The sequence below is a fragment of the Sneathiella sp. genome, assembly GCF_036844445.1.
Classification (GTDB): Bacteria; Pseudomonadota; Alphaproteobacteria; order Sneathiellales; family Sneathiellaceae; genus Sneathiella.
The window spans coordinates 278,669-388,512 of record NZ_DAIUFV010000003.1; the positions used below are offsets into that span (position 1 = coordinate 278,669).

Annotated in this window: 119 protein-coding genes and 2 tRNA genes (2 of these 121 running past the window's edge); 83 read left to right on the forward strand and 38 right to left on the reverse strand. The window is 62.2% G+C overall.

Annotation, left to right across the window (positions count from 1 at the left end; genetic code table 11):
* Window positions 1–546, reverse strand: partial view of a tyrosine--tRNA ligase gene (tyrS, locus tag V7Z56_RS08090; RefSeq protein WP_334128878.1) — the start only. 708 nt of this gene lie to the left of the window's left edge; 546 of the gene's 1,254 nt are visible here — the first part of the coding sequence; the start codon lies at window positions 544–546; the stop codon falls past the left edge of the window.
* A gap of 52 nt (window positions 547–598) precedes the next feature.
* On the opposite strand from tyrS, the gene V7Z56_RS08095 reads away from it, so the two are divergent.
* Window positions 599–1,738: an anhydro-N-acetylmuramic acid kinase gene (locus V7Z56_RS08095; RefSeq protein WP_334128879.1), complete on the forward strand. Its 1,140-nt coding sequence runs from the start codon at window positions 599–601 to the stop codon at window positions 1,736–1,738.
* A gap of 24 nt (window positions 1,739–1,762) precedes the next feature.
* Here V7Z56_RS08095 and V7Z56_RS08100 read toward each other — a convergent pair whose 3' ends face one another.
* A complete protein-coding gene (locus V7Z56_RS08100) occupies window positions 1,763–2,416 on the reverse strand; it encodes an alpha/beta hydrolase (RefSeq protein ID WP_334128880.1) in 654 nt (217 codons plus the stop codon).
* A 211-nt stretch (window positions 2,417–2,627) separates the two neighbouring features.
* Between V7Z56_RS08100 and epsC the strand changes: the two genes are divergently transcribed.
* The 3 genes from epsC to V7Z56_RS08115 are packed head-to-tail and all read left to right on the forward strand — an operon-like array spanning window position 2,628 to window position 4,924.
* The gene (gene epsC, locus V7Z56_RS08105) at window positions 2,628–3,392 is read left to right on the forward strand and encodes a serine O-acetyltransferase EpsC (protein ID WP_334128881.1); all 765 of its coding nucleotides are present in this window, start codon (window positions 2,628–2,630) and stop codon (window positions 3,390–3,392) included.
* 27 nt (window positions 3,393–3,419) lie between these two features.
* Complete coding sequence (locus tag V7Z56_RS08110) at window positions 3,420–4,559, forward strand: cysteine desulfurase family protein (RefSeq protein WP_334128883.1); 1,140 nt, start codon at window positions 3,420–3,422, stop codon at window positions 4,557–4,559.
* A 35-nt stretch (window positions 4,560–4,594) separates the two neighbouring features.
* On the forward strand, window positions 4,595–4,924 hold the full coding sequence (locus tag V7Z56_RS08115) for a ferredoxin family 2Fe-2S iron-sulfur cluster binding protein (protein ID WP_334128884.1): 330 nt from the start codon (window positions 4,595–4,597) through the stop codon (window positions 4,922–4,924).
* Between the two features lie 30 nt (window positions 4,925–4,954).
* Here the strand turns inward: V7Z56_RS08115 and V7Z56_RS08120 are convergent, their stop codons facing one another.
* Together V7Z56_RS08120 and V7Z56_RS08125 are read right to left on the reverse strand one after the other, a co-directional pair.
* Entirely contained in the window at window positions 4,955–5,773 is an 819-nt protein-coding gene (locus tag V7Z56_RS08120) for a phosphodiesterase (RefSeq protein ID WP_334128885.1), read from the reverse strand.
* Between the two features lie 13 nt (window positions 5,774–5,786).
* On the reverse strand, window positions 5,787–7,109 hold the full coding sequence (locus tag V7Z56_RS08125; RefSeq protein ID WP_334128886.1) for an FAD-dependent oxidoreductase: 1,323 nt from the start codon (window positions 7,107–7,109) through the stop codon (window positions 5,787–5,789).
* 242 nt (window positions 7,110–7,351) lie between these two features.
* Between V7Z56_RS08125 and V7Z56_RS08130 the strand changes: the two genes are divergently transcribed.
* Window positions 7,352–8,062, forward strand: a complete 711-nt coding sequence (locus V7Z56_RS08130) for a Crp/Fnr family transcriptional regulator (protein ID WP_334128887.1) — start codon at window positions 7,352–7,354, stop codon at window positions 8,060–8,062.
* Window positions 8,063–8,089: 27 nt separating this feature from the next.
* Here the strand turns inward: V7Z56_RS08130 and modC are convergent, their stop codons facing one another.
* Genes modC through metC form a run of 4 tightly spaced genes read right to left on the reverse strand, consistent with a single transcriptional unit; the run spans window position 8,090 to window position 11,479 of the window.
* Window positions 8,090–9,163 (reverse strand): molybdenum ABC transporter ATP-binding protein, encoded by a 1,074-nt coding sequence (modC, locus tag V7Z56_RS08135; protein WP_334128889.1) that lies wholly within the window; start codon window positions 9,161–9,163, stop codon window positions 8,090–8,092.
* The gene (gene modB / locus V7Z56_RS08140) at window positions 9,163–9,855 is read right to left on the reverse strand and encodes a molybdate ABC transporter permease subunit (RefSeq protein ID WP_334128890.1); all 693 of its coding nucleotides are present in this window, start codon (window positions 9,853–9,855) and stop codon (window positions 9,163–9,165) included. Before modB ends, modC begins: the two co-directional genes overlap by 1 nt.
* Entirely contained in the window at window positions 9,852–10,253 is a 402-nt protein-coding gene (hisI, locus tag V7Z56_RS08145) for a phosphoribosyl-AMP cyclohydrolase (protein WP_334128891.1), read from the reverse strand. The genes modB and hisI overlap by 4 nt, the downstream gene beginning before the upstream one ends.
* Window positions 10,254–10,300: 47 nt before the next feature.
* A complete protein-coding gene (metC, locus tag V7Z56_RS08150) occupies window positions 10,301–11,479 on the reverse strand; it encodes a cystathionine beta-lyase (RefSeq protein WP_334128892.1) in 1,179 nt (392 codons plus the stop codon).
* Window positions 11,480–11,790: 311 nt separating this feature from the next.
* Here metC and V7Z56_RS08155 point away from each other — a divergent pair, with 311 nt between their 5' ends.
* From V7Z56_RS08155 to V7Z56_RS08175, 5 genes are all read left to right on the forward strand, one after another.
* Window positions 11,791–12,807 (forward strand): amino acid ABC transporter substrate-binding protein, encoded by a 1,017-nt coding sequence (locus V7Z56_RS08155; RefSeq protein WP_334128894.1) that lies wholly within the window; start codon window positions 11,791–11,793, stop codon window positions 12,805–12,807.
* 106 nt (window positions 12,808–12,913) lie between these two features.
* A complete protein-coding gene (locus V7Z56_RS08160; RefSeq protein ID WP_334128895.1) occupies window positions 12,914–14,104 on the forward strand; it encodes an amino acid ABC transporter permease in 1,191 nt (396 codons plus the stop codon).
* A 1-nt stretch (window position 14,105) separates the two neighbouring features.
* Window positions 14,106–15,212, forward strand: coding sequence for an amino acid ABC transporter permease (locus V7Z56_RS08165; protein WP_334128896.1), 1,107 nt, complete (start codon window positions 14,106–14,108; stop codon window positions 15,210–15,212).
* Window positions 15,213–15,241: 29 nt separating this feature from the next.
* Window positions 15,242–16,000 (forward strand): amino acid ABC transporter ATP-binding protein, encoded by a 759-nt coding sequence (locus V7Z56_RS08170; protein WP_334128897.1) that lies wholly within the window; start codon window positions 15,242–15,244, stop codon window positions 15,998–16,000.
* A gap of 127 nt (window positions 16,001–16,127) precedes the next feature.
* Window positions 16,128–17,489 (forward strand): S1C family serine protease, encoded by a 1,362-nt coding sequence (locus V7Z56_RS08175; RefSeq protein WP_334128898.1) that lies wholly within the window; start codon window positions 16,128–16,130, stop codon window positions 17,487–17,489.
* A gap of 33 nt (window positions 17,490–17,522) precedes the next feature.
* Here V7Z56_RS08175 and V7Z56_RS08180 read toward each other — a convergent pair whose 3' ends face one another.
* The 5 genes from V7Z56_RS08180 to V7Z56_RS08200 all read right to left on the reverse strand — a co-directional run bounded on the left by V7Z56_RS08180 (window position 17,523) and on the right by V7Z56_RS08200 (window position 21,659).
* Window positions 17,523–18,332, reverse strand: coding sequence for a hypothetical protein (locus tag V7Z56_RS08180; protein WP_334128899.1), 810 nt, complete (start codon window positions 18,330–18,332; stop codon window positions 17,523–17,525).
* A gap of 120 nt (window positions 18,333–18,452) precedes the next feature.
* Entirely contained in the window at window positions 18,453–19,010 is a 558-nt protein-coding gene (locus tag V7Z56_RS08185) for a GNAT family N-acetyltransferase (protein WP_334128900.1), read from the reverse strand.
* Between the two features lie 4 nt (window positions 19,011–19,014).
* Complete coding sequence (sseA, locus tag V7Z56_RS08190) at window positions 19,015–19,866, reverse strand: 3-mercaptopyruvate sulfurtransferase (protein ID WP_334128901.1); 852 nt, start codon at window positions 19,864–19,866, stop codon at window positions 19,015–19,017.
* 45 nt (window positions 19,867–19,911) lie between these two features.
* Complete coding sequence (locus tag V7Z56_RS08195; protein WP_334128903.1) at window positions 19,912–20,631, reverse strand: alanyl-tRNA editing protein; 720 nt, start codon at window positions 20,629–20,631, stop codon at window positions 19,912–19,914.
* 20 nt (window positions 20,632–20,651) lie between these two features.
* Window positions 20,652–21,659 (reverse strand): cysteine synthase A, encoded by a 1,008-nt coding sequence (locus V7Z56_RS08200; protein WP_334128904.1) that lies wholly within the window; start codon window positions 21,657–21,659, stop codon window positions 20,652–20,654.
* A 374-nt stretch (window positions 21,660–22,033) separates the two neighbouring features.
* On the opposite strand from V7Z56_RS08200, the gene V7Z56_RS08205 reads away from it, so the two are divergent.
* From V7Z56_RS08205 to V7Z56_RS08360, 32 genes are all read left to right on the forward strand, one after another.
* Window positions 22,034–22,609 carry a hypothetical protein gene (locus V7Z56_RS08205; RefSeq protein ID WP_334128905.1) on the forward strand — a complete coding sequence of 192 codons (576 nt, stop codon included), beginning with the start codon at window positions 22,034–22,036 and terminating at the stop codon, window positions 22,607–22,609.
* 292 nt (window positions 22,610–22,901) lie between these two features.
* Entirely contained in the window at window positions 22,902–23,300 is a 399-nt protein-coding gene (locus tag V7Z56_RS08210; RefSeq protein WP_334128906.1) for a hypothetical protein, read from the forward strand.
* Window positions 23,287–24,633: a phage terminase large subunit gene (gene terL / locus V7Z56_RS08215; RefSeq protein WP_334128907.1), complete on the forward strand. Its 1,347-nt coding sequence runs from the start codon at window positions 23,287–23,289 to the stop codon at window positions 24,631–24,633. Before V7Z56_RS08210 ends, terL begins: the two co-directional genes overlap by 14 nt.
* Entirely contained in the window at window positions 24,630–25,949 is a 1,320-nt protein-coding gene (locus tag V7Z56_RS08220) for a DUF4055 domain-containing protein (protein WP_334128908.1), read from the forward strand. The genes terL and V7Z56_RS08220 overlap by 4 nt, the downstream gene beginning before the upstream one ends.
* 63 nt (window positions 25,950–26,012) lie before the next feature.
* Window positions 26,013–26,720 carry a hypothetical protein gene (locus V7Z56_RS08225; protein WP_334128909.1) on the forward strand — a complete coding sequence of 236 codons (708 nt, stop codon included), beginning with the start codon at window positions 26,013–26,015 and terminating at the stop codon, window positions 26,718–26,720.
* A 79-nt stretch (window positions 26,721–26,799) separates the two neighbouring features.
* Window positions 26,800–27,930 carry a P22 phage major capsid protein family protein gene (locus V7Z56_RS08230; RefSeq protein ID WP_334128910.1) on the forward strand — a complete coding sequence of 377 codons (1,131 nt, stop codon included), beginning with the start codon at window positions 26,800–26,802 and terminating at the stop codon, window positions 27,928–27,930.
* 69 nt (window positions 27,931–27,999) lie between these two features.
* The gene (locus V7Z56_RS08235) at window positions 28,000–28,470 is read left to right on the forward strand and encodes a DnaT-like ssDNA-binding protein (protein ID WP_334128911.1); all 471 of its coding nucleotides are present in this window, start codon (window positions 28,000–28,002) and stop codon (window positions 28,468–28,470) included.
* A 2-nt stretch (window positions 28,471–28,472) separates the two neighbouring features.
* Complete coding sequence (locus V7Z56_RS08240) at window positions 28,473–28,832, forward strand: hypothetical protein (RefSeq protein ID WP_334128912.1); 360 nt, start codon at window positions 28,473–28,475, stop codon at window positions 28,830–28,832.
* Window positions 28,829–29,218: a phage tail terminator-like protein gene (locus V7Z56_RS08245; protein WP_334128913.1), complete on the forward strand. Its 390-nt coding sequence runs from the start codon at window positions 28,829–28,831 to the stop codon at window positions 29,216–29,218. The genes V7Z56_RS08240 and V7Z56_RS08245 overlap by 4 nt, the downstream gene beginning before the upstream one ends.
* Before the next feature lie 12 nt (window positions 29,219–29,230).
* Window positions 29,231–30,142, forward strand: coding sequence for a phage tail tube protein (locus V7Z56_RS08250; protein WP_334128914.1), 912 nt, complete (start codon window positions 29,231–29,233; stop codon window positions 30,140–30,142).
* Entirely contained in the window at window positions 30,139–30,534 is a 396-nt protein-coding gene (locus V7Z56_RS08255; RefSeq protein ID WP_334128915.1) for a hypothetical protein, read from the forward strand. The genes V7Z56_RS08250 and V7Z56_RS08255 overlap by 4 nt, the downstream gene beginning before the upstream one ends.
* 14 nt (window positions 30,535–30,548) lie before the next feature.
* A complete protein-coding gene (locus V7Z56_RS08260) occupies window positions 30,549–30,914 on the forward strand; it encodes a hypothetical protein (protein ID WP_334128916.1) in 366 nt (121 codons plus the stop codon).
* Complete coding sequence (locus V7Z56_RS08265) at window positions 30,880–31,629, forward strand: hypothetical protein (protein WP_334128917.1); 750 nt, start codon at window positions 30,880–30,882, stop codon at window positions 31,627–31,629. The genes V7Z56_RS08260 and V7Z56_RS08265 overlap by 35 nt, the downstream gene beginning before the upstream one ends.
* 2 nt (window positions 31,630–31,631) lie before the next feature.
* The gene (locus V7Z56_RS08270; protein ID WP_334128919.1) at window positions 31,632–32,240 is read left to right on the forward strand and encodes a DUF2460 domain-containing protein; all 609 of its coding nucleotides are present in this window, start codon (window positions 31,632–31,634) and stop codon (window positions 32,238–32,240) included.
* Window positions 32,237–33,082 (forward strand): DUF2163 domain-containing protein, encoded by an 846-nt coding sequence (locus V7Z56_RS08275; protein ID WP_334128920.1) that lies wholly within the window; start codon window positions 32,237–32,239, stop codon window positions 33,080–33,082. Before V7Z56_RS08270 ends, V7Z56_RS08275 begins: the two co-directional genes overlap by 4 nt.
* The gene (locus V7Z56_RS08280; protein ID WP_334128921.1) at window positions 33,075–33,491 is read left to right on the forward strand and encodes a hypothetical protein; all 417 of its coding nucleotides are present in this window, start codon (window positions 33,075–33,077) and stop codon (window positions 33,489–33,491) included. Before V7Z56_RS08275 ends, V7Z56_RS08280 begins: the two co-directional genes overlap by 8 nt.
* On the forward strand, window positions 33,491–36,823 hold the full coding sequence (locus V7Z56_RS08285; RefSeq protein ID WP_334128922.1) for a phage tail protein: 3,333 nt from the start codon (window positions 33,491–33,493) through the stop codon (window positions 36,821–36,823). The genes V7Z56_RS08280 and V7Z56_RS08285 overlap by 1 nt, the downstream gene beginning before the upstream one ends.
* Window positions 36,823–37,641 (forward strand): hypothetical protein, encoded by an 819-nt coding sequence (locus tag V7Z56_RS08290; RefSeq protein WP_334128923.1) that lies wholly within the window; start codon window positions 36,823–36,825, stop codon window positions 37,639–37,641. Before V7Z56_RS08285 ends, V7Z56_RS08290 begins: the two co-directional genes overlap by 1 nt.
* A 68-nt stretch (window positions 37,642–37,709) precedes the next feature.
* The gene (locus V7Z56_RS08295; RefSeq protein ID WP_334128924.1) at window positions 37,710–38,030 is read left to right on the forward strand and encodes a hypothetical protein; all 321 of its coding nucleotides are present in this window, start codon (window positions 37,710–37,712) and stop codon (window positions 38,028–38,030) included.
* Window positions 38,027–38,245 (forward strand): hypothetical protein, encoded by a 219-nt coding sequence (locus V7Z56_RS08300; RefSeq protein ID WP_334128925.1) that lies wholly within the window; start codon window positions 38,027–38,029, stop codon window positions 38,243–38,245. Before V7Z56_RS08295 ends, V7Z56_RS08300 begins: the two co-directional genes overlap by 4 nt.
* An 18-nt stretch (window positions 38,246–38,263) precedes the next feature.
* On the forward strand, window positions 38,264–38,479 hold the full coding sequence (locus V7Z56_RS08305) for a hypothetical protein (RefSeq protein ID WP_334128926.1): 216 nt from the start codon (window positions 38,264–38,266) through the stop codon (window positions 38,477–38,479).
* Window positions 38,476–39,153: a lipase family protein gene (locus V7Z56_RS08310; RefSeq protein ID WP_334128927.1), complete on the forward strand. Its 678-nt coding sequence runs from the start codon at window positions 38,476–38,478 to the stop codon at window positions 39,151–39,153. Before V7Z56_RS08305 ends, V7Z56_RS08310 begins: the two co-directional genes overlap by 4 nt.
* Before the next feature lie 2 nt (window positions 39,154–39,155).
* Window positions 39,156–39,539, forward strand: coding sequence for a hypothetical protein (locus V7Z56_RS08315; RefSeq protein ID WP_334128928.1), 384 nt, complete (start codon window positions 39,156–39,158; stop codon window positions 39,537–39,539).
* Window positions 39,540–39,841: 302 nt separating this feature from the next.
* The gene (locus tag V7Z56_RS08320; RefSeq protein WP_334128929.1) at window positions 39,842–40,237 is read left to right on the forward strand and encodes a hypothetical protein; all 396 of its coding nucleotides are present in this window, start codon (window positions 39,842–39,844) and stop codon (window positions 40,235–40,237) included.
* A gap of 85 nt (window positions 40,238–40,322) precedes the next feature.
* Window positions 40,323–41,069 (forward strand): hypothetical protein, encoded by a 747-nt coding sequence (locus V7Z56_RS08325; protein WP_334128930.1) that lies wholly within the window; start codon window positions 40,323–40,325, stop codon window positions 41,067–41,069.
* Between the two features lie 119 nt (window positions 41,070–41,188).
* Entirely contained in the window at window positions 41,189–42,124 is a 936-nt protein-coding gene (locus V7Z56_RS08330; RefSeq protein WP_334128931.1) for a ketopantoate reductase family protein, read from the forward strand.
* 135 nt (window positions 42,125–42,259) lie between these two features.
* Window positions 42,260–42,724: a hypothetical protein gene (locus V7Z56_RS08335; RefSeq protein WP_334128932.1), complete on the forward strand. Its 465-nt coding sequence runs from the start codon at window positions 42,260–42,262 to the stop codon at window positions 42,722–42,724.
* Window positions 42,721–42,939 carry a hypothetical protein gene (locus V7Z56_RS08340; protein ID WP_334128933.1) on the forward strand — a complete coding sequence of 73 codons (219 nt, stop codon included), beginning with the start codon at window positions 42,721–42,723 and terminating at the stop codon, window positions 42,937–42,939. Before V7Z56_RS08335 ends, V7Z56_RS08340 begins: the two co-directional genes overlap by 4 nt.
* The gene (locus V7Z56_RS08345; RefSeq protein ID WP_334128934.1) at window positions 42,929–43,267 is read left to right on the forward strand and encodes a hypothetical protein; all 339 of its coding nucleotides are present in this window, start codon (window positions 42,929–42,931) and stop codon (window positions 43,265–43,267) included. Before V7Z56_RS08340 ends, V7Z56_RS08345 begins: the two co-directional genes overlap by 11 nt.
* On the forward strand, window positions 43,258–43,455 hold the full coding sequence (locus V7Z56_RS08350; protein ID WP_334128935.1) for a hypothetical protein: 198 nt from the start codon (window positions 43,258–43,260) through the stop codon (window positions 43,453–43,455). The genes V7Z56_RS08345 and V7Z56_RS08350 overlap by 10 nt, the downstream gene beginning before the upstream one ends.
* 321 nt (window positions 43,456–43,776) lie before the next feature.
* A complete protein-coding gene (locus V7Z56_RS08355; RefSeq protein ID WP_334128937.1) occupies window positions 43,777–44,700 on the forward strand; it encodes a LysR family transcriptional regulator in 924 nt (307 codons plus the stop codon).
* Window positions 44,701–44,783: 83 nt separating this feature from the next.
* Window positions 44,784–45,089, forward strand: coding sequence for a type II toxin-antitoxin system HicB family antitoxin (locus V7Z56_RS08360; protein ID WP_334128938.1), 306 nt, complete (start codon window positions 44,784–44,786; stop codon window positions 45,087–45,089).
* A 312-nt stretch (window positions 45,090–45,401) separates the two neighbouring features.
* On the opposite strand, the gene V7Z56_RS08365 is transcribed toward V7Z56_RS08360, so the two are convergent.
* From V7Z56_RS08365 to V7Z56_RS08380, 4 genes are all read right to left on the reverse strand, one after another.
* A tRNA-Asn gene (locus V7Z56_RS08365) sits at window positions 45,402–45,477 on the reverse strand.
* Between the two features lie 126 nt (window positions 45,478–45,603).
* Window positions 45,604–45,795: a YqaE/Pmp3 family membrane protein gene (locus V7Z56_RS08370; protein WP_334128939.1), complete on the reverse strand. Its 192-nt coding sequence runs from the start codon at window positions 45,793–45,795 to the stop codon at window positions 45,604–45,606.
* A gap of 114 nt (window positions 45,796–45,909) precedes the next feature.
* Entirely contained in the window at window positions 45,910–46,167 is a 258-nt protein-coding gene (locus V7Z56_RS08375; RefSeq protein WP_334128940.1) for a hypothetical protein, read from the reverse strand.
* A gap of 166 nt (window positions 46,168–46,333) precedes the next feature.
* Window positions 46,334–46,407: transfer RNA gene (locus V7Z56_RS08380), tRNA-Cys, on the reverse strand.
* A 227-nt stretch (window positions 46,408–46,634) separates the two neighbouring features.
* Here V7Z56_RS08380 and V7Z56_RS08385 point away from each other — a divergent pair.
* The 8 genes from V7Z56_RS08385 to V7Z56_RS08420 all read left to right on the forward strand — a co-directional run bounded on the left by V7Z56_RS08385 (window position 46,635) and on the right by V7Z56_RS08420 (window position 56,350).
* Window positions 46,635–48,062, forward strand: coding sequence for a circularly permuted type 2 ATP-grasp protein (locus V7Z56_RS08385; protein ID WP_334128941.1), 1,428 nt, complete (start codon window positions 46,635–46,637; stop codon window positions 48,060–48,062).
* Window positions 48,063–48,069: 7 nt separating this feature from the next.
* A complete protein-coding gene (locus V7Z56_RS08390; RefSeq protein WP_334128943.1) occupies window positions 48,070–49,011 on the forward strand; it encodes an alpha-E domain-containing protein in 942 nt (313 codons plus the stop codon).
* Between the two features lie 7 nt (window positions 49,012–49,018).
* A complete protein-coding gene (locus V7Z56_RS08395) occupies window positions 49,019–49,825 on the forward strand; it encodes a transglutaminase family protein (RefSeq protein WP_334128944.1) in 807 nt (268 codons plus the stop codon).
* Between the two features lie 29 nt (window positions 49,826–49,854).
* The gene (locus tag V7Z56_RS08400) at window positions 49,855–50,586 is read left to right on the forward strand and encodes a proteasome-type protease (RefSeq protein WP_334129056.1); all 732 of its coding nucleotides are present in this window, start codon (window positions 49,855–49,857) and stop codon (window positions 50,584–50,586) included.
* 98 nt (window positions 50,587–50,684) lie between these two features.
* Window positions 50,685–51,341, forward strand: a complete 657-nt coding sequence (locus V7Z56_RS08405) for a protein-L-isoaspartate O-methyltransferase family protein (RefSeq protein ID WP_334128945.1) — start codon at window positions 50,685–50,687, stop codon at window positions 51,339–51,341.
* Window positions 51,342–51,540: 199 nt separating this feature from the next.
* The gene (locus V7Z56_RS08410) at window positions 51,541–52,896 is read left to right on the forward strand and encodes a TolC family outer membrane protein (RefSeq protein WP_334128946.1); all 1,356 of its coding nucleotides are present in this window, start codon (window positions 51,541–51,543) and stop codon (window positions 52,894–52,896) included.
* 87 nt (window positions 52,897–52,983) lie between these two features.
* A complete protein-coding gene (locus tag V7Z56_RS08415; protein WP_334128947.1) occupies window positions 52,984–53,631 on the forward strand; it encodes a DUF2497 domain-containing protein in 648 nt (215 codons plus the stop codon).
* A 76-nt stretch (window positions 53,632–53,707) separates the two neighbouring features.
* Window positions 53,708–56,350 carry a valine--tRNA ligase gene (locus V7Z56_RS08420; RefSeq protein WP_334128948.1) on the forward strand — a complete coding sequence of 881 codons (2,643 nt, stop codon included), beginning with the start codon at window positions 53,708–53,710 and terminating at the stop codon, window positions 56,348–56,350.
* 74 nt (window positions 56,351–56,424) lie between these two features.
* Here V7Z56_RS08420 and V7Z56_RS08425 read toward each other — a convergent pair whose 3' ends face one another.
* Window positions 56,425–57,168 (reverse strand): phosphatase PAP2 family protein, encoded by a 744-nt coding sequence (locus tag V7Z56_RS08425; protein ID WP_334128949.1) that lies wholly within the window; start codon window positions 57,166–57,168, stop codon window positions 56,425–56,427.
* 203 nt (window positions 57,169–57,371) lie between these two features.
* Between V7Z56_RS08425 and V7Z56_RS08430 the strand changes: the two genes are divergently transcribed.
* Window positions 57,372–58,826, forward strand: a complete 1,455-nt coding sequence (locus V7Z56_RS08430) for an amidase (protein WP_334128950.1) — start codon at window positions 57,372–57,374, stop codon at window positions 58,824–58,826.
* A gap of 244 nt (window positions 58,827–59,070) precedes the next feature.
* On the forward strand, window positions 59,071–59,499 hold the full coding sequence (locus V7Z56_RS08435) for a hypothetical protein (RefSeq protein ID WP_334128951.1): 429 nt from the start codon (window positions 59,071–59,073) through the stop codon (window positions 59,497–59,499).
* A 13-nt stretch (window positions 59,500–59,512) separates the two neighbouring features.
* Here V7Z56_RS08435 and V7Z56_RS08440 read toward each other — a convergent pair whose 3' ends face one another.
* Window positions 59,513–59,926, reverse strand: coding sequence for a PaaI family thioesterase (locus tag V7Z56_RS08440; protein ID WP_334128952.1), 414 nt, complete (start codon window positions 59,924–59,926; stop codon window positions 59,513–59,515).
* A gap of 95 nt (window positions 59,927–60,021) precedes the next feature.
* Complete coding sequence (locus V7Z56_RS08445; RefSeq protein ID WP_334128953.1) at window positions 60,022–61,737, reverse strand: OmpA family protein; 1,716 nt, start codon at window positions 61,735–61,737, stop codon at window positions 60,022–60,024.
* Between the two features lie 188 nt (window positions 61,738–61,925).
* Between V7Z56_RS08445 and ilvD the strand changes: the two genes are divergently transcribed.
* The 3 genes from ilvD (at window position 61,926) to V7Z56_RS08460 (ending at window position 66,182) form a co-directional block, all read left to right on the forward strand.
* Window positions 61,926–63,779, forward strand: coding sequence for a dihydroxy-acid dehydratase (ilvD, locus tag V7Z56_RS08450; RefSeq protein WP_334128954.1), 1,854 nt, complete (start codon window positions 61,926–61,928; stop codon window positions 63,777–63,779).
* A 68-nt stretch (window positions 63,780–63,847) separates the two neighbouring features.
* Complete coding sequence (locus V7Z56_RS08455) at window positions 63,848–64,093, forward strand: hypothetical protein (protein ID WP_334128955.1); 246 nt, start codon at window positions 63,848–63,850, stop codon at window positions 64,091–64,093.
* A 34-nt stretch (window positions 64,094–64,127) separates the two neighbouring features.
* Window positions 64,128–66,182, forward strand: a complete 2,055-nt coding sequence (locus V7Z56_RS08460) for a hypothetical protein (RefSeq protein WP_334128956.1) — start codon at window positions 64,128–64,130, stop codon at window positions 66,180–66,182.
* Between the two features lie 54 nt (window positions 66,183–66,236).
* Here the strand turns inward: V7Z56_RS08460 and xth are convergent, their stop codons facing one another.
* Together xth and erpA are read right to left on the reverse strand one after the other, a co-directional pair.
* The gene (xth, locus tag V7Z56_RS08465) at window positions 66,237–67,004 is read right to left on the reverse strand and encodes an exodeoxyribonuclease III (RefSeq protein WP_334128957.1); all 768 of its coding nucleotides are present in this window, start codon (window positions 67,002–67,004) and stop codon (window positions 66,237–66,239) included.
* Between the two features lie 69 nt (window positions 67,005–67,073).
* A complete protein-coding gene (gene erpA / locus V7Z56_RS08470) occupies window positions 67,074–67,424 on the reverse strand; it encodes an iron-sulfur cluster insertion protein ErpA (RefSeq protein ID WP_334128958.1) in 351 nt (116 codons plus the stop codon).
* 116 nt (window positions 67,425–67,540) lie between these two features.
* Here erpA and V7Z56_RS08475 point away from each other — a divergent pair, with 116 nt between their 5' ends.
* The 15 genes from V7Z56_RS08475 (at window position 67,541) to V7Z56_RS08545 (ending at window position 81,486) form a co-directional block, all read left to right on the forward strand.
* A complete protein-coding gene (locus V7Z56_RS08475) occupies window positions 67,541–68,569 on the forward strand; it encodes a DALR anticodon-binding domain-containing protein (RefSeq protein WP_334128959.1) in 1,029 nt (342 codons plus the stop codon).
* On the forward strand, window positions 68,569–69,462 hold the full coding sequence (locus V7Z56_RS08480; protein ID WP_334128960.1) for an SPOR domain-containing protein: 894 nt from the start codon (window positions 68,569–68,571) through the stop codon (window positions 69,460–69,462). The genes V7Z56_RS08475 and V7Z56_RS08480 overlap by 1 nt, the downstream gene beginning before the upstream one ends.
* On the forward strand, window positions 69,449–70,489 hold the full coding sequence (gene nagZ / locus V7Z56_RS08485) for a beta-N-acetylhexosaminidase (protein ID WP_334128961.1): 1,041 nt from the start codon (window positions 69,449–69,451) through the stop codon (window positions 70,487–70,489). Before V7Z56_RS08480 ends, nagZ begins: the two co-directional genes overlap by 14 nt.
* Complete coding sequence (locus V7Z56_RS08490; protein WP_334128962.1) at window positions 70,489–71,175, forward strand: site-2 protease family protein; 687 nt, start codon at window positions 70,489–70,491, stop codon at window positions 71,173–71,175. Before nagZ ends, V7Z56_RS08490 begins: the two co-directional genes overlap by 1 nt.
* A 50-nt stretch (window positions 71,176–71,225) precedes the next feature.
* Window positions 71,226–72,023: a segregation and condensation protein A gene (locus V7Z56_RS08495; RefSeq protein WP_334128963.1), complete on the forward strand. Its 798-nt coding sequence runs from the start codon at window positions 71,226–71,228 to the stop codon at window positions 72,021–72,023.
* On the forward strand, window positions 72,020–72,622 hold the full coding sequence (gene scpB, locus V7Z56_RS08500; protein WP_334128964.1) for an SMC-Scp complex subunit ScpB: 603 nt from the start codon (window positions 72,020–72,022) through the stop codon (window positions 72,620–72,622). The genes V7Z56_RS08495 and scpB overlap by 4 nt, the downstream gene beginning before the upstream one ends.
* A gap of 137 nt (window positions 72,623–72,759) precedes the next feature.
* A complete protein-coding gene (locus V7Z56_RS08505; RefSeq protein WP_334128965.1) occupies window positions 72,760–74,481 on the forward strand; it encodes an ABC transporter permease in 1,722 nt (573 codons plus the stop codon).
* A complete protein-coding gene (locus V7Z56_RS08510) occupies window positions 74,481–75,566 on the forward strand; it encodes an ABC transporter ATP-binding protein (RefSeq protein WP_334128966.1) in 1,086 nt (361 codons plus the stop codon). The genes V7Z56_RS08505 and V7Z56_RS08510 overlap by 1 nt, the downstream gene beginning before the upstream one ends.
* A gap of 151 nt (window positions 75,567–75,717) precedes the next feature.
* Entirely contained in the window at window positions 75,718–75,945 is a 228-nt protein-coding gene (tatA, locus tag V7Z56_RS08515; protein ID WP_334128967.1) for a twin-arginine translocase TatA/TatE family subunit, read from the forward strand.
* Between the two features lie 50 nt (window positions 75,946–75,995).
* On the forward strand, window positions 75,996–76,442 hold the full coding sequence (gene tatB, locus V7Z56_RS08520; protein WP_334128968.1) for a Sec-independent protein translocase protein TatB: 447 nt from the start codon (window positions 75,996–75,998) through the stop codon (window positions 76,440–76,442).
* Entirely contained in the window at window positions 76,439–77,311 is an 873-nt protein-coding gene (gene tatC / locus V7Z56_RS08525) for a twin-arginine translocase subunit TatC (RefSeq protein WP_334128969.1), read from the forward strand. The genes tatB and tatC overlap by 4 nt, the downstream gene beginning before the upstream one ends.
* A gap of 132 nt (window positions 77,312–77,443) precedes the next feature.
* Window positions 77,444–78,724, forward strand: coding sequence for a serine--tRNA ligase (gene serS, locus V7Z56_RS08530; RefSeq protein WP_334128970.1), 1,281 nt, complete (start codon window positions 77,444–77,446; stop codon window positions 78,722–78,724).
* Window positions 78,725–78,741: 17 nt separating this feature from the next.
* Window positions 78,742–79,497 carry a 5'/3'-nucleotidase SurE gene (gene surE, locus V7Z56_RS08535; RefSeq protein ID WP_334128971.1) on the forward strand — a complete coding sequence of 252 codons (756 nt, stop codon included), beginning with the start codon at window positions 78,742–78,744 and terminating at the stop codon, window positions 79,495–79,497.
* Window positions 79,497–80,135 carry a protein-L-isoaspartate(D-aspartate) O-methyltransferase gene (locus V7Z56_RS08540; protein ID WP_443023774.1) on the forward strand — a complete coding sequence of 213 codons (639 nt, stop codon included), beginning with the start codon at window positions 79,497–79,499 and terminating at the stop codon, window positions 80,133–80,135. Before surE ends, V7Z56_RS08540 begins: the two co-directional genes overlap by 1 nt.
* Before the next feature lie 166 nt (window positions 80,136–80,301).
* Complete coding sequence (locus tag V7Z56_RS08545) at window positions 80,302–81,486, forward strand: peptidoglycan DD-metalloendopeptidase family protein (protein WP_334128973.1); 1,185 nt, start codon at window positions 80,302–80,304, stop codon at window positions 81,484–81,486.
* Window positions 81,487–81,507: 21 nt separating this feature from the next.
* On the opposite strand, the gene V7Z56_RS08550 is transcribed toward V7Z56_RS08545, so the two are convergent.
* From V7Z56_RS08550 to V7Z56_RS08560, 3 genes are all read right to left on the reverse strand, one after another.
* Window positions 81,508–81,921: a PaaI family thioesterase gene (locus V7Z56_RS08550; RefSeq protein WP_334128974.1), complete on the reverse strand. Its 414-nt coding sequence runs from the start codon at window positions 81,919–81,921 to the stop codon at window positions 81,508–81,510.
* 83 nt (window positions 81,922–82,004) lie between these two features.
* On the reverse strand, window positions 82,005–82,649 hold the full coding sequence (tmpT, locus tag V7Z56_RS08555) for a thiopurine S-methyltransferase (protein ID WP_334128975.1): 645 nt from the start codon (window positions 82,647–82,649) through the stop codon (window positions 82,005–82,007).
* 30 nt (window positions 82,650–82,679) lie between these two features.
* Window positions 82,680–83,537: an ATP-binding protein gene (locus tag V7Z56_RS08560; protein WP_334128976.1), complete on the reverse strand. Its 858-nt coding sequence runs from the start codon at window positions 83,535–83,537 to the stop codon at window positions 82,680–82,682.
* Between the two features lie 246 nt (window positions 83,538–83,783).
* Here V7Z56_RS08560 and yajC point away from each other — a divergent pair, with 246 nt between their 5' ends.
* The 4 genes from yajC to V7Z56_RS08580 are packed head-to-tail and all read left to right on the forward strand — an operon-like array spanning window position 83,784 to window position 87,118.
* The gene (gene yajC / locus V7Z56_RS08565; protein ID WP_334128977.1) at window positions 83,784–84,131 is read left to right on the forward strand and encodes a preprotein translocase subunit YajC; all 348 of its coding nucleotides are present in this window, start codon (window positions 83,784–83,786) and stop codon (window positions 84,129–84,131) included.
* Between the two features lie 15 nt (window positions 84,132–84,146).
* Window positions 84,147–85,730 (forward strand): protein translocase subunit SecD, encoded by a 1,584-nt coding sequence (gene secD, locus V7Z56_RS08570; protein ID WP_334128978.1) that lies wholly within the window; start codon window positions 84,147–84,149, stop codon window positions 85,728–85,730.
* An 11-nt stretch (window positions 85,731–85,741) separates the two neighbouring features.
* Entirely contained in the window at window positions 85,742–86,716 is a 975-nt protein-coding gene (secF, locus tag V7Z56_RS08575; protein ID WP_334128979.1) for a protein translocase subunit SecF, read from the forward strand.
* A gap of 24 nt (window positions 86,717–86,740) precedes the next feature.
* Window positions 86,741–87,118 (forward strand): Mth938-like domain-containing protein, encoded by a 378-nt coding sequence (locus tag V7Z56_RS08580; protein WP_334128980.1) that lies wholly within the window; start codon window positions 86,741–86,743, stop codon window positions 87,116–87,118.
* A 94-nt stretch (window positions 87,119–87,212) separates the two neighbouring features.
* Here V7Z56_RS08580 and V7Z56_RS08585 read toward each other — a convergent pair whose 3' ends face one another.
* Complete coding sequence (locus tag V7Z56_RS08585) at window positions 87,213–87,803, reverse strand: superoxide dismutase (RefSeq protein ID WP_334128981.1); 591 nt, start codon at window positions 87,801–87,803, stop codon at window positions 87,213–87,215.
* A gap of 168 nt (window positions 87,804–87,971) precedes the next feature.
* Between V7Z56_RS08585 and V7Z56_RS08590 the strand changes: the two genes are divergently transcribed.
* Entirely contained in the window at window positions 87,972–88,808 is an 837-nt protein-coding gene (locus V7Z56_RS08590) for a phytoene/squalene synthase family protein (protein ID WP_334128982.1), read from the forward strand.
* Between the two features lie 14 nt (window positions 88,809–88,822).
* On the opposite strand, the gene V7Z56_RS08595 is transcribed toward V7Z56_RS08590, so the two are convergent.
* The 3 genes from V7Z56_RS08595 to uvrA form a co-directional block, all read right to left on the reverse strand.
* A complete protein-coding gene (locus V7Z56_RS08595; RefSeq protein ID WP_334128983.1) occupies window positions 88,823–89,815 on the reverse strand; it encodes a hypothetical protein in 993 nt (330 codons plus the stop codon).
* 132 nt (window positions 89,816–89,947) lie between these two features.
* Window positions 89,948–91,291, reverse strand: a complete 1,344-nt coding sequence (gene trmFO / locus V7Z56_RS08600) for a methylenetetrahydrofolate--tRNA-(uracil(54)-C(5))-methyltransferase (FADH(2)-oxidizing) TrmFO (RefSeq protein WP_334128984.1) — start codon at window positions 91,289–91,291, stop codon at window positions 89,948–89,950.
* A 2-nt stretch (window positions 91,292–91,293) separates the two neighbouring features.
* On the reverse strand, window positions 91,294–94,200 hold the full coding sequence (gene uvrA, locus V7Z56_RS08605) for an excinuclease ABC subunit UvrA (protein ID WP_334128985.1): 2,907 nt from the start codon (window positions 94,198–94,200) through the stop codon (window positions 91,294–91,296).
* A gap of 202 nt (window positions 94,201–94,402) precedes the next feature.
* Here uvrA and ssb point away from each other — a divergent pair, with 202 nt between their 5' ends.
* Entirely contained in the window at window positions 94,403–94,897 is a 495-nt protein-coding gene (gene ssb, locus V7Z56_RS08610; protein ID WP_443023775.1) for a single-stranded DNA-binding protein, read from the forward strand.
* Between the two features lie 56 nt (window positions 94,898–94,953).
* On the opposite strand, the gene V7Z56_RS08615 is transcribed toward ssb, so the two are convergent.
* A complete protein-coding gene (locus tag V7Z56_RS08615) occupies window positions 94,954–95,412 on the reverse strand; it encodes an Lrp/AsnC family transcriptional regulator (RefSeq protein ID WP_334128987.1) in 459 nt (152 codons plus the stop codon).
* Between the two features lie 155 nt (window positions 95,413–95,567).
* Between V7Z56_RS08615 and V7Z56_RS08620 the strand changes: the two genes are divergently transcribed.
* The 6 genes from V7Z56_RS08620 (at window position 95,568) to tgt (ending at window position 102,030) form a co-directional block, all read left to right on the forward strand.
* A complete protein-coding gene (locus V7Z56_RS08620; protein WP_334128988.1) occupies window positions 95,568–95,825 on the forward strand; it encodes a DUF6356 family protein in 258 nt (85 codons plus the stop codon).
* Window positions 95,826–95,998: 173 nt separating this feature from the next.
* A complete protein-coding gene (gene gyrA, locus V7Z56_RS08625; protein ID WP_334128989.1) occupies window positions 95,999–98,710 on the forward strand; it encodes a DNA gyrase subunit A in 2,712 nt (903 codons plus the stop codon).
* 59 nt (window positions 98,711–98,769) lie between these two features.
* Window positions 98,770–99,282 (forward strand): pantetheine-phosphate adenylyltransferase, encoded by a 513-nt coding sequence (gene coaD / locus V7Z56_RS08630; protein ID WP_334128990.1) that lies wholly within the window; start codon window positions 98,770–98,772, stop codon window positions 99,280–99,282.
* A gap of 44 nt (window positions 99,283–99,326) precedes the next feature.
* Window positions 99,327–99,809, forward strand: a complete 483-nt coding sequence (locus V7Z56_RS08635; RefSeq protein ID WP_334128991.1) for a peptidylprolyl isomerase — start codon at window positions 99,327–99,329, stop codon at window positions 99,807–99,809.
* A gap of 62 nt (window positions 99,810–99,871) precedes the next feature.
* A complete protein-coding gene (gene queA, locus V7Z56_RS08640; protein ID WP_334128992.1) occupies window positions 99,872–100,903 on the forward strand; it encodes a tRNA preQ1(34) S-adenosylmethionine ribosyltransferase-isomerase QueA in 1,032 nt (343 codons plus the stop codon).
* On the forward strand, window positions 100,900–102,030 hold the full coding sequence (gene tgt / locus V7Z56_RS08645) for a tRNA guanosine(34) transglycosylase Tgt (protein WP_334128993.1): 1,131 nt from the start codon (window positions 100,900–100,902) through the stop codon (window positions 102,028–102,030). Before queA ends, tgt begins: the two co-directional genes overlap by 4 nt.
* 169 nt (window positions 102,031–102,199) lie before the next feature.
* On the opposite strand, the gene V7Z56_RS08650 is transcribed toward tgt, so the two are convergent.
* A complete protein-coding gene (locus tag V7Z56_RS08650) occupies window positions 102,200–103,444 on the reverse strand; it encodes a hypothetical protein (protein WP_334128994.1) in 1,245 nt (414 codons plus the stop codon).
* Between the two features lie 135 nt (window positions 103,445–103,579).
* Between V7Z56_RS08650 and V7Z56_RS08655 the strand changes: the two genes are divergently transcribed.
* Window positions 103,580–103,930, forward strand: coding sequence for a Spx/MgsR family RNA polymerase-binding regulatory protein (locus V7Z56_RS08655; protein WP_334128995.1), 351 nt, complete (start codon window positions 103,580–103,582; stop codon window positions 103,928–103,930).
* Here V7Z56_RS08655 and V7Z56_RS08660 read toward each other — a convergent pair.
* The 7 genes from V7Z56_RS08660 to V7Z56_RS08690 form a co-directional block, all read right to left on the reverse strand.
* The gene (locus tag V7Z56_RS08660) at window positions 103,927–104,790 is read right to left on the reverse strand and encodes a hypothetical protein (protein WP_334128996.1); all 864 of its coding nucleotides are present in this window, start codon (window positions 104,788–104,790) and stop codon (window positions 103,927–103,929) included. The two genes, V7Z56_RS08655 and V7Z56_RS08660, sit on opposite strands and share 4 nt — an antisense overlap.
* Window positions 104,791–104,804: 14 nt before the next feature.
* Window positions 104,805–105,434, reverse strand: a complete 630-nt coding sequence (locus V7Z56_RS08665) for a hypothetical protein (RefSeq protein ID WP_334128997.1) — start codon at window positions 105,432–105,434, stop codon at window positions 104,805–104,807.
* Between the two features lie 29 nt (window positions 105,435–105,463).
* Entirely contained in the window at window positions 105,464–106,159 is a 696-nt protein-coding gene (locus tag V7Z56_RS08670; RefSeq protein WP_334128998.1) for a ParA family protein, read from the reverse strand.
* Window positions 106,160–106,333: 174 nt separating this feature from the next.
* Complete coding sequence (locus V7Z56_RS08675) at window positions 106,334–107,092, reverse strand: NAD kinase (RefSeq protein WP_334128999.1); 759 nt, start codon at window positions 107,090–107,092, stop codon at window positions 106,334–106,336.
* A gap of 6 nt (window positions 107,093–107,098) precedes the next feature.
* The gene (gene moaA / locus V7Z56_RS08680; protein WP_334129000.1) at window positions 107,099–108,091 is read right to left on the reverse strand and encodes a GTP 3',8-cyclase MoaA; all 993 of its coding nucleotides are present in this window, start codon (window positions 108,089–108,091) and stop codon (window positions 107,099–107,101) included.
* A gap of 90 nt (window positions 108,092–108,181) precedes the next feature.
* Window positions 108,182–109,294 carry a DUF2336 domain-containing protein gene (locus V7Z56_RS08685; RefSeq protein ID WP_334129002.1) on the reverse strand — a complete coding sequence of 371 codons (1,113 nt, stop codon included), beginning with the start codon at window positions 109,292–109,294 and terminating at the stop codon, window positions 108,182–108,184.
* Window positions 109,295–109,419: 125 nt separating this feature from the next.
* On the reverse strand, window positions 109,420–109,844 hold the final stretch of the coding sequence (locus V7Z56_RS08690; protein ID WP_334129003.1) for a PAS domain-containing sensor histidine kinase. Its footprint extends 1,192 nt past the window's final position; 425 of the gene's 1,617 nt are visible here — the last part of the coding sequence; its start codon lies beyond the right edge, outside the window; it ends in the stop codon at window positions 109,420–109,422.

The window sequence follows — 109,844 nt, forward strand, 5'->3', positions numbered from 1 at the left end:
ATAGGCCTGCAGGATCATGTAGTTGAATTCGAGGAATGACATGGATTCCTCGCGTTCGAGCCGCAGCTTCACGCTATCGAAGGCCAGCATCCGGTTGATCGAGAAATGCGGCCCGTATTCGCGCAGGAACGGGATGTATTCGAGCTTGTCGAGCCAGTCCGCATTATTGACCATGATGGCATCCGTCGGGCCGTCGCCGAAGGTGAGGAATTTTTCGAACACCTTCTTGATGCCGTTCATATTCTCCTGGATCGTCTCATCGCTGATCAGGGGGCGGCTTTCATCGCGCCCGGTCGGATCGCCGACCTTGGTCGTTCCGCCGCCCATCAGCACGATCGGCTTGTGCCCGCACTGCTGCAGGTGGTGGAGGATCATGATCTGGGTGAGGCTGCCCGCATGCAGGCTTTTCGCCGTGCAGTCGAAGCCGATGTAGGCCGTGACAATCTCGTCAGCAAAGGCTTTATCGAGCGCTTCGGGATCTGTACATTGATGCAGGTAGCCGCGTTCGGCGAAGAGTTGCATAAACTCGGATTTAAAATCAGTCATCGGGCGAATTTCTGTTTCAGGAATGAATTGTGCGCCCCGTTTAGCATACCCGGTGCGGCTTGTAAAAGAGGAGATGGAGGAATTGGTCGTGCGCTCGCAAAACCCGGATAAACGCCCGCAGGGCCTGCGCCGCGCGCTCGGGCTGATGAGCGGCACCTCGCTCGATGGTATGGACGCGGCGGTGCTGGAAACCGACGGGGAGCGGGTGCTGGCGCATGGTCCCGTGCGGTCGCTCCCCTATACGCCCGAGTTTCGCGAAAAGCTCCGTAGCCTGCTCGGCCGGCGATCCGCGCCATCGGCGCTCATTGATGAATTCACCAAACTGCAGGCCGATTTCGTCAACCGCTTCCTTGCCGACACGGGCATTGCCGCCGGTGAGATTGATGTGATCGGCTTTCACGGGCAGACCATCTTTCACGATCCGGCGAACCGCCTCACCGTGCAGATCGGTGACGGCGCGTTGCTGGCCGCGTTGACCAGTATTGATACCGTCGCGGGCTTTCGCCTCGCCGATGTCGCGGCGGGAGGCGAGGGGGCGCCGCTCGCGCCGCTCTATCACCGCGCGCTTGCCGCGTCATTGCCGGGGCCGCTCGCCGTGCTCAATCTCGGCGGCGTCGGCAATGTCACCTATCTCGACGGCGAACAGGTGATCGCCTTCGATACGGGCCCGGCGAATGCCCTTCTCGATGACTGGATCCTCCGCCATACCGGCGCGCCCTTCGATGCGGAGGGGCAGATTGCGGCGCGCGGGCGGTGCGATGAGGTGCTCCTCGCCCGGCTGCTCGCGCATTCTTACTTTGATCAGCCGCCGCCCAAAAGTCTCGATCGCGACCAGTTTCCGGTTGCCGAGGCGCTTGGCGGCCTGTCGCTTGAGGACGGCGCGGCGACGCTGCTTGCCTTTACCGCGCGCAGCATCGGGCGGGCGATGGCGCATCTGCCCGCCGCTCCCCGGCGCTGGCTGGTGACGGGCGGCGGGCGCAGGAACGTCGCGCTGATGCGGGCAATTGCGGAGGTGACAAAAGCGCCTGTCGATCCGGTGGAAGCGGTTGGCTGGCGCGGCGATGATCTGGAGGCGGAGGCTTTCGCCTTTCTCGCGGTGCGGAGCCTTTACGGCCTGCCGCTCAGCCTGCCGTCAACGACAGGGGTGCCGGAGCCGATGCCGGGCGGCGTCTTTTACGCCGCGCCGAAATAACCCCGCGCGCGGGTGGGGCGGGGATCAGTCGTCATCCGCGCCATCGAGCCGCTTGTCGAGATAGCGATCGACAGAGCTCATCAGCGCTTCGTGGCTGTTTTCAAAGAAATGGTCGGCTGCCGGGATCTCGTCATAGTCGATCGTGATGCCCTTCTGCGCTTTCAGCTTCTCGACCAGCTTCTTGACATCTTTGCGCGGCACCAGCACATCGCGGTCGCCGTGAATGATGATGCCGGAAGACGGGCAGGGCGCGAGGAAGGAAAAGTCATACATATTGGCGGGCGGCGCCACCGAGATGAAGCCCGCAATCTCCGGCCGGCGCATCAGCAGCTGCATGGCGATCCACGCGCCGAAGGAGAAGCCGCCGACCCACACCGACGGGGCGTTCGGGTTATGCATCTGCATCCAGTCGAGCGCAGCCGCGGCATCCGACAATTCCCCGATACCCTGGTCATAATCGCCCTGGCTGCGGCCGACCCCCCGGAAGTTGAAGCGCAGGACAGAGAAGCCGCGCTTCTTGAAGGCGGTGAACAGGTTGTAGACCACCTTGTTGTTCATCGTGCCGCCATACTGCGGATGCGGATGCAGGATCAGCGCAAGCGGCGCATTGGGATCTTCGGAATGATGATAGCGACCTTCAAGACGACCCTCGGGACCATTAAAAATAATATCAGGCATTCGTATTATTATTCCTAAAATTCATCGGTTGATTGCGGAAATTGCGTTTAAAGGTCCGCCACTTGCACTCAGTGCCGGGAAGATGTTGTCTTCGGGCCGCACGCGGCGTCCTTGACGGTACCCCCGATATACATATATCAGTGTCCAATGAACGCGTTGGACCTTGGTGAACTCCGCTACAGTTGCGGCACAATACAGAAGGTAGGGGTAAATGTTCAAGCATATTAGCGAAGAAATTACCTGCGTCATGGAACGCGACCCCGCCGCGCGCAACCGCCTTGAGGTCGCTCTGCTCTATCAGGGCTTCCATGCGGTCATTCTGCATCGCGCCGCGCATGCCCTGTGGCAACGCAAATGGTACTTTCTTGCCCGCCTGCTGTCGCAGCTCAGCCGCTTCATGACCGGCATCGAAATCCATCCTGCCGCCGTCATCGGCCGCAAGTTCTTTATCGACCACGGCATGGGCGTCGTCATCGGCGAGACGGCGGAGATCGGCGACAATGTGACGCTTTATCATGACGTGACGCTCGGCGGTATTTCGCCGTCTATTGATTCGGACAAGCAGCGCGGCGTCAAGCGTCATCCGACGCTGAAAGATAACGTCATTATCGCCTCGGGCGCGCAGATCATCGGCCCCATCACCATCGGCAAATGCGCCCGCGTCGGCGCCAATTCCGTGGTGCTGAAGGATGTGCCGGAGGGCGCGACCGTCGTCGGCGTTCCGGCGCGGGCCGTGAACGGCAGCCGCTCGACCTCGCTCGATGAAGGCTTTGCGGCCTATGCCGTCGGCGGCCATGAACAGCCCGATCCCGTGTTCAAGGTTCTGGACGGCCTGCTCGACAAGGTGCAGTCGCTCTCGATGCGGGTCGAGGAGCTGGAGAACGAGCGCCGCGCCGCCGAAGAGGCGCCGGTCCCGCTCCCCTCCGGAACGGGCCGGGCGCCGCGGCGCGTGGGCGGCAAGACCAAGCCCGAATAGTTACGCCACGCCGGAGAGGGGCCGCTTATGGCCGATCCCGTCTATCTCGATTTCAATGCGACGGCGCCCGTGCGCCCCGAAGTGATCGCCGCCATGACGGAGGTGATGACGGCGGGGGGCAATCCGTCCTCGGTGCACCGCGCCGGGCGCTCGGCCCGGGCGCGGGTCGAGGATGCGCGCCGCGCGCTCGCCGCCCTTGTCGGCTGCAAGCCCGCCGAAATCGTCTTCACCTCGGGCGGGACGGAGGCGAACAATTTCGCCCTTGCCGCCTTCGCAAACCGGCCGCGCTTCGTCTCGGCGATTGAGCATGACTCGATCCTCGCCGCCGCACCGGACGCCGTTCGCCTCCCCGTCGATGGGGACGGGCTGCTCGATCATGCGGCGCTCGAAGCGGAACTTGCTGCCGCGCCCGCGCCCGCTTTTGTGTCGGTGATGCTGGCCAATAACGAGACAGGCGTTATTCAGGATATTGCCGCGATCGCCGCGATCGTCCACGCCGCGGGCGGGATCCTGCACACCGACGCCATCCAGGCGGCCGGCAAGATCGATGTTGATTTTCGCGGCCTCGGCGCGGATATGATATCCATCTCCGCCCACAAGTTCGGCGGGCCGCAAGGGGTGGGTGCGCTCCTCATTCGCGACGGGCTCGTCGTGCCGCCGCTTATAAAGGGGGGCGGGCAGGAGCTGGGCCGGCGCGCCGGTACGGAGAATGTCGCCGGCATCGTCGGCATTGGCGTCGCGGCGCGGCTTGCCAGAGACGGCCTTGCCGCCTATACCGCCCTTGGCGCGCTCCGCGATCAGCTTGAGGCGCGGCTCCTGAGGGCCTCGCCCGCGAGCCGGGTCTATGGCGCGCGTGCGCCGCGGCTTCCCAACACCACGACCCTTTCCATGCCGGGCGTCCCCTCGGAGCTGCAGGTGATGAGCCTTGATCTTGACGGCATCGCGGTGAGTGCGGGCTCGGCCTGCTCGTCCGGCAAGGTGCGGCCGAGCCATGTGCTGACGGCGATGGGCGCGGCGGCGGAGGAAGCGGGATCGGCGATCCGCATCAGCCTCGGCTGGTCGACGACGCCCGCCGATATCGCGCGCTGCGCCGCCAGCTGGGAGCGCCTCCATGCCCGAAAATCGCCTCAATTTGGCGTCTGGACAGAAGCTGCGGAACAGGGTTAACTAAGCGAGATGTTCATCAGGAGCGTAAAACTATCATGCCGAAAATGACCTTCATCAAACCCGACGGGAGCCGCCAGGTTGTCGAGGCGCCGCTCGGTATGACAATCCTTGAAATTGCGCATCAGAATAACATCAGTCTGGAGGGGGCCTGCGAGGGCAGTCTCGCCTGCTCGACCTGCCATATCGTCGTTTCCGAAGAGGATTTCGAGCGCCTCCCCGATCCCACCGAGGACGAGGAGGATATGCTCGACCTTGCCTGGGGGCTGACGCGCACCTCGCGCCTTGGCTGCCAGATCGAAATGACGGAGGAGCTCGATAACCTCGTCGTTACGCTGCCGGCCGAATCCAACAATATGATGGCCTAGGCGCGCACCCCAACGCCGCATCCACCGCCGCTATCCTTTTTCGCCCGTCACGCCGTTCGTGAAGGTCCAGGCCGTATTGTAGCACGTCACATAGCTCGTGTGGGTGACGAGGCCGCCCGCGCCCGTCCAGTAATGCAGAAGATACTCCGGCGGCTCGAATACCGTTGCAAGCTCGCCGCCGCTGCCGAGATCGAGCAACACCGAATGTGACGTGGACGGGCAGGTCTGGATCAGCGTGCCGCCTGCGAGCGTCTGGATCGACCGGTGCAGATGGCCGCAGACTACGCGCTCCACATGGTCATGGCGGGCGATGACCTCAACAAAGGCGTCGCGGTTGAGAAGCCCCATGCTGTCCATCAGCTCAAGGCCCGTCAAAAACGGCGGGTGATGCATGAAAATCATGACGCGCCGCTCGCGCTCGGATTTGAGCTCGCTGTCGAGCCACGCGAGGCTCTCGGGCGAAAGATGGCCCTCCGGCTTGCCCGGAACGTTGGTGTCGAGACAGATCAGCTTGAGCGGCCAGCCCTCCACCACATAATTCAGCGGCCCCGACGCGGGAAGATAGCTATGCTCGGGAAAGGCCGCGCGAAGCTCCTCGCAGCTGTCATGATTGCCGGGCAGCAGATAGACGGGCATTTGGATTCGCCCGACGAGATCGCGAAGGATGGCGTATTCGGCCGGTTTGCGGCTGTTCACCAGGTCGCCCGTCATAACGACGAGGTCGGGCCGGTTGGCGCTCTCATGCAGATGGCCGATTGCCGCTTCGAGCCGCTCGGCGGGATGGTAGAGTTTGGCGAAATCATCCTCGGGCGAGGTGATGTGGCAATCGCTAAGCTGCGCAATCAGCATGAGTTCTTTCCCATCAGCTTGAGGCTTCGCCGCGGATCAGGGAGAGCATGTCGCGGGTGCGGACGAATTTGCGCCGCGGTGATTTTTCGCCGGCCCGCGCGACCTCCGCCGCGTCGATTTTCTTCCAGTCATCGAAGGAGACGACGTGGATATTCTTCTCGCGGCACCACGCATCCAGCCCGTCGGGCCCGCGCTTTGCCGGATCGCCGCCGCGCAAATTATCGGCGAGCAGCAGGTCGACCACCTCCTGGCTGTCGAGGCGATTGGTGCCGATGGTGCCTGACGGTCCGCGTTTCGCCCAGCCGACGACGTAAAGTCCCGGCGCGACGCGGCCCGCGTCATTTTTGACGATCCCGCGCTCGACCGGCAGCCCTTCGAGGACGCCCATCTCATAGCCGATGCAGGAGACGAGAAGCTGGCAGTCGATTTCATAGGTCTCGCCGGTGCCGACGGCCTTGCCGTCCTCCATGCGGTTGCGCTCGAAGCGGACGCCCGTGACGCGCTCATCGCCGAGGATCTCGATGGGGCTTGCGAGAAAGTCGAGATGGATCGAGCGCCCGTCGACGCCGTCGCGGATCTGCTCGAAACTGCGCAGAAGCTCAAGGTTCGTGTTGACGACGCGCTCCTGCTTCTTGTCGTCCGAGATATATTCGTCAGGCAGCAGCGTCTTGTCCGTATAGGCGGTCGCGGCCGCAAGCTCGGCGAATTCGCCAAGCTCTTTCGAGGAGAACTGCGCATTCTCCGGCGCGCGGCGGCCGACCACATGGACGCGCTTCAGCGGGCTTTTGAAAATCTCCCGCGCCGCGTGATCGACGAGGTCGGAGGTCGACATTTCATCCGCCGTCCGCATCAGGATGCGCGCGACATCGAGCGCGACATTGCCATTGCCGATAACCACAGCGGTCTCGATATCAAGATCGGGTACGGCGTCGCGAAATTCGGGATGGCCGTTATACCAGTAGACGAAGGTCTGTGCGCCGTAAACGCCCTGCTTGTCCTCGCCCGGGATATTGAGGCTGCGGTCCTTCGGCGTGCCGGTCGCGATAATCACCACGTCGTAGAGCGCGCGGAGTTCATGGAGCGGAATATCTTCGCCGAGGCGGATATTGCCGACGAAGCGGACGTTGGCATTCTCCATCACCTTGTCATAGGCGCGGGTGACATTTTTCGTCGTCTGGTGATCGGGCGCGACCCCGGCACGAACCAGCCCGTAAGGCGTCGCCAGCTTGTCGAGAATGTCGATGCGCGCGTCCGGCGCCTTCTTGACGAGATCGCCGGCCGCATACATCCCCGCCGGCCCCGATCCGACAATACATACTTTAAGTCCTGTCGTCATACTCCCCCCTTCAGGCCTCTCGTCCTTTGTCTTTTGCAACGTGGCCTGCCTCCGCCCGCATCATGCACGGCGGCGCGCGGAATTTGAAACATTTTTTTGCGGCGGCGCGTTCATCACCATGGCAGGGGCGCGGGCCTGGCCGGCGGTGCGCTGCTTTATGTTTTGTTTATTTACGATATTCTGTATGGTTGACAATCCTTTACAATAGCCAGGGAAGGCAAGGGGCTGACGGGCAGGGGGACATGCAGAATCTCGACAGGATAGAGTTGTTACAGAGCTTGCCGGCGGAGGAGCGGGTCGCGCTCGCCGCGCAATGCGCGTGGCGGACCTTTGCGCCTGGTGAGCAGATTGTCGATCGCTCCGGTGACTGCCGCGATGTCTATTTCGTGGTCGAGGGCAGCGTCAATATCGTCAATTACGGCGTCTCCGGGCGCGAGGTGACCTATGCGACGATCGAGGCGGGGGAGTATTTCGGCGAGCTGTCGGCGATCGACGGGCGGGCCCGCTCGGCCAATGTGGTGGCAAACGCCCGCTGCCTTCTCGCCGGGCTCAGCCCATCGCGCTTTCAGGAGCTCCTGATGCGCCATCCCGACATTACGATGCAGGTGCTCAAAAGGCTGGTGCGGATCATCCGCGTCAATGATGACCGTATTCTCGACCTTTCCACCCTCGGCGCGGTGCAGCGTGTCTGCCAGGAGATTTTGCGCATGGCCGAACCCGATCCGATCACGCCGAAAAGCTGGCTGATCTATCCGATGCCGACGCAGAGCGTGATCGCGAGCCGCGTCTCGACAACGCGCGAGACGGTCGCCCGCGTGCTCGGCCATCTGACGCAGGAGGGGATGGTCGCGAAAAAGGGCAAGACGCTCTATCTCCGTGATCGCGCCGGGATCGAGGAATATATCCGCACGCTCGCCTTCGCCTCCTCCTCAGGCCAGGCGGCGAGCCGCTAGCAGGAACGCGGCGGCCGCGCTCTTCTGTCAGAGGCGGCTCAAGGTGACGGATTTGACCAGCGCATAGACGCGGCTTCCTTTTTTCAGCGCCATCGCCTCGAACGAGCGGCGGGTGATGCGCGCGGCGAGCGGAAAGCCGACATCGAGCAGCACTTCCTCCATCCCTTGCGCGCCCGTGCAATGGTCGCGAATGGCGCCCTCAAAATAATTGAGGATGGAAAGCTCTTTGGGCGGCGCGCTTGCAAGGGCGATATCGCGGGCGCGAATCCGAAGGCGGAGCGTTGCGCCCGCCGCCATCTCCGCGCCCGTGAGGTAAAGACGGCTACCGGTTTCGGTCTCGACCTCCAGCAGGCTGTGCGCGGGATCATAGGCGCGCACCGTCGCCTCGATGATCGTGCCGGCGTCATCGCCGCCGGTATATCGGATGAGGTCGAGGCGGGAGAGCAGCTCGCGCGCCGGCCCCGCCGCCTTCATCGCGCCCCGGTCCATCAGCACCAGCGTCTCGGCAAGGCGGGCGATCTCCTCGATCGAATGGGAGATGTAGAGGGTGGGAAGGCCGAACTCGCTGGTCAACGTCTCGATCAGCGGCAGGATCTCCGCCTTCCGCGCGTCATCGAGGCTGGAAAGCGGCTCGTCCATGATCAGCATCTCGGGGTTGCTGAGGATCGCCCGGCCGATGGCGACGCGCTGGCGCTCCCCGCCCGAGAGATCGCGGGGGCGTCGCTCAAGAAGCGCCGCGAGGCCGAGGATGTCGACCACCTTGTCGAAGGCGACCCGGCTCTCCCCGTCGCCCCGCCGTCCGGCGCCGTAGGCGAGATTGCCGCGAACGCTGTAGTGGGGGAACAGCCGATGCTCCTGAAAGATGAAGCCGATGCCGCGGCGCTCGGGCGGGATATCGACGCCTGCCGCCGCATCGAACAGCGCCTGGTCGCCCAAGCGGACATGTCCCGCATCCGGCCGGGTGAGCCCCGCGATCATTTTCGCGATCAGCGTTTTGCCGGCGCCCGACGGGCCGAAGATGGCGGTGACGCCCGCGGGCGCCTTGAATGCCGCCTCCAGCCGGAAGTCACCCAGCTTTTTTGTAAGACAAACATCCAGCATCAGCCGAGACCGATTTTCCGCGCCGTGCGCCGCGCGAGCCATTCCGAAAGGGCGATGGCGGCGAAGGCGAGCAGCACCGAGAGGAGGACGAGGCGGAGCACGGCCGCATCGCTTCCCGGCACCTGCAGCAGCGCATAGATGGCAAGCGGCAGCGTCTGCGTCTCGCCCGGGACATTGGCGACAAAGGTGATGGTCGCGCCGAACTCGCCAAGTGCGCGGGCAAAGCCGAGGGTCGCGCCGGCGAGGATGCCGGGGAGAATGAGCGGCAGGGTGATGGTGAGAAAGACAGTAAGCCGCGAGCGGCCGAGGGTCAGGGCGGCCACCTCCAGATTGCGGTCGACCGCCTCGATCGCCTGGCGGATGGCGCGGGTGATGAAGGGAAAGGCCATGACCGCCGTCGCCGCGACGACGCCCTTCCAGTTGAAGATCAGCGAGAGGCCGAACTGCTCATGGAGCCAGCCGCCGACGATCCCCCGGTTCCCGAGGGTGACGAGGAGGAAATAACCGACGACAACCGGCGGCAGCACGATCGGCAGGTGGATGACGAGGTTGAGGAGGCTTTTGCCGTAGAAATCCCGCCGCGCCAGCAACCAGGCGATGCCAAGCGCCGGCAGGAGCGAGAGACCGACGCACCAGATCGCCACTTTCAGCGAGAGGAGGATGACGTCGATTTCCTGCGGCGTGAGGCTCATTTCTTCGGCGTATCCCCGCCATACATCGTTTCGGGATCGACCACGACGTAGCTGATGATCTCGAGCGCGCCATCCTCGCGCACGCTGGTGAAAAAGCAGTTATGACGGCCCGTGTGGCAGGCGACGCCCGTCTGGTCGACGAGGAGCAGGAGCGTATCGCCGTCGCAGTCGATGCGAAAATCGATCAGCTTCTGCACATGGCCCGAGCTTTCGCCCTTGCGCCACAGTTTCCCGCGCGAGCGCGACCAGTAGCAGACCTGACGCGTTTCGAGCGTCTCCCGCACCGCGTCCGCATTCATCCACGCCATCATCAGCACCTCACCGCTGTCATGCTGCTGCGCGATGGCGGGGACGAGGCCGTTGGCATCGAAGGTGATTTTCTCAAGAATATCGCGCATCAGGGAACTCCCGATATCAGGGCGGGCCGGCACCGATTCGTAAAATTTTACCGGGTTGCGGCCCGAAGCCGGTCGAATCCGGCCGAAAGATCATCGATCAGATCGGAAACCGCTTCAAGGCCGACGTGAATGCGGATCAGCGGATCGGTATCGTCCCATTTCGTCGCCGTGCGGTAATGCGTCGGATCGGAGGGGAGAATCAGGCTCTCATACCCGCCCCAGGAGGAACCCATGCCGAACAGCTCGAGATCATCGAGGAAGGCGGCGATGGCCTTCTTCGGCACGGCCTTCAGCCGGAAGGAGAAAAGACCGGACGCGCCCAGGAAATCGCGCTTCCAGATGGCGTAACCCGGATCATCAGGGAGGGCCGGGTGCAGCACCGAATGCACCTCCGGGCGGCCCTTCAGCCATTCGGCGAGGGCGATCGCATTCTGCATATGCTGGTTGAGCCGCACAGAGAGGGTGCGAAGGCCGCGCTGCGCGAGATAAACATCATCCGGCCCCGCCGTCTGGCCGAGCATATTGGCATTAAAGATGAACGGATCCCACGATTCCTTGTTGGTGGTGACGACGCCGATCATCACATCGCTGTGGCCGACGATATATTTCGTGCCGGCCTGCACCGAGACATCGACGCCATGCTCGAACGGCTTGAAGAAGAGGGGCGAGGCCCAGGTGTTGTCCATGATCACCTTGGCGCCGCCTGCATGAGCAACCTCGGCGATGGCCGGAATATCCTGCATCTCGAAGGTGAGGGAGCCCGGCGCCTCGACATAGACGACGCGCGTCTCCGGGCGCATCAGCTCGCGGATGCCGGCGCCGATCAGCGGATCATAATAGGTGACGGCGACGCCGAAACGCTTCAGGAATTTGTCGCAGAAGCTCCGCACCGGGCCATAGACGCTGTCGGTCATCAGCACATGATCGCCGGCCTTCACGAAACCGAGGATGGCGCCCGCGCAGGCCGCCATGCCGGAGGGGAAAATCTGCGCACGGTAGCCGCCTTCGAGCATCGCGACGGCATCTTCGAGCGACCAGGTGGTCGGCGTTCCGAGGCGGCCGTAGGAGACGAGGCGCTCCCCGCCCGCGCGCGCCGCATGGGCCTTCTCGCGCGCTTCCACTGTCGGGAACAGGATGGTCGATGCATGATAGACAGGTACATTGACGATCCCGAAATTGGCCTCTGGATCGCGTCCGGCAACGACAAGTTTTGTTTCGTCTTTCATAGCTTGATCACCCTGATTTTCCTCGGATTTCCCTCATCCAGTTGCATATAGGAAGAGACTTCAAGTTTAAAGTCAAAATTTCATCTCGCGCAGGACGGGAACAGGCCGCTCTCGCGACGCCGCAAATTTTTGCGTTGACGCCGAGAACAAAACTATTATCGTCAAATAATTAGAAGGTCACGATAATTCAGATTGTGATTTTCAAATGTAACTCACGTAAACCTTCACAGGCTGAGCGAAGTCGGTAAAAGAAAGGGGTGAATTACAATGAAGATATTGAATTGGGAATATCGGACAGGGAGGTACAATTTATGAGCAAAGCGAGTTTTATTGCCGTTGCGGCGGCTGCCACTTTTATGGCCGCATCAGCGAGCGCGGCCACGCTGGATGACGTGAAGGCCAAGGGCTTCATCCAATGCGGTGTCACCACCGGCCTTGCGGGGTTTGCCGCGCCCAACAACGCTGGCCAGTGGGAAGGATTTGACGTCGATTTCTGCCGCGCCATGGCAGCGGCCATCTTCGCCGATCCGGAAAAGGTGAAATACACCCCGACCACCGCGAAGGAGCGTTTCACGGCGCTGCAATCGGGTGAAATCGACGTGCTGGCCCGGAACACGACCTGGACCTTCAGCCGTGACGTCAACCTCGGATTCGAGTTTGTCGGCGTCAACTACTATGACGGCCAGGGCTTCATGGTGAAAAAGGCGCTCGGCGTGAAATCCGGCCTTGAGCTGGACGGCGCCCGGGTCTGCGTACAGTCGGGCACGACGACCGAACTTAACCTCGCCGACTATTTCAACGCGAACAACATGAAGCTTGAGACTGTCGTCTTTGACACTGCCGACGAGGTGCGTGAGGCGTATCTGAAGGATACCTGTGACGTCTACACGACGGACCAGTCCGGCCTCTATGCGCAGCGCGCCGTGATCGCCAACCCCGATGAGCATATCATCCTGCCCGAAGTGATCTCGAAAGAGCCGCTCGGCCCGCTTGTCCGCCACGGCGACAACCAGTGGGGTGACATCGCCCGCTGGACGCTGAACGCGATGATCGAATCCGAAGAGCTGAACATCAACTCCGGCAATGTTGACCAGTTGAAGGCGGAAAGCCCGAACCCGAGCGTACAGCGTATTCTCGGCGTCAATGGTGATCTCGGGCAGGCGCTCGGCCTCACCAACGACTGGGCCTACAACATCATTAAAATGGTCGGCAACTACGGCGAAGTGTTCGAGCGCAACCTGGGTCAGGGCACCTCACTCGCCATTGAACGCGGTCTGAACGCACAGTGGAACAAGGGAGGCATCCTCTACGCACCGCCGCTGCGTTAAGGTCGATCACTGATGAGCTAGTCAGAAAGAGGGGGCACATATTCTCGGTACTGAATATGTGCCCTTTCTCGTCGCAGTAATAGCTACGCCTGGGGAGGTACAGTGTATGACCACGGATGTACAAACAACGCCGGCAAGCGTTAATATGTTCAGGGACCCGCGGGTCCGGGCCATATTTTTTCAGATACTCGTTATCGTCACCGTCGTGCTGTTTGCCTGGTATATCGCGCATAATACCGCGATCAATCTGCAAACGCGCGGCATTGCCTCGGGATTCGGGTTCCTGAGCCAGCCCGCCGGTTTCGATATCGGCATCGTTCTTTTCAAAAGCTACAGCAGCCAGACATCGACGCATATGGATGTGCTGATTATCGGCATCATCAACACGCTCGTCGTTTCCTTCGCCGGCATTGTGCTGGCGACCATCATCGGCTTCATTGTCGGCGTGCTTCGCCTCTCGAAGAACTGGGTCGTCAACAAGATCGCTTATGTCTATATCGAGGTGGTGCGCAACATTCCGCTGCTGGTGCAGCTGATGTTCTGGTATTTCGCCGTGCTGTCGGTTCTGCCGGTGGTGCGCGACAGTATTCGCATCGGCGAAAATATCTATATCAACAACCGCGGCATGAACTTCCCGGCGATCATCCCCGAGGCGGGCTTCTGGGTCATTCCGGTGGCGCTCGTTGTCGGCATTATCGCCGCCCTTTTCGTCCGCGGCTGGGCGCATCGGCGCCAGGACCGGACGGGCCAGCCGTTCCCGTCCTTCTGGGTCGGGCTGCTCCTCATTATCGCACTGCCGGTGCTCGCCGCGGTGCTCGCGGGCGTGCCCTTCACCGTCGAATATCCGATTGCAGGGCGGTTCGGCATCAATGCCGGATGGTCGCTGAAGCCGGAATTCCTCGCGCTACTGCTTGGCCTTTCGATCTATACCGGCGCCTTTATCGCCGAGATCGTGCGATCGGGCATCAACGCTGTCAGCCACGGCCAGACGGAGGCGGCGCATTCGCTGGGTCTCCGGCCCGGCATGACGACGCGGCTCGTTATCCTGCCGCAGGCGCTCCGCGTGATCGTCCCGCCGCTCACGAGCCAGTATCTGAACCTCACCAAGAACTCCTCGCTCGCCACCGCGATCGGCTATCCGGAGCTGACATCGATCTTCGCCGGAACCTCGCTGAACCAGACGGGGCAGGCGATCGAGGTGATCCTGATCGCGATGCTGTTCTATCTCAGCGTCAGCCTGCTGATCTCGATGTTCATGAACTGGTACAACAAACGAATTGCCCTGGTGGAGAGATAAGATGACCACAATCGTCAAAACCGACCGCCACCCGACCCTGCCGCCGCCGGCCAGCCAGTCCGGTATCCTCGGCTGGATGCGGGAGAATTTATTCTCAAGCCCGCTGAACATCGTGCTGACCGTGGTTGCGGTCTACATCAGCTGGGAAGCCCTGAGCTCGCTGATCTCCTACGCGATCATCGACGCCAATTTCGCCGGCACGACGCGCGAGGATTGCACCGGCAGCGGCGCCTGCTGGGTGTTTATCAAGATGCGCTTCGGGCAGATCATGTATGGCTTCTACCCGGTTGAGGAGCGCTGGCGCGTCGATGTCGGCTATGTGCTGGTCGCCATCGGGCTGTTCTTCGTCCTCTCGGACGTGGTGAAGAACAAGAAATGGCCGGCGATCTATCTCTTCGGCTTCGTGCCGGTCGCCTGCTACTTCCTGTTCTACGGCGGCGCCTTCGGGCTCCCCGTCGTCGAGACGCCGCTCTGGGGCGGGCTGTTCCTCACGCTCGTTCTCGCCTCGGTCTCGATCTTCGTTTCGCTGCCGCTCGGCATCGTGCTGGCGCTCGGGCGGCGCTCAAGCATGCCGGTGGTGCGCATGATCTGCGTCGGCTTTATCGAGTTCGTGCGCGGCGTGCCGCTGATTACCGTGCTGTTCATGGCCTCGGTGATGCTGCCGCTGTTCCTGCCCGAGGGCGTCAATTTCGACAAGCTCGTGCGGGCGCTCGTCGGCATGTCGCTCTTCGCCTCCGCCTATATGGCCGAGGTGGTGCGCGGCGGCCTGCAGGCCATCCCCAAGGGCCAGTCGGAGGCGGCGAAAAGTCTCGGCCTCGGCTACTGGCAGTCGATGGGGCTGATCATCCTGCCGCAGTCGCTGAAAATTTCCATCCCGGCCATCGTCAACACCTTCATCGGCCTGTTCAAGGATACGACGCTGGTGCTGATCATCGGCCTGCTGGATCTGCTCAGCATCGTGAAAAGCGGCACCACCGACAAGGAATGGATCGGCATGTCGCAGGAAGGATATCTGTTCGTTGCCGCGGTGTTCTGGGTTTTCTGCTTCGGCATGTCCCGTTACAGCATCTGGTTGGAGAACAAGCTCCATACCGGACATAAAAGATAGAAGGAGGGTGGATTATGAGTGATGCTGCCATGGCTGAACAATCAGGGATGAATATCGCCATCCAGATTATCGGAATGCATAAATGGTATGGCGAATTCCATGTCCTGAAAGATATCAATCTCACCGTCGAACGGGGCGAGCGGATCGTTGTGTGCGGCCCGTCGGGCTCCGGCAAATCGACAATGATCCGCTGCATCAACCGGCTGGAGGAACATCAGCAGGGGCAGATCATCGTCGAGGGGATCGAGCTTAGCAACGACGTCAAAAAGATCGACGAGATCCGCCGCGAGGTTGGGATGGTGTTCCAGCATTTCAACCTGTTCCCGCATCTCACCGTGCTGGAGAACTGCACGCTCGCGCCGATCTGGGTGCGAAAAGTCCCGAAGGCCGAGGCCGAGGCGACCGCGATGAAGTTCCTCGAGCGGGTAAAAATCCCCGAGCAGGCGCATAAATACCCCGGCCAGCTCTCGGGCGGGCAGCAGCAGCGCGTCGCCATCGCCCGCTCGCTCTGCATGAACCCGCGCATCATGCTGTTCGATGAGCCAACCTCGGCGCTCGACCCGGAAATGATCTCCGAAGTGCTCGACACCATGATCAGCCTCGCCGAAGAGGGCATGACCATGATCTGCGTGACCCATGAGATGGGCTTCGCCAAGACGGTCGCCGATCGCGTTATCTTCATGGACGCCGGCGAGATCATCGAGCAGGCCCCGCCGCAGGAATTCTTCACCAACCCGCAAAGCGACCGCACGAAGCTGTTCCTCAGCCAGATCCTCCATAACGCCTGACAAGCCTTTGTAAAAAAACTAAAAAGCCCGGTGGAAACGCCGGGTTTTTTTGATGGACTACTAATATGATAGATTGTATCAATTATAGTTAGAATATGGAAAGATATTCAAGAAACGGAATAGAAAAATGAAAATCCTGTCCTTGAGAAACAACCTTTTGCTTCTTTTGTTCCCGTTGCTCGTATCGTGTAACACAACGGGGATTATGGCCGTTTCCAAGGTGCCGCCCGCTCATGTCGATCCCGTTACCATTCCACTTTCGCAGCAATCGTCATTTGTTTTGCAGAAGGTGGTGGCTAATATCAAGCGGGGTACAATAATTGGTCACTTTCCGGCCTCAGGCAATATGGATGCGGTGGGTGTAGACGGATTCCTTTGCAACGACAGTCATTCGGGTAAATCCACCATGGAGTGGGGGGCAGGCTCCTCTGTTTTAGGGAACTGGAGCACGGAGCTTGGGGAGATTTTTTATGAAGTTTTGAATACGAATGGCTTCAATGTCGCAGGAGATCCCAGAGACTTGTTTGGTCAGAGTAGGTCAGTTTCGTCGGCGGAATATCTGGTTGGTGCCAGCATTACGAAGATAAGCAGTAATTTCTGTCAGGTTCATCATTGGTGGGATGGACGTCCGTTGGATGAGTATAGTGGAGAAATGTTTGTAGATGTGGACTGGACCGTATTCTCGACACTCACTCAAAGGGAGGTGATGAAGGTTGAAACGAGTGGGTATTACAAACAGGTTGAGCCTAAGAAAGATACAGTAATTTTGACCTTCCATAATGCTTTTGCTGGAGCCGTTGAGTCTTTTATTGCCTCGAACGAATTTAGAAAAGTGGCCTTGAAAGAGGATAGTGCAACTTCGATGTTACAGGGGTTTCAGGGAAACGCACTGCCGTTAAGCCTTCCTGTAGTTTCAGCAGATTCAATAGAGAGCAAATTAAATACTGTCCTTGCGGCAGTCGTTACTGTCCGCTCTGGGATGGGGCATGGTTCCGGATTTATTATCAATGAAGATGGATATATTTTGACGAATGCACATGTCGTGAATGAATCTTCCAAAGCAGCAATTATTTTGAATAACGGATTAGAAGTAATCGGCGACGTGATCAGGGTAAGCGAACAGCGTGATGTAGCACTCATTAAGGTTCCACTACGAATATCGGCACCTTTACCCATTCGTAAAAAACAAGCAGAACTTCTTGAGAAAATTTATGTTATAGGCAGCCCTCTTCGGGAAGGCCTTCAATCGTCAGTTACTGCAGGCATTGTGAGTGCTCATAGAAACTCGTCTGATTCTGCTACATCTTATATCCAGTCGGACGCCGCCACTTCTCCCGGTAATAGCGGTGGTCCTCTTTTAGATCAGAACGGTAATGTTATGGGCATAAGCGTTGCTAAAGTTACAGGAAAAGCGGCGGAAGGAATCAATTTGTTCATTCCTATTTTAAGTGCATTGGATGCCCTGAAAATTATCCCTCAGCAAGAGTAATGCGGCTTATTGAATTTTCCCGCTAACTTCCCCTCAACTCCCCGCTCTGATGGCGTGCCAGTAGTGAGTGTTGAGTTTGCCGATCAGCCGGTCGTGCCAGCTTGAGAGGCAGGCGCGGAGGCTGAGGCTGCCGGCGATGGTCTCGCGGTAGCACGCCTCAAAATGCGCGGCTGCGCCGGCCTTGGCGCTTGCCGGCATTGCAGCGTGGGCGGCGATGCCCGGGTAGGCGTCACGGACGGCGGCGCGTTCCGCATCGCTCGCCCGGCCGCGCTCGGGCAGGCGGTTGATGGCCTGGCTGAGCAGTTCCGCCTCAGCGCGGGGATCGCCCGCCTCCTCGACATAGAGCTTTGCGAGCGCGCGGTTCGGGCCGGTCGCAAGCTCGATATCCGCATCCGTCTGCGGCCGCCGGTCATTTCTTATGGGAAGCGGGACGAGCGAGAGATTTTCCGGCACTTTCAGGCTGACCTCCAGGGGGCCATATTTCTTCAGCTCCTGCGCGCGGAAGGCGACGCGGACGGCGTTATGGCCGCGCGCGGCGGTGATTGTTACGGGAAGGTGCGCGAGCGAGATTTCCTGCCCCGTTTCGGTCAGGCCGGTGATCTCGAAAAACCGTTCCCCATGCACGTAATAGCCCGCGCCGGGATTGGGCGAGGCGCGCTCCTCCTGCAGGCAGATGGTGGTCAGCTCGACCCGGCATTCGCCCGCTTCGCACGTGAGGGGGAGTGGCAGCTCCGTCGCCGCAACGGCAAGGATCTGCGGCGCGGCGAGGGCAGGGGCCGCCAAACTGGCCCCGATCAGCGCGAGCGGATAGAAGAGATAGCGAGAGACGGCGGCAGTGCGCATGGGATAGTCCTCCCGTCCGAGAATGTCCTGAATTAGTATATTCTCATATAGGGCGGCGGTCAATTTCCGCCAAGCGGGAGGAGCCGCCGCCCCGCGCCGTCCCCTTGCGCAGAATGCGGCTCACAGATCGGGGAGCGGTTCGATTTCGATGTGGCGCTGGCGGATCGGCTTGAAGCCGGCGTGCTGATACATCAGCAGCGCCTTAGGGTGGTCGAGGGTGCAGGTGTTGACGGTGAGGCGCGCCGGCCCTTTCGACCAGGCGAGGTCGACGATGTTATCGAGCAGCCACGGCCCGAGGCCCATGCCGATAAATTCCGGCAAAATGCCGAAATAGGCGAGATCGATCACGTCCGGCATGTCTTCGGTATTGATCTCGGCAAAGCCCGCCGGAACGCCGCGCAAGTAGAGCACGTAAATCTCCGTCGCCGCGGCGTTGATGATGCGGTCGAGCTCGACATCGGACATGTTGCGCCGGTCCATCCAGCCCCAGTCGCGCCCCGTCGTGTTATAGAGGAAGCGATAGAAAGAGAGCGTCGGCGCTTCGGCGCGGATCACCGCATGCGACATCGCGGGCGGCGGCGGCGCCGGCGTCGCGGCTTTCTCGCGCATCTCAAGGAAGGTGACGGTGACCGGCCAGAGACCTTCTTCCGTCGGCTGGGGTGGGCGTTTGATCGGCATCGGCTTATCCGGTCGCGACGGGCAGGCTCTCGTCCTTCGCCCATTCGGTCCAGGATCCATCATAGACCGCGACCCGCTTGTGGCCGAGGAGGTGCAGGCCGAAGGCAAGCACGCAGGCGGAAATGCCGGAGCCGCAGGTGGTGATGACCGGCGCTTTCAGATCGATCCCCGCCTTCTCATAGGCGGCCTGCAGCGCGGGCGCGTCCAGAAGGGTGCCGTCCGGCTTGAAGAGATCGGTAAAGGGCAGGTTTTTCGAGCCCGGGATGCGGCCGCCGCGAAGCCCCTCGCGCGGCTCCGGCTCGGTGCCTGTAAAGCGGCCCGGCGAGCGGGCGTCCAGCACCTGCTCGCGCGCCGTCTCGATATTGCGTGCGACCTGATCCTTCTCGCGCAGCAGGAAGCTGTTGATGCGCGCGGTGAAATGCCGCTCCGTCGGCAGCACCGGGGTATCCTCGACCGGTCGCCCTTCTGCGATCCACTTCGGCAGGCCGCCGTCCAGCACCGCGACATCCTGATGGCCGAACAGGCGCAGCATCCACCATGCGCGGGTCGCGCTCACCGTTCCGTTGGTGTCATAGATGATGATGCGGTTGCCATCGCCAAGGCCGAGCTTGCGCATGCGGCTTGAGAATTTCTCCGGGCTCGGCACCATATGCGGCAGCGGGTTGTCGAGATCGGCAATCTCGTCGATATCGAAGAACACCGCCCCCGGGATATGCGCCGCGTCATATTCGGCGCGCGGGTTGCGCTTTGTCGCCGGCATATGCCAGGAGGCATCGACGATGCGGACGTCGGGCGCGCGCATATAGTCGGCAAGCTGCTGCGTGGAGACGAGAGAAGCTGAATTCACATAAGCCATATTTTCAAATCACCTTGAATATAAACATCGCTGCGGCCGGGCCCGTCAGGCCTCGTCCGCAAATTCCAGCGAGACGCGGCGGTTCTGCCGCCCCTTCTTTTCAATTTTCCTAACCCGGACCGCGCCGATTTCCGATGTGTTGCGCACATGCGTCCCGCCGCAGGGCTGCAGGTCAATCTCGCCAACGCGGATCAGCCGGACGCGCCCGGCGCCGCGCGGCGGCTGCACGGACATGGTTTTCACCAGCTCCGGGCGGGCATCGAGCTCGGCATCGGTGATCCAGTCGCTGCCGACCGGGTGGCTGCCGGCGATCAGCGCATTGAGCTTTTCCGTAATCTCGTCCTTGTCGAGCACGGCCTCGGGGATATCGAAATCGAGCCGCCCCTTGCCGTCGGAGACCTGCCCGCCCGTGACGGGGTAGGGCAGCACCGCCGACAAGATATGCAGGCAGCTATGCATGCGCATATAGCGATAGCGCACATCCCAGTTGATTTCCGCCGTCACCTCCGATCCCGCCTCCGGCAGAACGTCCGCACTTGCCGGGACGTGAATAATCTCGTCAGGCGTGTCGCCCTTGACCGTGGTGGCAATCGTGATGCGCTGGCCATCGCCGAGGGTCAGCCAGCCGCTGTCGCCCGGCTGCCCGCCGCCGGTCGGGTAAAACACCGTCCGGTCGAGCAGGATGCCGCCGCGTTCCGTCACGCCTGTCACCCGCGCCGCCGTCCGGGTCAGATAGGCGTCGTCGCGAAACAGGGCTGTCGTCATGATAAAACTCCGGGTCGTAATCAATCGCCGGTAAGCCAGGGGGCAACCGGCAGGTTCTTTTTCCGAAGCATATCAATGTCCATCAGTTTGCTAAAGTACTTTTGCGCCGTATCACAGAGAACGGTCACAATCGTATGGCCGGGGCCCATTTCCTTCGCCATGCGGATCGCCCCTGCGACGTTGATCCCGGTCGAGAGGCCGAGCTGCAACCCTTCATGGATATTGAGATCATAGAGCGTGTTGAGCGCCTCAACATCGTCGATCTGGTAGGGGAAGTCAACGTCAAGCCCTTCGAGATTGGCGGTGATGCGGCCCTGGCCGATCCCTTCGGTGATGGAATCGCCGTGCGATTTGAGCTCGCCCGTGGTGTAATAGCTGTAAAGCGCCGCACCCAAAGGATCGGCGAGGCCGATCTTGATATCGGGATTGCGTTCTCTCAGGGCGAGGGCGACGCCGGCGAGGGTGCCGCCGCTCCCCACCGCGCAGATAAAGCCATCCACCTTGCCATCGGTCTGGTTCCAGATTTCCGGCCCCGTGGTGTCGATATGGCCCTGCCGGTTGGCGACATTGTCGAACTGGTTGGCCCAGATGGCGCCGCCCGGATGGGTTTTCGCCAGCTCTTCCGCGAGCCGGCCGGAATAGCGGATATAGTTGTCCGGGTCGCGATAGGGCTTCGCCGGGACAAGGCGCAGGTCCGCGCCGCAATAGCGCAGCAGCGCCTTTTTCTCGTCCGTCTGCGTTTCCGGCATGACGATCACGGTCTTGTAGCCGCGCGCATTGGCGACCAGCGCAAGGCCAATGCCGGTGTTGCCCGCCGTCCCCTCGACGATCAGCCCGCCGGGCCGGAGCAGGCCCTTCGCCTCGGCATCCTTGACGATGGCGAGCGCCGCGCGGTCTTTCACCGAGCCGCCGGGATTGAGGAATTCGGCCTTTCCGTAGATGTCGCAGCCGGTGACTTCCGAGGCGGCGGTGAGGCGGATGAGCGGCGTGTTGCCGATGCTGTCGATAAAGTTCTTGCGGATTTCCATGGCGAGATGTGGTTCTTTCTAATTCCCATTGTATTCCTGTTAATCTGGCAATTTGCCGCGCGCCAGTCAAGCGCGGAGGCAAAATATAACGCATACGAACGGATTTTTCCGGCGGGGAATTTTCTCGAATGGTGCAACCGTGGATTGACGAACAAACATGCTTGTTTTATAATATAACCAGCATTTATAAATTTTCGTAGCGCAATTATTATTGTTAATGATCATTAACGATCTTTTTTCCGCCCTCACCATCTCCGGCCTGAGGCGGCGTCCCGGACCCTGCCGCGCGGGGGCGCGGCGCCTTTAACGACGTCGTGCCGCATGTTGTGCGCGGCTGACGCCGTCACTCCAACCACCACCGAATGAGAGGTAACATGACATCTGACAGTATTGATACCCGTCGTATGCGGGGGACATCCGCGGCCAAGAAAGGCGTGCCGGGCGCGCCGCCGCAAGGCGCCCGGCAACAGCATCCCGAGCCGGGGCAGAAAACCCCGGGCTTTCGGCCCGATCCGCGGGGCTGCGGAGGGGCGGCGCGCAGCGTCCCGGCCGATGCCCCGACGGGAGCGGGCGAGGCGCGGCAGGCGCGGCAGAAGCGGGCGCAGGCCAGCGGTTTCCGGCTTGACCTCAGCGCCGACCAGCTCCGCGCCGCCGATATGATCATGCGCGGCTTTCATCTTCGCACCGACGGGCTCGGCATGCGCACGCAAAGCTACGGCTGGCAGCCGCGCGGCAGCGGCGGCGGAAACGAGCGCTGGGAGAGCGAGGTGATGCGGCGCTTTCTCGGCTGGGCGGTGCGGGCGCAGGGCGAGGGGCTTTCCGTCGCTGCCGCCCTCGATGTGATCGTGTTCGGCAAGAGCTGCCGGCAGGTCGATCGCGAGCGGCGGCGGCGCGCCGGCTTTGCCCGCGACAATCTGCTGGGCAGCCTCGATCTCTATCTCCAACTCTGAAAAAAACACCTTAAGATAGAAAATTATTGACATGTGGGGATCATTGCTTTAACATTATTCCCATGGTCGAGAAATGGGCCCGCAGGAAAGTGAAATTTCCGGCGGGCTTTTTTTATTGTTTATGATTTATCAGCATAAATAATAAAATACGACGCAACTCTAATCAATTACCTGACATGTAAACCCTCTTGAAAGCGCGAAGGAAAGGTCGCGCCGCCTCTGTTCGTCCTGTCGGGATACACTCGTATAAGACGAAATTTATAAAATTTTACGTAAATGAGAAAGGAGCTAAATGAGCACTATCGAGCTGATCAAATCCGCGCTTTCCAACAAGATCTGGCGCCGTTCGCTCGCGCTTCCACTGCTCGAGGAGATCAAGCAGGCGGGACGGATCAACGATATCGTCGCGCTGCTGGGGTCGGTCTTCCTGAAGAAAGAGGAGGAGACGGTGCGCCGCTTCATCGCCGATGTGTTCGCCGGTGAAATCCTGGCCATTGCCGATAATGACGGAGCGGGGGACACGGCGTGCCGCGAAGATGTCACCCGCTCGAAACTTCGCATCGATACGCGCAAATGGCTGATGGCGCATTTCGCGCCGGCGCAATATGGCGACGGGGCGATGGCCGACCGGGCGGGCCGGCGCAACCTGATCGCACCGCAACTCTACCTGCCTGAAAATGGCCGCGATTAGACCGCAGGCCGGGCCGCAGGAGCGCTTCCTCGGCACCGCCGCCGATATCGCCATCTATGGCGGCGCGGCGGGCGGGGGGAAAAGCTTCGCGCTGCTGATGGAGCCGCTCCGCCATATGATGCGGCCGGACTTCAAGGCGGTGATCTTCCGCCGCACCGCGAAGCAGGTGAAAAACGAGGGTGGCCTCTGGGATGCCTCACTCGCGCTTTATGGCGCGGTTGGCGGCACGCCGAAGGAGAGCGAGCTTGCCTGGAAGTTCGAGGGCGGCGGCTCGATCAGCTTCGCGCATCTGGAGCATGAGAAGAACAAGCTCGACTGGCAGGGGACGGAGCTCGCCTTCATCGGCTTCGATGAGCTGACGCATTTCAGCGAGTCGCAGTTTTTCTATCTCCTCAGCCGCAACCGTTCGACCGGCGCGGCGCGGCCTTATGTGCGGGCGACCTGCAACCCGGATGCGGATAGCTGGGTCGCCGATCTGATCCGGTGGTGGATCGATCCCGAGACGGGCTATCCGATTGCTGACCGCTCGGGCGTCCTCCGCTGGTTCATCCGCGATGAGGAGGCGCTGATCTGGGGCGATGAGAAAGACGCGCTCGAAGCGGCGCACCCCGGGCGAATCGCCAAATCGCTCACCTTTATCGCCGCCTCCATCGAGGATAACCGCATCCTGATGGCGCGCGATCCGGGCTACCGCGCCAATCTGCTGGCGCTCGCCACCGTCGATCGCGAGCGGCTGCTTTTTGGCAACTGGAAGATCCGCCCGGCGGCCGGCGCCTATTTCCGCCGCGGCTGGTTCCCCGTGGTTGCGGCGGCGCCGGCGGCGGCGCGGCGGGTGCGCGGCTGGGACCTTGCGGCGGGCGCGGCGGACGGGGGCGGCCAGCCGGACTGGACGGCGGGCGTGCGCATTGCCCGCGATCCGCAAGGCATATTCTATATCGAACATGTCGAGCGGCTGCGGGGCACGCCCAACGAGGTCGACCGCGCGATCTTCAACCTGGCGAGCAGCGACGGGCGCGAGACGCTGATCGCGCTGCCGCAGGATCCGGGGCAGGCGGGCAAGGCGCAAGCGCAGGCGCTGGCCCGGCTGCTCGCCGGTTTTCGCCTTCGCAGCCAGCCGGTGACGGGCAGCAAGGTCGTCCGCGCCATGCCTTTTTCCTCGCAATGCGAGGCGGGCAATGTGCGGCTCGTCGCGGGGCCGTGGAACGCGGGCTTTTTGAATGAGCTGGAGAATTTCCCGACCGGTCGTCACGACGATCAGGTTGATGCGGCGTGTGAAGCCTTTCATGCGCTCACCGATGTCAGTCAGAAATTGCAACAGGATATGTATTCATGAACGATCCGTCTCTCCCCTCCCGGCTCTATGAGGCGATGGCCGCGCGCTGGGCGCTGCCGCAGGCGCTGATGGGCGGCACCCTCGCGATGCGGGCGGCGGGCGCGCGCTACCTGCCGCGCCACCCGGCGGAAAATGCCGCCGTCTATGCCGAGCGGGCGCGCCGCGCGGTACTGCGCAATTACTTCCGCCGCACCGTCAGCAAGCTCACCGGCCGCGTCTTTGCCGAGCCGCTCGCCTTCTCAAGTGATATGCCGGAGGAGCTGGAGGCGCTCTTTCGCAATGTCGATCTGATGGGCCGCGGCCTCAATGTCTTTGCCCGCGACTGGTTCGAGGATGCGCTCGTCTCTGGCCTCTCGCATGTGCTGGTGGATTTTCCGGCCGGCAGCGAGGCCGCCTCACTCGCCGAGGAGCGCGAGCGGGGCATGCGGCCCTATCTCGTTCATATCCGCGCCGATCAGCTCATCGCCGCGCAGTGGGACGGCCACGGGCGGGAGCGGCTGCTGACGCAAATCCGCATCCGCGAGCGCGGTCTTGCCTGGCACGGCTTCGCGGAGCGCGAGGAGGAGCGCATCCGCGTCATCGAGCCCGATCACTGGCGGCTCTACCGCGCCGATGACAAGGGCAAATGGCAGGAGATCGCGGCCGGCGACAACACGCTCGGCCGCATTCCGCTGGTGACGCTCTATACGGCGCGAAAAGGCTTCCTGCAGGCCGAGCCGCCGCTCGAGGATCTCGCCTTTCTCAATCTTGAACATTACCAGATCCGCTCCGATCAGCGGAACGCGCTGAATGTGGCGTCCTTCCCGATCCTGGCGGCGAGCGGCTACAACCCCGAGATTGACGGCCCCATCGAGGTCGGCCCCAACAAGGTGCTGACGACGAGCGAGAGCGACGGGCGCTATTACTATGTGGAGAGCAGCGGCGCGGCGCTGGAGGCGGGGGCGCGCGAGCTTGAGGCGCTTGAAAAAGCGATGCTGCTTTTCGGCCTGCAGTTTGAAGCGCCGAAGCAGATGGAGACGGCGACGGGCCGCGCGCTCGATGCCGCTGATGCGCTCTCGCCGCTCTCGGCCATGGCGATGAATCTGGAGGACAGCCTGAACGCGCTGCTGCGCCTTCTCGCCGACTGGCTCGATATCGCCCATCCCGGCAGCATCGCGGTGAGTTCCAAGGCGGGCGCCGGGCGTGGCCAGAGCGAGGATCTCAGCTTCCTGCTGGAAGCGCGAAAACTTGGCGATATCACGCCGGACGAACTCCTGCGCGAGGCGCGAACGCGCGGCCTGCTGACCGACAGCCTGAAGGCCAACGCCGCCGAATGACGCCTGTCACCGCATTTCCTGTCAACAAGGCCCCGGGAAGGGGCTTTTTTTATGAGGTAACCGATGTTTGATTTTCCCCTCCATGTGGCGGCGCTGGATGACGTGCCGGAATGCTATCGCGGCCTCTACCAGCCGGGCGAAGAGGCGGCGGCGCCCTTCGCGCTCGATCCCCAGCTTGCCGAAAAGCTCGATGTTTCGGGCCTCGTCTCGGCGCTCGAGAAAGAGCGCGGCGCGGCCCAAGGCTTTGAAAAAGAGCTGAAAGCCTGGCGCAGCCTCGGCCCCGACCCCGATACAGCGCGCACCGCCATCAGCAGCGCGCTCAGCACCGCCTTCGAGGAGCGGCTCGCCCTCAAGGACGCGGAAATCGCCGCGCTCGCCGCCGAGAACGGCGCGTTTCTCATCGAGACGCGGGCGACGGAGGCCATTTTGAAGGCGGGCGGCAGTGTCGAATTGCTGATGCCGCATATCCGCGCCGCCGTCAGGCTGGAGGCGGCGGCGGTGGGCGGGCGGCCCGCGATCCGTATCCTCGGGGCGGACGGCGCGGTGCGCAGCGATGCGGACGGCGCGCCGCTCACCCTTGAAGCGCTGGTCAGCGAGATGCGGAACTCTCCCGTTTTCGCCCGCGCCTTCGCGCCGACCGGCCACCGCGGCAGCGGCATGGATCCGGGCGGCCTCATTCCCGGCCGCGGCGTTGTCAGCGGCCATCACCCCGGGGCGCTCAACGCCCGCCTCGAAGATATCGCGCGCGGCAGGGTGACTGTCGCGCTCTAGGCAAAGCCCGCGGGATGCGGCAGCGGTCCGGGACGGGCCGCCCACTCTCACACTCAACCCCTCTTTCTGGAGATAACCTATGCCAAATGATATTTCGGCCGCGATGCCGAAGATTCTCGCGCGCGGGCTGATGGCCCTTCGCGAGCAGACCGTGATGCCGCGCCTTGTAAACGGCGATTTCAGCGCCGAGGCGGCGCAGAAGGGCGACACCATCGATATTATCCTGCCGTCCGACCTCACGGCGACGGACGTAACCCCGGCGGTGACGGCGCCGACGCCGACCAGCTCGACGCTCGAGAAAGTGCAGATCGAGCTCAATCACTGGAAAAAAGCCGATTTCTATCTCACCGACAAGGAGATGATGGAGGTCGATGCGCGCGACAGCTTCATGCCGGTGCAGGCAAGCGCCGCCATCCGCGCCCTTGCCAATGCCGTCAACCAGTCGATCCATGCCGAATATAAAGGCATCTACGGGCTTGTCGGCACGCCGGGGTCGACGCCGTTTGACAGCGACGCCTCCGTTGCGACGGCGGCGCGCAAGCTCTTGATGCAGCAGAAGGCGCCGAAGGAGAACCGCTATGGCGTGCTCGATTTTGATGCGGAATCGAACGCGCTCGACCTTGCCGCCTTCGCCGACGCCAATCAGGCCGGCAGCAGCTCGGTCAAGATCGAAGGCGAGATCGGCCGCAAATACGGTATCGACTGGTACAGCGACGATCATGTGGCGACCCACACGACCGGGGCCACGGGCACGCCGCTTGTCAAGGGCGCCGGGCAGACCGGTTTGAGCCTGATCGTTGACGGCTTTACGACGAAGCCGTCGGTTGGCGATATCTTCACCATTTCGGGCGATCCGCAGCAGTATGTGGTCCTGGAGGCGAGCGATCTCGACGGCACGGAATCGGTGCTCACCATCTCGCCGGCCATCCTTGTCGCGCCGACGGATAACGATCCGCTCACCTTCGCGGCGAGCCATGTGGTCAATCTCGTCTTTAACCGCGATGCCTTCGCCTTCGCCAATCGGCCGCTGGCCCACAGCACGCAGGATCTCGGCCTTGGCAACCAGATCATGTCGATGACCGACCCGGAAACCGGCCTCTCGCTCCGCCTCGAGGTGGCGCGCCAGTACAAGCAGGTGGTCTGGGAGTTTGACATCCTCTGGGGCGTGCGGCTGGTGCGTCCGGAGCTTGCCGTGCGTCTCGCCGGTTGAGTGCGCGCCGGGGAGCGGGCGGGTCCGCTCCCCGTTTCTTTTCTCGCAACCTTTGTGCAGGAAAACTTCATGAGCTTGATAACCGAAACCGGCAGCGGGGTGGCGGGCGCGACGAGCTATGTCTCGCTCGCCGAGGCGGACGGGCATTTCGCCGCGCTTGGCCTTGATGAATGGAGCAGCGCGAGCGAAGCGGCGCGCGAGCTCGCCCTGATGCGCGCGGCGCTGCATATCGACAGCTACCAGTATCCCGGCACCGTGCTCGACTGGGATCAGGGGCTGAAATGGCCGCGGCGCGGCGCGGCGGACCGCGACGGGCGGCCGATTGCCGGGCTGCCGCATGCGCTTCGGATCGCGACGCTGGAGCTGGCGGAGATTTTCCTGCGCGAGGCGGGGCGCATTGAGGAGCGCCTGCCGATCCGCCAGAAGATCGGCCCGATCGAGATCACCTTCGCCGCGGGCAGGACGCGCCTCAGCTTCGTCTTTCGCCTGCTCGCCCAGATCGGCGCCAGGGGCGTCGGCGGCGATACGGTGCGGGGGTGAGGATGCGAAAGGCTGATATCACGCGCGTCATCGCGGAGCTTTTTGACGCCATCGGCGAATTTGCCACTGCGGCCAAGCTCCGCCGCAAGACGGCCGGGGCGTATGCGCCGGGCGCCGCCGCGGCGGAGACGGTGAGCGAAACCCTGATCCGCGCCGTCCCCATCGCCCGGCCGCTCAGGGCCGGCGACAATGCCGCCTCGGCGCTGCTTGATCCGCCGCATCGCTATGCGCTTATTGAATGCGCGAGCCTCACCCCGCGCGCCGGCGACGAGATCGAGATCGGCGGGGTGCGCTTCACGCTGCTTCAGGTCGCCGCGATGGATGCGGGCGCGGGCGCGCTTTATGAGGTCACCTACCGATGAGCTATCGCAAGATCCAGGCCGCGCTCGATGCCCGGCTGTTGACCTCGAACGAGACCCAGATCGCCTTTCCCGGACGCCCCTACCGTCCCGCGCATGGGGCGGCCTATGTGGCGGTGGAATTTCGCCCCGCGTCCGTGGAGGCGATCTTTCTCGGGCCCGGCGCGCCGGAGCTTCACCGCGGCCTCTACCGGCTCACCCTGCATGATCCCGATGCGGTCGCGGCGGAGAGCCGGGTGGACGCGCTCCGCAGTCACTTCAACCGCGGCCGCATTCTCACCTTCGAGAGCCTCGACGTGCATCTTGAGGGGGCCTCCATGGCGGCGGCGGAGGGCGATCTTCGCCGCACCGCCGTGCGGCTCGATATTTCCTGGCGCAGCTATTTTTAAGGAGTGAATGTTATGACCTTCGCGACCGGAGCCCGCCACGGGCTCAGCTTTACCGCCGAGGAGACGTTCGGCGTAACGCCGGAGACGCCGTCGCTGACAGCGCTTCGCCATACCGCCTGCAGCCTCGGCCTTGAGAAAAGACTGCTGGAGAGCGAGGAGATCCGCGCCGACCGGCAGATTGCGCATCTGCTGCACGGGCAGATCTCGGTCTCGGGCGATATCGACGTCGAGCTCGGCTACGGCGCGTTCGATGCGCTGCTTGCCGCGCTGATGCAGTCGGACTGGGATGACAATGTGCTGAAGGCCGGATCGAGCCAGCCGAGCTTCACCTTCGAGCGCGGCTTTCACGATATCGGCGCCTATCAGCGCTTCACCGGCTGCGTCGTCAACCGCCTGCGCCTTACGGTGCGGCCCGAGCGGCTGATTGCGGCAAAATTCCAGATCCTCGGCCAGGCGATGAGCCTTGCCGAAAGCCCGCTCGATGCGGCGGTGGCGGCGGCAGCACTGCATGATCCGATGGCGGGCTTCAAGGGCCTGATCAAGGAGGGCGGAGCCGATATCGGCATCGTTGTCGGGGTTGATCTTGATATCGACAACGAACTGGAGGCAGCCTTCACCCTCGGCACTGCGGGCGCGGCCGATATCCTCGCCGGCGCATCGCGCATCGGCGGCGAGATGACCTGCTATTTCGATGACGCATTACTGCTCGCGAAATTTGTGAATTCCGAGGAAAGCAGCCTTGATCTCACCTTCGAGGGCGCGGGCGGATCGCTCGCCTTTTCGCTGCCGCGCATTGTCTATACGGGCGGCGGCGCGCCCGCGCTTGGCGCCGGGCCGGTGACGCTGACGCTGCCCTTCAGCGCGCTTTATGACGCGGCGGCGGAAAGCAATCTGGTGGTGACCCGCACGCCTGAGGCGGCATGATGAGCCGGGCCGTCTTTGATGTCGCCGCCTTCGATCTGAAGGCGCGGGCCGAGGCGGGCGCGCCGCTTACCCTTCGCCATCCGAAAACCGGCGAGCCGCTGCCCGCCGTCATCTGGCTGCAGGGCGAGGATGCGGAGAATTACCGCCGCACGCTCCGCGCCCAGATCGACCGGCAGATCATGGAGCGCAAGCTGGAGCTGACCGCCGCCGAGATGGAGGAGCGGCTGGTCGAGCGGCTCGCGGCGATCACGCTCAAATTCGAGAATATCGAGAAGGACGGCCGCCCGCTCGAGGCGAGCGAGGAAACGGCGCGGGCGCTTTATCGCGGCCATCTCTGGATCCGCGAACAGGTCGCCGCGTTTGTGGAGGAGCGGGCCAATTTTTTGCCCTGAGCGCCGCGCGGCTGATGGCGTTCGCGGCGCACCAGCTCTGGCTCAATGCCCCGGTCGGCCCCGCTATCACGCGGGCCGAAGCGCTGGCGGCGGTCGCAAAAGCCCGCGGCGGGGCACTTTTAAACGATGGGCCGCCGCTGCCGGGGGCGCTCGCTCATGTCTGGCGCTGGTTCGCCGCGCTTGCCTTCTGCTACGGCGAGGCGGCGCCCGGCCGGCCGGCCGAGATTGCGGCGGATGTCGCGGCGCTCACCGGGATAGGCCCGACGGGCTTTGAGACGGACCTGCTGCTCCGCCTTTTCGCCCTCCGGCGGCGGGCGGGCGCGGAGACAACAAACGGGATAGGGAATGATGATGACGGAAACGGGGATAGCAGGGCTTGACGGCGCGCTGGGGCAGCTCGGCCGGCAGGCCGGCAAAGCCGAACGCGAGGCGCGGGCGCTCCTTCGCACCATGACGGAGCTTCAGAAAGTCTCACGCGGGACGGCGCGCGCCGGCGCGCCAGGCGGCGGGCTTGGGGGTCAGCTTGCCGCGACGCTCGCCGCGGCGCGGCGGGATATGAGCGGTCTCAAGCAGATGGGCGCCGAGATTGCGGGCGGGCTTGACCGCGCCTTCGCCAAAGCGTTCGAGCGGTTTATCGTCTCGGGCCGCGATGCGCGCGCTGTCCTTAAAGGGCTGGAAGCTGACCTTCTTCGCATGGGCACGCGCGCGGCGTTCCGCTCGCTCGGCAATGGCGGCGGCAACGGGCAGGCGGGTGCGCTCGGCAGCCTTTTCAGCGGGATGTTTTCAGGCCAGAGCGGTGCGGCATCGCTGCTTCGCCTCATTCCGGGCTTTGCAAGCGGCGGCGAGTTCACCGTTGGCGGCGCGGCCGGGGCGGACAGGAACCTCGTGCCGCTCCGCCTGACGCGCGGGGAGCGGGTGACGGTGGAGACGCCGGCGCAGGCCCGCCGCCGCGATCAGGCGGGATCCATGACGCCGGCACTTCATATGACGTTCAACATCACCACGCCCGATGCGGCGAGCTTTCGCCTCAGCCAGACGCAGATCCAGGGCGAGGCGCTCCGTCAGGCGCAGCGGGCGCTCAAAAGGAACGGTTGATCATGAGCTTTCACGAAGTGAGATTTCCGACCCGCATCTCCTACGGCGCGATCGGCGGCCCGCGCTTTTCGACAACGGTGCAGGTGCTGAATTCCGGCTATGAGCAGCGCAACATCAACTGGGCCGAGGCGCGGCGCGAATACAGCTTTGATATCAGCCCGAGCCGCGGCGCGGAATGGACCGCGGTTCTTGATTTCTTTCACGCCCGCCGCGGCCGCGCCTATGGCTTCCGGCTGAAGGATTTCGGCGATTTCGTGATGCCCGTGCAGGCAATCGCGACGGGCGACGGGACGGCGACGGCGTTCCAGATCGTCAAACGCTACGGTGATCCCGAGGACCTCGCGCCGGCCTACTCCCGCCCGCTTCGCAAAATCGTCGCCGGCACGGTGAGCGTCGCGCTGGGTGAGACGCCGCTCGAGACGGGCTGGAGCGTCGATGTGACGACCGGCATTCTGACGTTCGAGAGCGCGCCCGCCGATGGCGCCGTCATCAATGTCGCCTGCGAGTTCGATGTGCCGGTCCGCTTTGATACCGATCTCATGCAGGCGGCCATTCCCGGCCCCGATATTCATCACTGGCAGAATGTCAAACTGGTGGAGATACGCCTATGAAAACCCTTGGCAGCGCGCTCGATGCGCATATCGCGGGCGAGGTGACGAGCCTTGCCACCTGCTGGAGCCTCAAGCGGCGCGACGGCACGGAGATGTTTTTCACCGATTTCGACCGCGATCTCGAGGTGGAGGGCGACATCTATCTCGCCGCGAGCGGCTATTCGCGCTCAGCCATCGCCAGCACCAGCCGTTTCAGCGTCGATAATCTCGATCTCATCGGGCATCTCAGCCACGCGGCGATCACCGAGGAGGATCTTCTCGCCGGGCGCTATGATTTTGCCGAGATGCGCATCTTCATGGTCAACTGGCAGGACCCCGGCATGGGCAAAATCCCGCTCCGGCGCGGCTGGATCGGCGAGGTCACCATGCGCGACGGCGCCTTTGCGGCGGAGCTGCGCGGCCTCGCGCAGGGCCTTCTCTATGAGATCGGCGCGCTCTACAGCCCGCTTTGCCCCGCCGATCTCGGCGACAGCGCCTGCGGCGTCGATATCGAGGCGCTGACGACGAGCGACACGGTGGCCACGGTCACCTCGCGCGCAGAATTCACTTTAACCGGTTATGACGGCGCAGACGGGATACTCACCGGCGGCCTGCTCCGCTTCCTCAGCGGCGAGAACGCCGGATTTGCGCATGAAATCCAGGGCTGGGAGCAGGCGACGAAGACGCTGACCCTCTTTCTCGCCGCGCCCTTTGCGGTTGCGCCCGGCGATGAGGTGAGCGTCGTTCCCGGCTGTGACAAGCGCTTCGCCACCTGCCGCGAGAAATTCGCCAATCACGTCAATTTTCGCGGCCATCCGCATATTCCGGGGACCGATGCCCTGATCGGCGGCGCGCATGGTTGACCGGCGCGCCATTCTTGCCGCCGCGCGGCGCCGCCTCGGCACAAGATGGGTGCATCAGGGGCGGAGCGCGGCCGGGCTCGACTGCGTCGGGCTGATCATCGTGATCGCGCGCGAGATCGGCTTTGCGCCCAAAGATGTCGCGGGATACGCGCGCCGGCAGGACGGGCGGATGCTGCTCTCCCGTCTTCATGACCAGCTTCAGCTTTCATCCCTAACTGAATGGCAGGATGGAGATATCGGCGTTTTTCGGGAGGCCGGATTTCCGATCCATCTCGGTATCCTCGCGCGCGATGGCGATGTGCCGACGGTGATCCACGCCCATGCCGGCCGCCGCCGCGTGGTGGAGGAAGCGCTTGGGTCCTACGGCGCGCCGTTTCTTGTTTTCTCCTTCCCCGGCGGAGAGGGCTGATGGCGACGCTGGCATTCGGCATTGCGGGCGCGGGGCTTGGCGCGATGACCGGGATCGGCGCGGGCGCGGGCTGGCTCGTCGGCACGACGCTCGGCCGTCTGCTCTTTCCCGAGGAGGGGGGAGGCCACGCCGCGCCGCTCAGCGATCTCAACGTCACCGGCGCGCGCTACGGCGCGATGATCCCGCGGCTCTACGGCACCATGCGACTTGGCGGCAATATCATCTGGGCATCCGGTCTTCGGGCCGAGGCGGTGACCAGCGGCGGCGGCGGCAAGGGCGGCGCGGGCGCGCCCGAGACGACGGGCTATGCCTACTATGCGAGCTTCGCCGTCGCCATCTGCGAGGGGGAGGTAAGCCGCCTGCTGAAAATCTGGGCCGACGGGCAGGTGATTTATGATGCCGGCGCGGCGGGCGCGGTGATTGCGCCGGGCGTGCGCTTTCGCTTCTATGCGGGCGATGAGGCGCAGCTTCCCGACAGCATCATGGAGGCGGCGGAAGGGGCGGGCAACGTCCCCGGCTATCGCGGGCTCTGCTATCTCCTGTTCGACAATCTGCCGCTGCACAATTACGGTAATCGCCTGCCCAATATCGAGGTGATGGTCACAACAGAGCCGGTCGCGGCGCGGCCCGTACAAAGCGCCGATCTTGCCGGCATCGCGGCGAGCAGCTTCGCCTATGACGCGGCGCGCGGCCTCCTTTACAGCTATGAGGTGACGGGCGGTGTCGACCGCGTGCGCAAGATCGACGCCGCAACGCTGGAAGAGCAGGCGGTTGCGGTTGTCGGGACGGAATTTCCGCGCCTGCCGGATGCGAGCGTTGGCTTCTCGCGCGACCGGGACGGCGCTTTCTGGATCGGCACCGGCGCGGCGCTGCTTGCGGGGCGGAAGATCCACCGCGTCGATGGCGAGACGCTGCAGATTGTCGCTTCCAGCGACCTGCCGACCGGCGTCGGCGCAATCGGCCCCTCCACCGATATCCGCCTGCCGCTCGACGGCGCGGGCTTTCAGGTGGCGGGATCGCAGCAGAATTACCAGGTCGTGGTGTTCGATGCCGCGCTCGATGTCATCGCCACCATCGAAACCACCGCCCGCGTCTGCACCGGCGCGGTGACGGACCAGGATGAGGTTGCCTGGCTCGCCATGTCGGGGCGCGCAACTGGGCCGGTTTTCAGCGATCTCGATATCGTCCGCGTCAGCCTGTCGCCCGAGATGAGCCCCGCGGGCACCAGCTATCGGGTGAGTTCAGGGATTTTCACCATTCCTTCCGCGGATCTCACACCGCTCGGCGGGGGCGGGGGAGAGGCTAACAATATCACATATCTGGTGGCGTATCTTCCCGCAACGGATGAGCTTATTTTCCAGAACGCCTATCGCCTTTTCAAATGGTCGACGCGCCACCGCACTGTGACGGCCACGCGTGATGTCAGCGATCTCAGCGGCAGCCTCAGCCTTGTCGATGGCAATAACGGGATGGAGCTGGTGTTCGTGAGCGCCGGGCGCTACGCGGTTTATCTGAGCGCCGAGACCCTCGCCGAGACGGAGCGGGTTGATCTTTATGAATTCGACGGCGTTTCGGCCTCGGTCAGCGGCGTCTATGATGCCGGCAGCGACAGCCTGTTCGCCTTCAACGGGGAGTTCGGGCTGAAACGGCTTTACCTTCGCCGCGGCTCAGGCGAGGGCGCGCTGATTTCCGATATCGTCAGCGACCTGGCGCAGCTCGGCCGGCTGGAGGCGGGGGATATCGATGTCTCGAAGCTCAGCGGGCGCGTGCCGGGCTATCTCGTTGGCCGGGCGATGACCATCGCCGAGGCGCTGACACCGCTCAGCCACTATGCCTTTTTCGATGCGGTGGAGAGCGGCGATGTGCTCCGCTTCCTGCCGCGCAACCAGCCGCCCTCGGGCATCAGCATAAGCGATGGCGACATGCTCGCGCCGCCGGAGCTTCGTCGCCTGCAGGAGAGCGAGCTGCCCGAGCGGGTCTCGATCTCCTATCTCGCGGCGGATGCGGGCTACCAGATCGGCACGCAGATGGAAAAGCGGAGTTTCAAGCCCGTCGCCACCATGTTCGGGCGCAGCCAGATCGCCCGCGAGTTGCCGATGGCGCTCACCGCCGATCAGGCGCGCCGCGTCGCGCTGAACAGCCTCTATGCCGCCTGGGCGGAGCGGCAGGCGCTCTCGGCCGCCTTGCCGATCCGCTTTCTCGCGCTCGATCCCGCCGATATCATCACCGTCGAGCTTGGCTGCACGGCGGGCAGCGTGCGGCTGATGCAATCGCGCCTCGGCGCCGATCTGACGCTTGAGGCGGAGGCGGTGTCGCTCGAGCCCTTCAGCTATGAGGCGGCGCTTCCGGGCGATGGCGGCTCGGGCTACCAGCAGGTGCTGATCCGGCGGCCCGAGACGGCGGCGGAGCTGTTCCTGCTCGACCTGCCGCTGCTCCGCGATCAGGACGCGACGGCGGGCAATGGCAGCCGCTTCTATTTCGCCATTGCGTCGCGGCGGGGGGAGACGGGCGGCGCGCTCTATTCGGCCTTCGATGAGGAACGCTATGAGATCGAGGGGAGCGTCGGCGCGCCGGCTGTCTGGGGCGTCACGCTGAACGCGCTCGCGCCGACCGACCGGCCGTTTCAGACGGACCGGAGCGGCTATATCGACCTTCGCATGATCAGTGGCGAGGAAGCCCTTGAATCAGTGAGCGATTTGGCGCTCCTCAGTGGCGCGAACGCGATCCTTGTCGGGCGCGAGATCGTGCAGTTCGGCGCGGTGGGAGGGAACCCCGACGGCAGCTACCGGCTGTCGCGGCTGCTCCGCGGGCGGCGCGGCACCGAGGGCGCGGTGACGGATCACAAGGTCGGCGAGCGGGCAATCCTGCTCCGCGCGGACTGCCTCAGTGGCGGCTTCACGGCGCTCGCTTCGATCGATATGCCGCGGCGCTGGAAGGCGGTGCTGCCGGGCCAGCCGATCGAGGCGGCGGCTCCCGTCACGGCGGCGCTCTCGGGCAATGATCTGCGCCCTTACGCACCCGTGCATATCCGGGCGGCGCGCGCGGGCGGCGATCTCACCCTCTCCTGGCAGCGGCGGAGCCGTCTGGGCAGCAGTAGTCTTTCCACCTCGCCGCCGCTTGGCGAGAGAGCGGAGCGTTATGAGCTCTGCTTCGAATATGACGGCCGGCTTGTCTCCAAATTCGTTGGCGACGAGCGGGAGTTTCTCTATTCCGCGGCGGAGTTCAACGCCGATTTTGGCGCTGCCGAGGCGGAGGTTCCGCCGCTCACCCTCACCCTGTACCAGCTTTCCGAAACCATTGGCCGTGGCTTTGCCGCGACGGAGATTGTCTGATGTCTGAACTTGACCTGCCGCAGATCGCCGAGAACCAGGCGCTCGCCCATATCACCTCGAACGATGCCGATGCGGCGCTTGAAGCGGCGCTTTGCGATGAGATGACGGGGCATGATCCGACCGCGGGCAATATCACCCTGCTTGATGAGGAGTTTCGCGGCCACTGGCATCATGTGATTGCGGGCAGCCCCGCCGGCGCCTTCGATTTTATCGTGCCCGCAATCCGCCGCCCCTTCATGGTGACGAACACGACCGACGCGACGGCGACGGTCAAGACGGCAAGCGGCGCGGCGGGGCAGGTCCTTGCCGGGGAGACGCGGCTTTTCTATTGCAACGGCGCGGATGTGCTTGGCCTCTCCGACAGCAGCGCGACAGGCGGAGGCGGCGGCGCGCATGCTGGGGCGCTTCTCACCCGCAGCACCGATCAGAGCATATCCGATAACAGCAACACGGCCGTCGGCTGGGACGGGGAAGCCTATGACACGGACGGCTTTCACGACAATTCGGTCAATAACAGCCGCCTGACGGTGCCGGCGGGCGTCAGCAAAGTGATCCTGTCGGCGCAAATCCGCTGGGACAGCAACACGAGCGGCACGCGCGAGATCCTGCTGCACAAGAACGGCTCGGCGAGTTTCGATGGCCGGCCGTTTCAGCATATCGAGGCGCAATCGGGCCGGACGGTGCAGGGCTTCGTCTCGCCCGTTCTTAGCGTGACGCCCGGCGATTATTTCGAGCTCATCGCCTGGCAGGACAGCGGCGGCGCGCGCAATGTTGAAGCCCACGCCGCCACCTGGTTCAGCCTTCAGGTGATCGCTTGAGGCGAAAAATGATGGGGAAGAGAATGAGAAATTATCTGTTTGCAGCGGCCGCAGGGGCCGCTTTTTTTATGTCTTTTGCGCCCGCCGCCTCGCCCCGCGTCACGGTCCCGGGCTGCCTGCCGCGGGCCGAGATGGGGCGGCTGCTGGCGGAAGAATATAACGAACGGCTGCGCGGTCAGGGGCTGAACAGCAATGGCCGGCTGATCGAGATCTATGTCAATCCGGTGGGCGATAGCTGGTCGCTGACGGAAACCGATCCGAGCGGGCAGAGCTGCCTGCGCGCCGCCGGGCAGTACTGGCAGATGGAGCGGGACGCGGGGCCCGAGGCGGGCGGGCAGCCGGCCGGGCTGCCGGGCGATGCGCCGGCTTTTGCGGGGCCGCGCCCATGACCACGATCGAGGAGGAAATCGCCGTCCTCAGGGTCCGCGTCGAGAATTTGCATCTCGATATGGCCGAGCTTCGCGATGACGTCAAAAGCCTCACGCTGCAGGTCAGCATGGGGCGCGGGGCGCTCAAATTCATCGGCATCACAGGAACCGCCATCGCCGCGTTAACCAGCTTTGCCGCCTGGATCGGACAGACCTTCCGACCCTTCAACCTGTAACCGATGAGGAGATGTCTGTTGCCTCTCTTGGATGCAATCGCGATGGCGGGACCGGTGATCGGCGGCGCCCTCTGGAGCGCGATGACGGGGCTCGCCTTCGGCGTGCTGGCGGCGACGCTGCTGACCGCTCTCGCCCCGGCGCGCTGGCGACGCGGACCGCTCCGCCCGCTCTTTCTCCTGCTCAACCTGCTGGCCGGGAATGTCGGCCACAACCGCAACAGGGACGATGTATGAGCCCGCTCGATGCCGCCCTTTGCGCGCGTCTTGCCTATGAGGCGGCGGGGGCGTCGCTCGCCGCCCGCTTCGGCTACAGCTATTCGGCGGTTGCGCGCGGCGATCATTTCGCCTGGATCGGGCAGCGCCGCGGCATCACGGTCGTCGCCTTTCGCGGCAGCCGGCTCAGCGGGCGGGCGGCGCGGAGTTATCGCAGCAACCTCTCGACGGATCTCATCCCGTGGAGCGGCGAGGGTCGCGTCCATGAAGGCTATTACCAGGCGCTCTGGCAGATCCTCGCCGCCGTCCAGCGCGAGCTGCGCGGCGCGGCGGGGGAGCTGGTGCTGACCGGCCATTCGATGGGCGCGGCGCTCGCCACCCTGGCCGCGCCGCTGCTGGAGGCGGAGCGCGTCCATGCCTTTGCGAGCCCGCGGCTTGGCAACCGCGCCTTCGCCGAGACCTTTCCGCGCAGCATCCGCGTCACCCGCTACGTCAATCGCTGCGACGTGCTGGCGCGCCTGCCGATCTCGGGCGAGACGCGCGGCAGCGATCCAAAGCGGCGCGAGCGCTACTGCCATGTCGGGCGAACGGTCCGCCTGCCGGGCTTCGGCCATTCCATGAGCGCCTATATCGACGGCCTGCGCCTCTGGCGGCGCGGGCCGGACAGCCATCCACCCACTGAACAGGGAGTTTGACCATGACTGCATCACGACAGGAGAGGATCCGCAACCGCACGCCGGAGCGCACGCGCGGGATCACCGATGAGCTTGCCGCCGAATATGTCGCGCTTGCCCGCGACAGCGGCCGGCGCATCGAGGAGGATGGCGAGGGCGAGAGCGAGGGGCTCATGCCGCTCCATGAAATCCTGCAGGGCTGCATCTGGCGCGATGCCGAGAGCGTGCGGCAGAAATCCGGCCTGCTGGAGGCCGAGGGCGAGGACTTCGGCCTTGCCGAGCCGGATCGCTGGAAGGAACTTGATTTCAGCACTGAACGGCGCGGCGCGCGCGGCTTTCTCGATGAAGATCCGCCGCTCTTTTCGGCGGGCGAGGAGAGGGGACGGGGCGGCGGGGCGGCCGACTAGCGCGGAATGCCTCTGCGGCGCGCCGCTAACTGGCTCGATAATCACATTCTCGTCATAGCAGGGCCACTTTTGCGGGCTAGCAACGACCATAGGAACACAGCGAATGAGAGCAATAAGAGCGACAGGCCAGGGGGCCTTGCCCGACGATGTCAGCAGAATATATATTTCACAAACCGCTCGATTTTCCACAAATTTGTGGTATAATCAGCGCCATTCTCAGCACTATAATAGTTGTTTTATTTCAACCAGTTATATTCTTGGTGCGTATCGGCGCCGAAAAATTTACTCATTGGAGACAGCAGATGTCTGTCGGATCAGAGCCTTACCGGTCACGCCTGGCTATTTTCATTCTGGCAACCCTGCTCGTCGCAGGCGCGGCGGCCCCCGCCGCCGCCAAGGCAAATCCGCTTTCCTGCGCCAATGCCCTGTCTGTACAGGAGCGCACAGACTGCCTCAAGGCGCGCCATGCCGCCCCGACCGTGCCGTCGCTCGCGCTGATGGTGACGCCCGAATCGACGCGTTTTGCGCGCATCGTGAAGGAGCAGGAGGCGGCCGCGGAAGAACAACCCCTTGAGCGGCGGAAAGAGGCCTCCATCGGCGCTTTTTCGCCGTTGCCGCTCCTTCTGTTCGGCGTGGCCATTGCCGGGCTCTTCTATCTCAGCCGCCATCGCAGCGGCTCAAGTGAGGATGACGGCTGACGCCAGGCGGGGACGCGGCGCGCCGTTATCACAAACCATCGATTATTTAAGTATTGCTTAAGTATCAAGCCGCTATGCTGGCCCGATGGAGGCTCTTTCGACGTTACGGCCGGCGGCGGCGCTGCTTGAGGCCTTTCGATTCGTTCTTGCGCATCGCTATGCCTGCCTGATCCGGGCGGTGCCGGTGATCATGATGGCGGGGCTGATCGCCTGGGCGGAGACGAATATTCTTGCCGATGCGAAATATTTCCGTCTCGTCATGAATGACATTCTCTATGCGATTTTCGCCGTCTACTGGCACCGCTACACGCTGCTCCCGAGTGAGCGGGCGGCGCGGGGTTTCGGGCTCGGCTTTGGCCTTCGGGAGATAAAATATGCCGGGGCGATGGTCGGTTTTGCGATTGTGACATATCTGCTGGCGCGAATTTATACCGCGAGCGGCGGCGGCGAGGCGCGGGCGTCGCTGCTTCTGTTCATCGCGCTGCTGCTGCTTTGCTACCTGCCGCTGATGTTCATTTTTCCGGCGATTGCGCTCGATCAGCCGATCCGCCCGCTGCGCTTTGCGCAAGTCGTGATCGACATGTTCCTGCCGCTGCTCGGCGTGCTGCTTTTGGGGCTGGTCGCGGTGGTCGGGCTCTACTGCCTGATCTATCTGCCGCTGCTTCTGCTGGTGCTGATGCAGCGGCCGGCGGCGGCGGGGCTGCTCTTTTATCTGCTCTCAAGCTATCTGATCCTGCCGTTCGTGCTGGCGGTCAGTATTTCTTTCGTCTCGCTGCTCTACCGGCAGGCGGTGGGGCGGGTGCAGGTGACGGCGACGGATGCGCCGGCGTGACATTGCCGCTTGCCCTCGGCCATGAATTTTTCTAGCGTCTATGCCGCCCCCCGGCGTTTTGCAGCGGCAGATGGGCGGATAACAATAAAAATGCGGAAAAGCGGAAAGGATAATCATACATGACGCTGAAAATCGGAGTGGTCGGCGCGGGCGCGATCGGCGGATATTTTGCGGCCCAGCTTGTGCGGGCGGGATATGAGGTCGTCGTGCTGGCGCGCGGGGCCAATCTTGCGGCGATGCGCGAGAACGGCCTCACCATCACCTCGGAGGAGGGCGATCTCAACGTCAAATTCGCTGCCGTCTCCGACAAGGCGGCGGAGCTTGGCGTCTGCGATGCGGTGCTGTTCGTCGTCAAGGGCCACGACAGCGAGCAGGCGGCCGCCGACATGCAGGCGATGATCGGCCCGAAAACCGAAATCATCAGCATGCAGAACGGCTTTTACGGCATCGATCACCTGGTCGCGACCTTCGGCGCGGAACGGGTCTCGCCGGGCGTCACCTATATCCCGGCCGTGCTGGATAAGCCCGGGCATATCCGCCGCACGGGCACGCGCACGCGCTCCTATTTCGGGCCGTACCATCCGCGCGACATGGCGCTCCATAACGAGCTTGCGGGTGCGCTCCGCGGGCAGGGGACGGATATTCAGGCGCTTGAGGAGCCGATGCGGCAGATCTGGGCGAAATATGTCGTGCTCGCGCCGTTTCACGCGATGTGCAGCCTGACGCGACTGCCCGTCGGCGGCTGGATCGTCCATCCGGAGATGCAGGAGCTCTATCTTGCCGCGATGAAGGAAGTCGCGGCGCTCGGCCGCGCCAAGGGCGCAGATGTGCCCGACAGCATCGCCGAGAAGCAGGTCGAGATCACCCGCACCTCGACCAGCCCCAAGACCCGCGCCTCGATGTTCGAGGATCTCGACCGCGGCAAGCGGCTGGAGCTGGAGCCGATCATCGGCTGGATCGTGCGCGAGAGCGAGAAGCATGGGCTGGAAAGCCCGGTTCACAAGATGGCCTACGCGCTGCTCCGCCCGCATCGGGACGGCACGCCGGTGATCTAAAAGAGAGGCAGCCCCGCTTTCGGGCGGAGCATCGGGAAAGGGCGCTTGCCGGCGGGCAGCGCCCTTTTTTATTGCCGGTTACGGGGCGCCCGAGGGGCGCTTTTTTTGTGCCTCAACGGGAGAGGAGGAGAGACGATGGACCCGGAAATATTTCGCGACCTCATTATTCGCCCGACGCTCGGCGCGCTCAATATGGGCGGGCGCGCCGCGGAGGATCTGCTGCTCGGCACCGCGCTCGTCGAGAGCGGCCTCAGGCATCTTCGGCAGATCCGTGGGCCGGCGCTCGGCCTCTACCAGTGCGAGCCGGCAACCTACGCCGATATCCTGGAATATGTCCGCGCCCGGCCCGATATCCTCGCGCGGCTCCGCCCTTTGATCGCAGGATCTGGCCTTCCCGATGCTTCGCAGATCGTCTGGAACCTCAAATTCGCGACCGCCATCTGCCGCCTGCATTATTGGCGCGTGCCGGCGCCCATCCCGGCCGACCGGGCGGGGCAGGCGGCCTATTGGAAGCGCTACTACAACACCGTGCACGGGCGCGGCACGGTGGCGAAATATCTCGCCTGCGCCCGATTTCAAACCGAAGGAGGACCCCAATGAAGAGCTATCTCAAGGGCAAGAAGACATATGTGACGGCGGTGCTCGCCATGATATCTGCGGCCGGAAGCTACCTGCTCGATGAAATTCCGCTGCAGGACATGATCGAGGCCTGCTTCGCCGCGCTCACCGCCATGACCATCCGCGCCGCCATCGGACGGACGGATGCGGCGGCGGCGGACAAGGATCCGATGGGCGGGGTGCAGGATGAGCGCTAGGGGCAGGGCGGCTTTGGTGCTGGTCGCCTCAACGCTTGCGCTCGCGGCCTGCGCGTCGCCCTTCGCGCGCCTGCCCGAGCGCGACCAGCTTTTGCTTGCCTGCGATGGTCTTGCGACCACCATGCGGCATTTGGAGCGCCAGGTGGCCGCAGGCACGCTCCGCGATCCGGCAACGCTGCAAAGCCTTCGCGCCGCCTCGCTGACAGTTGAGGAAAGCTGCAAGGCGGATGAGGATTTCACTGCCGCGCTCCGCCGCCTCGCCGATCAGTCGGCGCTGCTGCTTGCCGCGCGCGAGAGGGCTGCGAGGGAGGGAACGACATGGAAGTGACATCGGCAACGGTTATCGCGCTGATCGAGGGCGGGGCGTTTCTGATCAACGCCGCACTCCGCGCCGAGAAGGGCCACCTCACCCCGGCGGAGGCGGAAGCGATTCTCTCCCGCCTCGGCGAGGAGGGGAGCCGCCTTCGCGCCGCGATCGATGCGGCGCTCGCGCGGGGGGATGAAGGCGCGGCGTGAAACGCCTTGGCGGCGGCGGGCCCATAAAAGATTAAAGGGGGCATTACGCCCCCTTTATGCTGCCTGTTCGAGATCGCTTGCGGCGCTCTCCCCTGGTCTTTTTATTTATCTCTAAAGCGATTATCAGGTTTCCGTCTGCCGGTTCGGTGATCGCGAGAAGCCCTCCCGTTTCTTGCGGCCGTCCGCCATGTAAATTCGTTTTGTTGTTTTTCCGGTTCCTCAATTTCGCTTGCAGGACGCACCTTATCTTGCATCGATTGATATGATAAATAATAATTTATGCGTTATTAATAGATATTCTGTATTAATTCGGAGACGAGAATGTACCGCCATTTCAAAGCCTTCGTTGCGGTTGCCGAGCATCTGCATTTCACCCGCGCGGCAGAGGAGCTGCATATGACGCAGCCGTCGCTGTCGCTGCTGATCAAGCAGCTTGAAGCGCAGCTCAACGTCCGGCTGATCACCCGCAGCACGCGGCATGTGCGCCTGACCGACATGGGGCGGATCCTGCTGCCACTCGCGGAAAAGGCGGTCGGCGAGATGGACGCGGCGGTGCGCCATATGCGCGATCTCTCCGATCTGAAGGCGGGGCGGGTGAGCGTTGCGGCCTTTCCTTCGGTCGCCGCCAACCAGCTGCCGCCGCTCCTCGTCGAGTTCCGCCGCCTTTATCCGCGCGTCAAGCTGCAGGTCATCGACAGTGTGTGGGGGACGGTGGTCGAGAAGGTGCGCGAGGGCGTCGCCGATTTCGGCATCGGATCACAGCCGCCGAAGATGGATAATCTCAATTTCGAGAAGATCTATGACGATGAGATCATGCTGCTCGCGCCGCGCGCGCATCCCTTCGCCGCCCGCGGCAGCCTCACCTGGCAGGATATTTCCGGCGAGGAGATTATCGCCCTCGCGACCGATACGGGGGTGCGCTACAGTGTCGATATGGCGCTGGCCGGCACCGGCATCAGCTTCCGCCCGGTGATGGAGCCATCGCTGATCCAGACGGTCGCCGCGCTGGTCACGGCGGGGGCGGGGATCGGGATGATTCTCTCCTCCTACCTCAAGGCGGTGAACATGGACGGCCTTGTCGCCATCCCGCTCTACGCGCCGCATGTGCTCCGCCCCGTCGGCATCATCACCCGCCGCGACTGGCCCCTCAGCCCCGCCGCGCTCGTGCTGCTGAAAATGATCGTCGAGGAGCTGAAGGGGAAGGGCGGCCGCCCGAAATCACATGCGCTGGATGGGCTTGGCTGATGACATAAAGATCGCGCACTTCGTTATGTAGTATATATATCGACAAAGAGGGGCAGCGCCACAAGGGCAAGAGGGGAGAGGACATGAAACAGGTCGTTTATCCAGGCGTCGTATGCAAAGACGAAGGCAGTTCGTACGGGATCTGGTTCCCGGATTTTCCGGGATGCGTGTCGGTGGGAGATACCGTCGATGCGGCCGTAAAGGGCGGCCGCGAAGCCCTGCAACTGCATATTGAGGGTATGATCGAGGATAAAGAGGCATTTCCGCCGGCGACGGATATCACCGATATCGAACGCAACGAAAGCGATTTCTCCGCCATCGTCCTTATCCCGGTGAGCCTTCCGGGGCCGGGCGCGGCGCGTGCGGAGCTTGCGCGCCGCGGCCGTTAAATAATCATTTCTGTCGCGGTTAATATCAACCGTGTGAAGTCATTGCGATTTTGGGAGCCGGCAGGCGTGACAGGCCGTGAACTCCCTGATGGGAAAGTCCGGTTTCCTCGCGGGAAGGGAAGTTTCGAGTGTTGTGGAAATCTTGGAAAAAGTGGCGCAAGGCAGGGAAAATGTAGATTCGGCGCCTGGCTACTCAAAACCCAAGGTGACCTAGATACGTCGGATACCTTGTCAAAGTTTGTCAGCCATATCGGATGAGCTGACAAACCTTTGACAAAGCGGGTTGCTAAGTGGTTGAACCAGTTAGCGTATTGGCTCCCCGAACAGGACTCGAACCTGTGACAGGCTGATTAACAGTCAGCTGCTCTACCAACTGAGCTATCGGGGATCAGGGCCCGCATTTTAGCGGGTTGGCGGCTTATAGCAAGTGCGTCTCACCCTGCCAAGCCCTGTTTTGCCATTTTGGCAAAAATTTCCGCACCGGGCGGGGCTGGCGGGGAGAGAGGCGGGCGCGTCAGCCTTTGCCGTGCGCCTCGGCGATCTTCTTGTCGGTGTTATACTGGCTGAGCGCATAGACGGCCCAGATCGCGGCCGGAATCCAGCCGATCAGCGTGATCTGCAGGATCAGGCAGAGAATCCCCTGAAACGGCTTGCCGATCGTGAAGAAGACGAGAAACGGCAGAATAAGCGCAATGATCAGTCTCATGACATACCCCGATGACGAATGGTGCCTATAGTTTAGCCATCCGCGATCCGGCTGGCAATCGCTGCCTATATAATCAGGATCGGGGGGTTGTCCAGAAGAAGCGGAGCGGGGCGGCTATTTTTTGCCTTTGCGCTTCGGCGCCGCGGCGGGCGGCTTTCTGGCCTGCGGCTTCGCTGGATTGGGGGCCGCCGCAGACGGCGCGTCGGCGGACGCGGCCCGACGCGGCCAGTAGAGCATGAAAATCGCCCAGAGCGCGGCGATCGGCCAGCCGATCAGCGTCAGTTGCAGAACCAGGGCGACGATGCCGCGGCCCTTTCTTCCGATATGAAAGAAGACAAGCGCGGGCAGCAGGAGCGCGGTGAGGAGGGACATGGACATCTCCATCGGGGTGAATGAATGCCTGCGGGCAGGCTCTCTCCCCATCAAACGCGCGAGCGGCCGGTTTTGTGAGCGCGGCGGTGTTGTGGGCGGCCTTGCGTGCGCAGGCGGATGCCTGACATAAGGGCCTGGTATACGGGGGAGAAAGAGGCGGGAGAATTGGAGGCCTGGACCGGAATCGAACCGGTGTACACGGATTTGCAATCCGCTGCGTCACCACTCCGCCACCAGGCCTCACTCTCGTGGTGTACCGGCGGGCGCAAGGCGGCACCGGCAGACCGCTCATATGCAACGCGATGCCCGCCGCTGTCAAGCCTGCATGCAAAGATTTTGCGCGGCGGCTGCCGGTTAAGTCACCTGCGGGCGGGGCGCAGGCGGCGCGCGCTCGACGGCTCATAACTCGCGTCTCCTCCTGCATTTTTTTGTTTGCACCGCAGCATAATTAAATTACTCTTTCTGCTATGGGAGAAACGACACCGATTTTTGATGAGATGCACGGGGAGGCGGGAGGGGTCCGCTACCCTTACGCGGACTATCAGAAATGGCTGGATACCGAGGAGCCGGCGCGGCTCCGGCGCAAATCCGCCGCCTCCGAAGCCTTCTTTCGCCGCACCGGCATTACCTTCAATGTCTATGGCCGCGAAGAGGCGGCGGAGCGGCTGATCCCCTTCGACATTATTCCCCGCATTATCTCGGCGCGTGAATGGGCCCGGCTCGAGCGCGGGATCGAGCAGCGGGTGCGCGCCATCAACGCTTTCCTGCATGATATCTATCACCGCCAGGAGATCATCCGCGCCGGGCGCATTCCGCTTGAGATTATCGCGAACAACGATGCGTTCCTGCCTGAGATGATCGGCTTCTCGCCGCCCGGCAATGTCTACACCCATGTCGTCGGCACCGATCTTGTGCGGACGGGGGAGAATGAGTTTTACGTCCTGGAAGACAATGCGCGCACGCCGTCGGGCGTCTCCTACATGCTGGAGAACCGCGAGACGATGCTGCATATGTTCCCCGAGCTCTTTACCGAGATCCGGGTCCGGGCGGTCAGCGACTATCCGAAAAACCTCCGCCGCTCGCTCGGCGACTGCGCGCCGCCCGCCTCAACGGGCAAGCCGGTGATCGCGGTCCTCACCCCCGGCATCCACAACTCCGCCTATTTCGAGCACAGCTTCCTCGCCGACCAGATGGGTGCGGAGCTGGTGGAGGGGCATGATCTTCGCGTCGTTGACGGGCGGATCGCCATGCGCACGACGCGCGGCTATGATCCGATCGACGTGCTTTATCGCCGCGTCGATGATAATTTCCTCGATCCGCTCACCTTCAACCCGAAATCGCAGCTCGGCGTCGCCGGGATCATGGATGTCTACCGCGCCGGCGGGATTACCATCGCCAACGCGCCCGGCACCGGCATTGCCGATGACAAGGCGATTTATTCCTATATTCCGGAGATTGTCGAATTCTATACCGGCGAGAAGGCGATCTTGCAGAATGTGCCGACCTGGCGCTGCGCGGAAGCGGATGCGCTCAAATATGTCCTCGATCATCTCGATGAGCTGGTGGTGAAGGAAGTGCATGGCTCGGGCGGCTACGGGATGCTGGTCGGCCCTGCCGCGAGCAAGCGCGAGCTCGCCGCCTTCCGCGCCAAGCTGAAGGCGCGGCCCGGCAATTATATCGCGCAGCCGACACTTGCCCTCTCGACGGTGCCGGTGCTGACGAAAAAGGGATTGGTGCCGCGGCATGTGGATCTGCGCCCCTTCGTGCTGGTCTCGCCGACGCAGGTCAGCATCACGCCGGGCGGCCTCACGCGTGTTGCGCTGAAGGCCGGATCGCTCGTCGTCAATTCCAGCCAGGGCGGCGGCACGAAAGATACCTGGGTTCTGGAGGAGTAGCGGCGCGATGCTCGGAAAAACCGCAGGGGGCCTGTTCTGGATGTTCCGCTATCTTGAGCGAAGCGAGAACACCGCGCGGCTCCTGGATGCCGGTTTTCGCATTGCGCTGACCCGCTCAAGCGCGGCGGAGAGCGAATGGGCCTCCGTCGTGGCGACGGCGGGGGTAAGCGGCGCCTATAAGGAGAAGTTCGATCAGTACCGCGCCCCGTATGTGATTGATTTTCTGCTGCGCGACAAGGCCAACCCGTCGAGCGTCCTCTCGGTCATCGAGGCGGCGCGCAACAACGCCCGGCTTGTCCGCACGGCGCTGACGCGCGAAGTGTGGGAGGCGACCAATGACTGCTGGATCGCGCTGAAAGAAATCCTCGCCAACCCCGTCTCCGAGCGCGACCTTCCCGATGTGCTGACGGCGATCCGCCGCGAGAGCACGCTGGTCCGCGGCGCGCTGCACGGGACGATGCTGCGCAACGATATTTTCGATTTCGCGATGCTCGGCACCCTGATCGAGCGGGCCGACAGCACGGCGCGCATTCTCGATGTGAAATATTACGTGCTGCTGCCGTCCGCCTCCTTCGTCGGCTCCTCGCTCGATAACGTGCAGTGGGAATCGATCCTCCGCTCGGTCTCGGCGCAGCGCGCCTTCCGCTGGCTCAATCCCGGCGATGTCAACCCGATGAGCATCGCCGAATTTCTCATTCTCGATCGCCGCCTGCCGCGCTCGCTGACCTTCTGCTATGCGACGATTGTCGCCAATCTCGGCTATCTGGAGGAGGAGTATGGCCTCCGCCTTCCCTGTCATGACAAGGCGGCGCCGGTGCTGGCGCGGTTCAAGGAAAGCTCGATCGCCGAGATTTTCGACTATGGCCTGCACGAATTTCTCACCGTCTTCATTCGTGACAATATGGAGCTTGCGGCGCAGATCGAGCAGGATTACCGGTTCAGCGGATGAGACGCGTATGCTTTTGAAAATTTCCCACCTCACCCGATACCGTTACGAGCAGCCCGTCCGCTATGCCCTGCAACAGCTTCGCGTGACGCCGAAATCGGGCGCCGGTCAGGAGATCCGGGCGTGGGATGTGACAATCGAGGGCGGCCGGCAGGAGGCGGAGTTCACTGACCAGTTCAACAACCGCGTGCTGCTGGTCAGCGCCAATCCCGGCGAGAGAGAGATCGCCATCCATTGCACGGGTGAGGTGGAGACGACGGACCTGCACGGCATCCTCGGCGTGACCCGCGGCTTTGCGCCGCTCTGGTTCTTTTCGCGCCCGACCGCGCTCACGACCCCCGGTGAGGGGATCGGCAGGCTGGTCAATGCGTTGCAGCACGAGACATTTGACGGCGATGTCGCGCTGCTGCACCGCCTCTCGACCCTGATCGGCGAAGTCGCGCCCTACCGGACGGGGGAGACCCATGCCGGGACGACGGCGGAGGAGGCGCTCGCCACCGCTAACGGCGTCTGTCAGGACCACGCGCATATTTTTCTTGCGGCGGCCCGTTCGCTTGGCTTTCCGGCGCGCTATGTCAGTGGCTACCTGATGATGAACGACCGCATCGATCAGGAGGCGACGCACGCCTGGGCGGAGGTCTGTCTCGCCGATCTCGGCTGGGTCGGCTTCGATGTCTCGAACGGGATCTCGCCCGATGACCGCTATGTCCGGGTCGCCACCGGGCTCGACTATCGCGACGCCGCGCCGATCGTCGGCTTTCGCCTCGGCGAGGGGGGGGAGTGCCTCGATGTCACCTTGCAAGTGCAACAACAGTGAACAGACCAGAAAGCCCGGTAGTTGAACAGATGACATATTGCGTCGGTTTGAGGCTGAACAGAGGCCTCGTCTTCATGTCGGACACGCGCACCAACGCGGGTATCGACAATGTTTCCGTCTTCAAGAAGATGTGCAGCTGGGTGACGCCCGGCGAACGGGTCCTCACCGTCATGACGGCGGGCAATCTCGCGACGACGCAGGCGATTGTCAGCGTCCTCGACGAGCGCACCAAGGCGCCGGCCGATCGCAATCCCTCGATCCTCGAAGCCCCGTCGATGTTCCAGGTGGCGCGGATTGTCGGCGAGGCGGTGCGCGAGGAAATCCAGCGAAACAGCCAGGGCGGCGAGAGCGCCGATGCCACCTTCAACGCGACGCTGATCGTCGGCGGCCAGATCCGGGGCAGCGCGCCGCGGCTCTTCATGATCTATCCGGAAGGCAATTTCATCGAAGCGTCATGGGAGACGCCCTTCTTCCAGATCGGCGAGACGAAATACGGCCGCCCCATTCTTGTCCGCGCCTATGATCCGGATATGAGCTTCGAGGATGCGGTGAAACTCCTGATGGTGTCGTTCGATTCGACCATCAAGGCGAACCTCTCCGTCGGGCTGCCGCTCGATCTGCAGGTCTATGAAGCGGACAGTTTCCAGATCGCGCATGAGCAGCGCATCCAGAGCGATGATCCCTACTTCAACCTGATTTCCGTCGGCTGGGGAGATGCGCTCCGCGACGCCTTCCGTTCCCTGCCGCGGTTTCATTTCTAGCCCCCGGCCCGCCGCCGCCGGGTCACCTTAGCGCTTGGCAGGGCAGGGGGAATTCAGTATAACCAGCGAAGTTTTCGAAAAGGAATGATCGGAAAATCATGATTGCTCAAAAATACGCCGTGGCGCGCCGTCAAATGGTGCTGAGCCAGCTCCGGCCGAACCGGATCACGGATGACCGCATTGCCGATGCCATGGACATTGTCCCGCGCGAGGAGTTTGTGCCCGAGGCGCTGCGCGGCGTCGCCTATCTGGATGAGGATCTGGAGGTTGCCCCCGGCCGCTATCTGATCGAGCCCCGCGTGTTCGCCCGCCTGCTGCAGGATGCGGCGGTGACGCCCGATGATGTCGTGCTCGATATCGGCTGCGGCACCGGTTATTCCGCCGCCGTGCTTGGCCGCCTCGCCGCCGCGGTTGTCGCGGTGGAAAGCGATCCGGCGCTGGTCGCCGCCGCGAGCGAGACGCTTGCCCGCCTCGATGTTGGCAATGTCGCCGTCGTCGAAGGGCCGCTTGCCGAGGGCAATGCGAAGCAGGGGCCCTATAACGTCATCCACATCAACGGCGCGCTCAACACGGTGCCCGAAAGCCTGCTCGAGCAGCTTGCCGAGGGCGGGCGGCTGATCTGCGTGCTCGGCACCAATCCGGGGGTCGCGACGCTTTATCAGCGGATCGAGGGCAGGTTCTATCCGCGCCCGCTTTTCGATGCGGCCGTGCCGCCGCTCGCCGAGCTGATGCGCGGCACAAGATTTGAATTCTGAGCCGGGACGAGAGTAACAAATTTGTCACGATTTGTTCGGTATTCTCTGCCGACGGGTAAAGGATAGGTAAGATTTAGGTTTCATTATCGCTTGCGGGCCATATGATTCGTTAAAAATCTTGATAAAAACGGGTATCGGGACTAAATTCGGCGATGGTTAATCCCGGATTGGCCAAGAACAGGGAGCGAAAGGCGAATTGATGAAAAAAGTAGCTTTGGCCATTGCGTCCGCGCTGGCCGTCATGATGCCGATTTCGGGTAGTCATGCCGAGACATTGCAGGATGTTCTGGCGTCAACGTATGAAAACAATCCCACCCTCAAGGCCCGCCGGGCCAATGTCCGCAGTGTCGACGAGCTGGTGCCGCAGGCGCTCTCCGGCTGGCGCCCGCAGGTATTCGCCACCGGCGAGCTCGCCGCGCAGCATAACGACAGCAATCTCGCCAACGTCGATCGCAACACCAATCCGCGCGAAGCAGCGCTGACCGTCTCGCAGCCGATCTATAGCGGCGGCCAGACGATTGCCAACACCAAGGCGGCGGAAGCAACCGTTTCGGCGGCCCGCGCCGGCCTCGTCTCGACGGAGCAGTCGGTTCTGCAACAGGCGGTTGAGGCCTATATGAACGTGCTCCGCGATGAAGCGCTGGTCGAGCTTAACCGCAACAACAATGTCGTGCTGCGCCGCCAGCTCGATGCCGCGAATGATCGCTTTCAGGTCGGCGAAATCACCCGCACCGACGTTGCGCAGGCCGAAGCCCGCCTCGCCGACTCGATTTCGAACCTGATCCAGGCGGAAGGTAACCTCCGCTCCACCCGCGCCAATTTCGAACGGATCGTTGGCCGCCCGCCGCTTGATCTGGAAGAGCCGGCGATCCCGAGTGATTTCCCGGAGTCCGAAGCCGCCGCGCTCGAGATTGCGCTCGCCAACCATCCCGATATCCTTGCCGCCCGCTATAACGAGGAAAGCTCGCGCCACGATATTCGCGCGACCTCCGGCCAGCTGCTGCCGTCGGTTGACGTCAACGGCCGCGTCGCCACCGGGCGGGAGCAGACGACCTCCAGCTCCAGCACCGATACGGCGCGCATCGGCGCCGTTCTGACCGTACCGCTCTACCAGTCGGGCGCGGTCTACAGCCAGGTGCGTCAGGCCCGCCAGGTCAACAGCCAGCGGATGCAGGAAATTGAGGAAACCGTCCGCGCCGTCCGCGAACAAGTGATCCAGAGCTGGGAGCTTCTGGAAACCTCCCGCTCGCGCATCGGCGCCAGCGATGAGGCGGTTCGCGCCAACGAGATCGCCCTCGACGGGGTGGAGCAGGAAGCCCAGGTCGGCTCGCGCACCACGCTTGACGTCCTGAACGCCGAGCAGGAACTGCTGCAGAGCCGCGTCGATCTCGTCACCGCACGGCGCGATCAGTATGTGGCGATCTATAATGTGCTCGCGGCGATCGGCAAACTGAATGCCCAGAGCCTCGCGCTCAACGTCGACCATTACGACCCGACCGAGAACTATAACCGGGTTCGCAATAAGTGGTTCGGCACGGACGGCGGTCTGAATTAAGCGGACCGGACACCGATCCGGGTCCATGAGTGTAACAGGGATGGCGGGCGCATGCCCGCATCCCCCGGCTTCGATGGTGAATTGACGATGACTGATCCGACGACTGAACAAGAGCCGACGATGGAAGAAATTCTGGCGTCCATCCGCCGTATCATCTCCGAAGACGGCGAGGAGAATGAGGACGTCGCGAAGGCCGATGCCGGGGAGACGGATATCGACACGCTCGCCGAGGAACTGGCGGCGGAAATCAGCGACGAGCCGGACGAAGACATCCTGGAGCTGACCGACGAGATCGAGGTCGAGACGGAAGAGGAAGAAGAGGTGGAAGTCCTCTCGCTCGACGATATTCTCGACGACGAGGAGCCGGAAGTCGAAACAGACAGCGAAGAGACGGTGGAGGCCGATGAGGCCGACGCCGAAGACGATATGGAAATGGAAGACGAACTTGAGAGAGAGCGCGACGCGGCCGAAGAGGCAAGCGGGAAGGTCACCAGCAGCCTGCTGGCCGACCCGACCATTGCCGCAACGACAAGCGCGTTTGCCACTCTGGCCGGCGCAGTAGCTTCATCACGAGGATTGCAGATGGGTAAGAATGCAACATTGGAAGACATGGTCAAGGACATGCTCCGTCCTATCCTGAAGGATTGGCTCGATCAGAATCTCCCGCAGATCGTGCAGCGCATCGTGGAGCGCGAAGTGAGCAAGCTCGCCGACCGGGCGGACGACGACGATTAAGTCTTTCCCCCGGGGGTGCGAGCCGACTATATTACTCCCGAACTTTGCCGACTAATAAATAAAGAAAGGTTCAGCAATGCTGGACAAGTCTTATCGACCCGACGCGGTCGAACGTAAGCTCTATTCGCGCTGGATGGAGCAGGGGGCGTTTGCCTGTGGCCGCGCCAGAAGTAACAGCACCTATACCATCGTGATCCCGCCGCCCAATGTGACGGGCAATCTGCATATGGGCCATGCCCTCAATAACACGCTGCAGGATGTGCTGGTCCGCTTTGAGCGGATGCGCGGCAAGGATGTGCTATGGCAGCCGGGCACCGATCATGCCGGCATCGCGACGCAGATGGTGGTCGAGCGCCAGCTGGCGGAGCAGAATATTACCCGTCACGATCTGGGGCGCGAGAAATTCATCGAGCGGGTCTGGGACTGGAAAGCGGAGTCGGGCGGGCAGATTATCGAGCAGCTGAAGCGGCTCGGCGCAAGCTGCGACTGGGAGCGCGAGCGCTTCACCATGGACGAGGGGCTCTCCGCCGCCGTCCGCAAAGTGTTTGTCCAGCTTTATAAAGAGGGGCTGATCTATCGCGACAAGCGGCTCGTCAACTGGGATCCGAAATTCCATACCGCCATCTCCGACCTTGAGGTCGAGCAGCGCGAGGTGGAGGGCCATATGTGGCACTTCCGCTATCCGATCGAGGGCGAGGAGGGACGCTTTATCACCGTCGCAACGACGCGGCCCGAAACGATGCTCGGCGATACCGGCGTTGCGGTGCACCCGGACGATGAGCGTTATCAGGATCTGATCGGCAAGTTCGCCGTCCTGCCCATCGTCGGGCGGCGCATCCCGATCGTTGCCGATGCTTACGCCGATCCCGAACAGGGCTCGGGCGCGGTGAAGATCACCCCGGCGCATGATTTCAACGACTTTGAGGTTGGCCGCCGCGCCGGGCTTGAGGTCATCAACATCATGGACGAGAACGCGCATCTCAATGACGCCGTGCCCGCGGCCTATCGCGGGCTTGAGCGGTTCGAGGCGCGGAAAAAAGTCGTCGCGGAGATAGAGGCGCTCGGCCTTCTTGAGAAGATCGAGCCGCATCCGCATACGGTCCCTTACGGCGATCGCTCGGGCGTTGTTATCGAGCCGTTGCTCACGGACCAGTGGTTCGCTGATGCCGCGACGCTGGCTCAGCCTGCCATTCGTGCGGTGGAGTCGGGCAAGACGAAATTCGTGCCCGAGAAATGGACCAACACCTATTATGAATGGATGCGCAATATCCAGCCCTGGTGCATCTCGCGCCAGCTCTGGTGGGGGCATCGCATTCCCGCCTGGTTCGGGCCGGATGGCAAGATTTTCGTCGAGGAGACGGAAGAGGAAGCCTATGCCGCCGCGGAAGCGCATTATGGCAAAAAGGTTGAGCTTACCCGTGAGACGGACGTGCTGGATACCTGGTTCTCCTCGGCACTCTGGCCGTTCTCAACGCTTGGCTGGCCGGAGGAGACGCCGGAGCTGAAGCGCTACTATCCGACCGATGTGCTGGTCACGGGCTTCGATATCATCTTCTTCTGGGTCGCCCGGATGATGATGATGGGGCTGCACTTCATGAAGGATGTGCCGTTCCACACCGTCTATATTCATGCCCTCGTGCGCGACGAGCATGGCGCGAAGATGTCGAAATCGAAGGGCAATGTTGTCGATCCGCTGGATCTGATGGACAAATATGGCGCCGATGCGCTCCGCTTCTTCCTGTCCACCAGTGCGGCGCAGGGGCGCGACGTCCGCCTTTCCGAGCAGCGGGTGGAAGGCTATCGCAACTTCGCGACGAAACTCTGGAACGCGGCGCGCTTCTGCGAGATGCATGAGGCGCGCATTCCCGAGGGCTTTGATCCGTTCACGGTCGAGGAGACAATCAACCGCTGGATCGTCGCCGAGACGATCAAATGCGAACAGGCAGTGCGCGAGGGGCTTGAGGGCTATCGCTTCAACGATGCCTCGAACGCCATCTACAGCTTCATCTGGAACGTCTATTGCGACTGGTATCTGGAATTCGCCAAACTCCCGCTGCAGCAGGACGGCGCAGCCAAGGCGGAGACGCGGGCGACGGCCGCTTGGGTGCTCGACCAGATCCTCAAGATGCTGCACCCCTTCATGCCGTTTGTCACCGAAGAGCTTTGGGGCAGTGTCGCAGCGACGCGGGCGAGTGACCTGATCCTTGCCCAATGGCCGGTCTACCCCACTGCGGGCAATGCCGCCGCCGTGCAGGAAATGGACTGGGTGCAGGAGCTGATCTCCGGCATTCGCGGCGTGCGGAGCGAGATGAACGTGCCGGCGGGGGCGAAAATCCCGCTCCTCTTCAATGGCGGGAGCGAAGCGGATAAGGCGCGGCTCGAGACGCATTGGGATATCATCGCGCGGCTGGCTCGCATTGAGAGCAAAACTCTCGATGCCGAGGTGCCGAAAGGCTCGCTGCAGTTCGTCCATCGCGGCGCGACGGTCGTCCTGCCGCTTGCCGGCGCCGTCGATCTCGAGGCCGAGAAGGCGCGGCTTGCCAAGGAGACGACGAAGCTTTCGGGCTATATCACGGGACTGCAAAAGAAACTCGGCAATGAGAAATTCGTCGCCAACGCGCCCGGGGATGTGGTTGCAGGCGAGCGCGAGAAGCTTGCCGCCGCCGAGACCGAACTTGCCCGCCTCAACGAGGCAACGGCAAGGCTTGGCGAGCTTTAAGAGACACCCGCACGGGCTAGATAAAAGGCCGGAAGTTCTGCTTCCGGCCTTTTTGCTTCTCGTAGCCCCGCGCCTTATCGCCGCACGAATATTTCCGTCATGCGCCAGGCCCAGGCGGTGAGCTTTTCCATCCAGCGCGGGAGCGGGCTGATTTTCAGCCACGGCAGCAGGATCAGCGCCGCCGCGCCGCCGCCGACAAGGACGTCAGTCAGCCAGTGACCGCCGCCCGCGAGCCGTGGCAGGCAGACGAAAACCATCAAAATCAGGCCAAAGGCGATCACATAGGGGCGGTCCCGAAAGAGCAGGATAAGCCCGCCCGCAAAGAGCGCGCTGGTCATCGCATGATCGCCGGGGAAGGAGTTGAGGCTCGCCGTCTTTACCGTGTAGCCGCTGATGAAGTCATTGAGATTGTTGAAGGGCGCGAGCGCGTAGCCCGGGCTCCGGTGCGGCATGTCGCTGAACAGCTGCTTCGAGATCAGGAGCGCGATGAGAATGAGCAGGATGATGGCGCCGAGCTTGCCGCAGACGCGCAATCTCTCCTCGCGCGGGGCGGAGAAGAAGAGATAGGCGCAGAGCCCCAGCATCACGACGAAAGTGATCTCGTCAAACAGCTTGCTGTTGGTCCAGGCCCAGAACTGGGTCAGCGGCTTGCCCGCCCCGATCGTGGCATTGAGCGCGCGAAAGACGCCTTCATCGAGCCCCTTCCAGACAACGTCATAGGCCCCGGTGAAATTGGAGAGGAGCAGAAGCGCCGCCGCGCCGTAGCAGACAACGAGCAGAAGGATCGGATGATTACGGGAGGCGGGCTGGTCGGACATCTTTTTCCCTGACTTTACTCGGACGATACGCATCGGTTGCCGGATATTTTCAAAACCGCCGGCGGAAACGGCATTTAGCGGGTTTTCGCCCTCAACCTCAAGCGCAAATTTTTCTGTGGGCGTTGCGGCGCGGCGGGGCTAGACTTCAACTTAAAAGAAGAGCGGTCATCCGGCCGCAGGTCGAGAGGGGGAGGGGTACACTCATGACGGAGATACATTTTGCGTCGGCGGTTGAGCAGGCGCGGAAGATTGCGGCGGGCGAGATCGGCGCGGAGGAGCTGCTCGATCACTATCTTGCGCGGATTGCCCGCTATAACGGTGCGGTCAATGCGGTGATCTGGATGGATGAGGCGAGCGCGCGGGCGCGGGCGCGGGCGACTGATGCGGCGCGGGCCCGCGGCGAACGGCTCGGGCCCCTTGCCGGCGTGCCGATGACGATCAAGGAATCCTATGATTTCGTTGGCAGCCCGTCGAGCTGGGGCAATCCGGAGTGGAAAGACCGCTACCCCGACAAGAACGCGCCGGCGGTGCAACGGCTGCTCGATGCGGGCGCCAATATCTTCGGCAAGTCGAATGTGCCCTTCATGCTCGCCGACTGGCAGAGCTTTAACGACAACTACGGCACGACGAACAACCCGTGGGATCTTGCCCGCACGCCAGGCGGCTCGTCCGGGGGCTCGGCCGCGGCGCTCGCGGCGGGACTGACGGGCATCGAGGCGGGATCGGATATCGGCGCCTCGATCCGCAACCCGGCGCATTACTGCGGCGTCTTTGGCCATAAACCCAGCTATGGGATTATCCCCGCCATCGGCCAGCGCCCGCCCGGGATCGTTACGGAAAGCGATATGTCGGTGGTCGGCCCCATGGCGCGTTCGGCGTTTGATCTTGAACTCGCGCTGGATATCATGGCCGGGCCGATCGCGCCGCAGAACGCCGCGTGGCGGTTGCAGCTTGCCCCGGCGCGCCATCGCAAGCTCAAAGACTATCGTATCGCCGTGATGACATCGGCCGAAGGGTTCGATGTCGATAACGACTATCAGGCGGCGCTTTTCTCGCTCGCCGACCGGCTGGAGGCGGCGGGCGCGCGCGTTGATCGCACCGCGCGCCCCGACATCCCGATCTGGCAGGCTTACGAGACCTATATCCTGCTGCTTCGCGCCGCCACCATGGCCGGCGCGAGCGAGGCGCAGATGGAGCGCTTCCGGCGCATCGTCGCTGCCGCCGAGCCGGGGGATAAGAGCTATCTCACGCTGCTTGCCCGCGGCGCGACCATGACGCACAAGGAATGGCTGCGGCTCCATAACGAGCGGATGCTGATGGCGCAGAAATGGCAGGCCTTTTTCGAAGAATGGGATATCCTGCTTTGTCCCGCCGCCGCCGGACCGGCTTTCCTGCAGAACCAGCAGGGCGAGCGGCAGGACCGCATGATCGATATCAACGGCACGCCGCAGCCGAGCACGGACCAGCTTTTCTGGGCCGGCTATTCGCTTGTCGTCAACCTCCCCGCGACGGTCGCGCCCATTGGTCAGACGCCGGGTGGCCTGCCGCTTGGCGTGCAGGTGATCGCCCCGTATGGGGAGGATCGCACCAGCCTTCGATTCTGCCAGCTCATCGAGGAGATGTTTGGCGCCTTCACCCCGCCGCCTGGCTACAGCTAAGGGGGCGGGAAAATAAAGGGAGATTGTGGCATCCCTGCCACGCGGTTTTCAAGCCTCTGATTCAAAAGGAGTTTGCGAAGGATGCGGCGCGCGCCGGCGCGAAATTTCGGCAAATTGTCGGCGTTTCGCAAGAATTCGTCAATAAATTCCCTCTAGCTTATGTAAGTGTGAAACATGCCCTCCTGATGCCGGGCGACTGTCGCCGGGCCGGGAATGGGGCGAGATTTCGGCAAGGGAGGGAGTAATGGCCTATGCTATTGCGATGATCGAACCGGAGCTTCGGAAACGGGCTGTTGCCTATGCCGGCATTTCCTGGACCTGCCTGTTCTTCGGACCATTTCCCGCGCTGTATCGGGGCCATATCCTCGGTTTCGTCGGCATGACGCTGATGAATATCGCGACCCTCGGCCTGTCGATGCCGGTTTTCATATTCGTCTATAACGCCTGGCACTATCATTCGCTGCTGGCGCAAGGTTACCGGCCGGCGCGTCAGGTGATGGGCGAGGGGGAGCTGGCGGCGAGCGCGGCGCGTGATCGCCGTGTGCCGCCCGTCGATCTCTTTGATGCGCCGAGACCGGCCAATGAGCCCGGCCTTCGCCTCGCCATGCCGTCTCTCCCGGAGCGGCTGATGGACGAGGCGGCGGAGCGGGACTTCTTCCCCAACCGGCGCTGACGCGCCCAAGTGCCTAGAGAAGCATGACGCTCGTCGTAATATGGCTCGCGACGATCTTTGGATCGCCCATATGGATGTTGATGTCGCCGTAAACGAGCCGCTTGCCGCGCTTCACGATCTCGACATCGCAGAACATCTCCTCGCCTTCCGCGGCGCGGAGGAATGTCGTCTGCATATTGACGCTGGTCATCGGGATAAAGCGCCCCGCGGTGGAGGCGGTGGCGAATACCATCGCGGTGTCGGCGAGCGCCATAATGGCCTGGCCGCAGACCATCCCGCCGCTGCGCCGTACCGCGTCGGTGACCGGCATGCGCATGCGCACGAAGCCCGGGCGAATATCTTCAATTGTCAGTTTTAATGCCTTGATCCAGCTGTTGAATCCGGCGTCGAAATAGGCTTGAGCCGCCTCTTTTGTTATTATGTCCATTTATGCCTGCTACTGATGTCAGAATACGAGACGCCGAGGATGGCGCAAACTTCGCGATCAGACAACCGATATCCGCAGGCACGCCGCGGCGCGCCTCAATCGGGCCGCACCGGGGCGCTGCAATCGCGGATTTCGACGCGGCGCTGCGGCAGGTCCGGGCTGTTGTCCTCGCCCCGTCCGATGACGAACAGCGCCTCTTTCGCAAGCCCCGCCTCCAGCATCAGGTCGGTCACCTCATGCGCGCGCTGGCGCGACAGGCGGTAATTCTCGAATGTCGAGCCGCTCGGGTCCGAATGGCCGGAGATGACAATGAAATGCCGCTCGCGGTCCTTGAAATGCTCGGCGAGGCGGCGGATCAGCGCCTGCGTCTCCGCGCCGCTCACCCGCGTCGAGCCGACATTGAAGGTGACGACCAGATGCGGCTCGATCTCCCAGCATTCCTCGGGCACCGCCGCGGCAATCCGGGCCGAGTTGTGATGCTCGATTTCGCTGAGCGCATGGCTGATGCGGCCCATCCCTTCCTGCAACCCGTCAATCGCGGCCTCGGCATCGGTGGCGGTGCGCTCAAGCTGCGCGAGCTTGCGGTTGACGGCATCCAGATCCGGCACGGCGCGCGCCTCGGTGGTGCTCGCGAGCGTCTCGAGCCGCTTGCTGTTCTTGCGGCCAAGATGGAGCGACTCCGCGACGCTGTGACGGGTCCGCTCAACGAGCTTGGCGAGGGCGCTGATCCCGCTCTCCATTCCGGCGAGGCGGCTCTCGTCGCCCGTGCGCGGCGGATCATAGAGCGGTCCGAGATGGTCCGTCGGCACCGCAAAGGGCAGGCGCGTCTTGCCGTTGAAGAAAAGCTCGAAGCGCGCGGTCGAGCCGAGATAGAGAACGGGCTTCGCCGCCTCGCCCTGTCTCAAAAGGACGACGGGGAAGGTGAAGAAATTGATCAGCGTATGGCGGTATTTCTCGGTGACGCTGATATCGGTCCCGGGGACGCCTGAACCGCTCCGGCAAAGGCCCGAAAGGTTGAGCGCCGGATAGAGCGCGTCACGGTCTATCCCGGCGGCGGGCGCGATTCGCCCCTCCGCCAGCAGGATCACGCATTCGCGCATTTTACGCGCATCATAGCCGGCGTAAAAGATCGAGACCGTCGATGCCGCGCCGATCAGGAGGATCGTCACCGCGAAGCGATGATTGCGGAAAGTGGAAACGGCAAGGAAGCGGCGATAGAGCGTCGCGGCAATCTCGGCCGGATCGGGGGCGCTTTTGTCTTTCATAGATTTCCTGTGCCGATCGAGCGAGAGGGCGAGATGCTCGCGCCCGATCAGGATCTGGGCCGGATATTTGCGGTTGCGCTCGGGGATCATGAAAATGAACATATGCAGCAGGTTGAGGGTAAAAATGCCCAGGCTGAGTCCGATCATGCGCAGCCGGGTGAGGGGCTTCAGATGCTTGCCCGAGGTCACGTGAATGATCCGCGCCAGCAGCCAGACGCCGAAAAGGATCGCGACGATCGCGGTATAGAAGGCCCAGGCCTTCAGCACCACCGCCGTCAGCATGCCGCCGTTTCGCAGCATGCCGATAAAGAAGTCGGAAAGGCCGGCATATTTCAGATATTGCAGGTCGAAAATGCCATAATGCAGCGTGTCGAAATAAAGCCCGAACAGGAAGAAGTAGGCGAGCAGCAGCAGCGTCGCAAAGGGGATGAGCAGCGCAAGATTGTAGGTGCGGTTGACGCGCAGATGGATCTCGCAGAAAATTTCGTCATCCAGCGCCTTGTTGCGGCAGCGGTTTCCAGCGCGCGTTATTCCTTCGCATTGCATTTTCCGGACCTCTCGGATGGTGGCGGCATCGGCATAGCCGCAAGTGGCTATTTCACCGTCAATAACAACTGAAGGTTGATATTCGTGAAAAAATAACCGCAAAAGCGGCGCGAGGCGGGGGCTTAGGCTTGTCCTCCCCTCCGGTTCGTATTAACTAGAAGTCAGCAGCTTCACGAAAAGAGATCAAAATGCCCCAATACCGTTCCAAGACCAGTACGCATGGCCGCAACATGGCGGGCGCGCGCGCCCTGTGGCGCGCCACCGGCATGGGTGACGATGATTTCAACAAGCCGATCATCGCCATTGCCAACAGCTTCACGCAGTTTGTGCCCGGTCACGTGCATCTGAAGGACCTCGGCCAGCTGGTCGCCCGCGAGATCGAGAAATGCGGCGGCGTCGCCAAGGAATTCAACACCATCGCCGTCGATGACGGCATCGCCATGGGCCATGACGGCATGCTCTACAGCCTGCCGTCGCGCGAGATTATCGCCGATGCGGTCGAATATATGGTGAATGCGCACTGCGCCGATGCGCTGGTCTGCATCTCCAACTGCGACAAGATCACGCCCGGCATGCTGATGGCCGCGATGCGGCTCAATATCCCGGTCGTTTTCGTCTCGGGCGGGCCGATGGAAGCGGGCAAGGGCGTTGCCGACGGCAAGGAAGTTGCGCTCGACCTCATCGATGCGATGATCCAGGCGGGCGATCCGACGGTGACCGACGAGCAGGTTGCGGCGGTTGAACGCTCGGCCTGTCCGACCTGCGGCTCCTGCTCGGGAATGTTCACCGCCAACTCCATGAACTGCCTGACCGAGGCGCTCGGCCTCGCGCTGCCCGGCAATGGCAGCCTGCTCGCGACCCATGCCGATCGCAAGCAGCTCTTCCTCGATGCGGCGCGCACCATCGTCGATATCACCCGCCGCCATTACGAGATGGATGAGCCGGGCCTGCTGCCGCGCGATATTGCCTCCTTCAAGGCGTTTGAAAACGCCATGTCCATGGATATCGCCATGGGCGGCTCGACCAACACGGTGCTGCATCTTCTCGCCGCGGCGCAGGAAGGGGAGATCGATTTCACCATGGCCGACATCGACCGCCTGAGCCGGCGCGTCCCCAATCTTTGCAAGGTCGCGCCGAGCACGCAGCTTTTCCATATGGAAGATGTCCACCGCGCCGGCGGGATCATGGCGCTGCTCGGCGAGATGTCGCGGGCCGGGCTTTTGCATACCGACGTGCCGATGGTCCATTCCCCGTCGCTCCGCGAAGCGATCGAGCTCTGGGACGTGGCGCTCTCGCGCAGCAACACGGTGCAGGAGTTCTACCGCGCCGGCCCCGGCGGGGTGCGGACGACAGAAGCGTTCAGCCAGTCAAAGCGCTATCCGAGCCTTGATATCGACCGCGAGAAGGGCTGCATCCGCTCCGTCGAGCATGCCTATTCCAAGGACGGCGGGCTGGCGGTTCTCTATGGCAACATTGCCCTCGACGGCTGTATCGTAAAGACGGCGGGCGTCGATGAGAGCATCCTTAAATTCTCCGGTCCCGTGCGGCTGTTCGAGAGCCAGGATGCGGCCGTCTCGGCAATCCTGACCGACAAGGTCAAGGCCGGCGATGTGGTCGTCATCATCTATGAGGGACCGAAGGGCGGACCGGGCATGCAGGAAATGCTCTACCCGACCAGCTATCTGAAGTCGAAGGGGCTTGGCAAGGCCTGCGCGCTGCTGACGGACGGGCGCTTTTCCGGTGGCACCTCGGGGCTCTCCATCGGTCACGCCTCGCCGGAAGCGGCCGAAGGCGGCGCCATCGGCCTCGTCGAGGAGGGCGATATCATCGAGATCGATATCCCGAACCGGACGATCAATCTCAAGATCACCGACGAGGAACTCGCCGAGCGGCGGCGCAAGATGGAGGCGAAGGGCGCGGCCGCCTGGAAGCCGACGCAGCCGCGGGCGCGCAAAATCACCAGCGCCCTCAAGGCCTATGCGGCGCTGACGACGAGCGCGGCGCGGGGCGCGGTGCGGGACGTGAGCCAGCTCGATCGCTGATCGGGACGACACCGGAAAAGACAAAGAAGCCCGCCCTGCGGCGGGCTTTTTTATGCGTAAATCCGGCAATGCGGGGCGGGCAAGAACACAAAACCACCATAAATACCCCCTATAACCCGGGCGAAAGCGGCGGCCTTGGCAACGAGCGCGCGATGCAGTCGGCGACAAAGGATGGCGGCGGCAAGATTGCCGGGCGCGCGCTTCTCAAGCCTTGCGGCTCTCATCGCAATCGGCAAAAAATTGTAATTTCAGAAGAGTTGATATACACCACTCAAAGCGGCTTCATTAAAGAGTACACTCCGAATGAGCACTGAAAAATTATTTTCCCTGAAGGATAAACTCACAGGCGTGTTTTCATCTTTCAACGAGAAAACCATCTTACTTGTTGATAATATTGTCGAACTGATCGACGTGCGCATCGTGTATGCGCTGCTTTTCCTCGCTGTGGCGGCGCTCGGAATTTCCTATATCTGGGTTCAGAACTCCCCCGTCAACGTCGTCCTGACGCCCGAGCAGATCTCCTATTTGCGCTATTACGAGACGCGTGTTCAGACGCATTTCTATAATTTTTTCGGCATTCTGACCTTTGCCTTTTTCCTTGTCGCCGGCTTTTTCGCGCCGGAGCGTTTTAAAAATGGCAAACCGAGCCGCGCCTTTTCCACGGTCATTCCCGACTGGCTGAAGCCGTGGGTCGGGGTGATTTTCTGGGCCGCGTTCTTCTTCGCCTACAGCCGGACGGGCGTCAACATGCTGCAGACGGGCCTGAAAGAGCGCGATTTTCTGCTCGCCTTCGCGACCGCCTATCTGTTGATGGAGGCGATCAAGGGCCGCTTTCAGACGCGCACTATCCTCACCGCGCTCGTTCTGGTGGTCGGCATCCTATATGTGCTGCCGATTTTCCTGCCCTATCAGGTTTATGATACGCGGCTTTTCAGCATGGATATGCACTGGTCGGCGGTCATTGGCGACGGGCTCTATACGCCGCCCTTCACGGAATCGGAATATGCCGCCTTTACCAATTACGGCGTGCTGCTGAACAAGCTTGTTGCCGCCTCGCGCCTCGTACCATTCTTTGAGAGCCTTGGCGGAACGGCGGCGTTTCTGAAATTCACCAATCTCCTTTTCTCCGGCCTCGTCATCTGGATCGTCATCCAGCGCCTCGGTCTTGAGAACAGGCGGATGATCTTCGTCGCGTCGCTCTTTATCCTGTTTGTCTTTTCCGGCCGCATCTCCGGGATCGCCACCACGTTTGACGCGCCGAACCAGCTGCCGATCCGCATCATGATCGTGCCGCTCCTTATCATCCTGTCCTTCTATCTCGCGGACAGGAAAGGGGTGGTGACGCCGATCATTTTCGGTCTCCTGTCGCCCGCGCTTCTCTATTTCAATTTCGAGACCGGATTTTACTGCATTCTCGCGCTTGGTTTCGCGCTCTTTATCGAGAATATCCGCCGCGGCATGCGGAGCCTTGTCATCGCCATGGCGGCATTTGCGGCGAGTTTCCTTGTCGCCGGCGCCGTGCTGACGGCGGTGCTGTTCGATGATCCGATCGGGCTTACCCTCGCGACGCTGATCGAGCTTGCCGATATCAAGATCAAAAGCGGCACCAGCGGCTTTGCGGGACTGCCGGTTTATTTCTTCCTGCCGCTCCTTTGGGTGATGATCCACGTGTTCGTGCTCTTTGCGCGGGCTTTGCTGAGCGTCAAGGAGCGGGCGCCGCTCACCGCGATCGAGTTTCAGAACCTTGTCATGATCGGCATGATTATCGGCGTCGGCCCCTATGTCATGAACCGCTTTTCGCTGCAGAATATGCTGGTCACCTTCCTGCTCTATGTTCTGATCATGCTGCCGAAGCTCGCCAAGGGGCCGAAGCCGGACCGGCTCGTCTGGTCATTCATCCTCGCGGTGCTGATCGTTCCCTATATCTTCGGCAATCCGGTCGCCCGCGCCTGGTCGAAGGAGACGCGGGTCACGCTTGCCGACAAATTCACCGGGCGGCTCGCGCCCTGTCTTGACGGCATTACGGCGACAGACGAGCTTTGCACCTACGCGCTTGAGAAGGCGGATGAGCTGAAAGGGCTTATCGATACGCACCCGGGGCTTGAGTGGATCAGCGAGATCCCGCTCAACCTGACGCGCCTGACCGGGCTGCAGCCGGCGCTCGATCAGAAGGCGGCTTTCTTCTTCGGCCACAGCACGGAGAAGCGCGATATCCTGGTCGGCAAACTGCGCGACCTGGGCGCGCCGGTGCTCGCGCTCGACAATAATCCTGAGGGACGTGGGAACGTCGCCGGCATCCATCCGGCGGCTGAGGAGTTTCAGCGCGATCTCGCCCGTAAAGCGGGCTATGAGATCGTCGGGGAGACGAAATACTGGCTGATCGCGCGGCAGAAGGGAGAGTAACCCGCAAGCTTTCCGCCGCGCCCCCTGCCATCGAAAGGCGGGGCGGACGCCGGGCTAGTCGGTGAGCTCGACCCAGATCGGCGTGTGATCGGATGGGCGCTCCTGGCCCCGCGGGCCCTTGTCGATGCCGACCCTGATGAGACGGTCCGTCGCCTCGGGCGAGAGCAGCAGGTGGTCGATGCGGATGCCGTGATCCTTGGCCCACGCGCCGCCCTGATAATCCCAGTAGGTGTAGTTGATATCGGTCGTATAGGCGCGGTAGGCGTCGGCATAGCCGAGGTTGAGAAGCCGGCGGAACCGGTTGCGGCTTTCGGGGCGGGCAAGCGCATCGCCTTCCCACGCCTTCGGATCATAGCAATCCTCATCCTGCGGAATGACGTTGTAATCGCCGGCAAGAACGATCGGCTGTTCGCTCGCAAGAAGGCCCTTCGCATGCCGGACAAGCCGCTCCATCCAGCCGAGCTTGTAGGGAAATTTCTCGCTGTCCACCGGGTTGCCGTTCGGCAGATAGATCGACGCGATGCGGATGCCGGCAATGGTTGCCTCGATATAGCGCGCCTGTTCGTCCGTATCATCGCCCGGCAGGCCGCGGTGGACATCCGCGATGGGGAGTTTCGAGAGGATGGCGACGCCGTTGTAGGTTTTCTGGCCGAGCGTCTCGACGTGATAGCCGAGCGCTTCCACCTCGAGGCGGGGGAAGTTGTCGTCCGTCACCTTCAGCTCCTGCAGGCAGATCACATCCGGCGCGTGGGTTTGCAGATAGTCCACCAGCCGCGGCAGGCGCGCTTTCACCGAATTGATGTTCCAGCTGGCAATTTTCATCTCATCCCCCATAAAATACAAAAGCCCGGCAGAAACCGGGCCTTTTTTCTAACATCTTTACCGGAGCGATCAAACGGCAAATGAGGTCCCGCAGGAGCAGGAGGCCGTGGCGTTCGGGTTATTGATCCGGAACGCCGCGCCGATCATATCCTCAACATAGTCGACTTCCGCGCCGGCCAGATAGAGCAGCGAGATCTGGTCGATCAGGAGCGTCGCCCCCTTGTTCGTCACCACGACATCGTCGGGGTTTTGCGTATCGTCAAGGTCGAAGCTGTACTGAAAGCCTGAACAGCCGCCGCCATTGACGGCAACGCGCAGCATCTTCTTGTCGGAATCCAGCTCCTCGACAATGGCGTTGATCCGGTTCGCCGCCGATTCCGAGAGTTTGACCGGTGGCTCAATTTCATTCATCACTGACATTCCATCCACCTGCGTGACAGGGATATCCACCCCTGAAATATCATACTATACAATAGATGATGTATTAATCTTTGCCTGTTTGTCAATTGACCGCCCGAAAGAGAGCTGCAACGCCTGTGATCCCCTCCTATGCTGTCATCGCGCGCCGGGCGCTGTTAAATGCGCTGCCTGCCACGGCTTTTGCAGATGATGCGGCGTGGCAGCGCTTTATGAATGATCTTCGCCTTCGCCCGCCGCAGCGCAGCGCCTATGGCGACCTGACCACCAATGCGGCAATCCTCCTGACCGCGATGCTGCCCGGAGCGGAGGCGGAGCGTCATATCGGGGCGCTGATCAAGGCGTTCGGCGCCCTTCCGGGCGTGAAGGACGTCGCGCGGCAACCCTCCGGTTATCTCAATCTCTATTATGAGAGCAGCTACTGGACGGGTGAGATCCCGGAAATCCTGACGGCGGGCGCGGCCTATGGCCTTGGCGATCTCACCCTGACGGCGGCTATCGCTCCTGCACCCGAAGAGGCAGCGGATCTTGCCGCGCTTCGCCGGCAGGTGAATGCGGCGGCGCTTTTCCGTCTCGCCGACCTTGCCGGGGTTGCGGTGACGCGCGCCCGGCCTGCGCCGCTCACCGCGGAAAGCGGCTATCCCGCCGCGGCGGCGCTCAGCAAATGCGGCGAGGGACGGGTGAAATTTGCGCTGCTAGCCAATCCGCCGGCCTTTACCGGCGCTTTCAGCCCTATTTTAGCCACAGACCGCAGCTATAATAACCCGGTTTTCGCCCTTCCTTACGCACGGATGCTGCTGCGGCGACTGGCGGCCGGACGGGAGGCGGGAATAAAAGCGATTGAAGAGGGGGCGGACCTGTCCCGCTTGCGCCTGCCGGGAGAGATTTCCCTTGCGCGGCGCCTTGCAGATTGGCCGCTCGCGGTGGAGGAAACCTTACGCAAGGCTGACGGATATTATCTCGCCTCTTTCCTCCACGACCTTTCCTTGCTATTTTTCCGCCAGTTCGAGACGCTGCGCCCCGTGTCATCGGACTATCTGCAGGGCGCGGCAGGGGAGGCGCGTATCGCCCTTTTTGCGGCGGTGGAGACAATTCTGGATGGCGGGATGACAGTTCTCGGCGTCGATATGGTAAAGGAGTACGGCTAGTGAACCGAGAAGACGAATATCCGGACGATGATTTTTACGACGGTGACGATGAGCCGCGGTTCAGCCGCCGGAAATGGATCGGCGCAACACTTGCAATCCTGATCGTTGTCGGCTTTGGCATCGGCATCTGGTATGCCTATGACCAGGGCGTGAAAAAGGGCGTGCAGCTTGCGCCGCCGATCATCAGCGCCGATAAATCGCCGGTCAAGGTCGCGCCAGAAGATCCGGGCGGGATGGAAGTGCCCAACCAGGACAAACAGGTCTTCAACGTGCTCAACTCGACCGGGACGCCGGACCGGGTTGAAAAGCTGATGGCCCCGCCCGAGCAGGCGATCCCTGACCCCAAGCCCGAGGTGAGCGAGGCCGAGCAGGCAGCCGATGAAGACAGGCTCGACAAGCTCGTTGACGCCGCGACCGAAGACGGCGAGGCGGCGGCCGAGAAGGTAGAGGAAGCCGCCGAGACGGCGAGCGAAAAGGTCGCAGAGACGACGGACAAGGCCGATGAGACGGCAAAGGAGACCGCCGCCGCGACGAGCGAGGGTGCAACTGCTGCGTCCGAGAAGGCGGAAAAGACCGTCACCGCCGCCCTGCCTCCGGCACCGGCGGCGACCCCGGCACCGGCGCCAAAGTCAACCGCGACACCCGGCGGCAACAGCTGGGTCCAGGTCGGCTCCTTCGGCAACCGGGAAGCGGCGGAGAAGCAGTGGTCGATGCTGAGCGGCAAGCATGGCGCGCTGCTTTCCGGCATCGGCTATCGCGTGCAGGATGTCGAGGTGAACGGCAAGACCTATTACCGGCTGCAGATCGGCTCCTTCGGCACGCGCGACAGCGCCTCGAAGCTCTGCGACAATCTGAAGGCCGCCTCACAGGATTGTCTTGTTGTCAGCGGTTGATCCGGGCAGTTATCGCTCTGTTATCTTCGGACTGGAAGGCCCGCGCCTCAGCGCGGCGGAGCGGGAGTTTTTCACTGCGGAGCCGCCGTTCGGTTTCATTCTGTTCGCCCGCAACGTGGAAGATCCGGCGCAGCTTCGCGAGCTTGTCCGGAGCCTTCGCGACGTAACAGGCCGCGCGGCGACGCCCATTCTCATTGATCAGGAAGGCGGACGGGTGCAGCGACTTCGTGCGCCGCACTGGTTCGAGGCGCGCCCCTTCGGCTTTTTCGGCGAATTGTATGCGCGCGATGCGGAGCGCGCAATCGAGATGCTGCGTCTCACTACGCGGCTGATCGCCGCCGACCTGCGGGAGGCGGGGATCAGTGTCGACTGTACGCCCTGCCTCGATCTGCGGTTGCCGGAAACGGTAGGCGCCATCGGCGATCGTGCCTTTGCCGCCGACCCCAATATCGTCGCCCGCCTCGGCGCCGTGGTGGCGGAGGAGCTCCTGAAGGCCGGGATCCTGCCGGTCATCAAGCATCTGCCGGGGCATGGCCGGGCAACGGTCGACAGTCATCTTGAACTGCCGCATGTCGCGACGCCACGCGAGGAGTTAGGCAGGATGGATTTCATGCCCTTTCACCTGCTCTCGCCGCTACCCTGGGCGATGACCAGCCATATCGTCTTCAGCGATATTGATCCGGCCCAGCCGGCGACGCATTCAAAGACGATCATTGATGAGATTATCCGCGGCGAGATCGGCTTCAATGGCCTGCTGCTCTCCGATGATATCAATATGCAGGCGCTTGCCGGCAGCCTTGGCGCGCGCGCCGCGAAAGCGCTTGCGGCAGGCGTTGATATCGTCCTCCATTGCTCGGGCAGGCTCGAGGAGATGCACGAGGTCGCGGCCTGCTGCCCGCCGCCGGGGGAGGCGACACGCGCACGGATTGACCAGGGCGAGAGGATACAGTCCTCGGGGACGGGGCCGCTCGACCGGGAGGCGGACAGCGTCCGCCTCGCCGAGCTGCTGGCGGAAGGCATCGTCTGATGGATTTCGGCGCGCTGCTCTATCAGATTTCGATCTGGATTATTCCCGCCCTTACCGCCATCACGCTGCATGAGGCGGCGCATGGCTTTGTCGCCTGGCGGCTCGGCGATGACACGGCGAAGCGATTGGGGCGGGTGACCTTCAACCCGTTCCGCCATATCGATCCGATGGGGACGGTGATCATTCCGGCCTTTCTGCTGCTGGTCAAGGCGCCGTTCCTCTTCGGCTATGCGAAGCCGGTGCCGGTCAATGTCGGAAGGCTCGGCAATCCGCGCCGCGACATGGTGTGGGTCGCGCTCGCCGGTCCGGGCATGAATTTCCTGCTCGCCTTTCTCTTCGCGCTCGGGGTGCATACGCTGCAGTATATGTCGGGCGAGGTGGCGATGTGGTTTGCGCATAACTTCCGCAACGGCATCGTCCTCAACGTGATCCTCGGCGTTTTCAACCTGCTGCCGCTGCCGCCGCTCGATGGCGGGCGCGTCGCGGTGGGGCTGCTGCCGGACCGCCTCGCGATACCGCTCGCGCGGACAGAGCGCTACGGGTTTCTGATCCTGATCGGGCTGATTTTCCTCGTCCCGATGATTAGCGGCGCGCTCGGCCATGAGGTCAATCCCTTGAGCTGGCTGCTCGGTGAGCCGATCGGCTTTATGGTCAATCTGATTGCCAAGCTCGCCGGTCTCGGCTAGATTTTTTCGCATGAGGAGCTGCAGACAATCGGCGAAAACGGGGGCCTACCGTGGATAAGGGCTCCTTCGATGAGGCCGGACAGAAAAACCCCGAGGTGATCCCGCATCCGACGCAGGCGCTGCTCGTCGATCTCGACGGCTATGAAGGGCCGCTCGACGTCCTGCTGCTGCTGGCGCGCGACCAGAAGGTTGATCTTCTCAAAATCTCCATCCTCGAACTCGCCGAGCAGTATCTCAATTTCATCGAACAGGCGCGGGCGCTTCGCCTTGAAATCGCGGCCGATTACCTCGTCATGGCGGCGTGGCTCGCCTATCTCAAATCGCGGCTCCTGCTGCCGCCGGAGACGGATGACGAGGGACCAACGGGCGAGGAGCTTGCCGACCGGCTCGCCTTCATGCTCCGCAAGCTGGAGGCGATGCGCGGCGCGGCGGACAAGCTGATGGCGGGGCGCATCACGGGGCGCGACCGTCTCGCCCGCGGCCGGCCGGAGGCGATCCGCATCCTGCGCCAGTCGCGCTATCACTGCACGCTGCGCGAACTGCTGCATGCCTATGCCGCACAGAAAGAGCGCAAGGGCATCACCAATCCGCTCCGCCTGATGCGCGAGGCGGTCTATTCGGTTGAGCAGGCGCTGGAGCGGCTGGAGCGGATGCTCGGCAAACTTCCCGAATGGACCGATCTGATGTCCTACCTTCCGGACAATCTCGCAACCTCCTTCAGTCGCCGCTCGGCACAGGCCTCGACTTTGCTCGCCAGCCTGCAAATGGCGAAGGAAGGGCGGCTTGAGCTTCGCCAGGCGGAGACATTCGGCCCCATTCACGTAAAGTTGAGGAAAGACGGCGAATGACTATCGATCCCGAACATCTGCGGATGGCGGAAGCGCTGCTGTTCGCCTCGCGTGAGCCGCTCGATGAGGCGGCGCTTGCCGAGCGATTGCCGGACGGCGCGGATATCGGCGCGCTTCTTGCCACGCTTCAGGACAGCTACAAGGCGCGCGGCGTCAATCTTGTGCGCCTTGCCGGGAAATGGTGTTTTCTCACCGCGCCCGATCTCGCCTGGCTGCTCGAGATGGAGCGCGAGACGACGCGTAAACTCAGCCGCGCCGCGCTCGAGACACTGGCCATCATCGCCTATCACCAGCCCGTGACGCGGGCGGAGATCGAGGAAATCCGCGGTGTGGGGCTCAGCCGCGGGACAATGGACGTGCTCTTCGATGCGGGCTGGATCCGCCCGCGCGGCCGCCGCCGGACGCCGGGCCGGCCGGTGACCTATGGCGTCACGGAAGAGTTCCTGATCCATTTCGGCCTCGATGATATCAAGGACCTGCCGGGCTTCGATGAGATGAAGGCGGCCGGCCTCCTCAACCTTGAGCCCGGCAGCATCTTTGCCGATCTCGCGACGACGGAAGAAGATCCGATCATCGACGAGGAAGAAGAGGAATACTGATCGCATCGGCCCCCCACGCGACCATATGCCCCAGATGCCACCACGCAACTACGGCTTTTGTTTGCCATTGCTAGTGATTATTATTTACGAATAAGGTATGTCATGCCAAGAAGGCGGAAGCTTTATTCGGAAGAGCGATGGCATTGAGCGCACTGGAAATAGAAAATCGGCAGACGCTGTCCCGGCGGGACGCACCGCGCAGGCGCGTGCCCGTCGCAGCGCTCGGCATGTTCCTGATCACGCTGATCCTCGCGCTGCCGGTGCTGGTCGTGTTTGGCTATATGTTCGTGCCGAGCGGGGAGATCTGGGACCATCTGGCGAGCACGGTTCTGCCGCTCTATCTGGTCAACACGCTGCTTCTTGCCCTCGGGGTGAGCGTCCTCGTCCTGCTGATCGGGGTCGGGACGGCGTGGCTTGTGACCATGTGCGACTTTCCGGGTCGGCGGATTTTCTCCTGGGCGCTCTTCCTGCCGCTCGCCATGCCGGCCTATATCATCGCCTACACCTATACCGGCATGTTCGATTATGCGGGCCCCGTGCAGACGGCGCTTCGCGAGGCCTTCGGCTGGGGGCGGATGGATTACTGGTTCCCGTCGGTCCGCAGCATCGGCGGCGCGATCCTGATGTTCGGGCTTGTGCTCTATCCTTACGTCTATCTGGTCAGCCGTGCGGCCTTTGTCGAGCAGTCGATCGCCGCGCTCGAAGTTGGGCGCACGCTCGGGCGGGGGCCGTGGCGCGGCTTTTTCTCCATCGCCCTGCCGCTCGCGCGCCCGGCGATCGTGACGGGCCTTGCGCTCGCCCTGATGGAGACGCTGAGCGATTTCGGCGCGGTGCAGTATTTCGCCATCGACACCTTTACGACCGGCATCTACCGGACCTGGTTCGGGCTTGGCGAGCCGGCCGCCGCGGCGCAGCTTGCCGCCATCCTGATGCTGTTCGTCTTTTCGCTGATTATCATTGAGCGCCTCAATCGCGGCGGGCGGAAATTCCACCACACGGGGCGCTATCTCGCCATCAGCCGCTACCGCCTCTCGCCGGGGCGGAGGCTCCTTGCCTTTCTTGCCTGCCTGCTGCCGATCTTTTTCGGCTTTCTGCTGCCGACGGGCTGGCTTCTGAAAGACAGCATTCTCCATTCGAGCAGCGCCTTCAACGCGGGCTTTGCCGGTCTTGTGTTCAGCAGCGTCAGCGTTTCGCTGGTGGCATCCGTGCTGGCGCTGCTTGTCGCGCTGCTGCTGATCTACGGATCGAGGCGCGCAAGCCGCGCCCCCTCGCGCCTTGAGCAGGTCTCGCTCCGGATCGCCGCCATGGGTTATGCAGTGCCGGGACCGGTGCTTGCCGTCGGCATCATGCTGCCGTTCGGCTTTATCGACAACGGCATCGATCACTGGATGCGAAGCACGTTCGGCATTTCGACCGGCCTGTTGCTGAGCGGGACGATGGTGGCGCTTTTCTTCGCCTATACCGTCCGCTTCCTTGCCATCTCGCTCAACACGGTGGAGGCGGGGACCGATACGGTCACCCCCAATATGGACCGCGCCGCCCGCACCCTTGGTGTTACCGGCTTTGCCAAGCTCCGCCGGGTGCATCTGCCGATCATCTCCGGCAGTCTGATGACGGCGCTGCTGCTGGTCTTTGTCGATGTAATGAAAGAACTTCCGGCGACGCTGGTGATGCGCCCCTTTGGCTTCGAGACGCTGGCGGTGCGCGCCTATGAGCTTGCCATCGACGAGCGGCTTGCCGATGCCGCCGCGCCGTCGCTCGCGATTGTCCTCGCCGGCATCCTGCCGGTCATTATCTTGAGCCGGGCGATTTCCCGCTCGCGTCCCGGGCAGAAAGCAGATGCAGGGAAAGCAATCTAATGAGCAGTCTGGTATTTGAAAATGTCTGTCACCGGTATGACCGGGCGCATTCCGTCGAGATCGACCGGCTGGAGGTAGGGGCGGGACAGCTCGTCTGCCTGCTCGGCCCGTCCGGCTGCGGCAAATCGACGACCTTGCGTCTCGCGGCGGGGCTTGAGGTGCCGTACCGCGGCCGGATCAGTATCAACGGGGATATCGTGGCGGACGAGCAGGTCTTCATCGGGCCCGAGGATCGCCGCGTCGGGCTGGTATTTCAGGATTATGCGCTGTTTCCGCATCTCAATGTCTTTGACAATATCGCCTTCGGCCTCACCCATCTTCCGGCGCGCGAGCGGCGCGAGCGCGCGATGCGGATGCTGGAGACCGTCGGCCTTGCGGCGGCGGCGAAGAAATATCCGCATATGCTTTCGGGCGGGGAGCAGCAGCGCGTCGCGCTCGCCCGCGCCCTTGCGCCAAGTCCGCGCGTTATCCTGATGGATGAGCCCTTTTCGGGGCTTGATGTGGTGCTGCGCAATCAGGTGCGCGACGAGACGCTCGCGCTGCTGAAGGAAATGGGAACGACCGTGTTGATGGTCACCCATGATCCGGAAGAGGCGATGCGCATGGCCGATGAAATCGTTCTCATGCAAGGCGGCCGGATCGTCCAGCAGGGAAGCGCGGGTGCGCTCTATAATTACCCGGCGAATGCCTTCGTCGCCTCGTTCCTCGGCAGCGTCAACCGCGTGCCGGCGCGGCGCGCGGGGAATGACTTTGTGACCGAGCTTGGCAGCATTCCGGTCTCCGCCGCAACGAAGGCGATCGCTACCGACGAAGTGCTGATCCGGCCCGAAGCGATTCGCCTGAAACCGCGCGAGACTGATCATCCACCGTCGGCGGAAGTAATCCTTTCGCGCAATCTCGGCGCGTATGCGCTGGTTGACTTTCGCCTCAGGAGCGGGCTCTGCGTGACGGCGCGCATGCCCGCTTTCGGCCGTCCCGAGATAGGCGATCGCTGCGCGCTCTGGCTAAATCCCGAAGGCGTCTTTATCTTTCCGGGCGATGAAAACGCCGCGGCCGGCGATAAAGCCGTGTTAAACGGCAATTAATTGTCGTATAAACGGCCTCCGGCCTTTATATAGTATCGGTTGAGAGATATTTATTGCTTTGCGGGCCCTGCGTCCGGACGCGGAAGCAAGGTCTATCGATGGGCGGTATATGAATTGACGAATTCCCGTTACGGGAACAGGAGCTGAGAACATGAGTATTGGTCCGTGGCAAATAATTCTGATCCTTGTCATCGTGTTGATCATTTTCGGCGCGGGCAAGCTGCCTCGTGTGGCCGGGGATCTTGCGAAAGGCATCAAGAATTTCAAGAAGGGCATGGCCGATGAGGATGAGCCGAAAGCGGCGGACGCCGCTCCCGAAGCCCTTGAATCCGCGAAAAGCGATGCAGCGGAAAAGAAGGACAAGGCTGCGCAGGGCTGAGGCCGCTGCTGCCTTTTCATCCATATTCAACCCGAAAAATGTGAGTAGCCATGTTTGATATTGGCTGGTCGGAAATGGTCGTTGTGCTGATGGTCGCGATCCTGGTTGTCGGCCCGAAGGATCTGCCGCGCGCCATCGCCACCATGACCAAATATCTGCGCAAAGCCCGCGCCATGGCGCGCGAGTTCCAGACCGGTCTTAACGATCTGGCGCGCGAGGCGGAGCTCGAGGACCTCAAGAAGAAGGTCGCCGAGACGGAGAACAGTATCAAGAAGCAGGTGGAAGACGCGGTCGATCCGACCGGGTCGATGCAGGGCATGTTCGACGATATCAAGCCGGAAATCCGCGACACTGGCGAGACGGCCACGCTGCCCGCCGCGCCCGAGGCGAAGCCGGCCGCACCGTCCGAGGCGGTGCAGACGGCGAGCGAGGCGGCAAATGAGGCAGAGGCCACGGATACCTCCGCCTCGGCAAGATCGGGAAGCAGCGCGCCGTGAGTGATAACGAGATTGATGACCGCAAGGCTCCGCTGATGGAGCATCTGATCGAATTCCGCAATCGGCTTGTCTATTCGGTTGTGGCGCTCGTCATCGCCTTTATTCTCTGCTACCTCGTCTCGGAGGAGCTTTTCGCTTTCCTCGTCAAGCCGCTTGTCTCGGCCTATGGCGATGATGTGGAAGGGCGGCGGATGATCTTCACCGGGCTGCATGAAGCCTTCTTCACCTATCTCAAGGTCGCCTTTTTTGCCGGCATTTTCCTCGCCTTCCCGGTCATCGCCGCGCAGCTCTGGATTTTTGTCGCGCCCGGTCTCTACAAGAATGAGAAGCGCGCCTTTCTGCCCTTCCTCATTGCGACGCCGATCCTCTTTTTCCTCGGCGGTGCGCTCGCTTACGGCATGGTCATGCCGCTCGCCTGGAAGTTCCTGCTGAGCTTCGAGACCGGTGGCGGCCCGAGCCTCTATGCCCAGGCGTTCGCCGCCATTGCCGGTGAATTTCCGAACTTTGCCGCCTATCTGCCGACCCCGGCGGAGACGACCGCCCTGCCGATCCAGTCGGAAACACGGGTCAGCGAATATCTCAGCCTCTCGATGCAGCTCATCTTCGCCTTCGGCCTTTGCTTCCAGCTCCCGGTTCTCCTCACGCTGCTCGGCCGCGTCGGCATCGTGACATCCGCCGGGCTCAAGTCGAAATTCAAATATGCGATCGTCGGCACCTTCATCCTCGCGGCGATCCTGACGCCGCCCGATCCACTCAGCCAGATCACCCTCGCGGTTCCTCTCGTCATGCTTTATGGCATCTCCATCGTCACGGTGGGGATGATCGAGAAACGGCGCGAGGCGCAGGATGCGGCGGAAGACACGGTGTAGCGACCGCCGCCGGCTGTGGCCGTTGCAACATATTTGCGATAAATACCGGGCCGCGTGCAAACCCCTCTGGACGGCGGGCGAGTGCGCCCTTATACACAGGGACATTCATCTTGAAACCAAAATGGCTTTGATATGCTTGACTTGAAATGGATCCGGGAGAATCCGCAGGAATTTGACGCCGCGATGGCGCGGCGCGGGCTTTCGTCGCAGTCGGACGCTCTGCTTAATCTGGATGCGGAACGGCGCAAGGTTCAGACCGAGATGCAGGAGGTACAGTCCCGCCGCAACGCCGCGGCAAAGGAAATCGGCAAGGCCAAGGCAACCGGCGGCGATGCCGACGCGCTGATCGCCGAGGTGGCGGATCTGAAAGGCGCGGCGCAGGAGCTGGAAGCGCGCGAGCGGGCCATGCAGGCGGATCTTGAGACGCTGCTGAGCGGTCTTCCCAACATTCTCGATCCCGAGGTGCCGGACGGCGAGGATGAGACGGGCAATGTCGAGCTGCGCCGGGTCGGCGAGATCCCGTCCTTCGATTTCACCCCGAAAGAGCATTACGAGCTTGGCGAAGCGCTAGGGATGATGGATTTCGAGACGGCGGCGAAGCTCTCCGGATCGCGCTTCGTTGTGACCAGCGGGAAAATTGCCCGGCTCGAGCGGGCGATTGCCGCCTTCATGCTGGATGTCCATACCCTGGAGAAGGGATATCTCGAAGTCTCCCCGCCGGTGATGGTGCGGGGGAGTGCGCTTTTCGGCACGGGACAGCTGCCGAAATTCGAGGAGGATCTCTACAAGGTCGGGGAGGGGCAGTATCTGATCCCGACGGCGGAGGTGCCGCTCACCAATCTCGTTGCCGACAGCATCCTGAGCGAAGCGGACCTGCCGAAGCGCTTTACCGCCCATACGCTCTGTTTCCGCTCCGAAGCGGGCTCGGCGGGGAAAGATACGGCTGGCATGCTGCGCCAGCATCAGTTTACCAAGGTCGAAATGGTCTCGATCACCACGCCGGAGCAGTCAAAGGCCGAGCATGAGCGGATGACGGCCTGCGCCGAAGATATCCTGAAGCGGCTCGGCCTGCCCTATCGCGTGGTTGTGCTCTGCAGCGGCGATACCGGGTTCGGGGCGCAGAAGACCTATGATATTGAAGTCTGGCTGCCGGGGCAGAATTGCTACCGCGAGATTTCAAGCTGTTCAAATTGCGGCGACTTCCAGGCGCGCCGCATGAAAGCCCGTTTCCGGCCGGAAGGCGAGAAGGCAACGGCCTTCGTTCACACCCTCAACGGGTCGGGGCTCGCCGTCGGGCGAACGCTGATCGCGGTGATGGAAAATTATCAGCAGGCGGACGGATCGATCCGGATTCCCGAGGCGCTGGTGCCCTATATGGGCGGGGTAACGGAAATCCCCGCCGTTCTACGATAAAGTAAAGGAATGCGAAGTTGCGAATTTTGTTGACCAATGATGACGGCTTTACCGCGCCGGGAATGCAGACCCTCCGGCGGATCGCCGCCCAGCTCTCGGACGATATCTACATCGTTGCGCCGGAGAAGGAGCAGAGCGGCTCGTCGCGCTCGCTGACGCTGCACGATCCGATCCGGATCCACAAGCATGCCGACAAGGAATATGCCGTTGAAGGCACGCCGACCGACTGCGTGATGATGGCGATGAACTATCTCTTCCGCGACGAGCGGCCGGACCTGATCCTGTCGGGCGTCAATCGCGGCGGCAACCTCGGCGAGGATGTGCTTTATTCCGGCACCGTCGCGGCGGCGAGTGAAGGGACGCTGCTTGGTGTGCGCTCCATCGCCCTCAGCCAGTGCCTGCTCGATTATGAAAGCTTCTCGTGGGAGACATCGGAAATGCTCGCCCCCGACATTATCCGCAAGGTGCTCGATTTCGACTGGGGACCGGATGTGCTCGTCAACATCAACTTCCCGGCGGTCGCCCCCGACGAGGTCAAGAGCATCGACGTCACCCATCAGGGCAAGCGCGATCTCTCGAACCTCACGATTGATGACCGGATCGACGCGCGCGGGCGGCAGTATTTCTGGCTCGGCTATCGCCCGGCGCTCGGTGTGCCGCAGAAGGGTTCCGATCTCTGGGCAGTCGCAAACGGCTGCGTATCGGTGACGCCGCTGTCGCTCAATCTGACGGATGTTCCGTTGACCCAGAAGATGCAGAAGGCGTTTTCGTGATCGATAACCCGGCCCAGAAAATCCGCCTGATTATGGAGCTGCGCCGGCAGGGGATCAGCAACACCGATGTCCTCTCGACGATCGAACGGGTGCCGCGGGACGTTTTCGTCTCGCCCACCTTTCGCGATCGCGCCTATGAGAATATCGCCCTGCCGATCGCCAGCGGGCAGACCATCAGCCAGCCCTATATCGTCGCCTACATGACCCAGCTTCTCAATCTGGACAAGCGGCGCAAGGTGCTGGAGATCGGGACGGGGTCGGGATATCAGACGGCGATCCTCGCAAGGCTCTGCCGCCGCGTCTATTCGATCGAGCGCTATCGCAACCTGCTCGATGCCGCGACGAAAATCTTCGAGCAGCTCAAGATCACCAATATCACCGCGCGCATCGGCGATGGCTATAAAGGCTGGCCGGAGCAGGCGCCGTTCGACCGCATCATCGTCACCGCGGCGGCTGAAGAGGTGCCCGAAATGCTGCTTGAACAGCTCGCGCCCGATGGCGTGATGGTGCTGCCGGTCGGGCGGGATTCCACCAGCCAGCATATTATGCGCATTACCCGTGATTTGCAGGGCAACCTCACGGAAGAGGTGCTGCTGCCCGTCAGATTCGTACCAATGGTTCAAGGGGTTGCGGAATAGTCTTGAGTCGCCGCTATATGTTGTGTGAGTTAATTTTGTTGTGACTTTCCGCCATTTTATGCTTAATATCAACGGCATGATGGCGAGGTATGTATCTTTTTTCAGTCGCGTTGCCTGCGTAAGTCTTCTGCTTCCCCTGCTGGCGGGGTGTCTCTATGACATCTATGTGCCGCAGAACCGGAGCGCGAAGGTCATCCGCACACCCGCCGCCGTGCCCACCTCGTCAGGCGCTCCGTCGGCCGCCCCGTCGGCGCCCCAGCCGGTCGTCGTGGCGGATAATTTTACGCCCGATTATCGCAATCTCTCCTATCATTTCGTGACCGTTGAGCGGGGCAGCAGCCTGTCGCAGGTTGCCGCGCGGGCCCATGTGCCGATGCAGGCGATCATCGCGATGAACAACCTTGCCGCGCCTTTTGTGATTTATCCGGGCCAGCAGCTCAAGGTTCCGACGCTGCAGCGCCATGACGTGCGCCCCGGCGAGACGCTTTATGCGATTTCCCGCGCCTATGACCGAAGCGTGGCCGAAATCGCCTATTTCAACGGGCTGGCCGCGCCGTACCGGCTTCTACCGGGAATGGAAATCCGGGTTCCGCAAGCGATGCAGAGTGAAGTGCTGGTCGCTTCCGCCGATATGTCAGCCTGGCCCGCCCCGGCGGAACGGGGGAGCGTGCCGGTAAAGACGGTGACGATCAATTCAAAGGCCGAGCAGGTGACGCTGCCGCCGTCCGAGACGCGCACTGTGGTAAGCCGGGGCGCGCCGATCAGCTCGGGTCCGCTAAGCGCCCCGCTGCCCGCGCCCTCTGCGCCGGCGCCTGTCGCAGCCCCGCCTGCACCCACGGTAAAGGCGCCCGTTACTGTCGCCGCGCCTGCGCCAACCGCTCCGCCTGCACCGGAGCCAAGTTACCAGACGGCGAAGCTCGATCTGCCGCCGGTACCGACGCGCCAGTATACGACCAAGGCGCCGCCCGCCCGCAGCGGCAAGGCCTTCGCCTGGCCGGTCAAGGGGCAGGTGATCTCGGGCTTTGGCAAGAAGGAGACGGGGTTCCATAACGACGGCGTCAATATCGCCGTGAAGGAAGGTACGCCCATCCGCGCCGCGGAGAACGGCGTCGTCTCCTACGTCGGGAACGAGATGCGCTCGTTCGGCAACCTCCTGCTGATTTCCCATGCCGATGGCTACGTTACCGCCTATGGCCATACGCAAAAGATCGTTGTCGCGAAGGGGGATGCGGTGAAGAAGGGCGATATCGTCGCTTATGCCGGCTCATCGGGTAATGTGACGCAAAGCCAGCTCCATTTCGAAATCCGCAAGAAAGGGCAGGCGATCGATCCGGTCGCGATGCTCGACTGATCGCCCGCGGCGAAGCCCGGCTCAGCCCTTGGGCCGAAGCACGGTCTGCGTCTGCGTCACTTTGGCGATAAGCTTGCCGGCATCATTCCTGAGTTCCGTTTCGATGACGATGGTCGATCCGCCGACATGAAGCGGGGTTGCCCGCGCCGTCAGCTTTCCCTCCCGCACGGCGCCGAGGAAGTTGGTTTTCGATTCAATGGTCGAGGTGCCGCTTGCCCCCTCCGGCAGATTGGTGAAGGCGGCCGCGCCGCCCGCGGAATCGGCAAGCGCCATCACCGTGCCGCCGTGGATCATGCCATTGCTGGTGCAAAGCTCCGGCGCCCAGTCGAGCGTGAAGATTACCTCATCGGCGGCCAGCTTCTCGGCGCGAATACCGAGAGTTTTGCAAAGCGGCATGCGCTCGTGAATAAAGGCGGTGAGATCGGGTTGTGTCATTGGCTTTCCTCCCTTTTCCTGGATCAGAATAAAATGATAGCCATCCGTAGCGGTGACAATTACCTCAAAGGTAAAGTTGGCCGTTACTGACTGCGCGGGCGCAAATGCCACACCGACTGGCTGAGCGCCATGTCCTTTTTGAGTGCGCCGTGCGCATCCTGCGTTGTCAGCCGTTCGATTTCATAGGCCGCCGCATAGAGGCGGCGCACTTCCGCGGCATCCACGGCAAAGGGCGGGCCGGCCAACTCGGCCTGATCATAGTCGAGCGTGATGAGAAGCTGCGGCGCGGCCTTCGTGATCCGGCAGAGGTGGCGGGCATAGTCGCGGCGCATGTCGGCGGGAAGCGCGATCAGCGCGGCGCGGTCATAAACGGCCGCGACAGGGCCCAGCGCCGCCGCCGTGAGATCAAATATATCGCCAACGAAAATATCGATATTTTCCGCGTGGTAAAGTTTGAGCGCGCCTTGCGCAGTGACCGCGGGCGTGAGATTGAGATCCTCAAAGAGCTGCCCGATGGCAAGCTCGCTCAGCTCCGCGCCCGCGACGCGATAGCCTTGCTCGCAGAGCCACCCGATATCGAGCGTCTTGCCGCAAAGGGGGAGGAAGAGGCGCGCGCCTGCCGCGAGCGACAGCGCGCCGACATGGCGGATCAGCATGTCATTGGGATGATCCTGATGAAAGCCGATCTGGTTCGTCGCCCATTTTCTGTACCAGAAATCCGCGTCCATCGGCCCTCCCTTGTGTTTCCCGGCGCTCGGTCAGGCGATGACCGTTCCTGTCCGCCCCGCAACGTCCTGAATATACTGCCACGCGACACGGCCCGAGCGTGAGCCGCGCGTGCGCGTCCACTCGATCGCCTCGGCCTTGAAGGCCTCTTCGCTGATCGGGATCTTGTAATGCGCGATATAGCGGCGAATCATTTCGAGATATTCGTCCTGCGAGCAGCTGTGGAAGCCGAGCCAGAGGCCGAACCGGTCGGAGAGGGAGACCTTCTCCTCAATCGCTTCGGAGGGGATGATAGCGGTCGCGCGCTCATTCTCGATCATATCGCGGCGCATCATGTGACGGCGGTTAGACGTCGCGTAGATCAGCACGTTGTCGGGCCGCCCCTCAAGGCCGCCATCGAGCACGGTTTTCAGCGATTTATAGGTCGTATCATCGCCATCGAACGAGAGATCGTCGCAGAAGATGATGCAGCGCCGATCCGTTTTCTGAAGCTGCTGCAACAACTGCGGCAGAGAGGGGATATCCTCGCGGTTGATCTCGATCAGCACGAGGCGGTTGCCACTCTCGCGGTTGATCGCCGCGTGGCAGGCCTTGACCAGCGAGCTTTTCCCCATGCCGCGCGCGCCCCAGAGCAGCGCATTGTTGGCCGGCAGGCCGTTCGCGAAACGCCGCGTATTCTCGTAAAGAATATCGCGCATCCGGTCGATGCCGTGGAGAATGGAGAGATCGACATAATTGACCTTCGGCACCGGGCGCAGATGATTGCTTTCTGCTTCCCAGACGAACGCCTCGCCCTCCTCGAGGTTGACCGGCTGCGGTGCGGCGGGCGCCAGGCGCTCCAGGCTATCGGCAATGCGCGTGAGTTGCGCCAGTATCTCTTCGTTTGTCATCGTCACCAATTGAATTTGAGAGGGCGGAACCCCAGCTTACGGACAGGCACCATAAATGCCACCATCGGACGGAATGTTCAAGCGCGGCGCTCAGGTGCCCCCCGTGGGGTGGTACACAAAAGCCGGATATTCCTGATTGCGGCTTGCATTCAGGGGTAAGAACAAGATAAAAGTCGTTCAGTCATTAACAGGGTGGGGATAACAGGACCGCCCATTGTTCATTTAGAGAGCATAAGGACCGACACAATGGACCAAGGACTCACCCAGCTTCTGCCGCTGATACTGATTGGTGTTGTATTCTACTTCCTTCTCATCCGGCCGCAGCAGAAACGGGCGAAGGCGCATCGCGAGATGATCAATGCTGTTCGTCGCGGCGATAGCGTGGTGACGGCCGGCGGGATCATGGGCAAGGTGACCAAGGTGCGCGACGACAATGTGGTGCAGATCGAAATTGCGCCCGATATCCGCATCGACGTGGTCAAGTCGACGCTCGCCGATGTCCAGGGCAAGACGGAGCCGGTCGCCGACAGTGGCGGGACCGACGGGAACAAGCCCGAAGGCGGCAACCCGGTCAGCAAACTCTTCAAGAAATAACTGACGGCACGACCCATGAACCGCTTCCCCACGTGGAAGACCGTTGTCGTTTTACTCGTCAGCGTGCTTGCCATCCTCTACACCCTGCCGAACTTCTTTCCCAAATCGAGTTTGAGCGGGCTGCCGGGATGGCTGCCCAGCCAGCAGGTTAACCTCGGTCTCGATCTGCAGGGCGGCTCGCATCTGCTGCTCGAGGTCGACACCGCTACCGTCAAGACCAAGATGCTGGCGAGCCTCGTTGACGGGGTGCGGGACAGCCTGCGCCAGCAGGGCGATAACGTCGGGTATCGCAATCTGAAGCACGACGGCACGTCGGTCACCCTGACGCTCCGGGACGCGGCGGACGAGGCGAAGGCGCGCGAGCGGCTCGCGGATCTTTCCAACGTCATGCCAAATGGCCAGCGTGACATCGTCATCGAATATGGCGAGGGCGGCACAATCACCCTGACGCCGAGCGAGGCGACAATCACGGCGCGCATCAGCGCGGCCGTCGATCAGTCGATCGAGATTGTCCGTCGCCGCGTGGACGAGACCGGCGTCAATGAGCCGAATATCCAGCGTCAGGGGCAGGACCGCATTCTCGTCCAGCTTCCCGGCCTCGATGATCCGGACCGCATCAAGCGGCTGCTCGGCGAGACCGCGCAGCTCACCTTCCATCTGGTTGACCTTACCGCCGATGTCGGCGCTGCCGGGCGCGTGCCACCGGGCTCGAAGCGGCTGCCCTCCATCGAGGGGGACGGGCGGACCTATGTGGTCAAGAACCGCGTGATGGTCTCGGGCGAAAATCTGGAAGGGGCGCAGGCGACCTATCAGCAGGGCCAGCCGGTTGTCTCGATCCGTTTTGACAGCCTCGGCGCCAAGCAGTTCGGCCGCGCCACCTCGGAGAATGTCGGCAAACCCTTTGCGATCGTCCTCGATGACAAGGTGGTGAGCGCGCCGCGCATCAATGAGCCGATCATGGGCGGCGCGGCGATAATCAGCGGCGGCTTTGACGTTGCCGGGGCGCAGGATCTGGCGCTGCTGCTGCGGGCAGGCGCGCTGCCGGCCCCGCTCAGCATTGTCGAGGAGCGGACGGTGGGCCCGGATCTCGGCGCGGACAGCATTAAAGCCGGTGAGCTTGCCGGCATCATCGGAATTGTCGCCGTCGCGATTTTCATGGTCGCCTATTACGGCCTGTTCGGCCTTTTTGCGAATATTGCGCTTGCCATGAATATCTTCATTATCATGGCCGTCCTCTCGGTGATCGGCGCGACGCTGACGCTGCCGGGTATCGCGGGTATCGTGCTGACCATCGGTATGGCGGTCGATGCCAACGTGCTGATTTTCGAGCGTATCCGCGAGGAGCTTCGCGTCGGCAAGACGCCGTTCAACGCGATCGAGTCGGGCTTCGGGCGGGCGTTCATTACGATTTTTGACTCCAACGTGACGACTGCGCTCGCCGCGCTGATCCTGTTTGTGATGGGCACGGGCCCGGTCAAGGGCTTCGCGGTGACGCTGCTGATCGGTATCCTGAGTTCCATGTTCACCGCAATCATGTTGACGCGCATGCTGATCCATTACTGGATGCAGTACAAGCGGCCGAAAACGATTGATCTATAGGGGCCGGGATTATGAAAAAGATTAAACTGATACCGGATAATACAAACGTCCCCTTTATCAGGATGCGGCTGATCGCGTTTGCCATTTCGGCCGTGCTCATTCTCGGCTCGGCCGGCGCGTTTCTGACGGTCGGGCTGAACAAGGGCATCGATTTTGAGGGCGGCATCCTGATGGAGGTCGGGCTTGAGAAAGCGCCGGACCTTGCCTCGATGCGCTCATCGCTCGGCAATCTCGGCATCGGCTCGGTCGCCCTGCAAACCTTCGGCCGCGAGACAGATATCCTGATCCGCGCCGAACGCCAGCCCGGTGAGGCGGCCGCGCAGGAAGCGGCGGTTGAAAAGATCAAGCAGCAGCTGACGGCGGATTACGGCGAGAATGTCTCGCTCCGCCGTGTGGAGTTCGTCGGCCCGAAAGTCTCCGGCGAGCTGATCATAGTGGCCGTTCAGGCCGTCATTCTCTCGATGATCGGGATGCTGATCTATATCTGGCTGCGGTTCGAATGGCAGTATTCGGTGGCCGCCATTATCGGGCTGCTGCACGACGTCATCATCACTGTGGGGATGTATACGCTCACGCGGATCGAGTTCAACCTCACGTCTATCGCGGCGCTTCTCACCATTGTCGGCTACTCGATCAACGATACGGTTGTGATCTATGACCGGATCCGCGAGAACGTCCGCCGCTACAAGAAGATGCCGATGGCGGAGATGATCAACCTGTCGCTCAACGAGACGTTGTCGCGGACAACCATGACCGGCGTGACGACGCTGCTGGCGCTCGGCGCGCTCTATTTCTTCGGCGGCGAGGTCATCCGCGGATTTGCGTTCGCGATGATTGTCGGTGTTGTCATTGGCACCTATTCCTCTATCTTTGTCTGTGCGCCCATTCTTCTGTATTTCGGGGTCAGGCATCCGGCGGACGAGGACGGAACGGGCAAATTCGCAGCGGCGGAGCAGGCAGAGGCGAAGATCAACAAGAACAGCTGATCAACCGCCGCCCAGGGAGACGTCATGCAGGACATATCCGGCCTTCCGCGGGAAGGGCAGCAACTTATCAACAGCTACGGCGATGGCGGCTTTCGCGTCAGCGGCGTGCGCTATCAAGGCTCGATCCTGATCCAGCCCGAGACGACGACAGCGTGGCCGCTTGGCGATATTGCGGGGCTTGATCTTGCGAGCCTGCAATCGCTGCTCGATGCCGCCGACGGGATCGACATCCTGCTGATCGGCTGCGGGGCCGGCATGGCGTATATCGAAGAGGATATCCGCGCGGCGTTCCGCGCCAAGGGTGTGGTGATCGATGTGATGAACACCGGCGCCGCGGTCAGAACCTATAACATCCTGCTGCTGGAGCGCCGTCAGGTGGCGGCGGCGCTGATCGCGGTGTGAGGGAAATCGCCGCACGCTCCGGTCAAATCGATGGAAAAGACCACTAAAAAAGGCGCCCGTTGAGGCGCCTTTCTTGTTGACTGCTCGTCGCCGCTTAGGCTTTGGCGAGATTTTCGTTGGCGAAATCCCAGTTGACGAGATGATCGAGGAAGGTCGAGATATAGTCCGGACGGCGGTTCTGATAGTCGAGATAGTACGCATGCTCCCAAACGTCCATGGTGAGGAGCGGGGTCGCGCCGTCGGTGAGCGGGCAGGCCGCGTTCGGGGTCTTGGTGACCTTCAGCTTGCCGCCGTCGAGGACGAGCCAGGCCCAGCCGCTGCCGAACTGCGTCGCGCCGGCATTCTTGAACTCCTCAACGAACTTGTCGAAAGAGCCGAAGTCGGCGTTGATCTTGTCGGCAATCGCGCCGGTCGGCTTGCCGCCGCCATTCGGCTTCATCGAATGCCAGTAGAAAGTGTGGTTCCAGACCTGCGCCGCATTGTTGAATACGCCGGCTTTCGACGCATCATTGGCGGTGTCCTTCATGATCTGCTCGAGTGAGCGGCTGTCGTCACCGACCAGATTGTTGAGGTTCGTCACATAGGCATTGTGATGTTTGCCGTGATGGAAATTCAGCGTCTCCTCGGAGATGTGGGGAGCAAGTGCGTCTTTTGCATACGGAAGGGGGGGAAGTTCAAAAGCCATAATATTCCTCTTGCCAGTTTACTGGTCATTCGTCAGTCAAAATCCCGTGAAAATTCACGCCCCGTTGCGGGGAAAGAACTCGCATATCGCTATGCATACAGATATATACCATTTTGGACGCGCTTCCAGTTTTTTATAATGATTCCATAGAAAAGAGGGAGTTACACCTTGGATACCCGCGAACAGGACCTGTATCTCTTCAACGAGGTCAAGCAGTATGACTATGACCGCTGGCTCGCCACGCTGTTTATTCCGGGTCCGAGGCGCGCTGGAATGTTTGTACTGCTGGCGTTCAATACGGAGATTGCGCGGATCCGCGAAACCGTTTCGGAGGCGATGCTGGGCGATATTCGCCTGCAATGGTGGCGCGATGCGCTCGGTGCGATTGCCGCCGGCAAGGCGCCGCCCGCGCACCCCGTGGCGAGCGCGCTTGGCGATCTCGTCAAGGCGCATGACCTGCCGGTTTCGGAATTGCAGCAGATGGTCGATGCGCGCGGAAGCGATCTTGACGCCGTTCCGTTCCGCACAAGGGATGACCTGCTCGCCTACGCCCGCGCCACCGGCGGGCTGTTGAGCGGCCTGCAGTTTCGCCTCTGGGGCGATGAGACGGAGGAAGGGCTGGCGACGGCGCAGCAGGTCGGGACGGCCTATGCGCTGACCGGCATGATTCGCAGCATCCCCTATCATGTGGCGCAGGATGTGCTGCAAATCCCTGAAGAGATGATTGCGGCGAAGGGCCTCAGCGCCGACGGGCTGTTCAGTCCGCAAAATCGTGCGGCGTTTTTCGAGATCACGCGCGAGCTCGGGCAAATCGCCGCGGCGACGCAGGCGGAGGCAAAGGCGAAGATCGAGACACGCGGGCCGAAGCGGCGGGCGTTCTATCGGCTTTCCGCATTGACGTCGCTTTATCTCCGGCGGCTGGAACGGGCGGGATTTGATCCGGCCCATCGCAAGCTTGATATCGGTTCGGTGCGGAAAATCATGGCGCTGGCGCGGGGGCGCTAGGCGCGGGAGATACCTTAGACGGTGCTGAGCCGCCAGGCCTGCGACTGCATGAAGTTGCGGGCGAGGAACTGGTAGGTTGCCTTCAGCAGCTTCTCGATGACCGGGCCTTCCTCGACGATAATACCTTCCCACTGGTCGACCATTTCATTCCAGATCATGAAATTCTGGTGCAATTCGTCGCGGGTGCGGCGGATCGTCTGGATGGTCGGCTGGAAATTCTTCAGGATCACCATCATCTCGCAGGTCTGGGCGTCGATCTCAATAAAGGTGCGGTCAAATTTCTTGATCACCGGCTCGATCAGGATCTGCATCCGGTTGAGCTCTTCCGAGGTCATCCGGTCGCGCTTGTAGATGCTGGCGAGACGGCTGAGGTTGCTGCTGATCTTGCGGATGCGGCTGTAATAGTCGCGCAGCGCCTCGATATAGGCGAGCTCGCGCACGATATCATCTATCTTGGCGGTGACATCCTCGCGCCTGATGCCGAGCTTCTGGGCGATATCGCGAAACGCCTGCTGCACCTTGATCTTGGTTTCCGGGTCTTTCGCGATTGCTTCCAGTTCGCGGAAGTTGAGGACGATCTCCTCGTTGCCGCTCAGCCAGGAGATCAGCTGCACGGTGATGCGGCCGCGGGCGATTTCCTTGTGCACATCATCAATGGTCCAGGAGGCGGAGCCGTCGAGCAGCTCCTGCGGAATGGAATCATTGGGCCGGATTTCACGCACATATTTCAGCGCGCTGTCGATCGTGGCTAGGAGATGCGCATCGGAGCTTTTCGGATCGATATCGAATTCCTTGCTGAGATACCGGGTCGGGATGGCCCCCTTGATTTCCCCGAGATTGACGAAATAGCAGGGTTCCTTGGTATCATGCGTCAGCGCAAAATAGGCGCCTGCAACGCTGAAAATCTTATGCTCGAACGCAAAATAAACGCTTGGGTCGCGCTTCTCCGACAGGGGGTTGTCGGATCTTCCGGAGATCTCCTTCTGATTATCGTGCGCGTTCGTCATCAATCATTCAGCCATATCATGTCCAAAGATACGGGCACCGCAGTGCCCATTCGGGAGGGTAGCTGAATATCGTATACAAATGGTTACCGGGCGGCCGGCATCGCCAGTCTTTCGTGATATCGGGCGCTGCCGTCAGCCGGCGATGCGGCTTTCACCCTGCCAGAGCGAAAAATCCTGCGCGGCGCGGGCGGTATAGGCCTGTTTGCGGTCCTTCTTGCGAATGCGTCCCTCGGGCGGCGGAAAGAGGCCGAAGTTGATGTTCATCGGCTGGAAACTCCTGGCATCGGCGCCGCCCGTGATATGGCTGAGCAGCGCCCCCATCGCCGTCGTGACGGGCGGCAGTGGGAAGGCTGTTTGCAGACTGTCGGCCGCCGCCAGGCGGCCGGCGATCAGCCCGACCGCAGTGCTCTCGACATAGCCCTCGACGCCGGTGATCTGACCGGCGAAGCGAATATGCGGCGCGGCTTTCAGGCGAAGCTCCGCATCCAGCACCTCGGGGCTGTTGATGAAGGTATTGCGATGCAGCCCGCCAAGGCGCGCGAACTCCGCCTTCTCGAGCCCCGGGATGGTCGTGAAAATGCGCTTTTGTTCGCCATAGGTGAGCTTGGTCTGGAAGCCGACCATGTTATAGAGCGTGCCGAGCTTGTTGTCCTGACGCAGCTGGACCACGGCATAAGGTTTCTCTCCCGTGTGCGGATTGGTGAGGCCGACCGGCTTCATCGGACCGAAGCGCAGCGTCTCCGGCCCGCGCTCCGCCATCACCTCGATGGGCAGGCAGCCGTCGAAATAGGGCGTGTTCTTCTCCCAGTCGCGAAACTCGGTCTTGCCGCCCGTGAGAAGCGCATCGATAAATTCGCGGTACTGCGCCTCGTTCATCGGGCAGTTGATATAGTCCGAGCCGTCGCCCTTGTCATAGCGCGACTGGAACCAGGCGACGCTGAAATCGATGCTGTCCTTATAAACGATGGGGGCGATGGCATCGAAGAAGGCGAGGGCGTCAGCGCCGGTCGCGCTGTGAATGGCCTCGGCGAGCGGGCCGGAGGTGAGCGGCCCCGTCGCAATGATCGCGAGCCCCTGATCGGCAGGCGGCAGGCCGGTGATTTCTTCGCGGACAACAGTAATCAGCGGGTGCGCGGTGATCTTCGCTTCCACATAGTCGGAAAAGCCGACGCGATCGACGGCGAGCGCGCCGCCGGCCGGCACCCGGTTGATATCGGCGCTTTCCATGATCAGCGAGCCGAGGGCGCGCATTTCCTGATGCAGCAGACCGACGGCGTTATTCTCCGCATCGTCGGAGCGGAAGGAGTTGGAGCAGACCAGCTCGGCAAGGCCGCCCGTCAGATGCGCATCGGTTTTTCGCACGGGGCGCATTTCATGCAGGACGACGGGCACGCCCGCGTTCGCCAGCTGCCAGCTCGCCTCGCTCCCCGCGAGGCCGCCGCCAATCACGTGAACAGGTTTGATCTCGTCCGTCATACTCAGGCTGCCTTTGTTTTCTTTGTCTTTTTTGCCGCTTTGCGCGAGGTGGATCCGCCTTGCTCCACCGGCGGGTGCTTGGCGAGAATTTCCTTGAGATAGCGCCCGGTGTGGCTCTCCGCAACCTCGGCGACCATTTCGGGCGTGCCCTCGGCGACAAGATAGCCGCCCGCATCGCCGCCGTCGGGCCCCATGTCGATGATCCAGTCAGCGGTCTTGATCACTTCAAGGTTATGCTCGATCACGAGCACGCTGTTGCCGGCATCGACCAGCGCCTGCAGCACTTCCATCAATTTGCGCACATCCTCGAAATGCAGCCCCGTCGTCGGCTCATCGAGGATATAGAGCGTGCGGCCCGTGGCGCGGCGTGACAGTTCCTTGGCGAGCTTGACGCGCTGCGCCTCGCCGCCGGAAAGCGTCGTCGCCTGCTGGCCGACCTGGATATAGCCAAGCCCGACCTGTTGCAGCGTCTCGAACTTCTCGCGCACCGCAGGGACGGCCCTGAAAAAGACCGCCGCATCATCCACCGTCATGTTGAGGACGTCGGAGATGGACTTGTCCTTGAACTTGATCTCCAGCGTCTCGCGGTTGTAGCGCTCGCCCTTGCAGACATCGCACTGGACATAGACATCGGGCAGGAAGTGCATCTCGATCTTGATCACGCCGTCGCCTTTGCACGCCTCGCAGCGCCCGCCCTTGACGTTGAAGGAGAAGCGGCCGGATTTATAGCCGCGCGCCTTCGCTTCGGGAAGTCCGGCAAACCAGTCGCGGATCGGCGTGAAGGCGCCGGTATAGGTCGCGGGATTGGAGCGCGGCGTCCGCCCGATCGGGGACTGGTCGATATCGACGATCTTGTCGAGCCATTCGATGCCCTCAATTCGGTCGTGCGGCCCGGGGTGGTTGCGGTTGTTGTTGAGCTTCTTGGCGATGGCCTTATAGAGCGTCTCGATAATCAGCGAGGATTTACCGCCGCCCGAGACCCCGGTGACGCAGGTGAAGGTGCCGAGCGGGATATTCACATTGACCCGCTTCAGATTGTTATGGCGCGCGCCGATGATGCGGATCTGGCGCGATTCCTTGACCTCGCGCCGGCGCTTGGGAAGCGGCACTTCCATCTCGCCGGAGAGATATTTGCCGGTGATGCTTTCCGGCGCCTTCATGATGTCCTCGGGCGTGCCTTGCGCGATCAGGCGGCCGCCGTGGCGACCGGCGCGCGGTCCCATATCGACGACATGATCGGCGGTCAGGATCGCCTCCTCGTCATGTTCGACGACGATGACGGAATTTCCCTGATCGCGGAGATTGACGAGGGTCTTGAGCAGCCGCGCATTGTCGCGCTGATGCAGTCCGATGGAGGGCTCATCGAGCACGTAAAGCACGCCGGTCAGCCCGGAGCCAATCTGCGAGGCGAGACGGATGCGCTGGCTCTCGCCGCCCGACAGCGTGCCCGAGCCGCGCGAGAGCGTCAGATATTCCAGTCCGACATCGACGAGAAAGCCGAGCCGCTCGTTGATTTCCTTCAAAACGCGCTCGGCGATGGAGCGGTCCTTCTCCGAGAGCACATCGCCGAGCTCGGCAAACCATTGCCGCGCCTCGAGGATGGATTTGTCGCATACCTCGCCGATGTTGAGGCCATTGATGCGGATCGCGAGGCTTTCCTCTTTCAGGCGATGGCCGCCGCATTTGGAGCAGTTGGTCTTATCCTGGTATTTCTCCAGATCCTCGCGCACCCAGGCGCTGTCCGTCTCGCGCCAGCGGCGTTCGATATTGGGGATGACCCCCTCAAACGGCTTGCTGGTCTTGTAGGTGCGCAAACCGTCGTCATAGGTGATCTGCACCTTCTCATCGCCCGTGCCGTAGAGGATGACGTCCTGATGTTCTTTCGCAAGCCGCTCCCACGGGTCGGTAGTGGAGAAGCCGTAATGCTTGGCGAGCGCTTCCAGCGTCTGCATGTAGTAGGGCGCAGGGGTCGCCGAGCGGGACCACGGCGCGATTGCGCCGTCGCGGAGCGAGAGGGTGACGTCGGGCACAATCTGCTCGGGGTCAAAAAACATCTCGCTGCCAAGGCCGCCGCAGGCCGTGCAGGCGCCATACGGATTGTTGAAGGAGAAGATGCGCGGCTCGATCTCCTCGATGGTGAAGCCGGAGACCGGGCAGGCGAATTTGGAGGAGTACATGAAGCGTTCCCTGCTGTCCGCATCCTCCACTGCAAACAACCCGTCGGCGAGCTCGAGCGCGGTCTCGATAGAATCGGCAAGCCGGCTCTGGATCTCGTCATTCAGAACGACGCGATCGACCACGACGTCGATGTGATGCTTGATCTGCTTGTCGAGCTCGGGCACCTCCTCGATATCATAGATCTCGCCATCCACCTTGACGCGCTGGAAGCCGCGTTTGCGCAGGTCAAGAAATTCCTTGCGATACTCGCCCTTGCGGCCGCGCACGATGGGGGCCATCAGGTAAAGCCGCTTGCCGGCGCCCATCGCCATCACCTGGTCGACCATCTGGCTGACGGTCTGGCTGGCAATCGGCAGGCCCGTCGCCGGGGAGTAGGGGACACCGATACGCGCGTAGAGAAGGCGCAGATAGTCATAGATCTCCGTCACCGTGCCGACGGTGGAGCGGGGATTTTTCGAGGTGGTTTTCTGCTCGATGGAGATAGCCGGGCTGAGGCCGTCGATATGATCGACATCGGGTTTCTGCATCATCTCGAGGAACTGCCGGGCATAGGCCGACAGGCTCTCCACATACCGCCGCTGCCCCTCCGCATAAATCGTGTCGAACGCGAGCGACGATTTGCCCGACCCCGACAGCCCGGTGATCACCACCAGCTTGTCGCGCGGAATATCGATATTGACATTCTGCAAGTTATGTTCGCGCGCGCCGCGGATGCTGAGGATTTTCTGCATTCGGATCGTATACCTGACGTTGAGCTTGGATGTTGTCGAAACTTATCTATTCCGGCCGCAAATTTCCAGTGGCAATCCAAAAAATGTTTTCATTTTGTTCACGGCGGGCAGTTGGCGCGAAAAGCACTGGTCAGAGCGGCCGATGCGCGTTATTGTCGGGCGGGAATTTTTTGTGACACACGGAATCGAAGGCGATAACACTATGGCGGGCAGCGTTAATAAAGTCATTCTTGTCGGCAATCTCGGGGCGGATCCGGAGATTCGTTATATGAACAACGGGCGTCCCGTCTGTAACCTTCGCGTTGCGACGAGCGAAAGCTGGCGCGATCGGGACAGCGGCGAGCGCCGGGAACGGACGGAGTGGCATCGCGTCGTCATTTTCAATGAAGGTCTTTGCAAGATCGCCGAGCAGTATCTGAAAAAGGGCTCGAAAATTTATCTCGAAGGGCAGCTTCAGACCCGCCAGTATGAACAGGACGGCATCACCAAATATTCGACCGAGATTGTGCTGCAGGGCTTCAACTCCGCGCTGACCATGCTGGATGGTGCCGGCGGCGGGCAGGGCGGTGGCCAGGGCGGCGGCGGACAAGGCGGCGGTTATGGCAACGCGCCGTCCGGTGGCGGTGATCGCGGCGGCTACGGCGGCCCGGCCGGCAGCGGCCTGGGCGGTGATTTCGACGACGATATTCCGTTCTGATCCGGCCTCCGCCTGCATTTCTTAAAACGGCCCCGGAAGCGGGGCCGTTTTCTTTCTCACCCCCCACCTAGCGGCAGGGCGGTGGTGAATTTGATCTCTTCCATCGCGAAGTTGGAGCTGACATCGGCAAGATCGATCCGGCGGATCAGGCGCTGATAAAAGCGATCATAGGCGGCGACATCTGGGACGACGACTTTCAGAAGATAATCGACTTCCCCGCTCATGCGGTAAAGCTCGGTAATCTCCGGAAACCCCTCCACCGTTTCAGCGAACTTTTGCAGCCAGTCGGCATCATGGCGGCTGGTCCGGATGGCGACGAAAACCGTGACGGGCAGGTTGAGCCTGTTCCGATTGAGCAGGGCGACCTGCGCGCGGATGATGCCGGCATCCTCCAGCGCTTTGATCCGCCGCCAGCAGACGGTACGCGAGACACCGACCTTTTCGGCAAGCTCGGCGACGGCGATGCGGCTGTCCTGCTGCAGATGGGTCAGGATTTTCCGGTCTATCTCATCCATGAAATTATTTTACACACATATCCTATAATTAGAAACAAATGTTTCATCATTATCGCAAATAATCATAGAAAAGGGCAAAATTTCCCGAAATTGCGGTTAGAATAATCCCCGAAGTGAGGGACGTGCGCAGCGCGCCGCGTGAGGGAGGAACGAGGATGCTGAAATATTTTACCGCCCATCCGGCATCGGTCAATGAAAGCTATCTACAGCATATGGAAATGGCCGGCGGCTTTGCCTTCTGGCTGCTGCTGGCAGGGATTTGCGCCGCGCTTCACGCCGTCTTTCCATTTCTTTTCGAGAAAACGTCGAGCCGCATCGTCACCCGGCTCTATGACCGCATGGGGGCGGGCCGCATCCGGCGTCCGGGCGCCTGTACGCCGGCGCAGCAGGCGCTCGACAGCGCTGCGCTCTAGCCGCGCCGAAGCGCCTTTTCGGGCGCATTTCGGGTCGCTAAAGGTTGCGTGCGCGAGGGATTTCTTGTAGAACAGGGCAACCCTTTCCGAGACCTCGGATAAAGGGGAGTTTGCTCTTGTTTTCTTAAGGCTCGCCAGCCCGTAAGCCTCCCGGATTAGTCAGGAAATCTGCCTTGAACGAAGTTACCCAGCCGCCCGCCGACAGGCGTATCGTCCCGATCACGATCGAAGAGGAGATGCGGCGGTCCTATCTCGACTACGCGATGAGCGTCATTGTCTCGCGCGCGCTTCCCGATGCGCGCGACGGGCTGAAGCCGGTGCACCGGCGCATTATCTACGCGATGTATGAGAACGGCTACACCTCGGACAAGCCCTTCCGCAAATCCGCCCGCGTCGTCGGTGACGTGATGGGGCGGTATCATCCGCATGGCGACAGCGCGATCTATGACGCGATGGTGCGCCTCGCGCAGGATTTCTCGATGGGTCTCACGCTTATCGAAGGGCAGGGCAACTTCGGCTCGATGGATGGCGACAAGGCCGCGGCCATGCGCTACACCGAAGCGCGGCTCGAGAAGGCGGCGGAAAGCCTGCTCGATGATATCGACAAGGATACCGTCGATTTCGTCAACAACTATGATGACAGCGAGCGGGAGCCGTCGGTGCTCCCCGCGCGCTATCCGAACCTGCTGGTCAACGGCGCCGGCGGTATCGCCGTCGGCATGGCGACCAATATCCCGCCGCACAACCTTGGCGAAGTGATTGACGGCGCGCTGGCGCTGCTTGAGAAGCCGGAGATGGCGGTCGAGGATCTGATCGATTATATCCCGGGGCCGGACTTCCCGACGGGCGGCATCATCCTCGGGCGCAGCGGATCGGTGAGTGGCCTTACCACCGGGCGCGGCTCGGTCGTCATGCGCGCCAAGGTCGAGATCGAGGAGATCCGCAAAGACCGCCAGGCGCTGATCATTACCGAAATTCCCTACCAGGTGAACAAGGCGCGGCTGGTCGAGCAGGTGGCCGATCTCGTGCGCAGCAAGAAGGTCGACGGCATCGGCGATCTGCGCGATGAATCCGACCGGCACGGCGTGCGCGTCGTGATCGAGATCAAGCGCGATGCGGTGGCGGAAGTCGTGCTGAACCAGCTCTATCGTTTCACCTCGCTGCAGACCTCCTTCGGCGTCAACATGCTTGCGCTTGATCATGGCAAGCCGGCGCAGATGAATATCAAGGAACTGCTGCAGGCGTTTCTTGAGTTCCGCGAGGAAGTGATCTCGCGGCGGACCAAATATCTGCTCGGCAAGGCGCGCGAGCGGGCGCATATCTTGATTGGCCTTGCCATCGCCGTCGCCAATATCGACGAAGTGATCCAGCTGATCCGGAGGGCCCCCGATCCGGCTACGGCGCGCAATGAGCTGATGGAGCGGAACTGGCGGGCGGAAGTGGTCGCCCCTCTGATCCGGCTCGTTGACGATCCCGAATATCTGATCGCCGAAGACGGCAGCTATCGCCTGTCCGAAGCGCAGGCGCGGGCCATCCTCGATCTTCGCCTGCAGCGCCTCACCGCGCTCGGCCAGAATGAAATCGGCGATGAATTGAAGAGCCTTGGCGAGAAGATCCTTGATTATCTCGACATTCTCTCCAGCCGGCCGCGCCTTATCGGCATCATTCGCGATGAAATGCTGGAGATGAAGGAGAAATACGCCGTCCCCCGGCGGACCGTCATCGAAGAAAATGAGTTCGAGCATGACATCGAGGATCTGATCCAGCGCGAGGATATGGTCCTCACCGTCAGCCACAAGGGCTATGTGAAGCGCGTCCCGCTCTCCACCTACCGGCTGCAGCGCCGCGGCGGCAAGGGCCGGGCGGGCATGCAGATCCGCGATGAGGATTTCGTGAGCCAGGTGTTTGTCGTCAACACCCATACGCCGGTTCTCTTCTTCTCCTCTCTCGGCCGCGTCTACAAGATGAAGGTCTACCGCCTGCCGCTCGGCTCGCCGCAGAGCCTTGGCAAGGCGATCATCAACCTGCTACCGCTGGAGCCGGGCGAGGTCATCTATACCCTGATGCCGCTGCCGGAGGATGAGGAAAGCTGGAGCGAGCTTGAGGTCATGTTCGCCACCGCCAAGGGCAACGTCCGGCGCAATCAGCTCAGCGACTTCTCCAATGTGAAAAGCAACGGCAAGATCGCCATGCGACTCGACGAGGACGACCAGCTCATCGGCGTGCAGATCTGTACGCCCGATTCTGACGTGCTGCTGGTCGCGCGCGATGGCAAATGCATCCGCTTCAAGGCGACCGACGTGCGGCTCTTCAAGGGTCGCGATTCCAGCGGCGTGCGCGGCATGAAGCTCGCCAAGGGCGACAGCGTCATCGGCATGTCGATCCTGAAATCAATCGATGTCGATACCGAAACCCGCGATGCCTACCTGAAAGCGCGGCGCTCCGTGGATGAGGCCGGCACTGTGACCGATTACGCCGGCCTGACCCCAGAGCAGTATGAGGCGCTGCTTCAGGAGGAGGAGGTACTCCTCTCAATCACCGAAAACGGCTTTGGCAAACGCACCAACGCCTATGAGTATCGCGTGACAAATCGCGGCGGGCAGGGGATTATCAATATCGAAACCTCAGACCGTAACGGCAAAGTGGTCGCGACCTTCCCGGTAACGGATGATGAGCAGATCGTGCTCGTCACCAACGGCGGCCAGTTGATCCGCATCCCGGTCGCCGATATCCGCATCGCCGGGCGCAATACGCAGGGCGTAACGCTCTTCAAGACGGACGGGGAGCAGGTTGTCTCGGTGACATCGCTTGCCGAGCCGAAGTCGGACGACGACAGCGACGATGCCGGGGAGACGGACATCGCCGACGAGACCGAGAACGGCTGAAGATCACTAACTGACCAACTAAGCTAACAAAGAGAAGTAGCGGAAGGAGAGGATTTGGTATGTCGAAGAATCGAGTAGGGCTTTATCCGGGGACGTTCGACCCGATCACTCTCGGGCATTATGATATTATTCGCCGGGCCTCGAAGCTGGTGGATACGCTGGTGATCGGCGTCGCGATGAATCCCGGAAAGAATCCGCTGTTCTCGGTCGAAGAGCGGGTGGAGATGGTCGTTCGCATGACCGAGGAATTTCCGGGGACGAACTTCGTTGTCCGGCCGTTCCAGAACCTGCTGATGCATTTCGCCGAGCAGGTTGGCGCCTCCATTATTATCAGGGGCTTGCGTGCCGTTTCTGACTTTGAATATGAATTCCAGATGGTTGGGATGAACCGCCGCCTTAATTCCGAGATCGAAACCGTTTTCCTCATGGCATCCGACCAGCACCAGTTTATCGCCTCCAGCCTCGTCAAGGAAATCGCCATGCTGGACGGGGATATCCGCAAGTTCGTTTCGGCGGCGACCGCGGAAAAAATTGTCGAGCGGGTTGAGCAAAATCGCAAAAAACCTAAGTAACTATCAGCGATCGCGGGACGTCCGCGACACAAAGGAGACACCCTATGGCCCGTGACCTGGAAAACACCCTCTATCTTGAACTGAAGGACGGCCGAGTCGTCATCGAAATGCGTCCCGATCTGGCGCCGCGCCACGTTGCGCGCATCAAGGAGCTGGCGCGCGAGGGCTTTTATGACGGCATTGTCTTTCACCGGGTGATTGACGGCTTCATGGCGCAGACCGGCTGCCCGCTCGGCACCGGCACCGGCGGGTCGGGCCAGAAGCTCGCGGCGGAGTTTTCCGGCGAAGCGCATCTGGAAGGCACCTGCTCCATGGCGCGTGCGGCGCATCCGGACAGCGGCGACAGCCAGTTCTTTATCATGTTCGACCGGGCGCCGCATCTCGACAGCCAGTATTCCATCTGGGGGCAGGTGGTCGAGGGCATGGACGCCGTGCACAAGATCAAGAAGGGCGACTACTCCCGGAATGGGGCGGTCACCGATCCGGACCGGATCATCAGCCTCAAGGTCGCGGCTGACGTAAACTGAGACCGATATTATTTCTTTGGGCGCGAACGGCCTCCCCGGGCCGTTCGTTTGCATTTCTGACCATGAAAGTTGACCTTTTCGACTTCACCCTGCCGCCGGAGCGCATCGCGGACCGGCCGGCCAGCCCGCGCGAGAGCGCCAAGCTGCTCGTGGTGAAGGAGACGCTTGCCGATTATACGGTCGCGGACCTGCCGGACCTGCTCCGGGCGGGCGATCTGCTGGTCTTCAATGACACCAAGGTGATCCCGGCGCGCCTGCGCGGCAGCCGCCGCGGCGCGAAGATCGAGGTGACGCTGCACAAATCCGTTTCCGCCGACAGCTGGCGCGCCTTCGCGAAACCGGCAAAGAAGCTGAAAGTCAGCGATATCATAGAGTTCGGCGACGGCTTTAATGCGCTGGTCACGGACAAGTTCGAGGGCGGCGAGGTCGCGCTCGCCTTTTCCGTTGGCGGGCCAAAGCTTATGGAAACGCTGATGGAGAAGGGCGAAATTCCGCTCCCCCCCTATATCAGCAGCCACCGCGCCGCCGATGAGCAGGACCGCCGCGACTATCAGACAATTTTTGCAAAGGATGAAGGCGCGGTTGCGGCGCCGACAGCCGGGCTGCACTTCACTGAAGCCTTAATGGCAAGCTTCGCCGCGCGCGGCATCGACATGGTGACGATGACCCTGCATGTCGGCGCGGGCACCTTCCTGCCGGTCAAGGTTGCCGATACCAACGATCATCGCATGCATGCAGAGCGGGGGTTTATCAACGCGGCGACGGCGGCGAAGATCAACGCCGCGCGCAAAGCCGGCGGGCGCATCATTGCGGTCGGTACGACCAGCCTGCGTTTGCTCGAAACGGCGGCAGACGGTGCAGGGACCCTTCATCCGTTCGAGGGCGAGACCGATATCTTCATCACGCCCGGCTATCGCTTTCGCGCCGTCGATCTTCTGATCACCAATTTCCACCTGCCGAAATCGACGCTCTTTATGCTTGTCTCCGCTTTTTCCGGCCTTGAGACGATGCGCACGGCCTATGCGCATGCCATCGCGCATGACTATCGTTTCTATTCCTACGGCGACTGTTCGCTGCTATATCCGAAATCATGACCGAAAAATTCTCCTTCACCATCGAGGCGAGAGACGGCGCGGCGCGGCGCGGCACGATCCGCACAGCGCATGGCGCGATCCGCACTCCCGCCTTCATGCCGGTCGGCACGGCGGCGACCGTCAAGGGCATGACCGTCGAGGCGGTGCGCGCGACGGGGGCGGATATCCTGCTTGGCAACACTTATCATCTGATGCTTCGGCCGGGATCGGAGCGGGTAAAGCGCCTCGGCGGCCTGCATAAATTCATGAACTGGCCGCACCCGATTCTGACCGACAGCGGCGGCTTCCAGGTGATGTCACTGAACGAGCTACGCACGATCAATGAGGAAGGCGTCGTTTTCAAATCGCATATCGACGGCCGGCGGTTTGAACTGACGCCCGAGCGCTCGATGCAGATCCAGAATGACCTTGATGCGACAATCACCATGGCGTTCGATGAATGCACGCCTTACCCCGCGACAGCGGAGGTTGCGGCAGCCTCGATGCGCCGCTCCATGCGCTGGGCGCGGCGCTCGCGCGAGGCCTATGAGGAGCGTCCCGGCTACGGCCTTTTCGGCATCGTGCAGGGTTCGACCTATGAGGAGCTGCGCCTTGAATCGGTCGCCGCGCTCACTGATATTGGTTTTGAAGGCTACGCCATCGGCGGCCTCGCGGTTGGCGAGGGGCAGGAGGAGATGTTCCGGACGCTGGAATTCACGGCGCCCGCGCTGCCACAGGACAAACCGCGCTACCTGATGGGGGTCGGCAAGCCCGATGATCTCGTCGGCGCGGTGATGCGCGGCGTGGATATGTTCGATTGCGTGCTGCCGACGCGCTCGGGCCGCAATGCGCAGGCCTTCACCCGGCGCGGAACCGTCAATATGCGAAACGCCCGCCATGCCGATGACCCGCGTCCCCTCGATGAAGGGTGCGCCTGTCCGGCCTGCCGCAACTATTCACGCGGCTATCTCAATCACCTGTTCAAGGCAGGCGAGATGCTGGGCGGCATGCTGCTTACGTGGCATAATCTGCAATACTATCAGGACCTGATGGACGGGATGCGCCGCTCGATCGAGGCGGGCGAGCTTGCGACTTTCGCGCTTGATTTCTACGCTGCGCGGGAGACGGGCGATATCGAGCCGATTTAGGGGGCGTGCGGGGGAGAAGTAACCGAAGCCGCCTTTGCCCGAGAGGGGAGGGTAGTTGGGCAAAAAGCAGCTTCGATCAACCTTGGACCATTTTATCATCCGCCCGAAACTCTTAACATTTCGTTAATTTCTAATGCCGCGCGATGCAAAAGCGGCGCGTGGAAATGCGTCACGTGGGCGGCGGCGTCTCGGCCTTTTCGCCGCCGCCAGAGCGTGCTGTCGCGGCCGGTGCGGCGACGCCTGGCTCTTTCGCGCGCACCGCGGGCGCGGCCATCTCGCCGGCGGCCGGACCCATCGTGATGGCGGAGATAATCCGCTCGATCACATAGAAGATCAGCTCGACGCTGTAACCGGCCAGAAAGGCGATGGCGAGCGGGCTGAAATCGACGATGTCGGCGGCGACCGCGCCAAGGCCACCCACTGCGGACCCGTTCTGCGACGATGTGTAGCTGTGCAGATCGACCGGCGCGGTGACGAAGAAATATCCGGCCATAATGCCGGCAAGCGGGCCTTGCGCAATCCTGAGGCTGTATTCTATATGCGAGTTGAGGGAAAAGGTGAGCGCTTCGATATCGCGCGGCAACTGGCGGAGCACATAGAATGAGGCGCCGAGCAGCCCGTAGAGAACGGGCAGCAGGTAGGCCGAGATGGCATGCAGCATGTATTGCGCCGAGACGAAGTGGATATGCGTTTGCGCGTCCTTGGAGAGGTCATAGAAGCCCTGTCCCGATATTCGGGCATCGCCGAACGGGAAAAGCTGGCTCCAGAGGCTGTTCCAGCTTTTCAGCTCGACAATCTCCGCATCGCGCCACGCCTTCACCGAGGCGACCTGATCGCGAAGCGATTGCAATTCCGCCGTCGCTGCGGTTTTCTGATCCCCCGTCGGTGGCAGCGTTGTCAGGATCTGATGTTCGAGCGTCGTGATCCGCTCCGTCTGCTCGCGGATATCGGTCACCAGGTTGTTGCCGACTGACCAGAAAATCTGCAGTGCAATGAGGGACAGCAGGGTGACGAGTGCGAGCAGCTTGTAGTGAGAGACCGATTTTCGGGTGAAGGGACTCCCGGCGCGGGTCTTGAGCGCGCGGATGAGGCCGGGGGTGTGCCTGTCAAGGCCGTGGGTGGCGCGGATACTGTCGATGGAAATCGGCTTCAGCGCGCGCGAAAGCGCCTCATAGGCCTGCCAGAAATTGCTGGAAAGTTCAGGGGTTATAAAGCCCTTCTGAAACGCGTCCTCCGCGGCGAGAACCGCGCGGACGATGGCCGGGTCAATCGGGATGGCCCGTTCCGCCGCGATCATCAGGAGAAGCTGTGCATCGATAAGCGCGCGGGAGAGAATGACAGCCGAGACGGTCCCGCCCGCCTTGTCGGCGGCAGGCGAGGCGGTCGATGAAAACCAGTTGCGCGGCCCGGCCATTTGCTCTCCTTTTGCATAACGACGCTGCGGTCGGCGGCGCTGTGACGCGGCGCTGCTGACCGGCGGGGCCTTGTCTTTTTGCCGTCAGGCGGGGTAGAAGGAGCAGGAAACAAGCGGAAGAAAAGGGGAGATGCCGTGATCGTCTATGGCCTCAAAAATTGCGACACCTGCCGCAAGGCATTGAAATGGCTTGCGGAAGAGGGGATCCCTCACCGCTTTCACGATGTCCGCAAAGACGGGCTCGTTGCGGAGGAGCTCGCGCGCTGGCTTGCCGCGATCGACCGTAATCTCCTGATCAACCGGCGCGGCACCACCTATCGCCAGCTGGGTGACGCGGAAAAGGCGGTGCTTGAGGGCGAAGATCCCGCCGCGCTGCTCCTCACCCAGCCAGCCGTGATAAAGCGGCCGATATTCAGCAAGGACGGCCGCTATCTCGTCGGCTTCGGCGAGGCGGAAAAGGCGACGCTCAAGGAGTGGGCGCGCTAGACCAGTTTCTGCACATAGCAGAGCACGTGATCGATCTCGAACTGGTCCTCGCTGAGCGGCAGCGCAATCACCCGCAGCGTTACCTCATCGAACGTCGCGGGGAAATATTCCGTGCCATGCGCGGGTTTGCCGCTGTTCGCCACCTCGCGCGCGAGGCTGAGCACCCAGTCAATGACCATGGGTGAGAATTCCACATCGGAGTTGATATCGCGCCCGGGATTTTCCGCTTGCGTCGATTGGCGCACGGCGCTCACAAAGCCGTTTTCGATCTGCATCCGGCCGAGGGCGTGGTTGCAGTGAACGAGCGTGCAGTTGGGCCAGTTGCGGCCGATCATCGCGGTATCGAGATCGCGCCAGTCGGGGTAGCGCTTGGCGCCGCGGATATCCATCCAGTAGGACAGGATATCGGGCGTCGGAATCTTCCGTTGCCAGCCGGAGGTGGCGGCGGGACGGGCTCTGTGCGCGCGCCGGGGCGGCAGGGCTGAGGGAGCCGGCGCGGTCTCCTCGGGCAGGATATCGGCCGCTACAGCTTCTGGGCCGCGCGGCGGCTTGACGGCTGCCTTGCGGGCTTTGACGGTCTTTTTTGAGGGGCGCGCCTCTGCGGCGGGCATCGATGGCTTGGCGCTGCCGCTGCTGCTGCGGGGCGCGCGGGCGGGGATCTTCGTTGCGGCCTCGGCGGGCTGAGAAGCGGGGCGCGTTGCCTCCAATTCCTCAGCGAGCGCCTGCAGGCGATCGGTGATATCGCCGCTTTTCAGCTTGCGGGGCGCGCTCTCTGTCCCTTTTGGCCTTCTCACCCGGATCCGCGAGAGAGACGCGGCGTCCGGGGCGCTTTCCAGCTTTTCGTCGATATTTTCGCGCATCGCCCGCCTTCCCGTTAAAGTGACGACTTATCGAGCACGCAGTTGCAGCTTTGCGGCAGGATCCGCGGTCCATGGTTGGCGATATATTCCTCAAGCGCGGTTTCAAAAATCGCCTGTGCCGACATCTGGGTGTGCGCGGAGATGAGCTTGAGCTGCAGATGATCGCGCGGTGACATGCGAACCGAAATGCGGATGCGCCCGAGGCCATCACGTTTGAGCTGCATGACCTCATCGGCGATGCGGCGCGCTTCCGCCTCATCAATCGGAGTGCGGGCCGCTGCGACGGCTACGGTCGTCGCGGGCGCCGGCGCGGGTGCCGGCGGGACGACTTCGCTGAGTGTGCGGCTTACCTCCTGCGAGATGGCGGCCTGCGCCGCCTCATCGAGGCCTCCGAAGGCGGGATTGCGCCGGAAATCATCTGCCGGGGTGGCGGGGGATAGATCCTCTGCCTCCATCTCCCGATCCGTGCGCGCGGGCTTTTCCGGCTCCGCATATTCGCGGACTCGCTGATAGATGCGCGAGACCCCGTGAACGTTCGCCCTCGCATCCTCCGCCAGCAGATGCTGCGGGGTCGGGCGCGTCGTTGCGGGCGCTGCCTTGCCTTTCGAGGCGATCAGGGAACTGGTGAGAAATGCTGCTTTCATAACATAATTCCTTCTCGGGCGGCGAGGGATCAGTTCCAGGCCGTGCCATTACTCGCCCGTGAGGGGGTCAGTTGCGGGGAGGGCGGCATCGGCATCCGGGCATCCAGCCGGCTGAGCCGTTCCTCGAGATAAAGCCAGAGCTTGCTGATTTCCTCACTCGAGCGCGAGGACGGATCGAGTTCCATCGTCGTGCGCCCGTCAATCATGCTGGAGGCGAAATCGACGCGCTGGTGAATGATGGAGGGCGCAAGCGTGCCGTGCTGCGAGAGGGCGATCGCCGCCTCGCTGGTGATGCGGGCGCGCGGCGTTGCGCCGTTGACGACAAATATCAGCGGCGTACCGAGCCCCTCGGCCAGCTCGACCGTTGCCCCGACGGCGCGCAGATCATGCGGGCTCGGCCGCGTCGGGATAATCAGAAGATCGGAGAGACCGATCACATTGGCGATAGTCGACGTGATCGCGGGCGGGGTGTCGACGAAGAGGAGGTTGATGCCCATCTTCTCCATGCGGCCAATATCGGCGCCAAGGCGCTCGACGGTGGTGCGGGCAAAGAGCGGCGTTTCCGCCTCGCGTTCGTTCCACCATTCGGAAAGGCTGCCTTGCGGATCGGTATCGACCAGAGCGACCGGCCCGTGCCCGGCCATTTCGGCCTGGACAGCCAGATGTCCGGCAAGTGTTGTCTTGCCCGAACCGCCTTTTTGGGATGCAACAGCAATAACCTTCATCAAAACTCTCCTGCCAGGACCAGCATAGCGCGGGCGGAGCTGCGGCGATGCAATCGGCCGGGGCTTCCGCCACCTCATAGGAAAGTTAGCGCTGAAAACTTAAAAGAGCCTTACGAAGCGCCGCGAAGTTTACCCAAAAGTTAATAAAATTTTATGCCTGCGCGGGGGCGGGGGCTAAAGAATGAACTGCTCGTCGAGAATACGCTTCTCAAGGTTATGTTCGGGATCGAACAGCAGGCGCAGGCTGATATCGCGCTTCTCCTCGACCGTGACGCGGGCGACATCGCGCACCTCGACCGCGTCGGCAACGGCGCTGACGGGACGCTTTTCGGCTTCGAGAATTTCAAGCACGATGCGCGCTTCACGCGGCAAAATGGCGCCGCGCCAGCGCCGCGGCCGGAACGCGCTGATGGGGGTGAGGGCGAGAACGCCCGCATTGACCGGCAGGATGGGGCCATGCGCGGAATAGTTATAGGCCGTGCTGCCGGCGGGCGTCGCCACCAGAACGCCGTCGCAGGTGAGCTCCGCGACCTTGACATGCCCGTCGATGGAAATGCGGATTTTTGCCGTCTGCCGGCTTTCGCGCAGCAGCGAAACCTCGTTGATGGCGAGGGCCTCCGCTTCATTGCCATGCATATCGACGGTGGTCATTGAAAGCGGATGCAGCACGGTCATTTCCGCCGCCTCCAGCCGCTCGATCAGCCCCTCCTCGCGGTAGCGGTTGAGGAGGAAGCCGACCGTGCCCTTGTTCATGCCGTAGATCGGGATGTTCGCGCTCATGAAGCGGTGCAGCGTTTCCAGCATGAATCCGTCGCCGCCAAGCGCGATGATCACATCGGCCTTATCGGCCGACACATGCGTATAGCGCGCTTCCAGCCTTTCTAGAGCCGTTTGCGCCTCTACCGACTCCCCCGCCGTAAAGTGAATCTTCATCTGCGATCAGCCGCCTGTCACATTCATATGGCGACTTACTGCCGGACGGTCATCATGTTGGCGGTCAATCACAAAGTCATGTCCTTTCGGCTTGCGGCCGATGGCCTCGACAATCGCGGCATCAAGCGCGGCGAGGCTCGGATCACGGCGGAGCGCGGCGCGCAAATCGGCATTGTCCTCCTGCCCGAGGCACATATAGAGCATCCCCGTACAGGTCAGCCGGACGCGGTTACAGCTTTCGCAGAAATTATGGGTGAGGGGGGTAATAAACCCGACCCGCCCGCCAGTCTCCGCCACGTCGAAATAATCGGACGGCCCGCCGGTGCGATAGGCGCTCGGCGTCAGGGTCCAGTCTTTTGCGAGGTCGGCTTTCACCTTGGAGAGGGGCAGATACTGATCGGAGCGCAACGCATCGATCGCGCCAAGCGGCATCGTTTCGATAAAGCTGACATCCATCCCGCGTTCGCCGGCCCAGCGGACAATGTCGCCAAGCTCGCCCTCATTGAAGCCCTTGAGCGCGACGGTGTTGATCTTGACGTGAAGGCCGGCCGCCTGGGCCGCGTCGATACCGCGCATCACCCTGGCAAAATCGCCCCAGCGAGTAATCTCGCGAAACCGGTCGGGATCCAGGGTATCGAGCGAGACGTTGATCCGGCGCACGCCGGCGCTATGAAGATCACCGGCATATTTCTCAAGCTGGCTGCCGTTCGTGGTGAGGGTCAGTTCGCTCAGCTCGCCGCTTTTGAGATAGAGACCGAGGTTGCGGAACAGCGTCATGATGTCTTTTCGCACCAGCGGTTCGCCGCCGGTGATGCGGATTTTGCGCACGCCCTTGCGAATAAAGGCCGCGGTGACGAGTTCCAGCTCCTCCAGCGAAAGAACATCCTTCTTGGGCAGGAAGGTCATGTTCTCCGACATGCAGTACTGGCAGCGAAAATCGCAGCGATCCGTCACGGATACCCTGAGATAGCTGATATATCTGCCGTATGGATCAATCACGTTCGTATTCCGGTTAAGAAGACGCGCCCTCTTTTCAGAATATAGTGTTATCCATGATTTGCAAGCGGCGTGACGGGGCGGCCGGCGCGCTCAACTCTCGGCGTAGCGGACCTTCCCGGCAACGAAATCGGCATTGCGAAGGGCGATTTCCGCCGCCTTGACGGTCAGAAGATCGTAGAATTCCAGAAGCGCCGGGGCGGGTGGAGAGGCAGCTGCGCTGCCACTTTCGCCGCGGATCGGTGCGGTCAGATCATGGATATTCTTGTAGATGACGCGATCGATATCGAGGCGCCGGCAGGCGACGGCCAGCAGCTCGGGATGCTCCTGATAGAGGATGCGGCGAATGGTCGCGATATCCATATCGAGAAGCCGCGCGAAGGCGAATTCAAAAAGGTCGATCTCCCCCTGCTGCAGCGACTTGACCATGAAGCGCGGCGACAGATCGCCCGAATGATAAAGCTTCTCGACGAGCCGGAAGGACGGATCGCTGTCGGCGGTAATCGAGCGTATCGTCGTCTCCCGGTCGGGCAGATCCATTTCGAGCATCCGGGCATCGACGTTGAAATTCTGGCAGATGAACTCGCGGAGTGAAATCGAGACCCAGCGGTACATTTTCTCGGCAATCTCGCGCGGCAGGAACGGCCGTTCGAGCAGCGGCCGCTGATATTCGGGAATGAACGCCGACTGCTCGCCGAGATATCGCAGCATCATCTGGGGGAGCTGTGCGGTCCGGTTCTCAAGCAACTTCAGCGTGACATCCTTCTCCCCCGCATCGCAAAGCGCCACACAGACGGCGGGCGGGAGATTCTCGCGTGCGGCGATGGCGAGGCGATGCTGGCGCGTGCGCCGGCGGATGATATCGAGCAGGTCCTTTTCTTCCAGAAGCCCGCAGTCACGAAGAATGGGGAGCGCAACTTCAATCTCGTCATTGGCGAGGAAGAGAACGAGGCTTTTCGGAATGTCGCGGCGCGCGGCGAGCTTGCGCGCGAAGTTGGCGCGGATCGACTTTTCAACATCCGCGGTGATGCGGCAGATGATATCCGCCATGATATCTTTTTCCGATGAGGAGAAATTCTGCCGCTCGTCGCTCAGAAAATGCCCGATGCGGTTATAGAGAAACTCTCTCTGCTCGCGGGAATTGATTTCCGCCAGTCCCGCCAGTTCCTTGATTTCACGTATACTTTCCTGTCGGGCGAGGGTCATGCACAAAGGGTCCGGAAATAGGGCAATATTTACATAAATCCTGACGATTAATATTTAAGAATTAATTAATATGCAAGCGCTTCGGGCCCGTGCTGCGTTCGGATGCGGGAACTCTCCGCCGCCGCTCAGTGGGCGAGCGGCAGGCGGATCTTGAATCGGCTGCCTTCGGCGAGGCTGCTTTTCACCGTGATGTTGCCGCCCATCAGGCGGGCGAGTTTCAGGGACAGCGTGAGGCCAAGCCCGACGCCGTCGGCATTACGGTTGTAGATGCCTTCATGCGCCTGCTTGAAGGCTTCGAAGATTTTCTCCTGATCCTCCTCCGCGATGCCAGGCCCGGTATCCCAGACGGTGATGTCGACAAAGGTATCGTCGATGATCTCATATTCGAGGCCGACGGCGCCGCCGCGCGGCGTGAATTTCACGGCATTGCCGATAATATTGACGAGGATCTGCAGACAGCGCGTCGGGTCGACGGCGAGCTGCACATCCTCCTCGATGCGCATGCCGATCATGTCGAGCGTCTTTTCGCGCGCATGTCCCTGCACCAGCA

What these genes read in the sequence shown, in the direction of transcription:
- V7Z56_RS08100 (WP_334128880.1), bottom strand. Translation starts at nt 2,416, where the DNA reads ATGCCTGATATTATTTTTAATGGTCCCGAGGGTCGTCTTGAAGGTCGC.
- epsC (WP_334128881.1), top strand. Translation starts at nt 2,628, where the DNA reads ATGTTCAAGCATATTAGCGAAGAAATTACCTGCGTCATGGAACGCGAC.
- V7Z56_RS08110 (WP_334128883.1), top strand. Translation starts at nt 3,420, where the DNA reads ATGGCCGATCCCGTCTATCTCGATTTCAATGCGACGGCGCCCGTGCGC.
- V7Z56_RS08115 (WP_334128884.1), top strand. Translation starts at nt 4,595, where the DNA reads ATGCCGAAAATGACCTTCATCAAACCCGACGGGAGCCGCCAGGTTGTC.
- V7Z56_RS08120 (WP_334128885.1), bottom strand. Translation starts at nt 5,773, where the DNA reads ATGCTGATTGCGCAGCTTAGCGATTGCCACATCACCTCGCCCGAGGAT.
- V7Z56_RS08125 (WP_334128886.1), bottom strand. Translation starts at nt 7,109, where the DNA reads ATGACGACAGGACTTAAAGTATGTATTGTCGGATCGGGGCCGGCGGGG.
- V7Z56_RS08130 (WP_334128887.1), top strand. Translation starts at nt 7,352, where the DNA reads ATGCAGAATCTCGACAGGATAGAGTTGTTACAGAGCTTGCCGGCGGAG.
- modC (WP_334128889.1), bottom strand. Translation starts at nt 9,163, where the DNA reads ATGCTGGATGTTTGTCTTACAAAAAAGCTGGGTGACTTCCGGCTGGAG.
- modB (WP_334128890.1), bottom strand. Translation starts at nt 9,855, where the DNA reads ATGAGCCTCACGCCGCAGGAAATCGACGTCATCCTCCTCTCGCTGAAA.
- hisI (WP_334128891.1), bottom strand. Translation starts at nt 10,253, where the DNA reads ATGCGCGATATTCTTGAGAAAATCACCTTCGATGCCAACGGCCTCGTC.
- metC (WP_334128892.1), bottom strand. Translation starts at nt 11,479, where the DNA reads ATGAAAGACGAAACAAAACTTGTCGTTGCCGGACGCGATCCAGAGGCC.
- V7Z56_RS08155 (WP_334128894.1), top strand. Translation starts at nt 11,791, where the DNA reads ATGAGCAAAGCGAGTTTTATTGCCGTTGCGGCGGCTGCCACTTTTATG.
- V7Z56_RS08160 (WP_334128895.1), top strand. Translation starts at nt 12,914, where the DNA reads ATGACCACGGATGTACAAACAACGCCGGCAAGCGTTAATATGTTCAGG.
- V7Z56_RS08165 (WP_334128896.1), top strand. Translation starts at nt 14,106, where the DNA reads ATGACCACAATCGTCAAAACCGACCGCCACCCGACCCTGCCGCCGCCG.
- V7Z56_RS08170 (WP_334128897.1), top strand. Translation starts at nt 15,242, where the DNA reads ATGGCTGAACAATCAGGGATGAATATCGCCATCCAGATTATCGGAATG.
- V7Z56_RS08175 (WP_334128898.1), top strand. Translation starts at nt 16,128, where the DNA reads ATGAAAATCCTGTCCTTGAGAAACAACCTTTTGCTTCTTTTGTTCCCG.
- V7Z56_RS08180 (WP_334128899.1), bottom strand. Translation starts at nt 18,332, where the DNA reads ATGCGCACTGCCGCCGTCTCTCGCTATCTCTTCTATCCGCTCGCGCTG.
- V7Z56_RS08185 (WP_334128900.1), bottom strand. Translation starts at nt 19,010, where the DNA reads ATGCCGATCAAACGCCCACCCCAGCCGACGGAAGAAGGTCTCTGGCCG.
- sseA (WP_334128901.1), bottom strand. Translation starts at nt 19,866, where the DNA reads ATGGCTTATGTGAATTCAGCTTCTCTCGTCTCCACGCAGCAGCTTGCC.
- V7Z56_RS08195 (WP_334128903.1), bottom strand. Translation starts at nt 20,631, where the DNA reads ATGACGACAGCCCTGTTTCGCGACGACGCCTATCTGACCCGGACGGCG.
- V7Z56_RS08200 (WP_334128904.1), bottom strand. Translation starts at nt 21,659, where the DNA reads ATGGAAATCCGCAAGAACTTTATCGACAGCATCGGCAACACGCCGCTC.
- V7Z56_RS08205 (WP_334128905.1), top strand. Translation starts at nt 22,034, where the DNA reads ATGACATCTGACAGTATTGATACCCGTCGTATGCGGGGGACATCCGCG.
- V7Z56_RS08210 (WP_334128906.1), top strand. Translation starts at nt 22,902, where the DNA reads ATGAGCACTATCGAGCTGATCAAATCCGCGCTTTCCAACAAGATCTGG.
- terL (WP_334128907.1), top strand. Translation starts at nt 23,287, where the DNA reads ATGGCCGCGATTAGACCGCAGGCCGGGCCGCAGGAGCGCTTCCTCGGC.
- V7Z56_RS08220 (WP_334128908.1), top strand. Translation starts at nt 24,630, where the DNA reads ATGAACGATCCGTCTCTCCCCTCCCGGCTCTATGAGGCGATGGCCGCG.
- V7Z56_RS08225 (WP_334128909.1), top strand. Translation starts at nt 26,013, where the DNA reads ATGTTTGATTTTCCCCTCCATGTGGCGGCGCTGGATGACGTGCCGGAA.
- V7Z56_RS08230 (WP_334128910.1), top strand. Translation starts at nt 26,800, where the DNA reads ATGCCAAATGATATTTCGGCCGCGATGCCGAAGATTCTCGCGCGCGGG.
- V7Z56_RS08235 (WP_334128911.1), top strand. Translation starts at nt 28,000, where the DNA reads ATGAGCTTGATAACCGAAACCGGCAGCGGGGTGGCGGGCGCGACGAGC.
- V7Z56_RS08240 (WP_334128912.1), top strand. Translation starts at nt 28,473, where the DNA reads ATGCGAAAGGCTGATATCACGCGCGTCATCGCGGAGCTTTTTGACGCC.
- V7Z56_RS08245 (WP_334128913.1), top strand. Translation starts at nt 28,829, where the DNA reads ATGAGCTATCGCAAGATCCAGGCCGCGCTCGATGCCCGGCTGTTGACC.
- V7Z56_RS08250 (WP_334128914.1), top strand. Translation starts at nt 29,231, where the DNA reads ATGACCTTCGCGACCGGAGCCCGCCACGGGCTCAGCTTTACCGCCGAG.
- V7Z56_RS08255 (WP_334128915.1), top strand. Translation starts at nt 30,139, where the DNA reads ATGATGAGCCGGGCCGTCTTTGATGTCGCCGCCTTCGATCTGAAGGCG.
- V7Z56_RS08260 (WP_334128916.1), top strand. Translation starts at nt 30,549, where the DNA reads ATGGCGTTCGCGGCGCACCAGCTCTGGCTCAATGCCCCGGTCGGCCCC.
- V7Z56_RS08265 (WP_334128917.1), top strand. Translation starts at nt 30,880, where the DNA reads ATGATGATGACGGAAACGGGGATAGCAGGGCTTGACGGCGCGCTGGGG.
- V7Z56_RS08270 (WP_334128919.1), top strand. Translation starts at nt 31,632, where the DNA reads ATGAGCTTTCACGAAGTGAGATTTCCGACCCGCATCTCCTACGGCGCG.
- V7Z56_RS08275 (WP_334128920.1), top strand. Translation starts at nt 32,237, where the DNA reads ATGAAAACCCTTGGCAGCGCGCTCGATGCGCATATCGCGGGCGAGGTG.
- V7Z56_RS08280 (WP_334128921.1), top strand. Translation starts at nt 33,075, where the DNA reads ATGGTTGACCGGCGCGCCATTCTTGCCGCCGCGCGGCGCCGCCTCGGC.
- V7Z56_RS08285 (WP_334128922.1), top strand. Translation starts at nt 33,491, where the DNA reads ATGGCGACGCTGGCATTCGGCATTGCGGGCGCGGGGCTTGGCGCGATG.
- V7Z56_RS08290 (WP_334128923.1), top strand. Translation starts at nt 36,823, where the DNA reads ATGTCTGAACTTGACCTGCCGCAGATCGCCGAGAACCAGGCGCTCGCC.
- V7Z56_RS08295 (WP_334128924.1), top strand. Translation starts at nt 37,710, where the DNA reads ATGTCTTTTGCGCCCGCCGCCTCGCCCCGCGTCACGGTCCCGGGCTGC.
- V7Z56_RS08300 (WP_334128925.1), top strand. Translation starts at nt 38,027, where the DNA reads ATGACCACGATCGAGGAGGAAATCGCCGTCCTCAGGGTCCGCGTCGAG.
- V7Z56_RS08310 (WP_334128927.1), top strand. Translation starts at nt 38,476, where the DNA reads ATGAGCCCGCTCGATGCCGCCCTTTGCGCGCGTCTTGCCTATGAGGCG.
- V7Z56_RS08315 (WP_334128928.1), top strand. Translation starts at nt 39,156, where the DNA reads ATGACTGCATCACGACAGGAGAGGATCCGCAACCGCACGCCGGAGCGC.
- V7Z56_RS08320 (WP_334128929.1), top strand. Translation starts at nt 39,842, where the DNA reads ATGTCTGTCGGATCAGAGCCTTACCGGTCACGCCTGGCTATTTTCATT.
- V7Z56_RS08325 (WP_334128930.1), top strand. Translation starts at nt 40,323, where the DNA reads ATGGAGGCTCTTTCGACGTTACGGCCGGCGGCGGCGCTGCTTGAGGCC.
- V7Z56_RS08330 (WP_334128931.1), top strand. Translation starts at nt 41,189, where the DNA reads ATGACGCTGAAAATCGGAGTGGTCGGCGCGGGCGCGATCGGCGGATAT.
- V7Z56_RS08335 (WP_334128932.1), top strand. Translation starts at nt 42,260, where the DNA reads ATGGACCCGGAAATATTTCGCGACCTCATTATTCGCCCGACGCTCGGC.
- V7Z56_RS08340 (WP_334128933.1), top strand. Translation starts at nt 42,721, where the DNA reads ATGAAGAGCTATCTCAAGGGCAAGAAGACATATGTGACGGCGGTGCTC.
- V7Z56_RS08345 (WP_334128934.1), top strand. Translation starts at nt 42,929, where the DNA reads ATGAGCGCTAGGGGCAGGGCGGCTTTGGTGCTGGTCGCCTCAACGCTT.
- V7Z56_RS08350 (WP_334128935.1), top strand. Translation starts at nt 43,258, where the DNA reads ATGGAAGTGACATCGGCAACGGTTATCGCGCTGATCGAGGGCGGGGCG.
- V7Z56_RS08355 (WP_334128937.1), top strand. Translation starts at nt 43,777, where the DNA reads ATGTACCGCCATTTCAAAGCCTTCGTTGCGGTTGCCGAGCATCTGCAT.
- V7Z56_RS08360 (WP_334128938.1), top strand. Translation starts at nt 44,784, where the DNA reads ATGAAACAGGTCGTTTATCCAGGCGTCGTATGCAAAGACGAAGGCAGT.
- V7Z56_RS08370 (WP_334128939.1), bottom strand. Translation starts at nt 45,795, where the DNA reads ATGAGACTGATCATTGCGCTTATTCTGCCGTTTCTCGTCTTCTTCACG.
- V7Z56_RS08375 (WP_334128940.1), bottom strand. Translation starts at nt 46,167, where the DNA reads ATGTCCCTCCTCACCGCGCTCCTGCTGCCCGCGCTTGTCTTCTTTCAT.
- V7Z56_RS08385 (WP_334128941.1), top strand. Translation starts at nt 46,635, where the DNA reads ATGGGAGAAACGACACCGATTTTTGATGAGATGCACGGGGAGGCGGGA.
- V7Z56_RS08390 (WP_334128943.1), top strand. Translation starts at nt 48,070, where the DNA reads ATGCTCGGAAAAACCGCAGGGGGCCTGTTCTGGATGTTCCGCTATCTT.
- V7Z56_RS08395 (WP_334128944.1), top strand. Translation starts at nt 49,019, where the DNA reads ATGCTTTTGAAAATTTCCCACCTCACCCGATACCGTTACGAGCAGCCC.
- V7Z56_RS08400 (WP_334129056.1), top strand. Translation starts at nt 49,855, where the DNA reads ATGACATATTGCGTCGGTTTGAGGCTGAACAGAGGCCTCGTCTTCATG.
- V7Z56_RS08405 (WP_334128945.1), top strand. Translation starts at nt 50,685, where the DNA reads ATGATTGCTCAAAAATACGCCGTGGCGCGCCGTCAAATGGTGCTGAGC.
- V7Z56_RS08410 (WP_334128946.1), top strand. Translation starts at nt 51,541, where the DNA reads ATGAAAAAAGTAGCTTTGGCCATTGCGTCCGCGCTGGCCGTCATGATG.
- V7Z56_RS08415 (WP_334128947.1), top strand. Translation starts at nt 52,984, where the DNA reads ATGACTGATCCGACGACTGAACAAGAGCCGACGATGGAAGAAATTCTG.
- V7Z56_RS08420 (WP_334128948.1), top strand. Translation starts at nt 53,708, where the DNA reads ATGCTGGACAAGTCTTATCGACCCGACGCGGTCGAACGTAAGCTCTAT.
- V7Z56_RS08425 (WP_334128949.1), bottom strand. Translation starts at nt 57,168, where the DNA reads ATGTCCGACCAGCCCGCCTCCCGTAATCATCCGATCCTTCTGCTCGTT.
- V7Z56_RS08430 (WP_334128950.1), top strand. Translation starts at nt 57,372, where the DNA reads ATGACGGAGATACATTTTGCGTCGGCGGTTGAGCAGGCGCGGAAGATT.
- V7Z56_RS08435 (WP_334128951.1), top strand. Translation starts at nt 59,071, where the DNA reads ATGGCCTATGCTATTGCGATGATCGAACCGGAGCTTCGGAAACGGGCT.
- V7Z56_RS08440 (WP_334128952.1), bottom strand. Translation starts at nt 59,926, where the DNA reads ATGGACATAATAACAAAAGAGGCGGCTCAAGCCTATTTCGACGCCGGA.
- V7Z56_RS08445 (WP_334128953.1), bottom strand. Translation starts at nt 61,737, where the DNA reads ATGCAATGCGAAGGAATAACGCGCGCTGGAAACCGCTGCCGCAACAAG.
- ilvD (WP_334128954.1), top strand. Translation starts at nt 61,926, where the DNA reads ATGCCCCAATACCGTTCCAAGACCAGTACGCATGGCCGCAACATGGCG.
- V7Z56_RS08455 (WP_334128955.1), top strand. Translation starts at nt 63,848, where the DNA reads ATGCGGGGCGGGCAAGAACACAAAACCACCATAAATACCCCCTATAAC.
- xth (WP_334128957.1), bottom strand. Translation starts at nt 67,004, where the DNA reads ATGAAAATTGCCAGCTGGAACATCAATTCGGTGAAAGCGCGCCTGCCG.
- erpA (WP_334128958.1), bottom strand. Translation starts at nt 67,424, where the DNA reads ATGTCAGTGATGAATGAAATTGAGCCACCGGTCAAACTCTCGGAATCG.
- V7Z56_RS08490 (WP_334128962.1), top strand. Translation starts at nt 70,489, where the DNA reads ATGGATTTCGGCGCGCTGCTCTATCAGATTTCGATCTGGATTATTCCC.
- scpB (WP_334128964.1), top strand. Translation starts at nt 72,020, where the DNA reads ATGACTATCGATCCCGAACATCTGCGGATGGCGGAAGCGCTGCTGTTC.
- V7Z56_RS08505 (WP_334128965.1), top strand. Translation starts at nt 72,760, where the DNA reads ATGGCATTGAGCGCACTGGAAATAGAAAATCGGCAGACGCTGTCCCGG.
- V7Z56_RS08510 (WP_334128966.1), top strand. Translation starts at nt 74,481, where the DNA reads ATGAGCAGTCTGGTATTTGAAAATGTCTGTCACCGGTATGACCGGGCG.
- tatA (WP_334128967.1), top strand. Translation starts at nt 75,718, where the DNA reads ATGAGTATTGGTCCGTGGCAAATAATTCTGATCCTTGTCATCGTGTTG.
- tatB (WP_334128968.1), top strand. Translation starts at nt 75,996, where the DNA reads ATGTTTGATATTGGCTGGTCGGAAATGGTCGTTGTGCTGATGGTCGCG.
- serS (WP_334128970.1), top strand. Translation starts at nt 77,444, where the DNA reads ATGCTTGACTTGAAATGGATCCGGGAGAATCCGCAGGAATTTGACGCC.
- V7Z56_RS08550 (WP_334128974.1), bottom strand. Translation starts at nt 81,921, where the DNA reads ATGACACAACCCGATCTCACCGCCTTTATTCACGAGCGCATGCCGCTT.
- tmpT (WP_334128975.1), bottom strand. Translation starts at nt 82,649, where the DNA reads ATGGACGCGGATTTCTGGTACAGAAAATGGGCGACGAACCAGATCGGC.
- V7Z56_RS08560 (WP_334128976.1), bottom strand. Translation starts at nt 83,537, where the DNA reads ATGACAAACGAAGAGATACTGGCGCAACTCACGCGCATTGCCGATAGC.
- yajC (WP_334128977.1), top strand. Translation starts at nt 83,784, where the DNA reads ATGGACCAAGGACTCACCCAGCTTCTGCCGCTGATACTGATTGGTGTT.
- secD (WP_334128978.1), top strand. Translation starts at nt 84,147, where the DNA reads ATGAACCGCTTCCCCACGTGGAAGACCGTTGTCGTTTTACTCGTCAGC.
- secF (WP_334128979.1), top strand. Translation starts at nt 85,742, where the DNA reads ATGAAAAAGATTAAACTGATACCGGATAATACAAACGTCCCCTTTATC.
- V7Z56_RS08580 (WP_334128980.1), top strand. Translation starts at nt 86,741, where the DNA reads ATGCAGGACATATCCGGCCTTCCGCGGGAAGGGCAGCAACTTATCAAC.
- V7Z56_RS08585 (WP_334128981.1), bottom strand. Translation starts at nt 87,803, where the DNA reads ATGGCTTTTGAACTTCCCCCCCTTCCGTATGCAAAAGACGCACTTGCT.
- V7Z56_RS08595 (WP_334128983.1), bottom strand. Translation starts at nt 89,815, where the DNA reads ATGACGAACGCGCACGATAATCAGAAGGAGATCTCCGGAAGATCCGAC.
- trmFO (WP_334128984.1), bottom strand. Translation starts at nt 91,291, where the DNA reads ATGACGGACGAGATCAAACCTGTTCACGTGATTGGCGGCGGCCTCGCG.
- uvrA (WP_334128985.1), bottom strand. Translation starts at nt 94,200, where the DNA reads ATGCAGAAAATCCTCAGCATCCGCGGCGCGCGCGAACATAACTTGCAG.
- ssb (WP_443023775.1), top strand. Translation starts at nt 94,403, where the DNA reads ATGGCGGGCAGCGTTAATAAAGTCATTCTTGTCGGCAATCTCGGGGCG.
- V7Z56_RS08615 (WP_334128987.1), bottom strand. Translation starts at nt 95,412, where the DNA reads ATGGATGAGATAGACCGGAAAATCCTGACCCATCTGCAGCAGGACAGC.
- V7Z56_RS08620 (WP_334128988.1), top strand. Translation starts at nt 95,568, where the DNA reads ATGCTGAAATATTTTACCGCCCATCCGGCATCGGTCAATGAAAGCTAT.
- coaD (WP_334128990.1), top strand. Translation starts at nt 98,770, where the DNA reads ATGTCGAAGAATCGAGTAGGGCTTTATCCGGGGACGTTCGACCCGATC.
- V7Z56_RS08635 (WP_334128991.1), top strand. Translation starts at nt 99,327, where the DNA reads ATGGCCCGTGACCTGGAAAACACCCTCTATCTTGAACTGAAGGACGGC.
- queA (WP_334128992.1), top strand. Translation starts at nt 99,872, where the DNA reads ATGAAAGTTGACCTTTTCGACTTCACCCTGCCGCCGGAGCGCATCGCG.
- tgt (WP_334128993.1), top strand. Translation starts at nt 100,900, where the DNA reads ATGACCGAAAAATTCTCCTTCACCATCGAGGCGAGAGACGGCGCGGCG.
- V7Z56_RS08650 (WP_334128994.1), bottom strand. Translation starts at nt 103,444, where the DNA reads ATGGCCGGGCCGCGCAACTGGTTTTCATCGACCGCCTCGCCTGCCGCC.
- V7Z56_RS08660 (WP_334128996.1), bottom strand. Translation starts at nt 104,790, where the DNA reads ATGCGCGAAAATATCGACGAAAAGCTGGAAAGCGCCCCGGACGCCGCG.
- V7Z56_RS08665 (WP_334128997.1), bottom strand. Translation starts at nt 105,434, where the DNA reads ATGAAAGCAGCATTTCTCACCAGTTCCCTGATCGCCTCGAAAGGCAAG.
- V7Z56_RS08670 (WP_334128998.1), bottom strand. Translation starts at nt 106,159, where the DNA reads ATGAAGGTTATTGCTGTTGCATCCCAAAAAGGCGGTTCGGGCAAGACA.
- V7Z56_RS08675 (WP_334128999.1), bottom strand. Translation starts at nt 107,092, where the DNA reads ATGAAGATTCACTTTACGGCGGGGGAGTCGGTAGAGGCGCAAACGGCT.
- V7Z56_RS08685 (WP_334129002.1), bottom strand. Translation starts at nt 109,294, where the DNA reads ATGACCCTCGCCCGACAGGAAAGTATACGTGAAATCAAGGAACTGGCG.